Consider the following 115,343-nt stretch of genomic DNA (forward strand, 5'->3'; position numbering starts at 1 on the left):
GAAAACCATTCATTCAAATATCCATGCGCCCACCAGTCCGAATTGGGGTTCACTCGATTTTGAAAATACAGTATCCTCCCCGCCTCTCTCAAATCCTCATCTCAAGTAATTTCTCACCTGGTGTTTCAGTCGAATCAGACGGCGACACTTCTCTATCTAATCTGAACTCAGCCCTTCGGAGACCTCCGAAATGAATGTCACCCCCATTCGCCATTGGGTACTGCTCTCGCTTTGCGCCTGCTTCTGTCTCTCTTGCCAGACAATGAGATCCAAGATGGATCTGATCTATACAGGAAAAGTGACCGGGGCATTGTCACAACAACTGGTCGAATCATACGTCGATTCTCTCAAAGACCCGATCGCTGCAGAGCAATCTGAAGCAGGCACTGACTGGAAAATTCTTTACGCCACAAATCGCCTGCAACAGAAAAGTCCGTCGGGCGAAACAGGCTATGCGAATGAGTTTGGCTCGGAAGTGGCATACGGTTCCAGTCAGGTGCATATCTCCAGAAAAAATCACAGCGATCTGAAATCGAAAGTAATTCAAACTCTCTGGCAGGGGTCTCCCGATCCGGAAGGGCAGGTGGAAATCAGCTCATTAACCCCTGCAGAAGAAGCGCCTTTTTTTGCCGACCTGAATCTGCTGCTGAAACGGGCACCTCAAAAAGATGTGTTGGTCTTCGTCCATGGATTCAACGTGAGCTTCCCCAGTGCCGTCACACGGGCTGCACAGATCGCCAATGATCTCCCCTTCAACGGAGCCATCGTCTGCTACAGTTGGCCTTCCCAGGGAGGGGTTGAGAAATATCTGCTCGACGGTCAGGTCGCCAATTCCAGCGTGGAACCGATGGCCCACTTTCTGGAAGCATTAGTAAACTCCGTTCCGCCGGGAACAAAAATCAACATCATGGTACACAGCATGGGCAATCGTGTTGTGATGCGGGCCCTCAATCGACTGCCACAACATTTTGAAAAGACGAAACCGTTCCAGAATATTATTCTAGCGGCTCCCGATGTCGGCGTTTCTGAGTTTAAAACTCTGGCACCTTCCATCATCGCGCAAGCCCGGCGCGTCACACTTTACTCCGGATCAGGAGATATCGCCCTCGTCGCTTCTAAAGCCGTCAATCAGGAACGCCGCGCCGGCGATTCTCGGGAACCACTGATCCTGGAAGGCATCGAAACCATCGATGTCTCATCCGTCGATACCAGCTTCATGAGTCATTCCTATTATGGAAGTAACCGAGCCGTTCTCAGCGATCTGTTTGCCCTCATAAAACAGAACAGCCCCGCAGCGGAGAGAAACTGGCTCCTGCACAGAGACTTTGCCGGTCAGAACTACTGGGCCTTTGATAAAGAACCCCCTGAAATCAAAAAAGTCAGAGCAACCAGTCTCTGATCGAGACGTCTCACTATATATAAGGGCAAAACGAAGCAATCCGCGGCTCATTACTCCCCGTGATTACAATCCCGGAACAGGACCCCAGCGATGAAGAACTCGACATCACGTTTCTCAGACCGCGTGGACAACTACGTAAAATATCGCCCTGGCTACCCGCTTGAGGTCCTTGAGCTTCTGAAAACAAGTTGCGGCTTGACTCCAGATTCCCTGATCGCCGACATCGGTTCGGGAACAGGAATCTCCAGCAGACTGTTTCTCGATCATCACAATACCGTATATGGAGTAGAGCCCAATCAGGAAATGCGACACGCTGCCGAAATGTTTCTGGAAGAATACAATCACTTTCACAGCATCGACGCAACTGCGGAAAAAACGCATCTCCCTGCCGACTCCTTCGATTTCGTCATCGCCGGTCAGGCATTTCATTGGTTTGATCGCGAACGCGCCAGGCAGGAATTTCAAAGGATTATCAAACCGTCCGGTTGGGTCGTCCTGATCTGGAATGAACGGCAGACCAACACAACTCCCTTTCTGATCGATTACGAACAAATGCTCCTCGAGTTCGCGACCGATTACACTCAGGTCAATCATACGAATATTTCATCCGAAGATTTCACCCGGTTCTTTCATCCACATCCTGTTAAAACCGCCTCACTCCCCAGTCAACAATCCTTCGATCTGGAATCTCTCACAGGGCGGCTGCTCTCTTCTTCGTATGCTCCCAACGTCGGCCAGCCCGGATATATAGAAATCCTGGCACGCGTTCAGCACATTTTTAAGCAGCATCAGGTGGACGGCAAGGTCGATTTTAAATACGACACCAATCTCTATTACGGTCACATCAGTTAATTTTTCTGTCCTTGAGAAAGTCACGCCATCAGAACGAACAACACTGCGTTCCGCGCATAAAGAAAGCCCTTAAGAAGGCGGTGAATTGTGGACGGATAAAGCGTAGTTTATTTCACTTCACAGAAACTGATGAGCGTGCTGGGTCAGAACTCGCAAATCAGGGGGACCTTCTGGATAATGTTCCGTCCAGACCAGATTCCTTCTTAAGGGCCAGGCTGGGTCAGAAAGCTGATCGATATCAGGGACTCGTGAAAGAGTCAGTAACTCCGTTTCCTGATTCCTCTCAACTCTCTGTAATAAGATATATGCATTGATCATGCCAACTCCACTTATATTTAACCTCAACGGAGATATTTTCCAATTCTTTGTCCATTATTGGTATTTTTTACCTATTTTAAAGCATATCGGACGATCTTTTTGCCAGATTATACATTTGTATCCACCCTGTCTTCGCTGATTTCAACACTACCACTTGAATTTTCGGCGCCGAAATGATCTATTGTTGAAGTCGACATACCATCGGCGCCGCATTTTCGGCGCTAAACACATGTTCGACGCATCAATGTCGATTGATTTCAAACGTAACTGGCAACGCGGGGGGATCTTGAATTATGAAAAAACAAGGGATCAGAGAACGCGCGATTCTTTTCACCTGTGGAATCCTCGCCATTGTTTATAGTGTGATCGTGCTCGGTTTTGTCACCACCAGCCCCGATCTCCGCATTCGCGCCATGTTGGATAGCGTAGAGGCTTTACCCCAGACAGATGGCCCCAGCCTGGCAGGAATCGAAATCAAAGCCACTCCCGATATCAAAACCGGGGGTGCCTTTTCTGCTCCCAAAAATGGAGATGTTCTCACCAGGATCGGCGAATATCCGATTCGTACGTTTCTCGATTTCTCACAGGTCCTCAGTAAACTACGCAATATGGATCTGCCTCCCGGCGGACAACTGCAACCCAAAGCCGATCCGACCGAACATGATGTCCCCTCCATGGTGGAAATCCAGAACAGCGGTCGTTTCATTAAGATCGAATATTACAGCAGGGACACGAGCGAAACCAGTTCGGTTACATACACGATGAAAACCGCCTGGATTCAAATCCAGTCCATCCCCTCCGGAGACGTGGCGATCTCACTCCTCTGGTTCTCACTGGAACTGGTGATCCTCGCCATCGGTGCTTTCGCCTACTGGATGCGCCCCTTCGATCGAACAACTCGTATCTTCTTCGTCATGGGCATCATCACTCTCGTAGCCTTTATTGGTGGGTACAACTGGTGGATCATTGCCGGCTCGCTGATGCTGAATATCCCCTTCGTGATCGCTGCTGTCCTCATCCCGGCTATCACGCTGCACTTCTTCATCACTTACCCGCGGGCGATTCCGACACTGGTTCAATATCCGGTAGGACTGCTGCGAGTCGTATATTCGATTCCCGTCGCGACCACACTATTAATACTGGCCTGCCTGACGTACCTTCGCGTGACCTCTCATATTGGTGAAGACCCCCGTGATCTCGTCGGCCTCGAATATTCCCCGCTCGTGTTTCAGACCATCTATGTCCTGCGCTGGGCTGTTTATGCCTATATCACAGTCGCCGGCCTGTACTACCTCGCGACACTCGTCGCTCTGTTTTATGGTTACTTTAAAAGCCAGAACCCCTACGAACGCAATCAGTTGAAATGGATCGCGCTGGCCGGACTCATCTCTACGATCCCTGTTGGCTACTCGCTCTACATCGCAGAATTCGACCGCACCCAGTTCGCGCTCGGCGGTGCCGGGATTCCCATGTTCCTCGCCAGCGTCTCTTTCATGGCGGCGTTCGTCGTGGGGATTATTCGCTACCGGCTGATGCTCATCGATCAGATCATCAGCCGTGGCATGCTGTTTTACGTTGTCAGTGCCGGCATTTCGATTCTCTATGCTACAGTGATTTCGCTCGGCTCACTGCTGGGAACCCAGTTAAACCGCGCTCCCAGCGCCAATCAGGCAGCCTCTGTCTTCCTGGTGATGCTGTTCGCCATCTCGCTGCTGCTCTGGTCGCGCGATCGCATCCAGCGCCTCATCGACCGTCGCTTCTTCCGCCAGAAGTACCAGCTCGATAAAGCGCTCAAACGTATGAACCGGGCCGTCGGCCGCCTGGGTGACCAGCGTTCTATCGCCGATCGCATGCTCACCTCCTGCCGCGAAGTGCTCCAGGTCAAAAGCGCCGCCATTTATCTGCTCAATCCAGAACGCACTCAGTTCGATCTGCTGACCGGCTTTCATATTGAAAATGCCCCCTCGGCCGTCCCCTGTGGTCCCGATCTGCTGGAAGTCCTCGAAGGTGAACTCGCATTCCAGCGCGTCGCGACAGGTCTCCTGAAAGAAGCCTCTCCCGCGCAACAACTGCTGCGTCTGCTCGGCTTCGACTTCATCTACAACCTCGAACTCGACGGGGAATTTGCCGGCTTCGTCGCCCTGGGGCAACGCTCCACAGGCAGCGCCTACTCTGCCGAAGACCTCACCTTCCTGAACGCCATGGGCCAGATTACCAGCATCGCCCTGCACAGTACTAAAATCCACCAGGACCTCCGCCGCCTTAATGAAGAAATGAGAATCAAGGTCGAAAAAATCGACGACCAGCGCCGACTCGTCTCCGTCTTGCAGTCCGAGCTTACCAACTCGCAGGAAATCGCCGAACGCACAACCCCTGCCCTCGATGTCCAACGAGGCCTGATCAAGGGAAACAGCCCCGCGATCCGCTCGGTGATGGAAACGGTCCGCAAAGTCGCGAACTCCGAATCCACAGTACTCATTCGTGGAGAAAGCGGAACCGGGAAAGAACTCCTGGCCCAGGCTGTTCATGAAAACAGTTCCCGTCACGAAAAACCGCTGGTCCGCGTCAACTGCGCCGCCCTTTCTCCCAGTCTGCTCGAAAGCGAGCTCTTCGGTCATGTCAAAGGCGCCTTCACCGGTGCCCACGAAGACCGCGTCGGTCGTTTCGAACTGGCCAACGGGGGCACCCTGTTCCTTGATGAAATTGGTGACATCTCGCTCGATACCCAGGTCAAACTCCTGCGGGTACTGCAGGAACGGGCTTTCGAACGTGTTGGCGGATCCGAAACCCTGCACGTCGATGTGCGGCTCATTACCGCTACCCACCAGAATCTCGAACAGCGCATCACCGAAGGTCTGTTCCGCGAAGATTTGTACTACCGCCTCAACGTTATCAGTATCACTCTGCCCCCACTGCGCGAACGTCGCGAAGACATTTTCGAACTCGCCTTCTACTTCCTCAAACGCACCGCGCATCGTCTGGGCAAACGCATTTCCCACATTGATTCCGATGCCATCGAAGTTCTCGAACGTGCTCCCTGGCCTGGTAACATTCGCCAGTTGGAAAACGTCATCGAGCGCGCTGTCGTTCTTGCCGAGTCTCAGGTCATCACGCTGAAAGACCTGCCCGCGGATCTGCTTGAACCGAAAAAACGGCTGCCGGCCCGCGTCTTCGAAACCAAAACGGTTCGCTCTGATGCCGCGCGCCGCATCCCACTCTCCGATGTCGAAGTCATTACCTTTCCCGGCTCGCAGAATCAGGTTGACCAGCGACTCACCGAACCGGAACAACTCAAGCTGGCACTCGCGGAATGCGATGGCAACAAAGCCCAGGCCGCCCGCCTGCTCGGCATGCCACGCAGCACCTACTACAGCAAACTCAAAAAATACGACATCACTTGATTCTGTTTCTCGATTCACAGTCGAGTTTTCCACTGCATATCTCTCACCGACTGGTGAATAGAATTGCCCTTGACCCCGCCGCGCCGATCGCGATTCTACGTACCTGTGTCGCGCGCGTGTCCACTTTACATTCACTGCTCTTCTTACTCCTGTGAAAAGACCAGCACTATAAAAACCGCTCGTTTCAGGCACTCTTTGAAAACGACTGACACAAATGTGACTTTTTTCGCTGCGGGTCAACACACAACACCACAGGATCGCAACGGACCACAACAGGATCGTCCTGGTATCGGTCCTGTTTGGATACAGATCGCCATACAGGCACCGCATTACCACCTGGTGCAGTGCTGCACGATCTCTTGACATAACCGGAAACTGTCTGCCTTTCCTATGGAACGCCATCACGAAACCTCCCTGTGACAAAAATTCTGCTGACTCGAATCCCACCATCATACGCGCCGGTCACAGGCACGCGCAGCTAAACATTTCCCACCCGGTTATGATCGTTCTGCAGCAGAAACCTCAAAAAAACAAACTTAAATAATTCAATTTCATTTTTCACTGCCCTCCAGGACAGCTAAGATAAATCAAACATGAAACAATCAATCTGAACCAAAATACCGTCCCACCCCAAGGAACCTCCTCTGTGAACCATCCCCGTCTGCTCAATCGTCGTTCCCTGCTCTTGCTGGTAGCACTCTTGCCTCTATTTGTCTGTTCTTTTTCACAGGCCGCCAAACCCAAACAGAAAACGATTCTGATGCGATCCGGCTGGCAGACCGTCAACATCGGCGACATCGGCCATACGCCTGGTACACTGCGTTACCTCGAAGAATACCTGCCCGACGTTAAAGTCTATCTCTGGCTGCATCGAACCACAGACGAAGTCACCGCGATGCTTCAGAAACGATTCCCCAAAGTTCAGATCGTACAGGGTAAACTCAACGCCCGCGGCAAAGCCAACAACCCGGAATTCCAGCAAGCCTTTGACGAAGCCGACCTGTTCCTCTACAACTCGGGCATGCACTTCAACCAGTTCTGGCCACCACCAAACTACATCATCGAAGCCTGCACTGTCACAAAGAAACCTCTCGTCCTTTACGGCCAATCCTTCGACGGCTTTGCTCCGGAAGACGAAGCGAAAATGAGCGAACTGCTCTCCCGCGCCGCCGCCATCTATACTCGCGATGTTGAATCCTTCTACTACCTGCGCAAGATCGGCGTCACTTCGCCGTCCCTCGCCTTCGGTCCTGACGGCTGTTTCGGCATTGATGTCCGCGATGATGCCAAAGCCAGCGCCTGGCTCAAAGCCCACGACCTGAAACCCAAAGAATTCATCACCGTCACCCTCCGCAGCAACACCCCCAAAATTGGTGCAAAAAAGAGCACGTCGATGAATCCCGCTAACCCCAGCAAAGAGGACCTCGCCCAGAACGAACTCTGGACGAAGAAACTCCGCGAAGTCATCACCGACTGGGTCCGTAAGACCGGCAAGAAAGTTCTGCTGGCTCCCGAAGTCGATAAAGAAATCGTGCACGCGCAGAAAATGATCCTCGACAAACTGCCTGCAGACGTGAAACCCTACGTCGTGAATCGCGATCCCTTCTGGAACGTCGACGAAGCCGCTTCGACTTATGCCCAGGCCATCGCCGTCGTCTCGATGGAACCCCACTCCTGCATTATCTCTCTGGCGATGGGCACCCCCACCATGCACCTGGCCAGCCCGCGTCACGGCCTCAAACGCTGGATGTTCCGCGACATCGGCCTGTCAGAATGGCTGTTCGACATCGACGCCGACCCGGCCGACCAGTTCACCCGCGCCCTGTTAAAGATCGACGCCAAACCCGAACTGGCCCAGTCCAAAGTCAACCGCGCCATGCACACGGTCAATACAAGATCCAAAGAAATGATGGGCGAAATCAAAGAGATCCTCGACCAGCAGGCAAACTGAAATGTGATCGATGCACCAGTCATTTCAACCACAGAAAATGTATCAAGTCCGGGATGCCTTCGAAATTAAAAACGAGTATCCCACAGCACATGCACCCGGCCTGGTTGTTGTTCTAGATCAGCGACTGCATACCGAACCACTACATTTAAATGGCAAGCAAGTACAAATAACGACTCCAGAAGGACATTCTTTCAAATTAATTATTTCTGAAGCGAAAGATCATCTCAAAGCAACCAGCATTTTTTTTAAAGACGTCAATCTGGCGGAAATATCAGTTGGCTCACAGCTTTCTTTTGAAGATCCTACAGTTAATTAGTCACCATGTACCACGGCTCGTCCGACCGTGATCGAGTGAGCCTGTGATTTAACTGACTGGTTCAGAACATTTATTTGAACCACGAAAATCACGAACCGGCACGAAAGCATCGTTTAGGAGAGAAGTAACAACCCGGGGTGGCCCCGAATGCAATTCGGGGTTGTCGCAGACAACAGGAAACTGACAGGGCAATCGCACAATTCAGAATAACAATGTCAACCTGTTCGCCCGCCTTATGAAATTCGAACTGGTTTCGTACTCTGGACGGGACCATAAAAAAACGTTGCATGACCGTAATGCAAAGTACATCGATACCGCGGGCGAATACATGGATTCGCCTCTTGTATCATACTGTTGACTGTCTGCAGTTCTCTGGATTGATCAGTGAAACTGTGACCTCCTGCTCGCTGCGCTCGTACCGGATGTGCATCCGGTATCACCCTTTTTTCTCTGAGTTGGGATGTTTCCTCAAGATACGACCAGATTACCCGACATTCAAAAAACGCTACAAATACAGATTCAAAACTCGCTTGCAGGAAAACGGACAGCAAAGAGATCAGAAAGCCAGCCTGAGCCACAATCTGAACACGTAACATCTTTTGCAGTCGCCGTATCGTACGCGCATTCTGAATTGCCATCACGAGATACAAAGCCAACCACGAACGATACCCTTCCCCGACACCCGGCGCAGGTGACTATGAGGTTTGTGAATTGGTTTCGATTGGTTCATAATCTCGCTCCCGTACATGGGATGTCCCTGTCGGCTCGCTCAACAGCAGTCTGTTAAAAATGCTCTCGCTCAAGCTTTCACGTATTGAATCAGCTCCCTATAGTTATAATCAACCCCGCTTTGAATCACACGATTATTTTCCGATCGAATTGATACTCGACCACTGACACTCCTGATAAACCGTTAGAGAGTACCCATGAAAGAAACCCTGATCTTGATTCCCGGGCTGGGAAGTACTGAAGTCACCTGGCAGCATCAGACGCAACACCTGGGAGATCTGCTGGACTTGCAGATCCTCGTGATGGACCAGGCAAAACGTAGAGCCGAATTAGTCGAAACCCTGCTCAGCCAGGCACCCGAGCGATTCCATCTGGCGGGACATTCCTTCGGCGGCTGGCTGGCCCAGGCGGTCGCCGCGACAGCGCCCGAGCGGGTCTCGAAACTGATGCTGCTCAACACGTATGCCAGACACAATCCGGAGCACGTCGGCCTGCTTGAACAGTTTAAAGAGAACCTGCAGCAGGGGATGCTCGGCGAAACACTGGATGCCAACCTGCCGAACATCATTTTTCCGGGTCGCCTGGAAGACGATGAACTCGTGCAGCCCATTCAGAAAATGTTGAAAGGCTTTTCTCCCGCCAGCTATGAACACCAGGTACAGGCCATGATCGATGACTACGCCACTGAAGATCTGCTGCCAAAGATATCCTGCCCGACGCTGGTCGTCCACGCTCGTGAAGACAATACCTTTCCCAGTGCAGAACTGGAATTCATCGCCGATCAGATCCCCGCCGCCCAATTCACCATCATCGAAGAGTGCGGCCACATGTCCCCCCTGGAACGCCCTCAGGCCATCACTGCCCTGATGCGACTCTGGTTTAAAAAATAAAAGAGTGGACTTAAGACAGGTCTCCGTGTGCCATCTGTCAGTTTGTGTCAGCAAACTGGACACAGTCTAATCAGACAAATCCGGTAGCGACTGGCGGAGATCATTGATACCGGCTTCCGTGATCTGTGTTCCCTCATACTGTAAGAATTGCAGTTTTGTGAGGCCTTTCAGGTGTTTCAACCCGGCATCACTGACGCGTGTATGGCTCAGGTCAAGATACTTCAGTTTCGAAAATCCATTCAAACTGGCCAGCCCTGTATCACTGACAGCGGTTTCCCGCAAATCAATCACCTGTAATTCTGACAGATGATTCAGCCGGCGCAATCCAGTATCAGTGATCTCTGTTCCACCCAGGTGAAGTTCATTCAGTTTCGCCATCTCGCTCAGGTGCAGCAAACCGCGATCACTGAGTGAGGTCCCGCTCAATCCGAGACGTTCCAGTTTCCGCATATTTTCAATATGAGCCAGCCCCTCATCCGTAATCGAGGTGTCAAACAGATAGAGTGCTTTCAGATTTTTAAACTGACCAATCGTGGCCAGTTCCTCATCACCAATCTCCTTTCCAGTGCCATTGACAAAGATGACATCATTCAATGCAAGGTCAAAGGCATCTGCCGCATAGAACTGAATTTGATCCTGCCAGGACGCGGGCAGCCTGCTGATCAAAACTCCGGGTTCAGAATAAATCGTCATACCATATTCTGTTTTCAGATGCTCAATCGTCCGCCACTGCTGCACTGTCGACACCACAAACCAGACCACCCCACCAACGACCAGCAAACCGACACCCCGCCAGACCCAGCGCAAGCGGCTCACGCATTTCTGATTCGGTTCGGTTTGTGTCATTTCGTATTCCGATTGTAAAAAATCGATTCCCTTAAAACAGCCACTGCTGGCCCTTACCTGTAACAGGCGGTTTGAACTGTTCGTAATCTAAAGCCGGTAAGCGTCGAGCCAGTTCCAGTTTACCACAGAAGACGTTGAACAGGCTGCCGATCTGCTCGGCGATTTCCCCGGTGCCCCGCTGGCGGCTGCCGAATTCCGAGTTGTTCAGCTTGCCGTCCCGCGTCTGGCGGATGCGGCTCAACACCCGTTCCTTCCGCGCGGGCTGTGTTCGTTCCAGCCATTCCTCAAACACCGGTTTCACCGTCAAAGGCAGACGCAGCATGATGTAACTCGCCGACATCGCACCCGCCTCTTTCGCTGCTTTCAGAATCTCCGGTACTTCGTGATCGTTTAAGCCTGGAATGATAGGCGAGACCATCACCTTCGTCGGCACACCCGCCGCCGACAGTTCGCGAATCGCCCGCAGCCGCGCCGCCGGGATACTCGTCCGCGGCTCCATTTCACGCGCCAGTTGCGGGTCGAGTGTGGTAATCGACAGGCTCACGTGCACCAGCGACCGCCGGGCCATCGAGGTCAACAGCTCCAAATCCCGCACAACCAGTGCATTTTTCGTGACGATGCCGATCGGCTGATTGGCTTCGGATGCCACTTCCAGACACTGTCGCGTCAACTGGAATTCGCGTTCGGCGGGTTGATAGCAATCGGTGATGCCGGAAAACGCGATCAGTTCCGGCTGCCAGTCGCTGCGGCTCAGAAAGTCGCGAAACAGTTTTGCAGCGTCATGCTTGACCATGATTTTCGTTTCAAAGTCGAGGCCGGCATTATATCCCAGATATTCATGAAAGGGCCGCGCATAACAGTAACTGCAGCCATGTGCACAACCCCGATAGGGATTCACACTATAGCGAAAATTGAGGTCGGGGGAATCGTTCTCGGTCACGATCGATTTGGAATTGTCGTCGATGTACTCCATCCGCCGAGGCTGGGAGAGGTATTCCTCATCCCACTCCAGCTGTTCCAGATCCGGTTCTGAGTACGTCGACTCGAAACGATTGGGTGGATTGAGATTCGAGCCGTGTCGCATGGCTTGCCTGATTCAAGAAAGAAAACGATAGACCTGATACTTTGTTTATAGGCGATTCTCCGGTGACAGGAAAGGATCTTTTTATCGTACTGGAAAAAATGAAACAGGCTCCCGTGAACTTCTCTTGAGATGCGGTGTCTGAGAAACAGCAGTTCCATCGCCTGAACTGTGCTTGTCAAAAACACTTAAGTCCTAATCCGTTCACTTGAAATCACAATGACAGGAATTGTTCCAGATGATCGAACTGCTATGGAATGCCCCGGTGAGTGAATCCCGCATGACCGAAATTCTTGCTGTGCTGGAATTAAACACGGGTCTGAGGATACTGGATATCGGCTGTGGTTGTGGTGAAGTCCTGATTCGCCTCTCTGAACGATATCAGATTACGGGTACGGGAATCGATCTCTCTCGCGAACACATTGACGAAGCCCGCCGTCGTATGCGAGGCCGTATCCCAGTTTCCCAAATCGAGTTCATCGAAGCCGACGGGGGAGCGTTTCCCTTTAAGCAGAATGAATATGCTCTCGCCTTGTGTCTGGGTGCGACGCATGCGTTCGCGTCTGGCAGCGATGCTTACCGCAATGCAATTGAGCGGATGATTCCACTGGTACAGCCTGGCGGTCTGCTGCTCATCGCCGATGGTTATCTGAAGCAGCCGGCAGGTCCGGAATATCGCGCGTTGTTAGGCGAAGCCATTCCTGATGAAATGACGCACGCCGCGAATGTCGCCATGGGACAACAACTGGGCCTGATTCCACTGGCCGCCTGGACCAGTAACGAACAAGAATGGGATGACTTCGAATGGCGCTATCAGCGAATCGTCGAACGAAAAGCCCGGGAACAACCAGACGATCAGGGACTCCAGGAAAAGCTACAACATCGCCGCGAGTGGATCCAGGCTTACCTGCAGTGGGGCCGCGCTACCCTGGGCTACGGTCTCTACCTGTTTCAAAAACAGTAAGGCCAACCTGTTTTTCTCAGGATGCAAATCAAACCATTCATAATTCATTTAGATCTGACTCTTATTTGATATCAGAATGGAACCTGATTTTTCCTCTTCGAAAATGCAGAGAACCATACCAGATCACACCGTGAGCGGTGAGTGGCACTTTTCCATTGAGAATCTGCCATAAGTTTTCAGGGAGGGGGCCGTTCTGATTTCGAAACCCTTTCATATCATATCGATAGATACTGTCTAAGGGAAAATAGACAGATCCTGCCCCCGGTTCATTCCGAATATAAAGACAAAGTTCGCCAAACGAGTTGATGCCCACCTTCAGAGAATCCACATCACACAAGCGATTGGCAGCGGCAATATCCCTGTTGGCCAATGCCAGCGTAAACTCATTCCAGGTGCGTTCCGGCCAGGTATACCAACGGTAACCCGTGATGGCCAAACCGATTCCGCTCATCAACAGAATCAGCAACAGTACGGTTTGTCGCTTTTTATTCCGCACACTCGGATTCATGATGCTTCCCAATCCCAGAAAATGTTTGAAGTACTGAAACCCTGATTGGTACAATCCCATTTTACTTTGCAGTTCATCGAACTCCAGTGGAGAACCGGTATCGTGCTCGAAATACCCGGCATTGTGGAACCCACTTTTTCACGCCGCTGCTTTCTGCAAACAGCGGGCTACGCCGCGATTGCCGCCGCGTTGAATCAACGTCGTCTCTCCGCCAGCAAAAACGCACCACACACGCCGATCCGCTCCTGTGTGTTATTGATGCTCTACGGCGGTCCCAGTCAGATCGACACCTGGGACATGAAGCCCGACGCCTCCTCCGAAGTGCGCGGCGAGTATCGCCCCATCAAAACCAGTGTACCCGGACTGATCAATTGCGAACACCTTACCGCTTGCGCCCAGATCATGCATAAGCTGACGGTCATCCGCTCAATGCACCACGATCTGACCAATCACAATTCCGCAATGTACCAGGCGCTGGTCGGAAAGACTCCCTCCAGCAATAACGAGGTGCTCGGCGAAAATCGACTGGGGGATTTCCCCAACGTTGCTGCCGCCATCAGTTATGCAACGGCCCATGGTGCGCTCCCCAGAACCGGGAACCCGCTGATCAATGTCGCGCTGCCGCATGTGATGCATAACGTCGTCGATCTACCCGGACAGAATTCCGGCTTCCTGGGAGGCAGCCACGATCCGTTTCAAATCAACGCCGATCCCAATACAGACCAGTTTCGGGTTCAGAACCTGCAGCGCCCGCCCGCCGTCAGCGAACCACGTCTGCAGGATCGTCGCACGTTATTGAAATCATTGGATCAGCTGCAAGTGGAAAACGTCGACCTGGAAAGTTACCAGCGCCGTGCATTCGAACTATTGCAGAATGACACCGTGCAGAGCGCCTTTCGTATCGAACGTGAACCGACGTCCGTCCGCGAACAGTACGGCCGCCATAAGCTGGGGCAAAGCCTGCTGCTGGCGCGTCGACTCGTGGAATCAGGGGTCCGGTTCATCAACGTGCACGACGGAGTCCGAAACGGTCAGACCGTGAACTGGGACAGCCATTCCAGTCTGTTTCCAAGGCATCGCGAACTGCTGGCGCCGTTCGATCAGGGCTTTGCGACGTTTATAAATGATCTGGCTCAGCGCGGCCTGCTGAATTCGACACTCGTCATCGCCATGGGAGAATTCGGTCGCACGCCCCGCGTCAACGTCAATGGTGGCCGCGACCATTGGCCCAACTGCTACAGTGTGGTGCTGGCCGGTGGCGGCGTTCGACAAGGCACCACATACGGTGCCAGCGATTCTCTCGGCGTCTATCCCCATTCGCATCCTGTGACGCCGGCGGATCTGGCAGCCACCATCTTCATCCGCTTCGGCATCAACCCCGAAACCGAAATCCAGGATCGTACCGGCCGTCCCTTTAAACTATCCGAAGGTCGGTTCATTCCAGTGTTTTAAAACCGAATGTCGCCAGGTACAGGCGATTGAACCCGTCTACTGCAAACTCTGGCGGGTGGGTAAAAACAGATGAAAGCAGGCACCGCGTGCTGAATTTGAGCTGTAACAGATTCGCCCTCCGGCTGCTTCAACCAGCGAGCGACTTAAAGACAGACCGATGCCCAGTCCATTCTTCTTGTTCGTGGTGAACGGCGTAAACAGATGATCGACGAAATCTGCCGCAACACCATTTCCCGTATCCGCGATTGCGACCAGGATCATGGACTCTTCCGCAGGCGATACGTTGATCGTTAACGTTCTGGGAAAAGGTGATTCTGTCATTGCTTCAAGGGCGTTGATAAATAAATTGGCCAATACCTGCTCGATCTGTACGCGATCAGCATAGACTACCATAAATCTCGTTACGCTGTCGATTTTCACTTCGATCTGTCGATGTCGCAGTTCGTATTGAATTAACTCCAAAGTACTTCGAATACTTTCCTGAACATTAAATTGGATCGCCTGCTGCGTGCGTTTTTCAGCCAGTGATTTCAGTTTCCGCACAATCTCGCCGGAACGAAGTGACAGCTTCTGGATTTTATTAACAAGGTCGGTCACATCTCGCCCCTGTTCTAACTGATGATTTATGGCCGCCGTATAATTTGCAATCGCGGTGAGTGGCTGATTAAGCTCATGGGAAATGCCTGCCGTCAATTCACCCATGACAGCCAGACGGGAAGCATGTGCCAGAATATCCCGGTATTCCTGAGCTACCCGGGCTGTTTCATATCTTTCAGTAAGGTCCTGGACAGTACCGTACATGTATAGATTTTCGCCTGCGTCATTCTTTTTCAGCACAGCGCGCTCATGCACATGGCGGATTTCCCCATCAGGCCGCAGGATGCGATGTTCGGTGCTGTATGGTATATCGTAATTCAATGTTTGAGCAATCATTTGCTCTACCAGTTGACGATCATCGGGATGAATCGTCTGCAGAAAGAAATCATTCTTCAGAATAAAATTTGATTTGGTCACTCCAAAGATACGATAGACTTCATCCGACCACCAGAGTGTGTCATCCTGAATATTCCATTCCCAGCTCCCGATATGAGCCAGTCTCTGAGCTTCAGAGAGTTTTTCATGCAGGACCTTTAAATCCATTTCCGCGATTTTTTGATTGTTAATCTGTTCAATCATCATCAGAATTTCATCCGGCAGATAAGGTAGCACACGGGCACGATACCAGTTCTCCTTTCCCCGATTGACCCGACTATAATCGAACGTTTCAATCTGCCTGGTATCATAGACCCGGTTGATGAGCAACCTGATCTGTCTACCCACGTCATCAGGCAGCACATCTCCTATTTTGCTGCCACGCCTCGACTCGGGAGACAGGAAATAATCCATCTTGCTGCGGCTGTTAAAATTAACTATTTCCCCATTACGGCTGAGCACCAGAACAACATCAGGTATCGCAATGAACATGGCTTTTAATTGCACAGTCCGCCTGTCAAGTTCTTGGGTTCGTTCCTGGACACATCGCTCCAGTTCCTGATTCGTCTGATTGACGGCATCCTCCTCCTGTTTGCGTCTGGTAATGTCTTCGCCGATACCGACAATGCGGGTTATCTGATTATTTTCATCACAAACAGGAAAGGCGCGTGCCTGAATCCAGCGCACACTGCCATCGCTGTGAATGATCCTGAATCGGGGAAATTCAGGATCATTCAGACTGTTACTGGATTTTTCCTTAATCTCGCGTTCAACGAATTCCCGATCGTCCGGATGGATTGAATCCAGGCAGGACCGGGGATCCTCATACAGGCTCTGGCAGGAGCGTCCCCAGATCACCTCGTACATATGATTCACATAGTTGACTTCTCTCCAGTCGGGACTGCAGACCCAGAACAGTTCATTAATATTTTCCGAGATCTGGCGAAACATCTGATCGTTCTCGCGCAGTAGTTGTTCTGTCGCCTTCCGCGCGGTGATATCCACACCCACGCTCAAAGTCCCGATGATGCGGTCCGAACCATCTCTCAGTAGTGAATTGTGCCACGCGATCGACTTCAATTTTCCACACGCTGTTTGAACTTCATTCTCAAAGTACTCCACTGGCATGAGATCACCCTGGATCAGCTTCCTGAACAGAGCGCGCACTTCTTCCCGATTCGCGTCCGGCAGAAAATGATCAAACCAGTTCTTGCCAATGATCTCAGATTCCTCTGCTTCCAGCAGTAGACTGCCTTGCTGATTGACCAGCGAGATCGTCTCATCCGTGCCGATCGCAATAATCATCTCACCAGCCAGATTAAAATACTGATGTGCCAGATCATATTCTCTATTAGGATTTGTCTCTGCCTGCTGCAGTTCCAGCTCAGCGACACGTTGACGGAGAGATTTCACTTCTTCCAGAAGTTCAACTGTGGTTATTTCTTGCATGGCTTTGGTTTTTGTCGATTTGAAATACTGAATTTTTTATTTACTATTTCCGACTGTACCTGAGAGGTATTGTTATCAGGAACCGTTTACCGGTTCCGCATTCAACCCTCTGCGTTCCAACGTTCGCTCCAGTAGCAGATCATAGATCGGGCGACTCCCCAGAGACTGGGCGACGATGCTGGCGGTCATGCAGGTCACGATCATTGCCGGCAGCAGTTCGAAGCTGTCCGTCATCTCCGCGACCAGCACGATCCCCGTGAGGGGTGCCCGCACAGTCGCTGCAAACAGGGCACCCATTGCGGCGACAGCAAATGTCGCCTCCTGCAGTTCTGCTTGCGGTGCGAGCTCATGCACCACATAACCGAAGCTCGTGCCAATCAATGCGCCCAGCGCCAACATCGGTGCGAAGATACCGCCGGGCACGCCGATCGAATAACTCAGAAATGTCAGCGTTGCCCGCACGACCAGCAAAGCCAGCAAAAAGCCGAGCAGCGGGGACTCCACGAATATTTCTTTCACCAGCGCTTCGCCACCGCCCGCGTATTCCGGTGAGATAATCATCAGCGCGCCGACCACAGCACCCACCGACGCCGCGATGATCAGCATTGTACGGCCGCTCAATCCATCAGAGATCCGCAGGGACTTTAACATCACCGAATTAAAACCCGCTCCCAGTACGCCAATCAACGCGCCCAGCAGCAGGTTCAACGACAGAGTCAGCAGCAGATTGCTCGTCGGCTGAAAAGTGGGTAAAGATGCCTGCAATTGAACCGGCAACTGAGGCAGCGTGCCAAACACCTGATCGTTGATCAGGTTCGCCGTGATACTGGCAATGATCACCGCATGCAGCGCGACAAAGCTGTATCGAAATCGCGGCCTGACTTCTTCGATCATAAACAGAATCGCGCCCAGCGGCGCACTGAAGGCGACACTCAGTCCCGCGGTCGCGCCCGCAGCCAGGAACGTATTCAACGTGTGTTTATCCGCCTGCGTTTTTTCACCCACGATCTGTCCGACACAACCGCCCAGGTGAATCGTCGGACCTTCTCGGCCGAGCACCAGTCCTGCTCCCATTGACAGCACGCCGCCTAAGAATTTTACAGGTAGCACACTCCGCCAGCGGAGCGTCATTAACTCACCCATCACGCCTTCAATTTCCTGAATGCCACTACCTGCAGTCTCCGGCGCATATTTTCGCACGAGGATCGCGGCTCCTGCCACCATCGCCGCTCCCACGATCGACGCTACCAGTATCAACAGGGAGCCAGATCCGGAAAACAGTGCAGCGATCTCGGCATAGATACCGATCACTTTATCAAGACAGTAATGAAAGGCCGAACCCAGCGTACCGACCCCCACGCCAATCACCAGCGCCATCAGATAGATCCACATCGCCGTCTTCAGTTCGATATGATGATTCTCGCCGCCTTCTACCATTCCTGCATCCTGTCTCTTGTCAGTAGGACGTGTTCCAGAACAACCCTGTTCACAGAGAAAGCACGATAACAGGAATCGGAAAAAAATGGTACCTTTTTAAAGCACGATCAAAAAAGCCATTCCAAAGGAATTCCCACCCAGAGGACGACATATCCCAGAGCGTAGAAATAGCAAACCAGAATTCCAGCCAGCAGACCAGACAGCGGGTAGCGCAAAGCAGTACCGCCGGCAGTCAGAAAGATACAGGCGGCTATCCCTTTCCCAAACGCCTGGCGGATGTGATCCTGCGCCAGAGTCAACTCAATCACGCTGACATAGAGATAAACCAGCGCGACGGCGATCAGCATCACCAGCAACAGCACACCTGACTTTACGATTTTCATCTGTCCGGCTGTCATGCCATTTCAATTCCTGTGACAAATACAGAACTGACGACTACTTCAAATACCTGCATCAAAGCACCAGACTACGGATTCACGCTATTCAATATTCAATTACAGTCCCTGTTTGCGTTTAAGTTTTTCCAGGCGTTTCTGTTCGCGGCGTTCCTCACGTTCTTTGCGACGCTCTTCGCGTTCCTTCTGAATCCGCTCCATCTCTTCAGGCGTCCGCTCGGGGAACAGGCTTTGAATCTGCGACCCCACGCCACTGCCCAGCACGGCGTCGAGCGCGTTGACCCCCATCTGCTTAGCGTAGTTACCTACCTGGCTCATGTCGACCTTGGGTTTCTTCAAGGTCCCGCCAATCGGCAGTCGCAGCGGCTTGCTGATGAGTGCTTTCACAAACGGCTTGTCACTATCTTCAGAAATGAGATTGGTAAACCCGACTTCCGCGATCAGGTCCAGAGATTCATCCAGGCCGACAGAACCCGTCGTGCGAATCGTAACCCCTTTCATCTGAACTTCGAACGGAGAATGAAAGACCCGGCCATCAATCATATGATAATGCAACGCCTGATTCTGCACCTGTAGGAATACCGAATCCGAGCTGATCAGCCTGCTGGTACGGTTGATATTCACGATCGACAGCACCTGATTGATTTTTTCCGATAACGCATCAAACAGCGGACCAGGTTTGACCTTAGTAGATTTAACGAGCAGCGTCCCCTTTGCTTCCCCCAGTTCCGGTTGATCAATGGGAATGATCGCGTATTCCTGGCTCAGTGAAAACTGCCCCTGAATATTCGTGCTGTTCGCCAGCATCGGTGCGACGTATTTCAGCGAGTTGCGTGTCATCTCGGGAGTGAACTGAAAGTTATCAATCACATCCCCTTTTTCAAACACCAGCGCCGCCGGCTTCACATCCAGCCGCACGATCGGCGCGATCCGCAGACGTCCCCCACTTACCTGCAGATCAAGGGGTGTAATATGAATCTGACCATCTTTGATGGTAGCCTCTATATTGGTCTTACCACTGGTCAATCCACGGATATTCGCTTTTTCCCAGCCAAACCCGGCTTCCCCAGTTAGATCATTATATTGATCGGTGGGCACGAACAGTGGTCGCGTGTCGGGATACAAAGGACGCGGCTGGGGATTCAGAACCATTTCGCGCGCCTGATCGTTCGCCGTACTGCCCAGAGGTCCGTTTAAAGTGAACGGTCGAGTCTCGTGACCGACGATCTCGACATCCGGTCCCAGTTTGCTGCGGAGCAGGGGAGTCAGGTTTTCCCAGTCGTAAGTCACTTCTCCCGCCAGTCTGACCTGTTTACGGGTCGACAGCTCTTTGATTTCCCCCTTCGCGGTCAGGTCCAGCATTTCCGATTGAATCGACATCTGGTTCAACGTGAGCGAGTCCTCTTTCAGATCCTGCAGCGTATCTCCTTCCACGCGGACTTCGGGTTCCTGCCAGCTGATGGCCCAGCCGGGATTCCGCTGACTGGGGACGATTTTCTTCCCGGGAGCCACCGGCTCGCGTATGGGTGCTTCAATCGCAAAACCTGCAATCGTCGCCCTCCAGTTCGCCAGTCGCGATGTTTCGGTCACGACCACATTTGCCTGTCCTTGAATCGTCCCGTAGTATTTTTGCTCGGGTGTCTCTGCCGGATTCTGGAACCAGAGCGAAAGTGCATGCAGGTCGCCGTTCATCGACAGTGATCCCACAAACGAAGGCGTGTGAACTTCTTCATTTGGAAGTTGCACTTCCAGTTTTTCTCCATTGACCGCGACCGCGGTGCCCCGGTAGGTCAGCTTCGATGCTTTGAGCGTCTTCTGCTTCCCGTCCCAGCTTCCCGACGTTTTCAATTCCGCGCGAGGCTCACTGATCCACATGTCAGGTGTCTGAATGCGGACGTTCGTCAGATCCAGTGTGGTATTATCGTGTACGAAATATTGATCGCCAATCGAAATCGAAGAGGCAAACTTGACATCTCCTGCCAACTGTAGATCCTGCTTCGCGAGTGGCCGCACCCTGTCTCCCCAAGAAGCCAGTTTGCCCTGCAGTTGAATTTTGAAAGGCAACAATTGCTGAGGGGCTTCCGCTTTACGTTCACGATCAATGGTGGTCGGCGATTCCAGTTTTGCCTGGAACGCATCGTCACCGGCAATCAATGACACAATGAACCGCTCCACATGAATCTGTCGTTCATCCGTTTTCCCTGCCCCTTCCACAGTCAATTCCAATTGCGGTTCCTGCCAGCCCCGTCGATCTGGCATGGCCAGCTGCAGGTGATCGAAGTTCAAAAAGGACTTTGTCTCCCAGGATTCTCCAGTCACATTAAAGTCGACTTCGCCTTGCATCTTGCCTTTCAAAGCGACTGCCTGTAGATCGACGAACTGGTCCAGACGCTGTGAAAGCCGATCCAGATCTGCTTCCAGTCGAAGCTTCAGATCGCTGGCATTCCCGCTTCCCGTCACTTTCAGGAAATCGGATTCACACTTCAGCGAACGGATCTCAAACGAATCAGGCTGCCTGACAATCTGCATCATTAGAGAGACCGGCTGCTGCCAGCGAATTTCCTGCCCGTTGTTGCGGCCTGTCAGATCTGACGTTTTCAAGTCGATGGCCCATGTCGAGTTCTGATTTTGTTCCGGTTCTTGCGGATCAAAGTTGGAAACTCCGAAGTTGACTGTCCCCGAAGTAATCTGCATACCCGGTTTCAGATGCATCGTTTCCGGCAGTTGTTTAGCAGCTTCTGCCAGATCCAGATCACCGGACATTTTAAGTTGGGAATTCAACAGACCTGCCAGTTTTTCCTGATTGCTTTCATCCTTCAGATCGTCCCAGTTCAATTTCCCCTGTAATGCGACTTTACCCAACTGCGATTCGGCGCCGGCTTCTTTGAAATACAAGACACCATCCGCTGCCATCAGGTCGATGTTGCCTTTCGCATAATCAGTCGAGATTTCATCGTTGCCCAGCAGCTCCGGCGCACCAAATACGAGTGGTGCCGCTTCCCAGTTGCCTTTGACGGCGAACCGCGGTGCTGCTTTCGTTCCCGACCACTTCACTTCCATCTCGGAATTGGAAATCCCATCCAGGTACGCACCGGGTGACAATGCGCTGACCAGCGGCATCAACTGTTTCAGATCAAAGAAACGGGTTTTGAATTTCACTGATCCCGCTCGTGATGCCTCAGGCTCGCCCGACTTGACCGCACTGACCAGGAATTCAATCTCTGCGGGATTTCTAACCTTCGCATTTTCCGCCACGGGTTCTTTCCAGTTGCCTTCGACCATCACCGGATCAGTACGCAACTCGGGGCGTGTCACGGTAATATTCATGCCGGTCAGATAAGGCGTGGACTCGTCCGCGGCATTCACCACGTTCAGGTTGAGGCCCGTCAGATGCAGCGTCAGTGACTGCTGCGATCCGGTTTCAGGTTCTTCCTGCGCGTCGGGATCTCCCTGGGGATTTTCTTTGGTCCCTTTGTTGATAATCGCCGTCAGCAGATCCTGATTGGCGAGCCCCTGATCGTTGACATACGTCAAAGTCGTTACGCCGTCCACATTCACATCGCCGACACGCCTGCGGTCTTTTGCCAGTTCCCATAACGTTTTTTTCGTTTGAATCTGATTGATGCGGACCACATCCCGGCCTTCAAAATCTTCCAACGCCACATTCTGAAACGTCACCGGCTGTCCCCAGCCGAGCGTGACTTCGCCCGTGCGGATCTCACCCGGATAATTTTTGAGAATGCGGGGCAGAATCGAATCTTTCAGCGAGGTTCGCGAAACGATCTGCGGAGCAAACCAGAGCAACACACAGAATCCGATGACCAGCACCAGAAAGATGCGCCCCAGTGAGCCGCGCTGGTTTTTCTGATCTTTCGTTGAGCTGCTGTCTGTCGATTTGGCTTTGGCTGTTTCTGGCTGGGACATGACTGATCCTGTGTTTAAGTCCGTTGTGCAGGATGAACCCGATGCAGGGCATTCGTGATAATCATCCGTGTCTGCTGTTCGGCTGCCCGCTGGGGTAACTATATGGGGATTTTCAGGCAGCGACAATGTTCGAACCGGAAAGATTCCCGCTTCCCAGTCAGGATATTCGCTGAAAACAGCCGATTTCCTGATTTGGATTTCCCTGAAACAGTGTTATTCATAGGGGTGACTGCCTATGATAGAAGCAGACGCTGTTTGATATTTTCTGTGTGTTTATTGATATAAGTGAATGAGAATGGAAACCTTAAAAGCAATTGAAGCAAGACGTTCTGTCAAATCATACGATCCCGATCATCAGATGACCGACGAGGAAGTCAACCAACTGCTCTCCTACACACTGCTCTCTCCCACCGCCTTTAATATTCAACACTGGCGATTTGTCGTGGTCAAAGATCGGGAGCTGCGGCAGAAAATCAGGGAGGCCTCCTGGAATCAGGCCCAGGTCACCGATGCCTCCCTGCTGGTTGTGATCTGCGCTGACATGAAGTCCTGGCAGAAAGATCCCATGCGCTACTGGCAGAATGCGCCAGAACCGGTACAGCAGGCGCTGGTACCGATGATTTTGTCATTTTATAAAAACGAAGAACAACTGGAGCGCGATGAAGCACAGCGATCCTGTGGCATGGCTGCTCAAACCATGATGCTCGTCGCCAAAGACATGGGCTACGATACCTGCCCGATGGACGGTTTCGACTTCGAAAAAGTTGCCGAGCTGATCAATCTCCCCGAGGATTTCCTGATTTCCATGTTCGTCGTGGTTGGAAAACCAATTCGGCCCGCCAATGAACGGGGAGGACAGTTATCACTGGATGAAGTATTGATTTACGATCGTTTTGAATAAAAAACCTCGTGGAACCCTCAATTTCCACCCTTGATTTGGTTAAGATACAGCCTATTACTAACTTATATTTAGAAATACGGTGTATCATCCATGAACGACCAGCCGCCAACCAGTTTCTTCAAACGTCTTCTCGCCAGTCTGGGTCCCGCCATCATTACGGCGTCGGTAGTACTCGGACCGGGTAGTATTTTGTCGGCTTCCAAAATCGGCCACACCTACGCCTACCAGATGAGCTGGGTGCTGATCATTGCCGTCATTATGATGATCGCCATGACGGCGCTCTCAGCCCGACTGGGGATTCAACTCAAAGGCACGATCTGCGATGAACTGGCAGAACGCGCCGGTCGGCCTGTTGCTGCAGCGACAGGCGTGATCCTGTTCTTAATCGCCGCCTGTTTTCAATTCAGTAATAACCTCGGCGTCCTGGCTGCTGTTGAGCCGTTCATGCAAGAAGGCAGGGATTACTCTCTCGCCATCATCATCGCTATGAACGGCTTCATCATATTAGCACTCTATGGTTTCAAACACCTGTATGGACTGATTGAGAAACTGATGAAGCTACTGGTCGCCATCATGATCATTGCTTTTGCCATCAATCTGTTTCAAGTCAAACCGGACTGGCTGAAAGCAATCGCAGGATTCATCCCGTCCCTGCCCGAACAGGCTGCCAACGGTGCCGGTATGAAAGAAGTCATGACGCCTATCGTCGCGATGTATGCCACCACATTCTCCGTCGCAGGAGCTTTTTATCAATCCTATCTGGTACGTCAGAAAGGCTGGACCCGGGCAAACCTGAAACAGGGACTCATCGATTCGACCCTTGGTATTAGTATGCTGGGACTGATTACGTTAATGGTACTGATCACTGCTGCCAAAGTGCTGTATCAGAATCCAGACGTTGAAACTTTGACCTCCGTCTCGGATGTCGCCACTAGCCTTGAACCCGGATTTGGTAAATCGGCCATGGTGATTTTCTCACTGGGAATTTTTGCCGGTGCCTTCAGTTCGTTCCTGGTCAACGCCATGATTGGCGGTTCGATTCTGGCTGATGGTTTTGGGCTCGGCGGATATATCGATCAGAAATGGCCCAAACTTTTTACCGTATTCGCTCTCATGGTGGGGATGGCTGTTGCCATTTATACAAAAACCATGGGACAAAAGCCGGTAGGGCTGATCATCTTTGCTCAGTCGCTGACGGTACTGGGCATTCCGATGCTGGCCATCGCCATGCTCTGGCTGGCCACCCGCGCTGATATGAAAGGTGAGAACGCCATCCCCGCCTGGATGAAAATCCTTGGGTTCATTGGATTGATCACCTCCGTTCTGCTGGCGATCCGCACGGCCGTTAATTTGCTCAGCTGATAAATGGGTAAGCTGAGTTTAATCACGATCCTGCTGGAGCAGTAGAAAAGCCAGGTGCCGCGACAGGGGTGGTCGCTGGAACGACTCAGCTGATAATTTATTGGCTTTCCAGCGAGTGGACGATTACAATTGCACTAGCGGCGATCGCTCCATAGGAATTCCCATCGTTCTCAAACAGACTGAGGCTGCTCCTGATGTTATGCACTTCATGCAGGATTGCTGTGAATCTCAAACCGAGTTTGCCCCTGTTCTTTTTCTTGATGCTGACTGCAGTGCTCCCGGCGGATGACAAACCAGTACTCAAGCCAACGGCATACAGTCTACTTTACAATGAGTGGGAAGCAGAGCGCGATGCTCTGGAAAATGCTTCTACTCCCAATAACATTGAAGAGTTAAAGAAACGCAAGCTGGCTTTGCGGAAGACATACACTCGTAAGTTCCTGAAACTGGCTAAACAGCACACTGCCGATGACCAGTGGTCTGGTTGCTTTATTTGGGCGATGGCGTATGGTGAACCAGGACCCGATCTTGATGCCATGGTAGATTTGCTGCCACGTTATGGCAACAAAGTCCATAATATGTTCCAACTCCAAATGTTTATGCCTGATATGGTCAAAGTCAAATCAGACCGTATTAATCCAGCACTTACTGAAATCATAGAAAACAGTATCTCAGAAGGATTACATGGTGCCGCACTTTATGCACTTGCCGCACGCACAAACAGATTAGCAGAGCATACTGGTTCACAGGATCGCTGCAAGCAGGCAGAAACGATGCTACAGCAGGTGATCGATAATTATCCTGACATTGCAACATTTCGCGGCAAAACCGGTGAATTAGCCGGGAAATTGCTCAAAAGGATTCGTGGTCCTGCGACTATAGGAAAACAGGCCCCTGAAACGAAGGGGAAAGATATTGCCGGCGTTTCATTCGATCTTTCTGATGAACGCGGCAAAGTAATCGTGTTATCATTCTCCGGTCATTGGTGTGCTCCTTGTCGTGCCATGCACGGGATTGAAAAAGAACTGCTCAAAAAATATCCGCAAGAGAAATTGGTGATCATTGAGATTAATAGTGACGAACAGAAAAACCTGAAGCAGGTTGCGGAAAAGATGAAATCAGACGGGCTCATGTGGAGGGCTGTTGTCGACAATACGCAAGGTCCCATCGCTGATATGTGGAGTGTAACAACTTGGCCTACCTTTTATGTCATCGATCAAAAACATCAGATTTGCCACAGGGGGACGGGCTTTATTGGCCAGGACCTCGTTCACTGGGTAGACAAACTCATCAACGAACCATTGGAATGAATTCGGTGGGCTAAGTTTGATCGGGCAAACACACGTGAGCCAGATCGAAACATTTTCCCGTTCAGCTCTGGCTGGCCACCCGCGCTGATATGAAAGGTGAGAACGCCATCCCCGCCTGGATGAAAATCCTTGGGTTCATTGGTTTGATCACCTCCGTTCTGCTGGCGATCCGCACGGCCGTTAATTTGCTCAGCTGATCAGAGAGTGTCGCTGGCCTGACTGTTCGCTCACGTTCCAGCTTCTTCCTCCGGGCTGTTTTTTCGCCATCCGGTAGTCAGATGGTCGTCCGTCTGGGTGGGCGGCTTGAGTCGCTGTACTTCCAGGTGGTTAATCTGCAGGGTCGCGGTCTCGACATAGAAACCCAGCATCCCACTGGTAAACGTAGCGTTCGCCAGAGATAACACGACGCCACCATTCACACTCAACTCGTGATAACTGCCGAACGATACCATTTGGATTTCGACGTCTTCCGGATCTTTCACCCGCCAGAATCCATCCTGCAGTGACTCAAACTGCATCATGTTTTCGCCTGACTTTTCTTCGCCCGTCCTCCAGGAACGAAACTGTGCAATCCCTTTCAGCAGATCCAGCGACAGGTAATACCCGTCATACGATTCCGCGTCGATGCGAATCAGAATGCCACACTTACCATCGCCCTGCATTGAAAAAAGACACCGCAGACGAAAACAGCTCACTTCTTCATTGAAGACAAAGCCCTGATAACCGGCTTCGCTCACCACCTTCAGTGATCCATCGTTGACACGAAAAAATGATTCTTCATGAGTCCCTTTTAACACGTGCAGACGGTGTGAGTCGAGTCGATCGATCACCCGTTCGTGAATCCCTTCGAACGTTGTGGTGCGCAACTGTCCGTTGGGAAGACGCTCCAGACGTTTGGGAGGGGGCAGCAGATTATTCGTGGTGCGGTCGTGAGCGGAACTGGTATAAAAATTCCAGAGCAGAAGCCCCTGATCATCGCGGCAGATACGACCCGCATAATTCCCCTGCGCCAGCAGGACATTGTCATAATAGTTCCGCCATGGCTTTTCCAGACACTCTGTGTGCCAGTAACGGATTTTCGCATCTTCCCGCAGGCTACCGATCAGATAATAGTCGCCGTCAATCCGAAACAGATTGGGTACTTCGATATCGTCATAAATCATCGGCGCGTGCAGCGGCGGTAAAGCCTGGAATTGGTTGGGAGCAACCTCTTCCATCAGACCTACACAACCTCGTCGTACCAGCGGACCTTCTTTGACGCGAGCCGCCATCAACAGCCAGCTGTGATCCCCTTCATGAAAATAAAACGGATCACGAAAGCTCACCCAGTTCCGTTCATTTTCAGGAGATGATTCGTAATACTCTTCAGCTGGCTCCAGCGGAAAACAACTGTCCGGATTCTGCCTGGCTTTGATATTCGTAGCGACGACGGACTGGAGCTTCGCGCGGATCTCCAGAATATGTTGCGGATCATGCATGCCACGCCGATCCTCCCAGTCCACATCTGCCTTCTCCCAGTGATACAGATCATCACTGAATGCCAGCCCGATGCGCTGCACTTTACCCTGATCGCGGCGCGAGATACCAGTATAGAACATGCGCCAGCGACCCGACTCATGCGGGTCAGGAGTCACATGCATGGTCCACAACATCAGATCGTCCCAGCCGCCGGGATCGCCAATGAACAGCGCATTATCAACCCGCCGCCAGTTCAACGCATTGTCACTGATTGCATGCGCGATGAAGTCATGGTTGGGAAGCACCAGATGGAACAGGTGATACAACCCGTCATGGTACACCACATCCACATCGCCAATACTTTTACGGCTCCAGGTTGATTCGGAAAACATATCTGAACTTTTTGAAATGCTGCCGGGAAGATGAATGAACGTTGAAAACAATATTTCAACAGTGACGGGCGGCGATTGATTCACGAAACGTAAAAACCAGCCTCAATCCATCTTACTGACTTCCCGCTGATGATCAACCCGTGATCCAGGCAACCAGACCGGCATCAAATCGAAACGTTTTCCAGTTCGGCTCTGACACTCACCGGCGCCGCTTTCTGGAACGGCTCGTAGTGATTGATATAGACCTCGAACGGGGCAGGCGCATAATAGATTACACCGCGCCAGTTAATCGTGCGTGTGCGGATCGCAGCAATCAGACAACCACAGAACAGATAAGGCATCAGCCACAGATAACCCAGTGTCTTTAAAGGATGACGCCGGAACTGACCGCCCCGGGACCGCACTAGCTGCTCAATGCGTGATCCCAGACGATAAATGGAAAACGCCACCGCAGCGCCGGCAAAGACCAGTACTCCCGATACCAGTCCGGCTGCCAGCTGCTGTCCCTGTTGCAGGAACAGCAGCCCCAGCCCGACCAGTACTGTCTGGGCGAGCGCCGAAACAAATCCTAGTGTGGCTATGAACCAGAAATGGGAATGATAAAATCGTGCATTGACCATCTGTCGGGTAATAAACTGCAGACTGGAATCGAATGCGATGGATTCCGCGTTGATCATCGTCGCTGCTGGAGCGAATACCAGTTTCTGATTCAACTGATTGGCAATCGATTTCAGTCCCGTATCATCCCACATCATTTTCGATAGCGTGTCTGAAAGCCGTGGATCCTGAAACACAGATCGACTCAATGCAATCGAGCCTCCCCAGGCAATGTCCATCGACAACATCTGCAACACCGCCGCCGCATTCCAGGCATGCCGCACCAGCGTCCCCGCGTTCGTTGACTGTGGTGCATACCAGCGTATCCCAGAAGCGATCCCGACTTCCGCTTCTCGCAAAGGCGACACCAGATCCCGCAGCCAGCGACGATGGGGAAGCACGTCCGCATCAAGCCAGGCCACCACTTCCACATCGGCGGAAACAGTTTGTATGGCCTGAACCAGAGACGCATTTTTCAGACCACAACTGACCGACTCCTGCCGACGAATACTGACCTCACACTGGGGATGGGGATGCCTGCGCAGATATTGTTTTACAAATCCCAGCGCCGGATCACTCACATGGTCGACGACGATCTTCACCCGATAATCCGGATAATCCTGATTCAGCAGGCCATCCAGACAATGAACCAGAAACGGATCATTACCCCGCAGAGGCAGGATGACAGTCGCGACAGGTGTGTAATCTTCGTCAGTGCTCTGATTCAGAATTCCGCGATACAGGCGGGCTGCATGAGAGCCCCAATACAGATAAAAAACCGCAAAAATGATCAGACATAGAGAAGAGACTGTTGCCAGCAGATACATGGTACCACCTCATTAGATGCAGGATCGTTAGGGATACAGCCCGTCGGGTCGTAAACATCCTGTCTCAATCAACGGTAACTCACTGTTCAGCCGCTATGTTAAACTGGGTTATATACCAGATCAATAATATTCTCAATAAGTTTCCCATTGTGGCCATTTTGACATACTCGTTGACAGAAAGCCGCAGCTTTGGCTGAGTTGTAATGATTTCCAGAGTCTGAAGGCAGGCATTCGACTTATCGATTACAACCTCTGATTCGGGGGGAAGGTCGGATGATCAGAGACCCGCGCGAACCTGATTGATGAGACTCACACGAGATTTAAGCCTGAACTGCAGCCGCAATCATTTTCGTCCTGCCATGCTCCCTGGTCTGGCATCAGCGACACTAATCCGTCATTTTTGAATCCGTCTCGTCTGCCGTTTTCGTTGCAGTAACCTGATCCAGCTTCTTTTGAATGCCGCTGCCCAACTGCTGATAGACCAGCAATTTGTTCTTGTCCTGCAGAGTATTGGTCAGTCGTTGTATTTGCTCCCGAATCTGTTTCGATTCGGCTGAGCGCCCGGCCTCTTCAGCAGCCTGCATTGTTTCTATCTGCTGATAGGCGGCCCGTTTGACGAATGGTACGACCAGTAACATTTCTTCCTGTCCCTGAGTGCGTCCTGAACGGGACAGCGCCGCGAATTGTGTCTCACTCATTTTAAGCGTCACAAGAGAGGATTCGCGAAGACATTTTTCGATGTCTTCCGCCGCCAGCAAAGAACTGGCTTGATCTGCTTGACCTGCCTGTTGCAGTGCAAACGCCGTATCAAAAGGACCGGGATCACTTGCCTGCTGACAGCCTGAACTCAGCAGGACCAGCAAACCCAACATAGCAACAATTGAATGCACAGGAAATTTAATAATCGGATCGTTTCCTCAAAATGATGATAGCCCAGCACCGTAAGTTTGACTCATGAATTCTGAATTCTTACTTCAGGCTTTATTCTATCAGAAACGCATCCCCTGCCCGAAAGGATCAAACTATTTTTAGATGATTGTGTCACCTGAGACATGCTCGTAACTGCAGCGTTTTAAAACGAGACTCGTTACTGGTTTCGTTTCCTGTTGTCTGACCGCCATCTGCACCATTGGATTTACTTCACCACCGGCAGCTTATATGCGGCCGCCTCGGCGGAATTTCGCACGAATAATCGATCACCGATCAGCACCGGATGGTTCCAGGTTTTTCCTTCCAACGCCTGGAAGCGCGCCAGTTCCTCATGACCTGACGGATCTGCTTTGAGCAAAACGACGGCTCCCTCTTCGCCGATCACCAGCAGATGACCAGAGTCTTTCACCAGCAGCACCTGCCCTTTCCCGTAACGGCCCCGCTTCCATTTGCGCTTCCCGTCTTTGAGGTCGAAGCAGGTAAAGATCGCACCGTCAAAGCCGTAGGCATGTCCTTCGTAGATCACATAGTCATTAAAGTCCGGCTTCAAACCTGTGACAGTCCAGACCTCCTCCGCCGTCCATTTCCCGTCTTTGTTCGTGACATGAATTTTCTGCATCCCTTTACCCATACCGGTCGCGATCAGAATTTCATCCTCGCCCGCCAGTTGAGGCTGGAGCACACGCTGTCCATCCACGGCACAATCAAAACTCAACAACACCGCGCCATCCGCGGGGTTCAGCAGGTTCAGCTCCTTGTTCGTCAGCATCGCAACTACGGGTTGATCGACGATCGTCAACAGAGCAGGGGAGCTGTAAGAGTGATCGCCGGCAGCAGCCGACCATTTCAAATTTCCTGTTTCCGTATCAAAGGCCAGCAGTCCTTTGTCTCCCTTTCCGCCCGCATGCACAATGATTGTACCGTCCACCACCAGCGGCGAAGAACTGAAACCCCAGATCGGCGGTTCCCGGTCAGCCACCTTGCGAACATCCTGCTGCCAGAGAATCTCACCAGTCGCGGGGACGAGTCGCAGCACATGTCCGCTGGCACCCATCACATACAAACCTCCGTCTGCCAGTGTCGGAGTCGCCCGCGGTCCGGGTCCACCCAGCGCATCATAAAAACGAGTCTTCACTTCCTGGGTCCAGAGTTCCGCGCCTGTCTCGGCATCGTAGCAGACAATCAGTTCCTCCTCGCCCCGCTGCTCCTGGGTGAACAGCATCTGGCCCGCCACCACAAACGAAGACCAGCCGGGCCCGATCGCTTTCTTCCACAACGGCGTTCCCACATCCGCATTCCAGTCCGCATCCAGAGACACCCCGGTCAGCACACTGTCGCGTAACGCACCTCGAAACCCAGGCCATTCAGGTTCCGCCAGCGCTGTTTCCAACTCTGCCGCCGTCAGCGCACTCTGATCTGCAGGAGCCGCTGCATCCTCTTGCGACAGCATCCGCTCTTCCACGGTCGGCGTCCACCGCCAGGCCAGCGCCATATTATAATCGCCCCACATCCCTTCCGCCCGGAGCAACAGCGAAAAGCAAAAGCCGAGCACCGAACAGGCGACGATAAAGAGGGTCCGCTTCGCAGAACGCACACGAGATACCAATAGCGCAGCAACCCCGAACAGCCCCATTCCCATCGGCCCGGTAATCAGCATCACGCCCGGACCCTTCATTGTGGGGTCAATCAATGCCAGCGTTGCGCCTCCCGCCAGCAAAGTAATGACCAGCCCACTCAGTTTCTCTTTCCACGTCGCCCGACTGGCCAGCACCCACCAGACCAGGATCAACCCGCCACAGACTAGTGGCCCGAACACGGCGAGCATGATCGGCAACACCGAATCCGAGTCCATCCATTGAGGTGCCATCCGCGTTACCACCATCCCCATCAGCAACAGAATCGGCGGCCAGATACGCAACGGCTTCAATTCGCTGCCTGCAGTTGTTACTTCACTGGCAGCAGGTTCGACGGGAGAATTCATTTCGGTTTCCGGTTGATTGGTATCAGTCATGACAAACTCTGATGGGAGAAAATTAAAGGGACGGTTCATTTTCCGCATTGCTGAATCACTAGACATCCCGCGAACGAGTGTCTGCTTTCTGTTACTGTAACCAGTCGCACGGCGGTGTCAAATGCATGAACTGTGATCCGAAACCGATCCCCTGTTTCGATTCACAGCTGTGCTGTTTTCACTACCGTTTCCTGCCTGCCCGTCAACAGGAAAACTTTCTCATTCATCTGAACTTAACCAGACAGAGATATCAAATTGCAAACGCGTTCCACACAATGGTACAACAGAAGAGAAGAGACGCCATCATAACGAATGAGGGAACAAGCCGTCTCGATTTAACAGGAAGTATTCTGACCATGGACGACCGGCAATTTTTAAACGCATTCGAAAACTGCACACTCCCGTTCGACGAGTGGACGCATCGCGCGCATCTCCGCGTTGCTTATCTCTACGCTTCACAATTTGATCTGCCAACAGCGACTGACAAAATGCGGGCCGGCATCAAAGCCTACAACAAAGCCACCAATACCCCGGAAGAACTCGAACGCGGCTACCACGAAACCATCACCGTCGCCTTCATGCACCTGGTCACCGCCACCCTGCAGCAGTCGGGCCCATTTCAAAACTCCGAAGCATTCTCCGACGCCTGTGCTGTTTCGCTCAATAAGCCGGTTCTGCTCAAATATTACAGCAAAAACCGTATCATCTCCATGGAAGCCAAACAGACTTTTGTAGAACCCGATCTACAGCCACTGCCGGTGCTACAGGAATAAACGGACGTTGGCTGTTTTCGTTCTGAAGATAATCTCTTTCATCATTCTACCCCTTTTTCTTTACATCTACCTCTCCACCCGGCATCATGGAATCAACGTCTTTGATGAAATCACACCTGTTCCATCTGAATGAAGTGAGGCTGCTATGCTGGTGAAGAAGCTGAAAGACAAACTGATCAAAGGCGAAACCGTCTATGGTTCGCTGTTTCAGTATGCCGTCGTGCCCGCGATGGTGGAGTCGATTCCCGAAAACTCGCTCGACTTTGTGATCGTCACCCCCGAACATACCACGCTCGATCTCGCGGAGTTCCTTCCGCTGCGATATGCATTGAATTCCAAAGGCATCGCCTGCCTGGCCCGCACGCACAGTCGCGATGCTGCCGATGTCGCCCGCGTCTGTGATACCTTTGATGGCGTGGTCGTTCCCTATGTCGAAGAATACGAACAGGCCCAGCAGCTCGCAGCCGCCGCCGTGTATCGACCGCTGAAAGGCATCGTGCTGGATGAAGTCCTCAAGACCGGGAAATTCGTCAATCAGAAAACCGCCGACTACATCGAGAAGCGTAACGAGAACACCCTCTTCATCCCCATGATCGAATCAGTGCCCGGCATCGAGAACCTGGAAATAATCTGTTCGATTCCCGGCGTGCATGCGGTCTTCGTCGGCCCCGGCGATCTGACCGCCAACATGGGAATCCCCGGTGAATACGACAACCCGGAGTTGATCGCCGCCATCCAGAAAGTCATCGACATCGCCAATCAGCAGCATGTCGCCGCCGGCTGCTGGTTTGGCACAACGAAACAGGCCGTCCGCACCATCCGGCAGGGCGCCCGCCTGGTCGTCTACGCCAACGACGGACTCATGCTGAAACACGCCATGCAAAGCGCCTATAGCGAGCTCCGCAAAGGATAAACAAACAGAAGACTGAACCAGTGGATGGTACCGGATGCACGTTCGAGCTCACTCATTCAAAACTGATCCAGTTTCCCACCTGATCGAAACCAACCACAGACTATCAATAAAATATCCAGATTCAACCTGAACGAAGATCGTTCCACTCACAACCTCCTGTTGTCTCCGACAACCCCGGATTACATCCAGGGCCACCCAACTTGTTTCTCCTTACCCCACAAAATCAATCCTTTGACTTTACAATCTTCCGTCCCCGGTTCACCCGATTATTATCCTCCGCCTCCGCCAGCTGAAATGCGATCCGCTGCTGCGCAGTGTAAAAGTCAGTCGTCAAAGTTTTGCGCTCCTGTCCTGATATCTGCTCCAGCATGCCCAGGAGCGTTCCCACAATCTGGGGTTCTGCATAAATCTCCAGACCCGCAGTCCGCGCCGGCCAGGTCGTGTAACCTCCCAGATAATGTTGTTCCGGCGGAGGAATGTAACCGGCGGCGCCGTTCGCCAGACTCATGTTGAAGGTATGACGGAACGGACTCTGCGCTTTGAGTTTCAATCCGGTGATCCCGTAAACTTCATTGGGAATCGCCGTGATTGCCAGATCGCCGATACAGATCACCTGCAGAATCAGTTCTTCCACCGGATGCGCTTGAATCCACAGCGCCTGCTCGGCGTAGACTTCCGGTCGGCTCTTGGGACGCCTGTCTCCCCGTTTCGCATTGATCGCTTCCGCCCAGGCCAGTCGCTCAGTAAACGGCAGACGTCGATTCAACACGAGCGTTGTCTGCGCCATTTCCAGCTGTGGAGTGCCGCTGTCATAGTTGATGTTCTGGTACGCGTTCAGAGCAATCTCCGCCAGCTCAGCGGAATACTGGTCGATGTTATAATCACTGCGACGGGGCTTCGAATAATCCATCCACTGCAGATCACCCGAAGTTCCCTGTGACATCGCCGCCACGAATGGTTTTTCAGGATCACCGGTTTTCCCGATCTTCTCTTCCAGCAGTCGGGAGAATTTACCGTAGTAATCGGATGAGAATCCGCCCCGCGCCCCGAAGTAATGCATCGAATAATTCGCCAGCAGACCCAACGGTCGTTTGCCATCGGCTGACTGAATACTGAGCAGCGACAACCCCGTATCCACAGGTCCCGCGGGACAGACATAATCGGGATTCTGATGACCGGGGTGCATCATCGCACGCACCGTTTTGTCCCCGAAAGGATCTTCACCCAGCTTGTCAGGCTGCCTCAACCAGCGTCGGCAGTGCGTATGTTCGGGCGCACCGACGGACGTATAACCCACCCGCGCCGGTTCCAGATTTGCATACGCTTTCGCAATTCCTTCCGCCAGTCTGGGAGGTAGAAAGCGTTCGTAGGTCGGATCACTGTTCGTGCCCAGGCAGAGATTCATCACGCTCGGCGCAGTATGCGTGTGGGTCGACGAAATCAAAATCCGCTCAACGGGTATGCCTGTTTTACTACGTGCGAGAATCTTCGCCCGGTCACAGATGTCGCGCGGAATCATGCAGGAATCTACGACGACGATTGCTACCGTCGTCTCTCCCGACTGCAGGACAAAACAGCGAGCATACAACCGATCCAGCACTTTGCTCTGATTGATTTCCAGAAATTGGCCATTCTGCAGCGCCGGCAATTTCTCAGGCGTGACATCAATGGCAGCGGCACCTGCGGAGATAGCGCCAAAACCATCTGCCGGCAGCACACACAGCAACAAGGTCAGACTCAAAACGGACGACAGCATCAATGAAACACATCGCATGGGAACACACTCTCCAGTCAGTTAAAAAAACAAAGTCGCTGCGATTCGTTACTGCTTCTTTTCTGTTTTCGCCTGTTTCGCCCGCAGCAGTTTTGCCATATACTCTGCCGTCTCATCGGCGATCACATTGTAACCCGCCAGGTTGGGATGACGGTCCGAGTACCAGCCGGGCAAGTCGCCGAGAATCGGATCCAACTCGTTCGCCATCACCACCACACTGCCATTGCGCACAAACGGCTTCACCAGTGCATGATATTTTTCCGGAACCTTCGCCAGCGGATAACGCCGATAGGTGAGCATGTTCTGCCCCTTCTTCAGCTCTTCTGCATAACGGGGATAGATGTCGAAGACTTCCAGGTTTTCTTTCTTCGCAACGTCAAATACCAGATCGTTAATTGTTTTACTGTCTGCTTCGTTTGCAAAGGGAATCACCGTCATCGGAATCAGCACGGCATCAGGATGATCTTTTCGCAGACGCGCCAGCAACTGATGAAAGTCCTTGGGAAAATTCTCCGGAAAGTTCTCACGGCGGGCCCGGTCATTCAATCCATAACGGATGAAGATATAATCCAGGCCCGGCAGCTTGGCAGCAGCGCGATCGTAGCGTTTTGAATCAAACAGACGCTTGATATATTCGCCGCTCAAACTCGAATTGATCACATCACAGGCTGGCAGATCCCCTTCCGCAGCCAGCAGTTGTTCCAGTATCTGTTCCAGATGCGGACCTTTGGGCTTCAGTTTTCGAGGAATACTTCCCTCCGTCGTACTGTCGCCGAGTAACAGGATCTGTACTTTCCCCTCATGCTCCGCATTCACGGCTGCGGGAACAGACAGGATCGAGATCACAGTCATTAAAACAAATAGAGGAAGTCGTCGTAACATCATCAGAGAAGTCCTGTAGGTAAGTGGGTGGAAGCAGGTGGGGTCGTAATCGGGTAAGCAGCTGAACTGATCAGCCTCGTCTTCATTATGGGGTAGTCAGGCAGCAAGTGCAATTTACAAACCGCTTGATTTGAGCAGCCTGTATCCACGTTTACTGCAACGTCGCTCGGGTGATTTGGATTGAGTCTAATGGGTAAACCGTCCGAAAACCAGCTCTCAGACGAGCACTGCTCATACTCGGTTCCTGCAAACATTGAACTTGACCACTGCGCGCCGCCGGCGATAAGCGCTGTTTTGGGTCGCGCGCGTGCCCAGTTTACAGAGCACTGAAACACGCGCCAGTTGTTCTCGATCTTCACTACAATACAACCTGTTTTTTCCAGATCTTCACTGCCTGAAACAGCACCAGTTCGCCATGTATGCCTGCGGGTCGCCACACTTCGCAGTACTTCGTCCCGGCACCGCTTCAGTACCGCCTCATATCGGGTCCCCATCAACACAGTTCGCCACCCTGTTTGCTTTTGAAACCTGTTGACAGCGTCGTGCCCTTCGCGAAGATCAGACGCCATCGGGATGCAAACCATCATCCACGCCATCAGAATCCCATAGTCACAGAAAGTATTTTGAAACATGACCGACTCTCCTCCTGGACCGCGTGTCCGTACCTCTCGCCAGAGATCAGAACAGATTGTACGACTGATAAAAAAAATGATTGGTCGTGGCTCCTATCTCTCGGAAATCAAAACCGCCATCGCCGAGGAATTCAACCTCAGCCGCCGTTCCGTGGAACGCTACATTACCCGTGCCCGCCGCGAGATGCTGAAAGAAGTCGAGCAGGGCCTGGAACAGCACCGCGCCGATTCGCTCTACTTTTATCGCTCCGTGATTGACAGCCCCAAATCTACCGAACGGGATCGGCTCCGCGCCCGCGAACGTATCGACCGTCTGCTGGGCCTCGACACCAAAGCGACTCCTCGCAAAAAAGCCTGGCTCCGCAAACTCACCCCGGAAGCCCTCCGCAAGATGTCCAACGCAGAACTCGAAGCAACCCGCCAGCGCGTCATCAGAGAACGCGAACAGTCACCCGACGAATATTACTGAAAGACACCCATAGAACCAGCTGAAAATCAACGACCGGTGATCACTGCGCTGCAGGATCAACTATCAATCTGAAAATGTGACCCTCAGCAAGAACAAATTCAACTCCACAGCATGAACCGCGGTTCACGCAAATCTTCTACGACCACAAATAATATGAAACCACACGAAAGCAAAGGGTGATACCGGATGCAATCCGGTACGAGCGCAGCGAGCAGGAGGTCGCAACTCACTCAACCGAATCTGATAAAGTATTACTACCAGATCAAATACAATCCCCGAATAACAATTAGAAATCTAGATTCAACTCAGACAAAGCTGGTTTTACTCACAACCTCCTGTTGTCTCCGACAACCCCGGATTACATCCGGGGCCACCCCAGGCTCTGACTTCTCAGCTATCAGATACTTTCGTGTTTTTTCGTGGTTTCGTAGTTCAAAAAAATCAATCGCTATGAACTTGTCCGATGGGCTAAACCTGTCAAAGCCGCGCGAAGTCTGTTCCCGGCGGTGCGGTGATTCCCAGACGAACTTTCTCATCTCGAATCTGAATCACTACGATTTCGATCTCGGTGGTAACCTTAACGGTCTCGTTCATGTAAAGAATCTGTTCCACCGGCAGCATATCTCCCACCCCACTGACCACCAGTTGCACCTTATTGAAGCGAATCCAGCCGACTCTGACCTGAAAGTCATCGATCAGCAGGCTTTCGCCCGTTTTTCGCGAGAGCACCAGCAATTCCGATTCCTTTCGTTTTCATCCACGCGGGTGCCGACTGTTATTTCACATCCTGTTTTACCGGTTCACCCTGATCTGGTTCTTCAACTGGTTTGCCCGTCCGCTCCTGTCCCGCCACAAAGACTTTACCGTGATCGACTTCCACTGTCTGCCCCACTTCCAGCATGCCGTAATTCAGCTCATTCACCATCAATGCTTCGTTCTCGATTTTGACTGTGACTTTGCCACAGCTGAAAGTATAGGTGGCATCATCCCCAAACGTGGCGGAGGAACTCGACGTCATCGCACTCCCCGGCTTGACCATGACATGATGCGAGCCCATGTCCGTTTCACTCTCAGCATTCACGCTGACATTAAAGGAGCAGCCCGGCAGCATTGACACCGCAACCAGCAACATCAGACTCGAACAGAAAATGCAACGCATGGCAACCACCTTGTTTAATACGGACTCACTGAGAAAAAGAGCACACTTTTTTATTGTAATTCGAAGTACCAGACATCAAAGAGCAATCACTGCGATTCTCAAGAATACAGTGACAGTTCGCGTTCGATCTGCTGAACCAGTTGCTCAGGAATCTGAGACTGAAATCGGGCCAGCATCTCGCCGATCTTCTCCCTTTCTTCCGCCGAGGGACGTGTGAAGACACGGTAGCTTTGCCCGGCGCTGCACCAGCTCTGAATCATCGCCGCCGCTACCGCTGCTGTTTCCGACTCGGAATGCACGACCGCTTCCAGCAACCAGGGAAAACTCGACCATTTTCCCTGAGCCGCAAGCAGCTCACAGGCATAGCTGCGTGCATAAAGCGTATCCGCTTTCAATACCACTGCCAGTAGATCTTCACTGGCAATCTGTGTGATCCAGGGACGCAATGACCTGCCCGCAGTGCGGACCACCCGCGGGCTGCTGTCGCGTAAAAAAGGCATCACTTCCGAAATCGCATCACGTTGCAGCAGACGAACCACCGCGCGAATGCCCGCACAACGTCGACTGGGAAACGGATGCACGCACAGAGTGCGCAGAAATTCCAGATCGGTTTCTTCTCCCACCGCCGCCAGCCCTTCAATGGCCGGAAGCGACTCCGGATTTTGTACAACGGCATCACGACAAAATCGCACTGCATGACCGGGATCAATCCGGTTCAGATAATAACAGGCCATTTCCTGAATACTGCGACTCCGATCCAGTAGAGCCGCCTCCCATCGGGAGACGGCATTCGCAGGATCTAATGCCGCCAGCTGCCGAAACGCTTCACTGCGCACCGGCAGAAACGGATCACTGGCCAGCCGCTCTAAGAACAGCATACGGTCCTGAAAGGGCAGCTCCTGACTTGCTTCAACCGGCAACGATCTCAGACCGCGACAGCATTGATAGCGAATGACAGGATCTTTCGAAATCAAACCATATAACAAAAGTCGCTCGCTGGGTATTTCGAGACAGGTTAATGCGCAGCGCACGAAGGTTCGGCACAGTTTGGGGTCTAATGTCACAGCACCCACCAGGTGCGATAATTTCATACCCTGCTCTTCTGTCAGCAGGAGATTGACCATGTCGCATATCACATCACTGTGATCATACCTGTGCCAGGTCTCCATCAGCAGAATCAGTTCTACTTCCCGAAACGAAAAACTGATTGTAAAGATCCCATCATTGATGCGCCGCCTGACTTCCCTCTGTGCTGCTTCGGCAATTGGTTTGACCCAGTCATTCTGTCTGATGATTAGAGCAGGCAGTACACTGCAGACTTCTAAATCTGCCATATCCCGAATAAAGCGATTCCGCATGGACTCTGGAGCATCTTTTAGAAAGGGATAGTCTCTAAGAATCAAAGCCGTGTTTACGCTGCTGGTGTCGATGCCTGTCAACAGTCGTACTGCTTCCTGCCGCACGTAACCATTTTTATGAAACGAAAGGAGACTTAAAACCGCAGCCCTCCCCCGTAGATCCGAACTCCCGGCGATCGCCGCCACGTCAGCCGGCTGAATCCGCGTCCAGTCTTGCCCGCGATAACCGGCTTGTTCCCATAAAGACTGTTCTTCCAACGCCAGCAGATCCCTGGCGGAAATCTGCTCCAGCAGTGCAGCAACCGTCTCCCGCGCCGCTGCTCTCGTTCCGCTATTAGCACTAGTCAGAAAATGAGCCACATACGGCAGTACCGCCGGTTCGTTCAATTCCCCCAGCTTCCGCAGTAATCCAGAGACATCCCTGCTCCCCAGAATCTGGCGAAACCACGACTGCCTGCGCTCACTCGCAGCGAGCTGATTCACAATGTCCCAGGCAGCCGTAGACAGTTTCATTAAAGATTCCAGTAACCACAGTCGTTTCACATACGTCCATTGCTCCATGGACACCTTCGCTGCATTCCGGGCTCACTCATTTTCGAACTCAGGCAGGATGACATTCCGTAGCGGCAAGATTCGCTCGCGTAATCCATCCATTTCCCACTGGAGATATACCGGGAGACTTTGAATATTTACTTCTTCAACGGTCATCCATTCGTTCGATTGCCTCTGAAAAGGATGTCGGGCCTGCCACTCCAAAACAATCTGATGTACCTGGCTGCATTGCGTTTCAAGCAGAGCGGCGCGGCACTCGGCTGTTTGATCGGACTCATCAGACTCCCTGAAAGCATCCAGCAACTCCTGACGACTCCAGGGCTGATCTATCAAAGCCAGCACGGCTGCTGCGATCATCCGATTATTGGGAATTTCTGAACGTAATGCAGCACGAAATAACTTCAATGCCTGCGAAGGCCGATACTCCAGAGCCAGGACAACTGCTTCCCCCAGGCAGTATTGATGAACGTTCGAAAACACCTCTGCCGCTTCGGGAAATGAATATTGATGTCGAAACAGAAACTCCAGGCATTGCCCCCAGATTTCAGGCCTCGGAAATTCATCCACAGATCCTGCTGGATTAAACTGTTGATAAAACTCATGGATGAGGGGGCACCAGGTTTTGTCATTCCGTTTCAAAAGCATTTCCAGTGCGGTTTCCACTTCAGGAATCCCTTGCTTCAAGATGGTCGTTATGTATTCATCCAGAAACACACTATCGATCTCCTGTAATCCTTTGAGCGCCACTTTCTGCTGATTTTCTTCCGCAAACAGGCGGATCAGTTTCTGCTCCCGCAATGCAATCACCTGCTTCGCCGCTTCAGTAACGTTGCCCTCAACATTTTCCGCAGTCTGCAGATCACCAACCAGGGGCCAGTCACCAATCACGGCTGCCAGACGCATTAAAAGGTGACTGTCTTCGGCTGCCGTTTCAAACCACGTCATCTGGCTCGACAGTGCCCGCTCATCAAAGGCCAACTTGACGATAGACGTCCTTTCTGAATGAGCTTCCAGAAACGCCGCTTCCTGCAGTTCTGTGAATGCCAGTTTGATGGTCTCAAAGGGCGGTCCCTGATCACTGAATTGAGGGTGCAGTTCCATCAGCCGTTTCTCCCAGATTTCGGGAGTTTTCAGTGTGCTTAAATAACACTGATAGAACCACGGCTCAAACCAGTCGGAAGTATTATCGAAAAAATCGACATCAATCTCGATGCCACTCAACCGATGCGTTACACAGCACCCACGTCCATGCAGGTTGTATTCCCAATCTGCCAGGCCCGGCACTACTCCACGACCTTTATCAGGTGGATGTGCGGCGTACCCTCTTTGCGCGAGGTCTTCGAGTTTGACTCCCAGGCGATCCCGGACAATCTCTGCTACAAACGCCTGTCTCTGCCGATGCCGGATTAAGGAAAACAGTGTCCAGGTAGCCCAGGGTGAAAGTGCAAACGGCTGAGGCAGCCAGGTAGAAATCAATTCATGCACGGATACCGATTGATCACAGTCCACTGCGACACGCTGCAACAGGTTATCATGTAGGGAATCGATGATTTTCTCCCTCGATCAGTTCGCTGAAAGCTCAATGTTTCTCCGCATTCATTCACACAGGATATTTTAAGATCCCGTATACCAGGTTTGCCATTCCTTTCGCGAATAAAATGGGCCGAGACCTTCTTCATGAGTGCACGCCATCGTCCAGTCGAGGTCACGATTGCACACAAACAGGTCATCCCGATATTCGCTGAAATCAGGCATTTTTTCTGCTTTGCAATAGTAGCAGGTGGAATCAGCACTCGGACTGGGAAAGACGACAAACGCAACTGGCGACTCTTCATTAAATCGTCGTAACGCCTGTTTTCCAGTGATATATACCGCATGCTCATAGGTAAAAACATGCCAGAATAGCCCTCCAGTCGGAACCCGAAATCCAAAGGCAAACGTGTTCTTCCACTCACTACGTAACTGACCTGCAGTCTTTGTATCAAACCGTTTTACGATCTCAACTGATTGTGAAGTCAGGAATTCCTGAAGCTTCTCAGAATTTATTCTCATCATTCTGCTTTTCGTTTCTTGCGGTCAACATGAAACTTCAATGGGCACACCCTTAAGGCACCGGTCCCCAGATTTTCGCCAGCAGTGCAAACATCGCGGGATCGTGATGTTTCAGTTCGGCGCGGACGAAGGGGTAGAAATCGTTGACGCCAAAATACGCTTCGGTCGATTCCGCGAAATATTCTTTGTGGTTGTTCAAGCCGTAATGCCTGACTTTGATTCCCGTATGACAGAGCACACTCTCGTAGATGCCTGCCTGCTTCGCCACTTCAAAGGTCGCAATGATCTCCGCCTGGTCGAAGCTCAAGACCTGGTCGTGATAGGCGTGCGCCAGCTCATGCAGAACCACATACGGATGCTGCGCCCACATGTTGCGATTGAGCAACTGCCGGGCGACGGGAATATGCACATGCTGCGCCAGTCGCGGATCATAGCCGTGCGCCTCCAGCCAGGCACGACTGGGATGGTACTGCATTTTATCCAGCTCTGCATGCTGTAGATCGACCCAGATCCGAAACTTCTGCAGCGCCGCCACCCGTTCCGGCGGCACGATGTATTTCACCCGCTGCAGATGATTGGCGAGTGCATCCAGCGTTTTCCTCCCCTCTTCGGCATGTTCTTTCGAAAACAACTGCGGGTCCACATCCACCGTCCAGCCTTCAATCTGCTTTTCCACCGGATCAGGAAACGATTTTTTTTCTTCCGCCGCGAAAGAACTGCGCAGCGGGATCAGCAAAGTACAGAGCAGAAAACAGACAATGAGCAACCGTGGCGACATGAGAGACCTCTGGGAGAACACGAACCATTCTAAAGAAACACAATCAGCGGCTGACATCATATCAAACCGGGCGACAGATCCCACTGGTTTTTACCTTCAGAACAGCTAGACTGTGTCCAGTTTTACTGTAGCGTCTCCAGGGCCATTTGGACAGAGTATACTAGATTGTGAGACACTATGGTTAAATGTGATACGCTCTAGAATAAAATACAAAATCATTTCCTTTCTTCACTTCCAAGTAATGACTCATGAATACGAAATCACAATCAGCCTGGAAACGGTGCCTGCCCTGGCTGGTCCCCTTACCGCGTAAGATGTTTGAAAAACCACAAACGGGGAAACAAATGCTCGTTTATTATCTCTGGCGGGTGTCCGCATTTTATGTATTCCTGCTGATTCTGTTGATGCTGATCCAACGCTGGCTCATCTATCAACCCACGCGCGTCTCCTCTTTATCCGTTGATCAGGCCAATAGTCCCTTCGGTGTGATACATGAGATTTCCACTACGACAGAAGACGGTCTCGATCTGAAAGGCTGGCATTTTCTGGCAGGGCAAGTCGCCTGTAATGATCAAGCAGGCTGTGACGCCGAGTTGGATAAAGGACGTCCCGTCGTGATCCTGCTACACGGCAATGGCGGAAACCGACTGCATCGCGTGGAAGACTGTCGCCTGCTGGCCAGTCTGAATCTGCATGTCTTCGCTTTCGACTACCGGGGCTACGCCGAAAACCCGGGCAGCCCCAGCCAGACCGGCTTGCTCAAAGACGCCCGCGCGATCTGGAAGTACGCCGTCCGCGATCGCAAAATCAACCCTTCACGCATCATCCTGTTTGGTGAATCACTGGGTGGGGGCGTCGCCACTCTGCTGGCCAGCGAACTCTGCGAACAGAAAACCCCGCCCGCGGGACTGATCCTTCGCTCCACCTTCAGCTCCATGGTCGACGCTGCCTCCAGCCATTTTCCCTGGATCCCCGTCAGCCTGTTATTATGGGACCGGTACCCCAATCAGCGGCTCATCGGCAACATCACCTGTCCCATCCTGATGATTCACGGGACGGCAGATCGTATCGTCCCCTGTGAACTGGGTGAAAAGTTATTCGCGTCGGCTCCCGAAAAGTCCGCGTCAGGCATTCCCAAACGCTTCGTGAAAATCGAACTGGGCACGCATAACGGCCTCTTGTACGAAGCCCGGGGAAAGCTGGTCGACGCGTATCACGAGTTCACCAGCCAGCTCGCTCCGCCTGATCTGACAGAAAAATAAGCAAAACTGCAGTCACGGGATTCAGCGCACGTCCGCCTGAACCCGCTTGCTGCGAAAGTCGCTCGGTGTTTCGCCCGTCAGCTTACGAAATGTCCGCGTGAAATAGGCGGGAGAAGAAAATCCGAGTGTGCGACTGATCTGGTCGATCGTCATCGTCGGGTTGCCCAGCATCCGCTTGGACTGCCAGATTTTCAATTCGTTGAAGTACGCCATGATCCCGCAGCCATAGGTCTTCCGGAACACCGTTTTTGCCAGTGTAGGGCTGACATGCAGTTCGCGGGCCACTTCCGGAATCGTCAGACGATCGTTGACGCGGTTCAACAGTAACCGTCGAATCTGTAATGCGACATCGTCTTCGGAATCCAGCTCCACAGCCGGCGCCAGATGTTCCAGCACCAGCGAAAGAAAAACGAGCAGGCGGCTGGTCAGTTCAATCTTGCGATGCGCATGTTCGGCGATGAGCTGATCCGCCATGCGCCAGAACGCATGCTGCAAATCCGGATTACCGGCCGAGCTGATCCGATGCACGCCGGTCACCAGCGTCTCTAATTCTCTGCACGCTTCTGCAATTCCTGAATTTTCCGGCCAGTCTCCCAGCCGCTCCAGATCGATCAGAAACGCGACAGTCGAAGCGGTATGCGGGCCTTCATTCGACCAGTGATGATCCACGCCCGGACCAATCATACAGAAGTCGCCCGCATCAAGTTGATAATCTCCCGTGGGTGTCTTCAATGTGAGCGGTCCCTGCAGACTCCCATGCATGGCCATCACGGCATGATTGTGTTTCTGAGTGGTCGTTCCTGCGGGAAAATGTCCTGAAGTAAACCGCGCGAACGGACCGGGAGTCTCATGATAATACGCCAGATAACTCCAGCTCTGCCTGAGTGACTCCAGCCGCTGCGGACGCGTCGAAGGTAAGTAATAGGAAAGATCCGCCTTCTCAAAATCCAAACCGTTATCGCGCTGGAGAAAAGGTTGAATTCGAGGCTTGTCACTGATGATCGATTTGGAAGACATAGGTGAGCCCAGCTGTTAACTGTAGATCTTGGGGGCGAACGCGCTTTGTTACCTGGCAGGATCTTGTACCAGCCGTGTATTCCATGTTTCACAGCCAGAGCAGGGGACCCGATTATAACCAACTCGAAACAGCCCTCGACAGGTTAATTTACTCAATAAAGCTTACAAAATCGTAAACGACTGTCCCCAAATAAGATAGATCAATCTTTTTTGATTGACCAAACATGTCCGATAGTGAAATCTTTCTGTCTGATAAGACATGTTCAATGCCAGATCTCGGTGTAAAGTGGACTGATGACTGAGATTTTCACGTTTCCTGCAGGCGTCCTGCCGCCTCGATTGTGATTCTGACTTGATGTCAGCATCGATCCTTCTGCCTGGGCCCCTGTCAGGCCCGGTGTTCATTAACTCTGTTAAGGCACGGGTAGCCCCTGGCGGCTACTTTAAAATTCTGCGCTCTACGAAAACCTGAATGTTCATTTTTTAACCATATTTATTGGTTGATCAATTTTAGAAAAGGACGAGGTCACGTGAGACGAAAAGCATTTACCCTGATCGAATTACTGGTGGTCATCGCCATCATTGCCATCCTGATCGCTTTATTACTGCCGGCAGTACAACAGGCGCGTGAAGCAGCCCGTCGCAGTGCCTGCAAAAATAATATGAAACAACTAGGACTGGCGTTTCATAACTATCATGATGCATTTCGTACCTTTCCGATTGGCGCCCAGGTCCCCATTTATCAGGCCAACTGGCGCGTGTCGATTCTGCCTTATATGGATCAGGCCAATCTCTACAACAGCCTGACACAGACTCCGGCAAACGGCCGCGGCTACAATACCTACAACGGCTGGACCGGTGATGGCGGCTACGGAACGGGCGCTGGCTCTAACGAAGCATTGAACAAAGTCCTGGTCACTCCCTTTAAGTGTCCCTCCAGTTCCACAGACCCGTTTTATGCGGGAACCGCCAACGGCATTTCTCCCGGTCAGGATAGAGGCGACCTGGGGATGACGATGGACTATGTGGGCATCGCAGGCGCCTACACTGCCGCGGCACCCTTCAACACTAATGCCGTCGACAACACCTATTATGGAGTGATGGGGCAGAACGGAATGCTGCAAATCGGCAAATCCGTGCTGATGCGTGACTGCACGGACGGCACTTCGAATACCATCATGGTCGGTGAAGATTCCGGCGTTATCGCTGGCGTCGATTATCGCAAAAATCTTTCGGGGGGCTGGTCGGGTCATCGCGGTGTCTCCACCAGTGGTGGATCGGGATACGGCGGAGGGGGCGTGGTCACCATTCGTTATTCATCCAATCCGAAAACCAAACCCGCTTACACAGGCGCCGGATTCAATAATGGTCCGCTCACATCGTTCCACGTCGGTGGCGTGCATGCCCTGCTGGCCGATGGAGCCGTCCGCTTCCTCTCGGATAATATCGACTTCAATACACTACTGGCGCTGGGCGCCATTCAGGACGGTAAAGTGCTCGGCGAATTTTAACTCCGGTTGACAAACCATAGGAGTGCACCCGGTCGGTACACCGCCGACGGGATGCACTCCAGACGATTTTGCTAACGTTCACAATGATGTTGCCGTCACAAAATATTCGGGAGACTCCTACATGCTGGCTATGATTCCTGCTTCTTTGAGAACACATTCTCTACTTCGTAACTGTTCCTTCTACTGTGCTGCTTTCCTGGCAGTGACCCTCCTGACAGGCTGTGGTGGCACATCTGTCGCTTCCAAACCGATGGGAACCGTCAGCGGTACCGTCAGCCTTAAAGGCCAGCCGCTGACTGACTGCCGCGTGAATTATATTTCAGAACAGCTGGGAGCCAGTGCCGGCGGTGATCTGAAAGAAGATGGCTCTTTCACCCTGGATGGCCCGATTCCAGCCGGCTCTTACAGCGTGTTCATCTCGCTCCCCAGCGAGTTCACCCCCGCTCAGGCACAGAGTAATAAAGGATTATCACAGGTCCCTAAAAAATATCTTGGTTCTTCCACAACAGACCTCACCGCAGATGTCTCTGAAGGTGAAAGCAGCCACGACTTCGATTTGAAATAGCGGACGCCCGCAGCCTGGAGCTCAGAGATTTCTCTTTCTCACTAATTTTCCCAAAGAACGGGTCCCGCTCTCTCAACGGTCCAGTTAAACTGGAATGGACCTGGATCACTTTTCCCGGCACTGACTGATCTGACTTAGATTGACTACTTCCCGTTTCAGAAAACAGGACACCATGCAACGCATTCACGAACTTGCTCGCCCCCACGTATCCCGTACTTTCAACCGACTGACCACCACACTGGTACTGCTGACTCTGATCAGCCTGCTGACACCGGCTATCACCGCTGCCGGCGAACTCATGGCGGGAGCCGCCAAAGTAGATATCACCAATCGAAATGTACCCGTCAATGACCCCCTGTTTGTGAAAGCACTGGTCATCAAAGACGGCGACAACACCGCCGCCATCGTCACAGTGGACGCTGTCGCCATTGGCGAGATCGGTTCCATCACCAACGAATACCTGGGCAACGTACGGACCCAGATCGAACGCGATCTGAAAATCAAACCCGAAAACATCATGGTCAATGCCAGCCACTGTCACGGCATCGTCTGTGCCGACGTCGAAGAGCGCACCATCAAAGCCATCAAAGAGGCCGCGAATAACCTGGTTCCCGTCAATGTCGGTGTCGGCACCGGTCACGAAGACCGCGTGATGGAGAACCGGCGGCTATTTCTCAAAAACGGCAAAGAAGCCGACGTCCGTCATGCTTATTCGCTGCCTCCCGATGAAGAAGTCGCTAAAATCGGGCCCATTGATCCTGAGATTGGTATTCTGAAGCTCGAGAAGAAAAATGGCGACACACTCGCCGTCGTGTACAACTTCGCCGTGCATCCCATTCAAGGCGTTCCCAGCAAAGGCAACACCGCCGACATGAGCGGCTTCGCGTCACAGGTGATTGAAGACAACCTCAGCGACGGCACAATTGCTTTGTTCGTGCAGGGTTGTGGCGGGGATATCAATCCCGCGCAATACAAAGATGTCGACAATCCCCGCGATGCCGAAACACTGGGCAACCAGCTGGGACTCAGCGCGCTCAAAGCGATCCGCAAGATCAAATGCACCGACAACAGTGACCTGACCGTCTTGAATGAAACATTGACGCTTCCCCGTTCCAACAATGCCACGCGGATTGAGTCACTCAAAAAAGAACAGGAACAGCTGCTGAATTCGCTGCAGGGAACCAGCCTGAACCTGAAAACGTTTCTGCCTCTGATCGTCAAATACAAACTCTACGACGAACATCCTTCGTACTATTCACACCGTTATCTGCTGGAAAAGAAACTGGGCCGCGATGGTCTGGCCAAGCTGGACGCAGAGAATCGCGCGAACATGGAACGCTACATCAATAACGTCTACAAGATGGAAAAGATGACCCGCAACAAAGCCAACCTGGCGCTGCTCAACAAACATCAGACCCGCAACCAGGCCGCCGGCAAAACGCTTGACGCGGAAATCTTCGGCATCAAGGTCGGCGACTTCCGTATGATCACCTTCCCCGCGGAACTGACCGTTAACATCGGCCTGAACATCAAAAAGAAGTCACCGTTCGAAAACACATTCGTCGCCGGCTACACCAACGGGTACAACTATTATGCCCCCACAGCCGACCAGCTGAAAAACGTCGGCGGCGCCCAGGAAGACAGCGACTGCATGCTGGCCCCCGAATGGCAGGCCCTCTTTGAAGCCAAAGCCCAGGAAATGATCAAGCAGCTGAAGTGATTGGCTAAATCTTCTCAAACGACTTCATCCATGGGTGCCATGGTCGGCTCGCCCGACCGTGAGCGCACGATTTACGGTTGATCTAATTTGCCCCGTTCACACCGAATGACAAAGGAACCTCAATACGGCGGGTGCAGAGGTTGCGGTGTGATCGGTATCGGGTGAGAGAGTTCGCCTCATTCTATTTACTGTCGAAGGGAACCCGATTCTGGAAAGAACGCAACAGCCGAGACCTCCTGCTCGCTGTGCTCGTACCGGATTACATCCGGTATCACCCTTTACATTTTTCGCATTTGACGACCTTAATCTCAATATTTGCGATTAATACTTATTGCTCTTTATCAAAATAATTAGACAAAGATCCAGTCACCTGATTTCTATCAGTCAGATCATACAGTCCTCAATATTTGTGTGGAGCGTCAGGGCGTGCCAGCTGAAAACAGTCTCATTCTCGTTGTGACATTCTGGTCTGCGGCTTTCATGCCGACAATGATTCTCTCTGCCAGCGAATCGGAGGCAAAGCTTCCCGTTAAGCACTCCCTGTCAGAACGCGAATTCCGGGCCCAATACGCGCACGCGGTGAAAAAATTCAAAGCGGCTTACCAGAACATCGAATGCCGGGCAGAATGCCAGTCCCTGTTTGATGACCCGAACGAACCCTCTCGCCAAAAACGATATGTCTATTCCGAACATGTGCGTGCGAAGGGAAATTCGATTGTCGCCGAACAGGATTATGCGGCAGAGACTCCACTCGGGGGAATTTATTCCAATGAGATTGTCTGCGCCACGCCAGACTATGCGTTCGAGCTTGATAAAACCAGACCAGACAATCCCTACCTGTTAACTTCGGTTACCCACATTTCAACCGCACATCTTAGAACGCGATTGAGAATCATCATGGGGCATTATAAGGATTGGTATTTGTATGCCGCAGGTTCCCTGGACGGTTGCTTATTTGAAGAAATAATTGAGAAGCCATCTTTTAGTGTCACAAAGCTTGAAAGAGTTCCCTCACAAATGGAAAGGGGAGAACAGCTGGTCGCGCTGGACTTTAAGGTGACTGAAGATCCCTGGGCCATTTCAAGTGGCCATATCGTGTTCGCCCCTGACAGGAACTGGGCCGTGCTGGAATTTCAGTACCGTTGTGATTATTCGGCTACTGATTATTCAACTTACGCTGGCAGGAACTTTTTTTCTTCTAACCAGAAACACGAGATCCCTGTCCCTGAAAAATGCGAACATAAAGTGCTGCACTACCATGCAGATATGTTGCCGATCAGCGATCGTTATTCTGCGACTCTAAGCGACTTTTCTCTGGGCACCGTGGATGATTCGGTTTTTCTTCTATCGCATTACGGCTTACCCGACAGCCCCCTGGCGGCTCATCCCCCTGAGAAAAACAAACTGATGCAGTGGTTCCTGATCGGCAATGGCATTCTGCTGGCGCTGATCGTCTTTTACGTTATGATTCAACGATTTCGCACAGCTCAAACTCGGGAGAACCTGTCATGAAGCGCCTGTCTTTCAGACTGAAGTCATTCCTGACTCTCTACTTTGCTGTGATCCTGGTGGTGGCGGTGATTTTTTATGGCACATCGCTGTTCGGAGCGCCGCAGATTGTGGCACCTCTCTGTGAATTTAAAAATATCCCTGCCGATGAAACAGCACGACAGAAGATCACCGTCCAGAACCCGACCCGTCAACCACTCCAGTTGATCGGTGCGATGGTTCCCTGCACGCTTTGCGGATGCGCTTCCACGGAGGGTCTGCCTGTGACCATCCCGCCAGGCCAGAGTGGCAGTGTCACAGTCTTATTCAAAGCAACCGCAGCTGGCCCGTTCAAAACAGAAATTGAACTGTATACCGACAACCCTGATCAAACCATCGTTCGACTACAGGTTCGCGGGACAGTGAAACCGGATGCAGAAGATCAACCGTTGAAGTGATGCGGTTTTGACTTTCGAAATGCATCTCGCAGGGGCACGACCCATGTGTCGATCCGCAGGGTGGTGGTGATTGCAGGTCCCATTACGAACTTTTATCTGAACTTGTCCGTCCTGAATAACAAATGAACCTCAATACGCGGGTGACACCGAATGAAATTCGGTGTTGGCGCAGACAACATGAGGTTGCGGTGTGATCGGTATCGGGTGAGAGAGTTCGCCTCATTCTATTTACTGTCGAAGGGAACCCGATTCTGGAAAGAACGCGACAGCCGAGACCTCCTGCTCGCTGCGCTCGTACCGGATTACATCCGGTATCACCCTTTACTTTTTTCGTGTTTGTCGTGGTCGAAAATAATGATGACAGGTTTGCCGGTTCCCTTTGTGAAGTGATACCTCACGAGGCGGGTCGACACATGGGGCGCCCCCTGCGAATCGAGTTTGCAGTGCAGGGTCCTACTTCTTCTTAATTGTCAACCACAGGTAAGGCAGTTCGAGATCCGCTTTGGGACGGGCGGTTTTGCGTTTGGGGCTGATGCCTTTGATGACAGCGGTCGGCGTGTGGACCTGCGTCTTGTCTTTCAGGCTGACACCTTTGATTTCCAGCGGGCCCTGAAATACGACATCCGCCTTCGCTTCCAGCTTCAGTTTGACCGATTTTTCGGTCTTCTCTTTCAACTTGGAAACCACGGGCTCACACGTCACCCCTGCGGGTAACCCAGCCACGCTGATTTCAATGTCATCGTTGAACCGCGGACTCTGGCGATTCACAGTCACTTCGATTTCCAGTGGCTTGTCGCCGGCGGTCAGCGTGTATTGTTCTTCGGTGGTCTGCAGCGAAAAGTCGGCTTCGGTAGGCTGGATCGACAGCAGGTAGACATAACGAAAACCGCCATACTGAAATCGGTCGGTCACTTCCAGACGATACTCGCCGTCTGCAGGAATCCCATAATCGAGTTGGGCGTCATAATAATTCCGGCGGGCATCATCCACTTCTTTCAGCAGTTTGCCTTTCGCATCAAACAGCTTGATGTAAGCATCCAGGGGATAACCCAGCATATATGTGTCGACTTTGAACGTCAGCTTGTCCCCTTTTTTCGCCGTGAAGCGAAATGAGTCGATCTCTTTCGGTTCTGTGATTTTGCCGGTGACAGTCGCTGGGATCGTCAGCAGCTGTCCCTTCTCCGCCTGACTCTCTTTGGTCTCAAGAACGACAGGTGTGGTACTCAAGGGGATCGTGAGCCAGTTCCCCAACCGGGGATGGCTGAGCAGGGCCTGTTCTTTCGACTCGGTGACGGTCGGCAGCAGTGTCTTTAAATCATCGGGTAGATTCCAGCCTTCCAACGCCACCGGCGTCGCGGTAGACGGATGCCAGGCGAGCGGTAGACTATGGTCGATGAACGGACCTGTCGTCAGCGTCAAGCGGTAAATATAAGACGCAGCGCCGGCAAAGCGAATGGTACTGTTGGGGTCTGCAGGAAAGGCGAATGTGCGCACATAATAGGTTCCGTCTTCCGGCGCGGTAAAGACAATCCGCGGATCAAACCAGAGGGTATCTTCCATCTGTTCCAGCACGGTGCCTCGATGGTTGATGATCTGCAGCAGGCCATCCATGGGGGAACCCAGCTGTTCATTCGCGGTCTGCGAAGCAATCAGAGTCTGACCCTTTTTCAGTTTCACCTGAAAGGTATCGACATCGCCGCTTTTGGCCAGCACGCCATTAATGGTCACGCCTGGCAGTTCACATTTCTGGGCATGCTCCAGGTCTTCGTTCGGTTCCGCTTCGGCCTGCTCGGGAAGTGTCCCCACGATGAACGGTCGGATCTCGGAAGCCCCTTCCGCATTATGAAAACGCAGCCAGTACAAACCGGGCTTGGCAGCCGCGTCGATCTGGACGGTGAATTGCTTTTCTTTACCCTTAGCGGGTTTCTCCGGGATCGTGACTGTCAAGCCGGGAGCCGACGTCCAGACGGAAACCGGCGCCGTGCCCAGAGTTTTATCAACGCTGACTTCCACCTGCTGCCCTATCTGACCACCGGCTGGGTTCAGATAGTTCACGCTGGGAGGCGCTGCTTTTGCTTGTGGAAACAGACTGGAAACCAATGCAATCGAGACAACAGCGGGCAGAATCCGAGCGGTAGACAACATTGGTAATCTCATTCTCAGTCAGGCGGTGGGCAGTTTATGCGAAGAGTTCCGGAATCGGTGTCGGATCGCTGACCAGATGCGAAGGACGGCCTTCCGGCGTGTAGAGCATTATGTCAGGATCGATACCCATTTTTGTATAAATGGTCGAGACAAAGTTTTCTGGAGAAAGCACGCGTTCGACAGCTGAGTAACCGGCTTTGTCGGTCGCTCCGAGAGCGAGTCCGCCGGGTGTTCCGCCGCCGGCCATCAGGACGGACATCGCATTCGACCAGTGATCGCGGCCGCCGCCGGGATTGATCTTCGGTGTCCGACCGAATTCACCCAGTGCCAGTACCATGGTCGTATCCAGCAGACCGCGTTCGTCCAGATCTTCGATCAGTGTCGCGATGGTGTTTTCAAAGGAAGGCATACGACCACGGAACGACTTGAACAGACTGCCGTGATTGTCCCAGCCCCCTTCGTACAAGGTGACGAACGGCACACCGGCTTCGGTCAGACGACGGGCCAGCAGGGCACGTTGACCGAATGAGTTTCGACCGTATTTATCGCGTAACTCGTCGGACTCGCGATCTATTTCAAAGGCCTTCTGTGCTTCGGTGGAAGCGACCAGGCTATAGCCTTGCTCATAGTATTCATCCAGGCTGAGCACCGGATCGCCGGCGACTTTGTCCCGGATGCGTTTCAGCTGATCGACCTGCTGACGCAGATCGCGGCGAGTTTGATAGCGGCTGTCAGTGAGACCGCTGGGAAGAGACAGGTCCCGCACGCGGAAGTTGGATGAATTCGGATTGTCCGACATAACGAACGGGGCGTACTTGGCCCCCAGGAAGTTCGGTCCGCCGGAACGTGACATGCGGGGTATGGAGAAATAGGCGGGCAGATTGTTGGTTGTTGGTTTCTGATGTGCAACCACAGACCCCATGCTGGGATGGAAGCTCACAAATGCGCCACAGCCGACTGGAATTCGTGGTGGGGCACCGGTCATCATGTAATGGTTACCGGCCCCGTGGTTCCCCTGGTTATGGCGGATTGACCGGATGACCGAGCATTTATCGAAGATCGACGCCAGACGCGTCATGTGCTGCGAGAACTGGACGCCGGGCACCGTCGTGGAAATCGGGTTGAATTCGCCGCGAATTTCAATCGGTGCTTCCGGTTTGGGATCGAAGGATTCATAGTGCGAAGGACCGCCGTCCATCCAGATCAGGATCACGCTTTTCGCGGTGGCTTTCGGTCCCGGAGCAGCGGTGCCTTTGGCCTGGGACTGCAGGCGAAGTAAGTCTACCATCCCCAGACCGGTCATGGCACTCAAGCCGATCTGCAGGCAATTTCGTCGTGTGATTCCATTGCAATTCTTTGAAATATTCATCATTTCTGATCCTGTTGGTAGTGATGTCAAACAATGATTCCTGGTGGAGCAGGGGAGCTTCAGTTTTTGAAAAGGTATTCCGGTGTATTGAGCAGTGCCCACATCAGGTCTTCGATGACCTGCTGTCGATCAGCCCCTTCCTGTTCAAACAGGGAGCGCCCCAGTCGTTTTTCTTCAATGGTCGGATAACGTGAATAAGCCGTCAGATAGATTTCTTCTACGATCTGATCGGGCGTCATTTTACTCTTGGCCCATGCGGCGCTGTTGCCATTCTTAGACTGTATGCGGGCATACAGATCACGGGAATTCATCATATGCAGAACCTGCACGACCGTGGTATCTGTCGTCCGTTCGCAAGGCGGATCCTGGTTGGGATCGGGACGGCCGAAGGAGTCGAGGAAGACTGAACTGACGCGGTGCGTCCAGATCTGTTTGGCCGTTGAATCCTTGGGCATGGCTGAAAATGAATCGGGCACGCCGATCATTTCGCTGACGCTGTCCAGCAGCACTTCAGCCCGCAGCCGCTGACGATAATGTCGCGAGTAGTTGCGCGTATCACCGACGTTCGTTTCATTGGGCAGGGCACTCAAGCTGTAAGTATAGGAACTGACGATCGTTTTAACGTATTTTTTGAGGTCAAATTTCTGTTCGCGGAAATTCTGTCCCAGCGCTTTAATCAGCGGCGCGTTACTGGGCGGATTGCTTTCGCGAAAATCGTCGATGGGTTCGACAATGCCACGTCCCATCAGATCCGCCCAGATTCGGTTGGCATTCACTTCAGCGAAGAAATGATTCTGGGGTGAAATAATCCAGTCTGCCAGTATTTCGCGTGGATCCTGATTTTCTTTAATCTCAGGCACTTCGCCAAACAGGGGGCGGGGTGGCAGGACTTCATTGGTCAGCGGATGACGCACGCTGCCGGAATTCGCTGTGAAAATCAGCTCTTCTGAACCGGAAATCGGGGCCGAAATTCCGCGGCCTTTACGGCCGATTTTGGCGAAGTAGGCCGCGAAACTGTAGAAATCTTCCTGACCCCAGACTTCGTTGGGGTGGTGATGACACTGGGCACAACTCAAGCGAATTCCCAGAAAGAGCTGACTGACAATTGTAGTGAGCTCTTCGGGTTTGCGACGATCACGGAACATGGTCACCGCACCGTTATGCCACGTGCCCCCTTGCGCAGTCAGCAATTCATGCGTGAACTGATCGAGGGGTTTGTTCTGGTGAAACGATTTCCGAATCCAGGCATCATAACTCAAGACGGTCTTGATCCCCACATGATACGGATTGGGTCGCAGGAGATCAGCCCATTTGTTGGCCCAGTGATCGCCGAACTCGGGCTGTTCCAGCAGATAATCGACCAGCCGATCCCGTTTGTTGGGAGAAGGATCCTGCAGAAACGCCCGTGCTTCTTCAGCAGTCGGAGTGCGTCCAATCAAATCGATGGCAACACGCCGTAGATAAGTGGCATCGTCAATCGGTTCAGAAGGTTTCAGTCCGTATTTCTTCAATTTGTCCCAAACCAGACCATCAATGAAGTTATTGCGAGGCAGCTTGGCATAGAAACTGTCCGGGACTGTATTCTCAGAAGGAATCGTAACGCTCAGGGAGGCGAAATTTCCCATGTAGCGGGCCATGATCGAAGCTTCACCCATCAGCGAACCCGCGGTCACCAGACCGTGCTCATCGACGGAAACGTAAACACTTTCGCTCGACATGTATTCGGCGAGGTCCGTCACATCGCGGGTGGAACCATCACTGTAATATGCGGTCACCACCATCTGCTGTTTTGTTTCAGGCTGCATGATCCGCTCGGTCGGTTCCGCCGAGATTTTCACGAGCTTCGGTGCCTCAGCAACAGAACGTGTGGCACCTTCCGCGATCCACTGTTCCATAATGTTGTAATATTTGCTGCCTTCAGGCAGTTTTTTACCACCGCCGTGCGGAATCTTGCCGGCACCTTTGAGCAGGACGAGGCTTTGATCCGGTGCCAGTGGCGAAGCACGGCGACCCCGTGATTCCTTCGTCAGCGCACCATAATCAAATTCTGGATCGAAGGCGAACATCGACAATTGAAATCCACCCTGACCGCGCTGTTTTCCATGACACGCACCGCTGTTACAGCTGAACCGCGAAAACAGCGGATGCACATCGCGCTCAAAATCGATTAATGTCTGCTTGCCGAAATCTTTGACTTCGACGGGCACTTTAATTTTCGTGGCACCATCGGTCACGGTGACCGTCGCTTTTCCGTTCGAGACAGGCTCAATTACGCCGGCTGCATTCACCTGAACCACAGCGGGCTGATCGGACTGATACTGCACTTCGCGAGTCCGGTCGATGGACTGTTTGTTTTTAAGACCGGAAACCAGTAACTGCTGCCGGTCGCGGTTGCCAACCAGTTGTACTTTTTCGGGATAGATCGTCACAGCTTGCTGCGGAGTCTCAGCGGCTCGCGCAGAAATGGCGGAACACAGCAGCAGACAGGCTAGACATTGATAGAGAAGAGATTTCATCTCGTGATTCTATCCCAATTCAAAAGGAAGGAGACACTATGAGGTCTGGCAGTAAACAGTGCTACGAGGAAAGTATAGGCAGGACTGCAGGCACATTTTAAAGCAACTCGTGAGCACTCGTCGTTGCGCTTTCAGTTGCCTGCAAATATATATTGTCTCTTATATTTCCTAATCGTCAACTATCATTTAACAACTTTATTTATGAAACACGTCTTAGGATACCTTCTCTGAGTGGCAAAAACTACCCCATATCACAGAAAACGTATCGTTCGTACACCTTTCGACACTTGCAATTTAACGGTTATCCGACTTGCGTCATTTTTTCCAGCTCTGATTTTACGTAGCCAACACGGTCCGTGATGGCATAATTTTCATTCCAGGGTTGAGGGAACAGAATCGCCTGTCCGCCATGCTCCCGGAACAGGTCGACATTCTTATGCTGATCGTCAATCAGCACGACATCCGGTTTTGCCAGCAGATATTTTTGCGTACCGATCATGAAATCCATGAACAGGGGTTGCTGAAAATGCTGCCTGAGCCATTCGACTTTGGCCGACGCACAGGCGGCACTGCGACTGGGAGATGTGCTGATGGTCATCGGGGCTGTCTGTTTCAGTAGAGTCAGCAGTTCGTCGAGCCACGGATAGGGAGGAAATTCCTGCCAGAAGCGTCCGCCGACAGAATCGACGGGTTTCCAGAATTCATCTTTCGTCATTCCCAGTACGCCTGCGTAGTTCCGCTCTCCGGGAGGCCACTGTTCCAGCAGATGCCCCTGATCATGTAATTCAAGAATGGCACCCATAAAATCGGAAATCACGCCATCCATGTCCAGTAAAATATGTCGCACAGCCATGCTGTTTTTCACTCCGGGAAGAAACTTTGATGATAAAACGGTATGATTACCCTTTGAGCATATAATAAACTGAATGTGACAACCATCGTCTTACTGACCGTTTTTAATACTGGTGAACTTAATGGCCAACTGGATTCCGCTGGGAAACGCATATGAAATTTCTCCCGGCACACGTAAAGCTTATACCGTTAAAGGCACTGAGATTGCTGTCTTCCATGTTGCTGACGGAGATCAGCCGGGAACGTTTTACGCCATCGACAATGCCTGCCCGCATCAGGGCGCATCTCTGATTGAAGGCGAGGGGTGTGGCACGGAAGTCACCTGTCCTCTGCATGACTGGAATTTTGATGTTGCCACAGGCGAGTGTCATGACTTTCCTGATTTCGCGTTGACCCGCTTTGATCTCAAAGTAGAGACCGGCGTGTTAATGGTGGATGGTGCGGCGTTCGGCGATCCGGGGCCGCCGGCGAATCTGTTTCTGGTCCGCTACGGTGCGATGGGCTGGGTCGATCATTTTTCCGCAGAACCCGAAGACGACTATCCTCACCGTACTGCCGTCCTGCTGGAAACCAGCCGCGGTGAAGAAGTCGGAGAGATTCTTTCTGCAGTAGGTCAGATGGAAAAGCCGCCGACTGCCGCCGGTTCCATCGTCCGCGAATTCACGCCCACCGATCAGTCAGCTCTGACCAGTCAGGAAGATGTGACCGCACGCGTCTTCCAGGATTGTCAGACCCTGATTCAGGAACGGGGTATGCCGACCGAAATCATTGACTGCGAACAACTGTTTGATCAGCAGACCGTCGTACTGTATTATCTGGGAAGCCGCATGCCGGCGCTGGAAATACTGGCACAGGAACTCAATGCCAACTACACCTGGCGAATCGTGTTTCATCCGGTCGATGAAGCGCCTGCAGCATCCAGCTGTTCTAGTGGTGGTGGCGGTTGTGGCTGTAATGAAAAATAAAGAACCTGCCTGAAGAACTCCTCCCACAACTTGTTCCAACACAGAAAACGGAAGACATCATGAGCAACCCTATCAACCGCCGTTCTTTTCTGGGTACTTCACTGGCGGCAACCAGCCTGGGCCTGGCGGCTGCCGACTCTGCCACCGCCGCTGAACAATCTCCAGCAAAACCCGCTGCAAAACAGAAGCCGATTCAAAATGAAGTCATTCTGCACGCCCGCCAGGTCGCACTTGACATTTTGAAGCCCAGCAAGAAACAGCTGGCGCATGGACTGGAACTGCATGCGGAATCACTGGTCTTCGATTCGTACGGCTTTGCACCCCGCTCAGCCGTCGATGGAGAGCGTCTGGCGGAAGCCATCAGCAACCATGCGTCGACCGCAGAAATTCAGGATCTGCGGGAAGACATGTCGATGACCCGCTGCGTGACCGACCCCGCCGAGCAGCGCGAATTCAAAGAAGCCTTCGACGCTTCCGGCGTGACCTGTATCTTCCAAAACGCGGGCGAGGAAGGGCAGGACCCCATGCGACTGATGAAGCGGCTGGCGCGGTTCACTTTCACGACCGACATGCTCTCCGACTTTGTTTTTAAAGCGGTGACACCGGAAGACATCGTGCAAGCCAAACAGGAAGGACGTCACTGTCTGTATCTGACAGGGAATGGCGTCCCCTTAACGCAACAATGGGTAACCACTACAGACGAAATGAAATACATGCGGATCTTTTTCCAGCTGGGGATTCGCATGATGCACATGACTTACAACCGTCGCAACATGCTGGGTGACGGCTGTGCTGAACCGGCGAACGCGGGACTGAGTGACTTCGGTCGTACCGTCGTGGGGGAGATGAATCGACTGGGCATCATTCCCGATGTCGCGCACTCCGGCTGGCAGACCAGTCTGGAAACCGCACAGGTCTCGAAAAAACCGGTTGTCGCCAGCCATTCCACCTGTGCTGCCCTCCACAAACATATTCGCAGTAAACCCGATGAAGTCATCAAGGCCATTGTGGATACGAATGGTCTGATCGGCATCTGTTGTATTCCCCGGTACCTGGGCGGCAAAGGAGATATCAGCGCGTTGCTGGACCATGTTGATTACGTGGTCAAGAATTTCGGCATCGACTATGTCGCCATCGGTACTGACGTGTCTTACACTTCGCGCAATAATTCGCTGGAACGCAAAAAAGTGCCGCGTGCTCCGCGGTCGCGCACTGCCTGGCGCAGCTTGTGGCCTAAAGATCCCTTTGTCGAGTCACCCGAAATGCGAACCAGCGTCTCCTGGACCAACTGGCCTCTGTTTACGGTCGGACTCGTCCAGCGGGGATACTCCGATGCCGACGTCCAGAAAATTATTGGTGGCAATGTATTACGTGTCTGTCAGGAATCTCTGACTTAAACTCAGTTTCGATTCTTCTTCCAGCAACGGGTCTACTACGATGCGAGTTTTAATTACAGGTGCCGCCGGTTATGTCGGTCGCTATTTCGCCGCACACTGGCAACCGACGAATGACCTGGAACTGGTGCTGGCAGACATTCATCCTCTTGCCGATGATCCACGGTTTATCACTCTTGATCTCACAGATGCAGCGCAGACCCGTGCGGCAATGGAAAACATCGACGCCGTCATTCACCTGGCAAAACAGGCTGACGAAGGCCCGCTGGAAGGGGATGAGTTAAACGGAAAACGTTTTGATGTGAATGTGAAAGGCACATTTAACCTGCTGGAGGCAGCCCATGCTGCTGGCGTGAAACGCTTTATCTTTACCAGTACGGTGATGACGGTGCTCGGCTATCCAGCGCCACAATGGGTGGAATCGGATGCGCCGCCACTGCCCGTGGGTTCGTATGCCCTGACAAAACAGCTTTGCGAAGTCATGTGTCAGCATTACGCACGCGCGTATGGCATGTCGATTGTCTGTCTGAGGATCCCCAAGCCGATCGACCTGGAACACCCGCTCTGGAAGACACATCCACTACGGCCTCAATGGGTGCCTTTTCCCGACTTGTTACAGGCTTACCAGAAAGCACTGACCGCCGAGATTTCAGGCTGCGAAGTCATAACCATCGTGGGTGAAAGTTCCAACCGACGCTGGGATCTCAGCAAAGCCGAAAAACTGCTGGGCTATCGACCGACACTCATTCCAGAAGAACTGGGATACGCCATGGGAACCGAAGATCAGCCGATTCCCACGGAAGACCATTATGCCTGAGCTGGAATCTTCTGGTAGACTGTGTCCCGTTTTACTGTAGCGTCTACAAGTCCATTTGGACCGAATATAATAGATTGTGAGACGCGATGGTTAAATGTGATGCGCTCTAGCAGCGATTACTGTTCCACGCGACAGTAAGGCAGGCTCTTTTCGAGCTTGGCAATCCCCTCTTCGGTGATCTCAGTACCATCAATGTACAATGTGCTCAAATTCTTCATCTTTTTGAGGGACGAAATACACTTGTCATTGACGTCCGTATTTCGCAGGTTCATATCCACGATATTTTCGAGCACTTTAATTTCGGAAATACCGGCGTTGGTAATCTGAGTATCATTCAGTTCCAGCCACTCCATGTCTTTCATTTTGGTCAGATACTTCATTCCATCGTCAGTGATTTGCGTATTTCGCAGCCACAATCGCTGCAGGCGGGTCAAGCCTTTAATCTGCTTGAGACCTTCATCAGTAATCTGAGTATCACGCAGGAGCAGCACACGCAGTTTTTTCAGCGTCTTGAGGTGAGCCAAGGCCTCATCTGTGATCTGGGTCTCAGATAAACCCAGCGTTTCCAGGCTCTTTAAACCAGAAAGCTGTGCCAACCCGTCTGCTGAAATTTCGAGTCCCGTCAGAAACAGCTCTTTCAGACTGTCCAGTCCTTTCAGGTGCTTCAAACCTGCGTCAGTCACTTTAGTGCGCGACAGGTTCAGGATTTCCAGATTCGACAGTTTCTTGAATTCTGCCAGTCCGGAATCAGAAACGGGAATCCCATGCAGCGTGATCTCACGCAGACTTTTCAAGGACTTGAGATGAACCATTCCCTCGTCAGTCACTTTGGAACCGGAGAGATCCAGTTTTCGCAGTTTGGACAGGCGACCCAGATAAACCAGACCTGCATCAACCAGCTTGGAACCTGAAAACGAAACCTGCGAAATGTTACCGTTGTAATCCATCTTCAAGTTAGCACTGATTTCTTTCAGTGACTTGATATCGGTTTCCAGTGTTGATTCCTGGGGAACTTCTTCCTCTGAACCGGTGGCAGCTTTACTCATATTGATTGCCTGTTTCGAATTGATATTTCTGACTCAAATCAGGCTACTCCTACTCTGGAATACTATTCATCAGTGCAGTTTTTCCCGATTTTGTTTCTAACACTCGCCAATTCTAATATACACATTATTCCAAACCTTCGCATGTGAACGGACGATTTTTCTTCGGGAATACTGGTCTGAAGTACCTCTTTGAGCATCACATTTCGGCGACGAACCTGTACAGGCAGGGAAATCCGGCGAAATGAGTCAATTGAGCCGCCCTGATCTCTGTGAAATGCGGGCGGCTCGGGAGACTCTGCTATTTGACCTGCTTGCCAAACAACAAAAGTTCATCAAAGTTGCCGGTATCATCGAATGAGCCAATGCCCACACGTCCGGTCAGGAACGTTTTGTCGGTTGCGGTCATCACCGGCTCTTCCATGTTATCAAAATAAATTTTGATGGAACCCGATTTCGTATCCCGCACGACGCGGGCGTGATGCCATTCGTCGTCCCAGTCGGTACCGGCTGTGGTTTTTGTAGAGATCTTCGTGCGGGGCTTGTCGTTGACGATAAAGATCTGGTTGGCATGATCGTCCATTTTTTTGCCTAAGTGCACATAGTATAAATGGGCATCATCCTGGTACCCAAAAAACAGGCACAAGTCACGATGTCCGTAGTCGGGAATAGTGGACTGCAATTTCACATCGAAGATAAAGTCACTGACATCGATATTTTTCAGTAAGGCACGGTTATAAGGAGAACGGACAGGTGGCTCGAATTTGCTTCTTTTCTTCATCAGGCTGAAAACATGATTGTCTCCCTGGTGAATCACCTTCCAGGCTGAGTCATCAGTCGGTTCCCAGTGATCGGCATTCCCCGATTCAAAGTTCTCCTGAAACAGCAAAGGCAGTCCCTGCATCGTTTTGGGAACCTGACCGGGCTCATGCGTTTTAAGTGGTGCCGGTTCTTTGGCTGACAGAGCAGGGTGGCTGGCAGTAGAAATCAGCATCAGACCGGCGATCAGGCTGGCGATGGTCAGAATACGTAACATGGTATGGCTCCCGTTCATGAAAAAGGCGCTATCGCAGGATGTTTCGCGTTTCGCAATAGGCATAACGCGAAAGGAGGCTGCGTTTCGATGGAACTTCAGGTTCTAGATCGTATCAATTTAACCATCGCGTCTCTCAATCTATGATACTTGGTCCCAATGGCCTTGGAGATGCTATAGTAAAACCGGACACAGTCTATCAGACAGGATTGCCAGCCATTTTTCAAGCATCAGGGGGAACCTGGGCGGGAGGTCGCGGACCAGGCTCGCCAATTCGTCTTCGCGGAAGTCGATTACCGGGACGACCATCGGGAGCATTCGGCCGGCGTTCTTTCATGTCCTGCATACGTTCTTTCAGTCCGCCCCGGCGCGGACCATCAAACGGATTATTCTGATCGCTTTCAGGTATGAAATCAGTAATGACCTGCCTCACCTCACGCGAACGCTGCTGGATTGACTGCCGGACCTGTGCGGGTAACTGATTCTGCAGGTATTTGTATTTGAGTTTTTCCTGCATCTCATCCGGGGGATAGCGCATTAAATGATCTTTGTAATTGGTGTCCAGTGTCTCGAAGAACTGTTGCAACTTATCTTCGGGTGGCTGGATAGCATCCAGCTCCTGTTTGACCGACCTAACCAGCTGATTCACAAGCCCCTTAGCTAAGAAAAATGTGACCATCCTGCGTTTATGGTCGGAATCGGCTGAGCGTAGCTTGCCCCTGAAACCACGGGCATCTTCATTCTCCCGAAACGGGTTCTTTTTATCATCCAGCAGCTCAAAGATCTGATCGACGGTTTCCGGGGGAGGCCAGGCAGATCCATTCTTGTCTTCATCCCGTTTTTTAAAGTGGACGGCAGTCTGTAATACTGCCAGTGAACGTGCAAATTCTGAGAGTTCCGTTTTCGCGTTCGGATATTTGACAGATACCGGCAGGCTGCGTTCGATAATACCGACCACTTCCTGGAATTTCTCAGGATCAGGAGGCTGCCCCCAGAATATGAAAGCTAATGGAGGTCTTCTTAAATCCAGATCCATAATTTTGGCGAGCTCATATAAATTCCTGCCACTTCTGCGGCGGTCCGGCGATTTCTGCTCTGCACGGAATTTACGAATCAGTTCCATCCGCTCACGCGTCGTTTCTGCTTTACGCAAATCTTCCTGTTCCCAGGGAGAGAGTGTTTTAACCCACGCATCATAGGCGTGCATGACGCGATTGAGTTCCGGCTGACTGCGTGTCGCTTCATGCAGCTTGCGCAAGCGTTGTTGTTCTTCAGGAGACAGTTTCTGGAATTTATCGTAGTTGCGTTTTAACTGCGCCCGTTCAGCGGGAGACATCGCTTCGATTTTTTTACGGTTCTCCTGCTCCGATTCATTTTCCGGATCGGCGGCGCCCAGCAACACGATTACACAGACCAGCAGCCCGCCCGCCAGGCCCGTTGCGCGCAGCGCCAGCGACCACAGTGCGGAAGGCCCGTCTGCCACCTGTGCAAAATTCTGTTTAGCGTTTTTGCTGTTGTGCGATTTCATTGAACGTTCCTGATTTTTTCAATGCTTCCAGAAACTCCAGACTTTGTACTTCGGAATAAGTATCCAGATTTTCGATAAACGAAAATTCTTCCAGCAGCGGATCGGATTCATCGGGGACCCACTGGTTGGTAATCAGATAGCCGACCAAAACAGAGCACGCCAGACCCAGAGTCCAGCCTGCTGCGATGGTTGCTCTGCGCAGCTGCTGTTTTGATTTGCGGCTTAGAAAACCGCCGCGTTTCTGTTCTTCTTCCGCCAGCGCTTCCAGTTGCACGGTCTTGATGGTGGAAAGTGTTTTGTCGGTAAATTCCTGAGATGCTTTGGCAATCGGCAGTTTATCCAGCAGTTCCCAGGTCCGCTCCAGGCCGTCAACGTGCGCGCGTGTTTCTTCGTCTGTCGACAGCGACTGCTCGACTTCGATCGCTTCCTGCTCGGTCACCTCACCATCGAGATAAGCGACCAGCTTTTCGAGTTCCTGATTATTCAATTCTTTTTTCATCGTAGGACTCTATAACGCAGACCTGATTGAATTAACCTTTAATATGTTTTTCCAGTTGAATACGCAAATTTTCACGCGCCCGTGATAATAATGATTTGACTGCCGCTTCCGAGAGCTTCATTGCTGCGCCGATGTCGGCATAACTCATGCCTTCAAATTTATGTAACAATACCGCCATTTGCTGTCGTTCGTTGAGGGTTTCCAAAGCCTGACGCACCACAGCCTGAGTCTCTCTCAATCCTACCTGACGCGTCGGCATCATTCCCGATTTTTCCATCAGTAACTGCTCTTCGGGACGGATTCCCAAGGGGCCGGAATCATGAGGGCTGAGAGTGACTTCTTTGCGGCGGCCTTTGTTGCGCCTCGAATTGCTGGCCAGATTATTGGCAATCCGAAACAACCATGTGGAAAACTTCGCCTTGGGTTCATACTTGGCACGTGACCGATAGATCCGCAAAAAGACTTCCTGGGCCAGATCTTCCGCTGCTTCCTGATTTCCCAGCAGATGACAGAAAATACCGACAATCCGGTCCTGGTAATTGGCTACCAACTCGGTGAACGCACCTTCATCGCCGTCCCGGGCGCGCAGCATCAACTGCACGTCAGGATCACGTAAGTAGGGTGAGTTCACGATTTCCGTTGTAACCACGACTGACTGCTGACTCCCATCTTTCGGGGTAATTGACCCACATGTACTAAACACGCGGCATCACAAAAAGTTTCTCACAGAGTTTGAGAGAAACCCGCTTTTTGTCTGTTTCCAAGCAGGATTGTAACCGTTATCGTCGCTAAACTTACAGGTTAACACAAGTAGCCGCCGATAGAAAATCCATTCCTGAACCGCATTCGCTCCTGTTAATTTCGTTAAACAGGTAGTCCGCAGATTTGTCACGGGTATGATAGAAGCAGTTTTCTTTATTTACTGCACATGATCCATTTTTCTGCTTCCTGCTGACAAAAGGGCCCTCTGAGGAAGTTTTATGACTCTAAATACACTGCCTTTGAGTTATTGCACCAACGTGCATCCCGGGTTAACCGTCGCAGAAATCCTACAGAAACTCGACGAGTTCACGCTGCCGATTCAACAGCAGTTAGGTACCCCGCTGGCTGCCGGTCTGTGGCTGGCCGAACCAGTGATCGAAGAAATTCTCTCGACTGCTGACGGAATCGCATGCTTTGCTCAGGAAATACAGAACCGAGACCTGACCTGCTACACCCTGAATGCGTTCCCCTATGGAAACTTCCATAGTGAGCGCGTCAAAGAAAATGTTTACCTGCCCGACTGGTCACAGCCGGAACGTCTGGAATATACCAAAGGCTGTGCCCGGGTCCTCGCAGCGCTACTGCCTGAGGACGTGGAAGGCAGCATCTCTACAGTGCCCCTCGGGTTTAAAAAGTTCGAGCACGCGCCCGATTTCAGCAAAGTCTGTATTGAACAACTGATCGAACTGGCAACCTTTCTCAAACAACTGAAAGAAGAAACCGGACGTACCATTCGCCTGGCGATTGAGCCCGAACCCTTCTGTGTGATCGAATTCACGCATGAACTGATTGTGTTCTTTGAGCGATTGTATGAACGTGCCGCGGAAAAGCAGTTGCTGGGAACCGTCCGAGAATATCTGGGAGCCTGCTACGATGTCTGTCATCAGGCGGTGGAATTTGAAGACATCCCCGGTTCCATCCGACAGATCACCCATGCGGAAATCCGCATCAACAAAATTCACATTTCCAACGCGATCGAACTGGATCGTCCCGGCGAGAATGAAGCCGGCCGGGAATTACTGGCGCAGTATGCAGAGCCCCGTTATCTGCATCAGACAATCGGCAGCCTGCAGAACGGCGACCTGTATCGCATCGTGGATCTCACTCGCGACTTCCTGCTCGATCCGGATCCCCGTCTGAAAGAGACCGAAAAGCTGCGGGTGCATTTTCACGTTCCCGTGGATGCCCAGTCACTCGGCCCACTGGGGACCACGTACCGCGAGTTGCGCCAGGCGCTGGCAACCGTCAAAGAACTGGATTATGCACCGCATCTGGAAGTAGAAACCTATACCTGGGAAGTCTTGCCCGGAGATCAGAAACCGACCCTGGTCGAAGGATTGACGCGCGAACTGCAGGCGGCCCACAATCTTTTGAATACGCTTTAAGAGATGTGATTCAACCATGCGTGAACTATTACTCGAACTGGAAAAGGCGGTCCAACAGCAGCGTCCCGTCTGCTATACCTGTCTGGTCGAAACCCGTGGTTCAACCCCGCAGAAACCAGGCGCTGCCATGCTCATCTTCAGTGATGGTTCGCAGGTGGGTACCCTGGGAGGTGGCTGTGTGGAAGCGGAAGTCAAACGTCGCGCGCTGAGACTGATTGACGCGGAATCCCCGGAGATCATGACGTTTCAACTCGACAACGACTACGGCTGGGATGACGGCCTGATCTGTGGCGGCCGTATGAAGGTTCTCGTGGATCCGGTTAAAACGGAACAGGATCTGCAATACTACCACAGCATGCTGCAACTGCTGGAAAGTGATCGGGGTTGCACGGAAGCGATTATCATCCCGCCCGAGTCGGCTGAAGACGACAATAAACCTGATCGATTTCTGATTGACGCCGAATCAAAGCTTGTCGCAACTCGCGGTAAACAGGAAACCCCGTCTCGACTGTTTGACCACTTGAAACCAATTAAAAATCGCCCCCGACCTTACGTCAGTCAGGGCATTGCTTATCTGACCTTTCATCAAACCTGCCAGCTGGTGATTGTCGGCTGCGGGCATATCGGTCAGAAGGTCGCTGAACTGGCCAGTGATGTCGACTTCGATATCATCGCCGTCGATGATCGCCAGGAATACTGTAATGCCAAGCGCTTCCCGGCGGCAAAGCAGCTGATTGTCGGATCGTTTGATACGGCTCTCAGCAAGCTGACTGTCACTCCGGATACGTTTGTCATCATCGTCACCCGCGGGCACAATCATGACGAAGAAGCCCTCGGCCATCTGGCAACCACGGACGCGCGTTACATCGGAATGATCGGCAGCAAACGAAAAGTGAAGCTCATTTTCGAAGACCTGCTGCGGCTGGGAACGCCACGCGAAGCACTCGCGCGGGTGCACGCTCCACTGGGATTTGATATCGGTTCACAGACGGTTCCGGAGATCGCGCTGAGTATCGTCGCCGAACTGATCGCCTATCGTAACCTGGATGCGCTTCCGGAAGGTTACCAGAGAGCAAGCCTGGTGGACGACATCAAAACGCCAAACACGGCCGATTAACATCGGCAGACAGGAGCAGGGGAAGCTTACTCTTCCCAGTCCTCGGGATCTTCGTATTCCCGTTCTTCTGCTGAGCGGACTTCATTGGTCTTGGCATCGCCTCGACGGAACACGGCGACCACATCTTCAATGGGGACCACAAACAGCACATTGTCCGGTTCGAAATCCACGGGAATCGCATCGCTGGGGTTGAACAGCACTTTGTCGTATTTCTTGACCGGAAAATCGTCGTCCCGTTCAATCTGCACACTGATTTCCACGACGCGCCCGGTGATGTTCGGAATCTCGGCCTTATCGGGAAGTACAATCCCCCCCTTGGTCGTCTGGCGACTTTCGTCTTTACGAATGAGAATTCGCATACCCAGAGGTTCAACCCAGTCTGACACTAAAAATCTCCCCGTTTCTTTTCAATTTCATTCGGATCAACCAACGATCCCGGACAATTTGACGGAGCGTATTCGATTCCGTCTCTAGTCAGGCCAGAGCACAACACATTTTAGCATAGCATCTCTGGTATGATTAAAGTCGGTCCAAACTCCCCTGGAGACGCTACGGAAAACCGGACACACTCTAAAACAACCTCGCCAAAATAACCTTATAAAGGCCTGAAACACAATCATAGTCCATGCGCCCCCTGAAAAGAACCCCGAAAATGGCGACTGATGTTCCGTTTACGTACAATTTGACGGGTATCAAAGCCTCAAAACCTGCTCATTCCCTCATCAGAAATCGAATTGGCGAGTGCACTACTTTGATTTTTTTGACTTTCTAAAACTTTAATCAGTGAATTTTCAACGACTTCGCGTTCTTCTATAGTTGATTAAATAACTTGTACATCTATAAAGAGACTACAGAGGACCAGAAATTTTACCCCTCAGAGGATCTACTTTGATTCCGGTTTTATAACATCAGGAGACAGAAATGGACAAAGAGAAAATGATTGCCAACCTCAATGAGGACCTGGCAAGTGAGCTGGCTGCCATCATTCAATATACCACGTACGCTGCCAAAGCGACCGGTCCCTATCGACCGCAGTTGACGCAGTTCTTTCTGGCGGAAGTGCCTGATGAACTGGGGCATGCACAATTTCTGGCGAATAAGATCGTCGCTCTCGGCGGAGAACCTGTCACTGTTGCCGGTAAAGTTACCGCAGCACACAGCAATCATGAGATGCTGGAAGCAATCCTGGTTGCTGAAAAAGAAGCGACCGCCGGGTATACCAAACGCGCCAAAGAAGCCGAAGAATTTGGCGACAAAGGTTTGGCCGTTCAACTGGAAGATATGGTCCGCGACGAAAGCGGACATGCGGAAGAAGTCGAACGCATCCTGCGCGACTGGCCATTATAAGCACAAACGGTTCAGCGGCTCTTAAGACAGGTCAGTCAGAATTAATTTCTGACTGACCTTTTTTTTCTGGTCTTAACTGGGTGTCCCAAAGAAAAATGGCATCAGCTGATGGCCTTTCGGCAGCAGTAGATTACTGGCGCCTGCCGTGATTTCATCATAACTGCTGGCCTGATCCGGACGGACATTTGTGCCACAAATTCCAAAAGGTACATAGCCATGACTATGAGTTTTAGTGCGCAAAAATGTCGGGTGATCCGGGCAAACCAGGATCCGGTAGTTTCCTTGAGATTTCAGGTACTCGTGCACCGGGCCCACGATGTGCTGATCGATATTCTCCAGCGCCTTGATCTTTTCTTCCACTTCCCCTTCATGGGACGCTTCGTCGGTCGCCTCGACATGCACGACGACAAAGTCTGAGTTCTTCAGTGTCTCAATCGCAGCCCGCCCTTTGGCAGCATAATCGGTATCGATGTATCCAGTGGCTCCTTCAACTTCGATCACATCCCAGCCCAGCAGACGTCCCAGCCCCCGCAGCAGATCGACGGCGGTAATCACAGCCCCCGTTTTGTGAAACTGCTCCAGAAACGGTTTCAACGCCGGACGACTCCCCTGACCCCAGAGCCAGATCTGCGTTGCCGGCGGCTGCCCGTCAGTTCGCTTCTGGTTCTTTTCAGATTTCGTAAACAGTTTCTTACTTCGCTCCATCAGATCCAGCAGCAGTTCACTTCCTCTGCCCGACGGCAGATCATGTTCGATCGGCTGGTCGGTTAAATCATGGGGAGGCGTTGTCGAGGTGCCTGTGTCGAATGGCTGATCATCGGCATCTTTCGCACGGTAAATAAGCAGATTCCGATAGCTGACCCCTTGATGAAATTCCCACTGGGATTCGTCTGCCGTCGCTTCCTGCAGGAGCGCCACCAGCTCTTCACCCACATCATTGGGGAGCTGCGACGCTGTGAAGCTGGCCATGTTCCCCTCAGAAATTGTCACAAAATTACAACGGATCGCCCAGTCGTGCGGTCCCAGTTCAATCCCCTGCGCAGCCGCTTCCAGAGGCGCACGCCCCGTGTGATACACCAGCGGATCGTAACCAAACAGGCTCATCGTCCCCACATCACTGCCGGAAGGCATGGAAGCAGGGACCGTATCAGTTCGTCCCAGAATGCCTGCTGCTACTACAGCGTCCATCTGAGGAACATTGGCAGCCTGCAGGGGAGTTTTTCCCCCCAATGTTTCCTGCGGTTCGTCCGCACAACCATCTGGAATCACGAGCACATATTTCATTTCAGGATCTTACTGTCAGGCGGGATCAGGGGAATTGGATAAGAGAACCGTTTGATCCTCAATATCCTGAATTTTCATCGTTCCTGCAAGTAATCTGAGTCAGGAAATGTCGAGACAACCCTCGATCAAGGCCCATGCAGCGAATCTCAGAACAGATCGACCCCTTATTGAGGAGCAGGATCCGCTGCGACAAAATCTTGCGGTGGCGTCATTTCAGCAGTAATGACTTTCCACGAATCACCCATTTCGCGAAACTGATTGAAATCTTTCGGCTGATAGGAAAACTCGAGTTCGGGCGTTTTCATCAAGGCCTGTCCTTTCTCAAAATAATAGTGCATGGCGGCATCCAGCGCGCCGGTCATCAGCAGGGTGCGTTCGCAGGGGTAGGGCTCTTCCTTGTGAACAAACAGATGCTGAATCGCATGCGAAAACGCCCGGAACAGATTGCGGTTCCCCCAGGGGCCCGGGAAGAACGTCGTCGCTTTCGGCTGCGCTTCTCCTTTTATCTGGCAGGCAAAGTTCCAGCGGACACCGTTCGAACCGATTTTCAACATCGTGGCTCGAAAACCATCCTTGTACTCCAGCAGAATCCCATGTGGCTCTGCTGCCCCTTCACTGCCGATCGGGTCGAACAGGCCCCGTTTTGTATCACCCAGTTCCGCCTGCATGGCTGCCTCTGCCAGCTTCATGGACCAGCGTCCCTGGCGGCCGGCTTTGATCAGATCATCGCCTTTCAAAAACTGAACCGTCGAAATCCCCGTTTCGCCTCCCTTGCGGAATTCGACCATCGACTGCAGAACCTCAAGTCCGTGGATATCGTATTTCTCAATCGGTCCCCCATGAATCGAGACGGCGTCTTCCAGTTCCGTACCATAAGGGATCTCCAGCGGAATCGTACGTTGAGCCAGCGGAACCGAACTCCCCACCATCATCGGGAACTCGTACTTCCGCGAAGTATCGTACATCTCACGCGCCCAGTCCCAGCGATAAGAAAAATGTTTGTCACTGAAGACGGGGACAAAGCGTTTTGATTTCTCCATGACAGCCACGATTTCATCAAAGAACCGTTTGCGGGGATACTTGGTCTGTCCGAATTTGGTATCGGGATAATCACCGTGCTCACCAATCGAAAGCACCGCGTCGACCGCCAGTTCGTCACCGCCCTGTGTGAGTGCTTCAGCAATCGTTTTATAAAACGGGATCTCATATTTTTTTGCAATCCCCCGGGAGAGATCGCGGTCCGTAAACTGATCGCCGTAGAAAGAGACGACATCACACTGCGGATGTTGCAGCTTACCGTTAAACAGGTAAGGCCCTAAAAAAGGATGCAGAATATGAAATGCATGTGACAGATAAAAACATTGAGTATAGACGGCAGCTACGGTCGGACGCTTCTTATCGGCTGCTTCTGATGCCTGTTGCTGCCAGTGCAAACCGGTGGTACCTGCAAACGCTGCAGCGCTCAGTTTTAACATTTCACGGCGGGAAAGGGATGACAACGGCGGTTGAGAAAAACGATCCAGCATGGGTTGACTCCTGGGGTGGGCAAAACGAGGCGAGAATCTACTCTTATCGTATCAAACCATATTGATCTCTTCACCAGTTTTTTGGGGGAGCATTACCATTTCTCATAGATTTTTTCAGGAACTCTGAGCGATCGGGAATAAAAAAACTGCGATGCAAAGCACGTAAGTGGCCTTGCATCGCAGTAAATTTTAAGCGCAGGTAACTCAGGAATTATCGCATTTTCGCACAGATGGCTTCTGCCATCTCCTGAGTACCGACGGCGGTCGGATCGTTCCGATCATCTTTCAGATCGTACGTCACGTCTTTACCTTCTTCAATCACGTCAGCAACTGCCTTGTCCAGCTTCGCAGCCGCTTCGTGTTCGCCGAGGTAATCCAGCATCATTTTCCCGGACAGAATCAGTGCAACCGGATTCACTTTATTCTGCCCTTTGTATTTAGGAGCAGAACCGTGGGTCGCTTCAAAGATCGCTGCTTCTGTTCCGATGTTCGAACCAGGGGCAACACCCAGACCGCCCACCAGGCCGGCACACAGGTCACTCAAAATATCACCGTACAGGTTGGATGTGACGAGCACGTCATACAGTTCCGGTTTTTGAACCAGCTGCATGCACATGTTATCAATCAGGCGCTCGTTGTATTCAATGCTGCCACCACAGTCGGTCGCAATCCCGGCCAGTTTCGCATCAGGTTCAACGCCTTCTGCCAGTTCTGCCCATTCAAACTTGGCACCGTAGGATTTCGCGACGGCGCGGGTTTCATCATACCACAGGCCATCTGTGAACTTCATGATGTTCGCTTTGCAGATCGAAGTCACCGACTTGCGTTTGTTATCGACGGCATATTTGAAAGCATAGTTGGCAATATCGCGGGTACCCTGGTACGACATTGGCTTAATGCTGATACCGGTCTCGTCGAGCGGAGTATTGATCTTTTTACCCGTCGCGAATTCATTGATCTTTTTGATCAATTCCGCTGTTTTTTCCTGGCCGGCCTGGAACTCAACGCCGGCATACAGGTCTTCGGTATTTTCCCGAACAACGACCAGATCGACGTTGGAATCGGCAAAGTAGGTCCGCACACCTTTGTAAGTTTTACAGGGACGAATGCAGGCATACAGGCCCAGTTCCTGTCGCAGGAACACATTCACACTGCGGAAACCTTTTCCGATGGGTGTGGTGATCGGTGCTTTCAAGGCAATTTTGTTTGCCCGGACTGATTCCATCACACGATCTGGTACGCCACCTTCGGCTTCAATGACTTCGATTCCACATTCCTGAACATCCCAGTCGATTTTCACGCCAGTGGCATCAACACATTTTCTGGTTGCCTCGGCGATTTCCGGACCAACTCCATCGCCTGGAATTAATGTGACTTTATACATCGTTTCCTCTAATACTTTTGACAAAAAGGGAATGCGACCAGGTTCTCAAGTGTTACGAATACCACGCTACGAGCCTGCTGACTCTTGAAACCAAAGGCCATACTGGTTGATACTGAATACTTAGCTCACAGACAAGCAGTGACCGTATCAAAACGGAAATCGCTTTTCAACTATACGCGATGGCCGACGCTTACATTTCACTCCAATCAGGGATTCTCCATGATCCAGCGTTTTTACAGTAATTACCTGCTCCGACACCAGAACAGAGTCAATCAGATCCTGCACCTGGTGGGCGTACCCCTCACTTTTGGAGGGCTGATCGGATTCGGGATCGCTGGACACTGGATTTATGCGGGAATGGCCTTCTTCGCAGGCTACGCCTTACAGTTTCTGGGGCACGCCATTGAGCAGAATGACGCAGGCGAGCTCATTTTGATCAAGAAACTATGTGGTAAACCCTACACGGAATTCGGACCTCGGACTCAAATTCAACAGAATTTTGACCAATCGTCAAAAAAGTCAAGTTGTAACGATTAAACAGCCGATACCGAATGTAGTGATTTTACCGAGAAGACTGCCTGCCCTGCGCTCTTGCGACCATTTCGCGTTCAGGTTGCCTCGCTCTTTTGGTAATTTCTCCTTGAAAGTACTATCGATTATGAACTTTAAGTGATTATGAATAAACACTTTGTGTCCATAATCCCCGTTCATGTCTTGAAGGATAACTACATGAACCTTCGCCAGAAGTTACACCAGTTTTTCTGTGGATGCCTGATTACCAGCCAACTTGTCGGCTGTCATGGTCTGGGTACCGATACCGATCTGCATTATCTCGGAGATAAAGAGCTCCAGTATTATGAAGATGTCGCCACGAAAATTGAATACCCGGCGGTCTACGATCAGACTCCTGAAGAAATCACATTTTCAGGAAAACCACGGACTTTGACTGACCGTTCACAGGATGAAATCTGGGATTTGCCCCTGATGGACGCGATTCATCTGGGTCTGGCAAACAGTGAAGTCATCCGTGTCTCCGGAACTCTGGGAACGAATGGCAACGCGTTATTAAATAATCCGGATGGCACGCCTTCGATTTACGACCCTTCTATCCAGGAAACCAACGTCCTGTTAGGCGGATCTCGCGGTGTAGAAGCGGCGTTGTCTGCATTTGATACTACCTTTACTGCCAATATGCTCTGGGGACGCTCCGAACAGGTTCAGAACAGCCCGTTTTTTGGTGGAATCCCCGGCGGTACACTCACACAGGAAACCGGACAATTCCAGTCTGGACTCTCCAAAACATTCGCGAACGGCGGTCAGTTTGCCCTGTCGCATAACTGGAACTACACAGGCAGTAACGCCACCAGTCAGTTGTTTCCCTCTACCTATGCCGGAAACGCGGGACTGTCTTATCGCCAACCGTTCCTGGCAGGAGCCGGCGTTGACTACACCCGGATTGCGGGTCCGATCGGTTCCGGATTCACCGGGATTACCGGGGTCAGCCAGGGGGTCGTGATCGCCCGTATCAACAACGACCTGGTACTGGCAGACTTCGAACGGAACGTACGAAACCTCATTTCTGATATCGAAGAAAGCTACTGGCAACTCTACCTGGCATATCGCCTGTACGATACTCAGGTGGTGGCTCGTAACTCAGCACTTCGCAGCTGGCGGGAAGCCCATGCGAAACTGGAAGCCGGTGGTACCAGAAACTTCAAACCGGCTGATGAAGCCCAGGCCAAAGACCGCCTGTTTGAAACACAGTCACTGGTCCAGTCAACACGCAGCGACATCTATACGGCGGAAAGCCGTTTTCGTCGGCTGGTGGGACTGCCTGTCAATGACGGAAAAATCATTCGACCGATTGATGACCCGATCGCAGCCGAATTCACTCCCGACTGGAGTATGTGTCTGACCGAAGCACTGGTGCATCGCGTCGAATTACGGAAACAAAAATGGAGCATTAAGAGTCTGGAATTTCAGAGAATGGCTGCCACCAGCCTGACAAAACCACGGTTGGACCTGGTTTCCAGCTATCAGGTGAATGGTTTCGGCGATCGTCTGCTGAGCCAGAAAAACACCGATGGCGTCACTTCACAAGGTCTGCATAGTGCTTATGGAACCCTGATGGATAATGACCAGGACAGCTGGACCGTTGGCTGGGAATTTAGTATGCCCCTTGGTTTCCGTTCGGCACATGCTCAGGTGGAAAACCTCGAATTCCGCCTGTCAAAAGCACGAGCCGTTCTCAAAGCACAGGAAATGGATGTCAGTCAGGAACTGGCGATCACATTTCAGGACCTGACCAAAAACTATGCGACTGCACAGTCCAACTTCAACCGCTGGCGTGCAGCCCGCAGACGTGTGGAACTGTTTGACGCTGAAGTTCAGGCAGGAACCACAACACTCGATACCCTGTTGCGTGCTCAGTCGTCACTGGCTGCCGCCGAAACAGAATACTATCGCTCACTCGTTGCCTACAATGTCGCGATCAAGAACCTCCACAAATGGAAAGGTACATTGCTGCAACATAACAATGTACATCTGATGGAAGGGGAATGGTCACCGGTTGCCTACCAGCAGGCCGTCCGACGTGCCTGGGCCAGAACGCACGGAGTCGATGCTCACAAACTGCGAAGCAAACCGGAACCATTTGTTTCGGACGGGTATATCGGCGAAGTGGGTGTCATGCCTGCAGCCGGGGGTCAGTCGTTCTCTTCAGAACAGGACGGAATGACACCTGAGATGCTGCCGGTTCCGGAACCGACAATGGCCCCGGAATATGCCCCACCAGCGCCTGCGACATCGGGCCAGCCGGAAGCACGTCTGCAACTCAACGATGGTCTTCAAACTCGAAACCCGTTTGTTCAGAACGATATTGAGAACGCAGTCAGAGTGGCCCTCGAATCAGGGCCACCCGAGCCTCAGACCGGAATCAAACGGATTTCTGCAGTACATGAAGAGCTGCCGATTGCCAATACTGAGAAAAACATCGATGTCGAACTACTGCCTGCCACCCGTTATGTCGAGTGAGCCCTCAACAACGAATGTTCGCATTATCGCGGTCATACAGCTTTCTCTGGCCGCAATTTGCACATTTGACTAATTGAAAAGACGTTTACGAATTTCAGTATGCATGGCCGTAAACACGTGCTAGTTATAAGACATAACTTTCGTTTGATTCATAGCTGACGCGTGTCTCATTCAGATATTCCAGTATCGATGTCCATCTCCATCGATGGTTGTTTCCAGATATTGAGCTGCCTTGGCGCTTACGAAACCTCCTTTTCGTGAGAAATGCTCGGGCAATTCATACCGAGTTTCGGGATTGAACACCCGCCACTGACCAGGCCTGTGGAAAGCATACAAAAGATAATCAATGGTGGCTGGACGAATTCATCGTCTTCTGAGACTGATTGCGCTATTACAGTCGGGACGTATTTACAACTCTGCACAACTTGCCAGCGAATGTGAAGTCAGTCGCAGGACCGTCTTCCGAGACCTGAAAACACTTCAGGAATCGGGAATCTACGTCCTGTACGATGATGAAAAACAGGGGTATTCGCTTCCCTGGAGAACCATCGTTCCGTTCAAAGACCTCACTTTCGAAGAAGTCCTTGCGCTGTTTGTGCTCAGCCAGGACCTCGACAAAACCATCGTGGGTTTGCCTCTGAATGGCAGCGCCCGCTCCGCTTCTGCCAAAATCCTGAGCAGTTTACCCGACGCATTGCACGATAAAGTGATCGAGGCGGCCCAGTCCATCTCGATCTGGCTGACTCCCTGCAACCCGGCGATGCGGAACGAATTACATTATAAAACCCTGCTTAAAGCAGTCACATCAAAACAAAACGTGCGTTTACATTATGAATGCCCGAGAGAACAAAAGACGGTCTCCACCATGCTGAGCCCGTATCATATGTTGTATTCGAATCGCGAGTGGTTCGTAGTGGGACGCTCCTCTGTCGATCGAGGTATTAAAGTATTTCCGATTCTGAATATTTTAAAATCTGAACTGCTGGAAGAATCATTCAAAAAACCATCCCGCTTTAAACTCGAACGTTATCTCGGCAATACCTGGGATCCCGTGAGGCAGTCACCCAGGACCATGCCTGTGAAAATTCGCTTTCAAAGCAGTGCCGCTCAAATTGTCTCCCATATCAGCTGGGATCCGTCACAGGAAATTCGAAAACTCAAGGGGGGGGCAATCGAATTCCGGGCAAGCGTGGATGACCTGGAACAGATAACCGGCTGGCTGCTGAGCTTTGGAAGTCAGGCCGAAGTGATCTCACCCCCCTCACTGCGAAAACTGGTCAAAACCCGTATCTCGGAAATGACACAAATTTACAGTAAGAACTCAAGCCGAAACTGATTTCAAAAAACATGGCGAACTTCTTCCTCAATCAGCTGTCTAACCTCTTACATCACCCATAAATGGCTCCCTCTGATTTTATAGAGATCGCGCATGTATACCAATGCTGGCTCCAGAGCCGATTATTCTGTGAAACCTCTCAAAATCCCACATCAAACTACTGACCTGCCTCACCATTAGGTTTACTATTTCAAGGTAGGAAATCTGTACCTCAGAGCAGGAAATCTGCTAATTTCCGCTTGAACAGCGCCTGAGAACGTGTGTCTGACCGCAGCCATTGCGTATGATGTAACCAGCCACACTGTTTCATCCCCCCCAGGATTGAGATTCATCCCGTCCCGGGGAGATCCCGTTAACCAGACCAGAGCAACCACGGGTTTCAGAAGCAAACTCGAAGAGTGCTCTGCCAACAGTTATAAACCCATATTTCGGGTAGTAAGAAGTGGAGAATCTCTCCACAGTCAGACAAAAAGATCGTATCGAAGTGAGGAAAGACAAAATCATGTCAGAAGGTATTCAATTCGCTGCACGCACAACCGTCGAGCAGGTGGAAGAAGGAAATGAACTGGCCCCCAAATTTGATCAGGACGGTTTGATTCCTGTAGTAACGACCGACTATACGTCGGGCGAACTGCTCATGCATGCTTATATGAATGAGGAAGCGCTCAAGAAAACCATCGAACTGGGTGAAGCCGTTTACTGGAGCCGCAGCCGTCAGGTACTCTGGCACAAAGGTGCCACCAGTGGACTGGTTCAAAAAGTCAAAGCACTATTGATTGACGACGACCAGGATACCATCTGGTTACGCGTCGATGTCATGGGTGGCGGAGCCAGCTGTCACGTTGGATACCGTTCCTGTTTCTACCGCCGTGTGCCCGTTGGAGAAGAAACAAAAGAAAAGGGTCTGTCGCTCGAGTTCACTGAAACAGAAAAAGTATTCGACCCGAAAGATGTCTATGGAGACGCTCCGAATCCAACAAAACTGTAACTCGTGTAACGAACACAGGTGACCTATGAGCCAATTCAGTCGACGTGATTTTCTCGCTGCCTCCCTGGCAGCGACTGGTACTGCGTTTTCCCTTGATGAGTGGGCCTTCGCGAATCAAGCTGATACAACCCGCAATCCGAATCTGCATATCGCAGCCTTCCGGTTTGACGTTTCTCCTCCCAAAGGACATTCCCTCTGCGGAGGCTGGATCAAACCGGTCGTCGGATATGACGATTCCCTGGAAGCCATCGGCTACGTCCTGCTGGGTGCCGGCAAACCGATTGTCGTCTGCGCCGTCGACTGGACAGGGCTGTTAAACGATGCACATATCGCCTGGCGCACTGCGCTGGCCGAAGCTGCGGGCACAACCATTGATCGGGTCGCCGTCCAGTGCGTGCATCAGCATAACGCTCCGTTCGCCTGCCTGAACGCCGAGCAGATTATCCTTGAACAGGGTGACCTGCCGCATATTGTCGAACTGGATTTCTTCAATGAATGTCTCGACAAAGCCCGCAAGTCAGTCACCACGGCGCTCCCTAAAGCGGAGCCTGTGACGCATGTTGCACACAGCCAGGGGAAAGTCGACAAGGTCGCCTCCAACCGCCGGATTGACCGCGACAAGGCTGGCAAAATTGTCCGCATGCGAGGCAGCAGCTGTAAAGATGAGCGTCTAAGGAGCATGACCGAAGGGACCATTGATCCGTTCCTGAAAACGCTCGCCTTTTACAACAAAGACAAAAAGCTGGTCTCCTGCCATTACTATTCGACACATCCCATGAGCTATTACGGCGATGGACGCGTCAGTAGCGACTTTACCGGCATCGCCCGCAAGCAGCGCCAGCAGGAAGAACCGGGCTGCACGCACATCTATTTCACAGGCTGTGCCGGCAATATCTCTGCCGGTAAATACAATGATGGTACCAAGCCCATGCGGGGGATCCTGGCGAAACGAATTTATGAAGGCATCATTGCCTCCGAAAAAGGGCTCAAACCGGAACCCGTCGGTCAGCTGACCTGGAAAACTCATGACATTTTGCCTCCCGTTCGCAGCACTTTGAACGTAGAAGAATTGACGAAGACGATTTCCAACAAAGACAACAGTGTCGTCAACCGAAATCGGCCCTCCTACATGCTGGCCTGGTTACAGCGGGTCGAGAAAAAAATTCCGATCACGCTCAGTTCGCTGCAGATGAACGACATCAAAACACTGCACCTGCCGGCGGAGAGCTTTATTGAGTACCAGTTGCGTGCCCAAAGCATTCAACCAGATCAGTTCATCGCGACAGCCGCCTATGGAGATGGCGGCCCCTGGTATATTCCAGTAGCCGAAGAATATCCCGCAGGTGGTTACGAAGTCAGTGTTGCCTTCTGTGATCCCGGTATCGATACCGTGATGACACAGGGTATGAAATCACTGCTGGACAGTTAAAATTATTTACGAAAATCATAACGAATCACGTTTATAACGAGGTCGAAATAATATCATGGGTATGACAATCATGCGGCGGATCAAGTTTAATGCGGGTCACCGCTTATTCCGCCATGAAGGGAAATGCCAGTTTTTTCATGGTCACAACTATGTTGCCGACTTTTATGTCACCGGTCCCGATACGGACGCGGTCGGACGCATCATCGACTTTGCGCACCTCAAAAGCCTGCTCAAAGGCTGGATCGATGAGAACTGGGATCACGGCTTCCTGCTCAACATCGAAGACGAGAACGGCTTAAACGCCATCCGGATGGTCGAGCCCACCAAGTACTTCGTACTGCCATACAATCCCACTGCGGAAAACATGGCCCGCTATTTACTGGATGAAGTCTGTCCGAGCCTGCTCAACGATCTGGGAGTCCAGGCGGTCAAAGTCGTCATCTGGGAAACGGAAGAATCGTGTGCCGAAGCAACCGTCGATCAGAAAGACAAATCTGAACACAGCCTGCTCGATGCGTTTCAGACCGATTCGTTTCCGACCGGCCTGCACTGGTAAGCTCTGCCGATTGAATTCAAAGGTTTCAAGCAAACAAAAAAAGCTCTGGACTGATCGGGTCCAGAGCTTTTTTTGTTTATCGTTTCTCGCTTTACAGCTTAGTCTTCTGCAACGTAAGGCAGCAGACCGATGAAGCGGGCTCGCAGCACAGCTTTACGCACAGCACGCTGATACAGGGCTGAGGTGCCAGTGCGACGACGAGGCAGAATACGTCCTTCACGATCCAGGAGAGAACGCAGGGTTCTCAGATCCTTGTAATCGACATAGACGGGACGTGGGATGTTACCATCCGGGCAGAACCGACATTTGAGCTTCTTTTTCAGACGAGCTCGTTTTTTCCGCCGTTTGACAATCTCTTTACGTGATAAACCGACTGACATTCTGTTTTCCTTTTTCATGCGCCGTAAACGAGGGACACCCGAAAGCCGGGGCGACGCTGATTTCATGTTGCTGGCTGGAATCGAAGATCACACTCTTCGATCTCGTGGGAACGATCAGCTTACCAGCTTGATTTCTTCATGCCGGGGATCAGGCCATCTAAAGCCATATCCCGCAAAGCGATACGCGAAATCTGGAACTTGCGATAGTTGCCACGGGGACGTCCGGTCAGCTGACACAGACGACGGAGACGGGTTTTGCTGGAACTACGAGGCAGTTTAGCAAGCCCTTCGTAATCACCTTTGGCAACCAGTTCAGCCCGTACAGCGGCGTACTTTTCAACCAGTTTTGCGTTTCGTTTCTGTTTTTCAATCTTCGATTTGGAAGCCATTTATATACCTTCTGCGACAAATTCCAAAATAGGGAACGACAGTTATATCGCCTGCCACGCCAGATCGTCAACTTGGCGGGCTGTTTTCAATGCAGAATCAACTAAAAAAACGCAAACTTCAACGTGAACCCAGGCATCCGGGCACGAAAAAGTGTACATGCGCGCTATTTTTTCTCTTTGGGGGGCTGTGGACGAAAATACTTCATCGATTCCACCACCACCGTCCGCCGAGTTGCAATGCGGACGAGAAGCGACAGAATATAGTTTCCCCAGCCGGATACCGAATACTGGCGTTTCTTCTCCAGCGCCTTGATTCCGGTTTTGACCACCTGATCGACGGTCTGATAGCGATGCTTCTTCAACCAGCCTTCGACGCCCGCGACATCAAAAAATTCCGTCTGTGTTGTACCCGGGCACAATGCAGTCACCGTCACACCCTGATCTCGGGCCTCCGCCCACAAGCCTTCGCTGAAATGCAGCACATAGCTTTTACTGGCCGCATAGGCCGACATGTAGGCGACAGGCTGAAACGCAGCAACAGAGGCAATATTGATGATTCCCCCGTGCCCCCGTTTCATCATCTCGGGTAGATAACAGTAGGTCAGCTCTGTCAGGGCACCGATATTAAGCCTGACCATCTGCATCACCCGTTCCTGATTGGTTGACGCGATATCGGAAACCACACTGAAGCCCGCATTGTTGATCAGCAACTCAACCTGCACTCCCCGTGTTTTGACTTCTTCATACAGCCGGGCAGGGGCATCCTGTTCTGACAGGTCCAGTACAACCACTTCTGTTTTCGTGCCATGACGGGTTAACAGCTCAGCAGCCAGTTCTTCCAGCTTCTCTTTTCGGCGGGCTGTCAGCACCAGATGCATTCCACGAGCAGCCAGCCTGTGCGCAAACTCAAGGCCGATTCCGGATGAAGCACCCGTAATCAGAGCCCATCGATCAGAATATTCATCTATCACTGCTGACTCTCCAGAAGTATCCTGTTTGGAGACTGTGGTTTCCATTTTGAAAAGAGGTCGGGAAGAAGTGCTGCCCGCGTCCTCGGAGATCGTAATTCAATTTCCCTCTGTTGAAAACCCCGTAACCACTGATAATAAACTTACTTTGATCGATTTTTCACCCTTTACTAATTGCACAATCGCTTCAGAAACAGAAAACGAGGAGAAAAATGCCCCCTGTCAGCAGACTCAGCCGGGACGAAGTACGTAGTGTTGACCAGCGCACCATTGAGGAATTCGGGTTGCCCGGCATTGCACTCATGGAGAACGCGGGCCGCGGTGTGTTTGAACTGCTCGTCTCACTGAAAGCAACAGGCCCCGTAAAGATTTGTGTGGGTAAAGGCAATAATGGCGGCGACGGTTTTGTCATCGCCCGCCATCTCGATAACGCCGGGATCCCTGTCGAAATCTACCTGCTGGCTGATCCCACAGAACTTAAAGGGGACGCCGCCATCAATTTTCACGTGGCGCAATGCATGGAGATCGACATGCAGTTCGATCCCGTCCTGAACCAACCGGAGGCGTTTCGTGATTTCCTCAATTCAGCAGACTGGATCGTTGACGCTCTGCTGGGAACGGGCGTGCAAGGTACTATTCGCGAACCCTACTCAACCGCCATTTCGATCATGAATCAGGCCCCCGGCTTTAAGCTGGCGGTAGATCTGCCCTCAGGCCTTGATTGCGACACCGGTCTGCCACGGGGTGAATGTGTTTTCGCCCATCAGACTGCAACATTCGTCGCCGAAAAAAAAGGTTTCGCCAATCCTGATTCCCGTCAGTACACGGGAACCATTCATGTTCTGCAGATCGGTGCACCACGCAAAATAGTGCAGGATCTCCTGCAAAAACAGGATTCCGGCGGGAATTGATCCGTTTTCCGCTCTCTGCTCAATTCAACGCAAACTCAAAAAATAGCCCGTTTCAGTAAAACGGGGGTTCTCAAGACCGCTTCTCACGCTGTATATTAGGTAGCAGACGGTGCACGGGATTTCCGGAATCTACAACCACTGTTGGCTTTATCATGTCATTCCCTGTGAACGGAAACAGGGCAAGGTTCGTCTCCATGGACAAAAATTTCTGGTATCTGAAGAACTGCGATCTCTTTGAACGCTTGAGTCAGGATCAGATTGCGCATGTCGAACGTAATTCCTCGGTTCGGAATTTCGCACGTGGAAATATGGTTTACCTCCCTACAGAAAGCAGTGATTCGGTTTACCTGCTCCTGTCCGGAAGAATCAAACTCTATCATCTGACCGGCGAAGGAAAACAAGCCCTGCTGGCATTAATCGAACCGGGTGAACTCTTCGGGGAACTGGCCATTCTGGGTGGAGGCGAACGTGAAGAATATGCGGAAGCCATGCTGAAAGCCTCGATTCTCCGCATTCCCGGCCAGATTATTCAGGATCTTATGGAACATCATGCGACCGTCTCGCTGGGCGTGACCAAGCTGATGGGCTTACGACGACAACGGATCGAGCAGCGGCTCAAATCACTGCTGTTTCGCTCTAACCGCGATCGTCTGACTCATTTACTGCTCGAACTGGCAGAAAAATATGGCCGTTTCACGAATGAAGGGATTCTGATCAACATCAAACTCTCACATCAGGAACTGGCGAGCATTATCGGCAGCACACGGGAAACCGTGACCGTTCTATTGGGTGAACTTCAGGATGAACGCAGCATTGATATCCAGAAGCGACACATTATCTTACGGAAAGCCCGGTATCTTGCACATTCAATTGATTTTAAACTCACACCCGCCTTCCAGTCTAAACCAGATCAGTCGGGTGAATTCGTCCTGAGAGGAGCGGAAGCCTGAGATAAATCCCGCCATTCCCCCCACAGTGAGCTGAAATGTAGGGAAACTGTATGCTATCTCACAGATCACACAAGCACTGACTACGATAATAAGAGTGAGGGGAAAAGTCCCAAAAGAAAGAAGGCAGAATTCCTGCTGATGTAGCAGGAGGTTTTAACATGAACAAAAACAACCCAACACAATCCTCAGCTCATACCGATACAGAATGGCGAGACTGCGCACCTGGTGACTTGTGTCAGTTTGTGTCAGTGATGAAGAAACGTAAACAGATCAGTCACCTGATCACCGGTGCCGAGATCCTGACGGTCTGTCTGGTCGTAGGGCTGATCGGCTTTGTCGGCATGAACCAGATGTCGGGCTCTGCCGGTACTTCTGGCGATCAGATTGCCGGGAAAAAAATGCCCGGAGGTATTAACTGCCAGCAGGCACTCGACTATGCGAATGACTTTATCGCACATCGGCTCGATACACATACCCAGCAGCAGATGCAGGTCCATCTCGCCCATTGTCCCAAGTGCCAGAAAAAGGTTGATGAAATCGAAGCAAATATGCACAATAAGCCGGCCCAGCTGAAAGCCGCCAGGCAGAAACAGGCTGACTGGGAAGCGTATGTGCTGGCTTTGAATCACTGAACCTCTGCGAAGACTCACTGATCGCCCGGTTGGCACTCTGAACTTTGATGTCTGATTCCCTGAAAGGATTGAGGGAATGTCTGTGGAAGAAGAACAACCAGCCAACGACGACTCCAGCTCCAATGAAGACGACTTTCTGGCCGCCTTCGCTGCGAGCAGTCAGGTCGATGAAGATCTCGACGCCGATTATGAACGGACGCTGGAAGCCATCGAAGCCGTTGAACGGGATCTGGAACTGCCCGACGAACCTGCCGTCGAAGAAGCTGTTGAGCAACCGAAAAGCAGCAGCACCTCCGTGAAACGGGAAGCCCGCATTCCCCCGCGTCAAATTATCGAAGCGGCCCTGTTTGTCGGGGGTAACCCGCTGACGACCAAGAAGCTCTGCTCGCTGCTCAACGATGAATACTCCTCGTCCTACGTCGACGATTTGCTCGATGATATTAATCGCCAGTATAACGAAGAAGCACGCCCGTACGAGATCCGCATGGAAGAAGGGGGCTACCGCCTGATTCTCCGGCACGATTTCGAACGCATTCGCAACCGCGTGTATGGCTTCGGCCCCAAAGAAGTCAAACTCTCGCAGGATGCCCTCGAGGTCCTGGCGCTGGTCGCCTATCAGCAGCCGATCACTAAAGATCAGATCATCGAAGCCGGCAAAGACAAAGCCAACGGCATCCTCCGCCAGTTGCTCCGCCGCGAACTGATTGCCATCGAACGCACAGATGAGAAAAAAGCGGAAGTCAAATACATCACCACCGCCCGCTTCCTGCAGGTCTTCGGCTTAGGCAACATCGAAGAACTGCCCTACAGCGAATCGTTGAGTCATAAGTAAATCATCAGACTCGATACTGACCCATGATCACAATATCCTGATAGGCGCCATCGATGTATCTCGCGAACCGCTTCACACCTTCCACCTGATAACCGTGTTTGCGATACAGGTTCAGCGCGACTTCGTTATCTGCAAACACTTCCAGCTCCAGCCGCTTCAACCCCTGTTCCCAGGCATGCGCCATCGCGCGTTCCAGTAAACGGTTGCCGATTCCCTGGCCGCGGTGTTCAGCCAGGACACCCATGCCCAGCCGCGCAACGTGACTGACGGATTCGCGCACGTGGGGAATGAGATCGGCCCAGCCCACGATCTGCTCCTCAATCACTGCCACATATTGCGCATGATTCTGTTCGATGTTGTGTCTGACGTACGCCTCCATGTTCTCCAGTGAAGGGGGTTCCACGGTCAGCAGGTATTTCCTCTCAGCCGCCACGCGAGTTAATGCTTCACGGAATCCGGCAATGTCTTCCAGTTCGATTTGTCTGACTCTGAAGCCCATGATTCGGGACTCGTCAAATGTAGTAACACGATTGAAGCACGGTCTGGTCTGATACAATCCCATGTAATGAGGGTTACAAACACGTAATTCAATGACACGCTCCCGAGGGAACTTGTTCGGTTCAACCTGTCAGAAGCTCAGGCAGATTTACTGCCTCGACTCTTAAACACGGAGATCAGCAAAAACACGACGCCGGCGATAATCCACTTCACTATACCCCGATATTTGCGAATTCCGCCTCCTTCGACGGAACCTGCCGGGGGCTTAGGGTTACTGGCCATCACCGATTCAGACCAGTCTCTGCCAGCGCTTTGGGTCCAGCTGAGTTCATCCTGAGGCGCATAGCAGTAGAGAAACAGTACTTTGCCGTCTGTATCCAGAAAGGTCGTCGTACAGCAGACCACATCATCCAAGTTCTCCCCCGCCGCGGAGACATTGTAGGTCACGAACATGGAGAACGCCATCGCATTCGGAACATCGTAATGCGGGTCGAGAGGCACCACCTGCGAGACCTTCATCGCAAAATCCATATCGAACTCTTTACTGATTCCCTGATTCAAATTATCAAACAGATCAGGTAACTGCTTCTTCAACGTCTGTGTGATTTTCTTGTTTTCCTCGATCGCTGCTGCTTTCAGTTTTACGAAATCTCCGGTACCCAGCTCCGCGGTTTTCAATTTTTTATTCACCTTCAGCATGAAGGTCCTGTCGAGGGGCGGCATCTGTCCCGCTTTCGCTGCGGCGACATCCGATTCAGGAATATAATAGGCCAGCAGATCGTTGGCAGGATCAGCCAGATTGCGCGCCAGTCGATAAACGTCGCCCATGTCAGGAGTCACCCGCGCATAACCTGCCGGAGCCGGGACTTCAATTTTTTTATCACCGATTGTGAAACTGTCTGCAGAAACGGTGGAATGAAAACAACACAGCAGCATGATACCTGTCAGCAGAAATTTCATCGGTGTCCTTTTTCTGTTCCTGAACTTTCATCGAATAGAGACATCCGAATATCATGCCATAATGTTCCTGATCCCTCCAATGAAAAATGTGTAAATTCAGTCAGACCAACAAATCGAGGGAACAGATCATTCGTGATCTGAAGGTCTGGAGACCAGTCTCAGTCAATCAGAGTTCGCGTTCTCTTCCGAAGCCACGCCAGACCAGAGACGATACCCGGCCCAGACGGCAATCCCCAGCCAGGCAAGCGACCACAGTCCCAGCGAACGGTACATCGCCATTCTGCCTTCCATCCCGCCAACATTGCGCGGCAGAAAGATTTCACCCACAATCAGGCTCGCAAAGCCAAGCAGGGCACATAGAGAGAACACGATCAGAAAAATCCAATACTGTTTTCGGGTAATGGGAAACGCTTTCATGCTGGCACCTTAATACAATGACTCCTGTTAAACACAACATCACTCCAGACGTAATTCCACTGCCTGAAGACCGCCGCAGCTGAGTCGTTTTGTTTTTCCTTTCTCCAGAAATGTCCGGATTTCGACCGCCTCGGTTTTGGTGAGCTGGGTGCCTGCCTCTGGTGTTCCTTTCAGCTGAGCGACGTGTTCGGTCCAGCGCAGTTTGAGCAGCGCCCGGTATTTTCCATTCTCCGCCGGTTTGATTGTCCCCTTGACCCAGACGCCAAACTTCAGGTCCTGTTCCCCTTGAAATCCGGGCTCCAGGCCGCCGGAAAAAGAACGGATCTTTCCCTGGGGGTTCACTTGCAGGTCACAGTCCACCAGCTGTTTCACCTTGCCGGACTCAGTCTGCTCCAGCAGTTTGATTGTAAAGAACTGTTTTTCTTTTGATTCATCTGCAGCCGGTGTATTTACAACGGTGAAACCGGTGATCAGCAGACACATCAGAAACGTTACTTTTTTCAACATCAGCGACTCCTTTCTGATTTTCATCGAGGCGTAAAAAGCGGTTGGAAAATTCTGGGGTTTTCCCGTTTACAAAAGCTCAGACACGTTCTGGCTGATTTTTTGTGTAGGTTTCTTCATTAATCCCCCGCACCTGATCGCGCCAGGGGATCCAGTGATAGGCCTTGTCTTTGGTAAAATACGAGCGGATCATCTCGGGGGTCACGCCATCATTCAGTGCGTTCGTCATTCTCCCCACACGAATCAGTTCGTAACCAATCACCAGCAGAACGATCAGGCCGCCGCCACTGAATCCGACCAGACAGCCCATGATCAGAAACGGCCAGTTGATTAACGCAGGATACAGATCGATTTTTTTCATTCTGCTTCACTCAAATTAAAAGTGCTTTTTCGAAGGGAGCGACCGAGAGCTGCTTCGATCCCCTCAATCATCCTGTAACAGAATCTGACACAAATCATCGTAAATCGTCGGCGGTACCAGTCCCTTCCGTATCGAAGACAACTCTTCACCCGCAAACCAGGTTATCTTAAAGGTCGCGCCATCCGACTCAATCCCTTCGGCCGGCAAGGCAGCTTTCACAGAATCAGAGATGCGGCACTGATAATGATACATGATTTCATGTTCGGGAACCCCATTAAACTCGAAAATCGACTCATGAAAATTGAGGAACTCAAGCGTCTGATCTTTCAGCCCCAGCTCTTCAAACAGCTCCCGCGCAGCGGCATTCTGCAGCCTTTCCCTGAATTCAACGCCTCCGCCGACGGGAATATAAAACTGGAATTTCCTGATGGGATCAAACCCCTCAGAGAGCAGCACCTGACCCCCGTGGATCAGCGATATAATGACCTTCGTGCGAATCTGCATGACAAATCGGTTCTTTCAATGGGTCAAGGTCCCTGTTTCTTGTCAGGAAAAAACGATCAGCCTTCCGTGATCTCCATGAACGGAAATGGGATGTTGGCTGGACGTAGTATTTGGCGCGGGACACCGAAAGTGCCACGCTTCATAACCGGTTGTCGATTTTATTTCCAGACGCTCCCCGGTTGCAAACTCTATACTCAGACAACCATCTTGGCGGGCAACTGCGGCTGTCAGCCGACAACCGAGCAGGTAATTCAGGCGTTCCAGATCCGCGCGCCAGAAACCGGTTCCTGGCTTTGTACCTGGCAGCGTGCGTGAACCATCTGCATCGGTGATTTGCAGTTCGTCCTCCAACTGGATCAGTGATCGTACGGATTCTTCGTCTTCAAAGACCAGGCCCGTGAGTCCGGTTTCCTGAAAAGCGATCAGTGTAGCACCCGCGATAGGCAGCAGTAGATCGCGTCCGCTATAGCTGAGCTTTTTTTTCATTTTCCCACCTGATACGCTTCCCCGCTTTCAGGGAACTTTGGTTCATAAGGTATTTTGGCTTTATGCTATGCTGTCATCGAACGAAAAGCCACTTCGCCCCACTGCGTTTGAACCGTCTCCGATGCTTCTTTCGGGATTTTACGCCATTCATTCGCCAGGAAACGGATCTGATCTGGTTCCAGCCAGACTGCAAGCAGACCTTTTTCCTGTTCCAGCTCCGCGCTTGTGCCCTTGCCGTCATCCCGCAGCCGATCACGGGCTGCTGCCAGCAGTGTTTCATAGTTTTGCAGGAACGGCTCAGTCAGGGCCTGTTCCAGAACTGCCTGAAGATTCCACAACGCACGCATCTCTGCCTGATCCTCAATTCCTAATATCGAATCTTCCGAGAATCTTGAAAGCAATTCGAACAGTACCAGTGCCTCATCTTCAGTGAGATTCAGTTGCATCGTTTTCATTTCTATCTGACTTCAGGGGACTGTCGGTAATAAAACGGTCATGAAACGTTTGCAACATATTCCGAATCCGGTCATCCAACAGGGGTAAGACCTGTTGTGATATTTCTTCAGGCACGCCCCCATAAAAGGGTTCGGCGATCGCACCGGCGATACAAGCCATCGTGTCGGCATCGCCGCCCAGTGAAATTGCATTGCGGATGGCAGATTCGAAATCGGTTGACTCCAGAAAGGCGATGATCGATTCCGGCACAGAACCCTGACAGGAAACATCAAACACATAATGCGGGCGAATCTCTTCCAGTGTTCGCTGCAGATCGTAATGGAATTTATCCTCGACATAATCCCGAATCTCTGCTTTAGTTTTTCCTGTGCGTGCCAGAAAAACGCAGGCTGCCGTTGCCTGGGCGCCGTAAATCCCCTGTTGATGGTTGTGGGTTACCTCAGCTGACTGTTTTGCCAGATACAAACAGCTTTCTATCGTTTCAGCAGCATACGCAACCGGGCTGACACGCATGGCAGATCCATTTCCCCAACTCTGATAGGATTCACGTCGGCGCAACTGTGCCCAGGAAAGAAATGTATGCCCGTAACCGGCGTCCGGATAGTGTCGCACATAGCGATGAAATGTTTTGACGAGATCCGTATCGTTCAATAACCAGTCCGCGACCGCCGTGGTCAGTACGGTATCATCAGTAAATACAGACTCCTCCCGGAAGAGATAAAATTGCGTCGACTTGGTCGGGAAGTGCTCGTAATACGATCCGATCACATCTCCTGCGATTGCACCCCACATTAATTATAACTCACTGATTCTGGTCGATAAAAAATGGTTTTACCTTGAAAGTGGAGCATGAAATTCCTCATTAGAAATAAGAGTGATGCAGCATTCATAACAACAGCTCTCCAGTGAGCCAGCGTTCCAGATACGCCGACAGCGACGGGGCACAGCAGGTTCGACTGTCTTCTTCGTGGTTCCAGACAAACACATCGAGTCTGCGGATTTCTCCTGCCTGGATCGGATAGGCGAACTGATCCCCATTGCCGGCATCCGCAAAGAAGAGCAGATGATCGAAAGGCATATACAATTCCGGAAAATCCGGGTACTCGCGAAACTCTTTATTTTCCCGGACAATACGCTCCAGCGGCCAGATCAGCCCCAGCCCGTATTCGCCTTCGACCCCATTGGATTCCTGCAACAGACTCGCCAGGTCCTCTGGTAGAACGACTCCCAGTTCGGCTTCCGCCTGCTTAATTTCATGCGGCTTTGCACCGGGAAAGAATTCGGCTTCGCTGCAAAACTTCAGAATCTGATCTTTCCAGGACATGATTGTGTTTCCAAAAATAACGATATGAAATCAGCTGATCATCATTTCAGAATACCAACTCTGAAAATGGGGCTCAAGAAATTTCTCAATACAACCAATCTCATGGGTGACACCGAATGAAATTCGGTGTTGTCGGAGACAACAGGCGGTTGTAGTGTGAACATTGTCTGTTGATCAGTTTAGCCTTACTCTGTCTGGAGTGGGTAGGAAACACGGCTCTGTTTTGAGCGCGTGAGCTGTAACCTCCTGCTCGCTGCGCTCGGCCCGAATTTTATTCGGGCCCACCCAAGGTTATTGGAAACCTGTTCCCGTGATAACGCTTGTGAGTTTGAGTCAGACGCCGAAAACTTCTTCGAGCGCAGCCCGCATGACTTTGGGATCGGGGTCCACGCCGGTCCAGAGTTGAAAACCGATCACGCCCTGGTTGACCAGCATGCCCAGGCCGTCGAGCGTCGGACAGCCGATTTTGGCTGCTTCACGGAGCAGATGGGTTTCGGGAGGATTGGGGATCACGTCCGAGATAATCATGTTCGGTTTGAGTGAACTGAAATCGAGGGGGAAGACCGCGTCCACATCAGGATACAGGCCAATTGAGGTGGCGTTGATGACGACATCGACATCATCAGCCAAAGTAAAATCGCCGTCCCATAATTCGAAGCGGGTGCGCACTTCGGTTTTTTCATTCAGCAGCTTCACCAGCGCTGCGCCGCGCTCGGCACTGCGATTCACGATGGTGATTTCCGCTGCTCCCGCGAGTGCCGTCTCCACGCCAATCGCCCGGGCTGCTCCGCCGGCACCGAACATCACAATCTTCTTCCCCTGCGGATCGGTCACTTCTTTTAATGACTGTACGAAACCTTTGCCATCCGTATTATCACCCAGCAGGTGATCGCCCTGGCGGACAATACAGTTGACGGCTCCCATCATCGCCGCCGCATCGCTGATGCCGTCCAGGTATTGAATGACTTCGACTTTATGGGGAATCGTCAGATTGGCCCCGCGAAAGCCCATCGCCCGCAAACCTTCAACCGCCTGTTCCAGATTTTCAGGCGCGACCTCAATCGTCAGATACCGCCATTCCAGACCACAAGCTTGGTAAGCCGCCTCAATCATACACTGGGTCGGGTTCTCTGCCACTGGCTGCCCGAAAACGCACGTCAGTTCCTGCTTGAAATTCAACGGCTTCGTCATGATGTCACAAGTTCCTGAATTCGAGTTGAGCAAAAAGCGAGGGAGTGGAATGGATCTGAGCTGCCTTCAGAAAGTCCGAATAAGAGAGTCCATCATACGCAGGTCCGTTTCAAGTCACAACTTTACCCGATCCTCCGCTTCCCTGATTGCAGCCGGTCCACTTCCCGCGTAAACTGAAAGCTTTAATAGCGACTCTCTCAGTCACATTTGGAAATTTGTCCGAAAGAACTCCACGTTTGAAAAAACGAGTATTTATCACCCTGGCAGTACTTTTGATTCTGTTGCCTGTCTGCATTTATTTTTTTGTGGGCTGGAACGTGAGATCCAATGCGCATGTCACCCTGAGTCGCGCACAGCGGTTTCTGGCAGAAGGCAAGCCGGACGTTGCCCTGGAAGAAATAGACTGGCTCCGCTGGTTCGAACCCGATCAACGCCGCGCGCAACTTCTGGCGGGTGAATGTTTTTTTGTGAAAAAGGATTATCCGGCGGCGATCAAGGCGCTCGCTCAAATAAGCGAAACCTCTCCTGATTACCGTCGCGCCTCGTTTGCGCTGGCACGCAGCTACGAAAGTATCGCAAAGCTGGCCGAGGCAGAACGGATTTTAAAAGCGCATCTGACTGCCTTTCCCGATTCGCAGGAAGCGGTCACACAGTTGCAGTGGATCTATTTCAATCAGATTCGTCTGCGCGAGTTGGAAAACCTGCTGGAGCGCAGCCTGGAGACCTGCCCGAACCAGTTCCTCCAGTTGTATCATCTGCTGAATACCGAACATAAAAATCCGATCGCGCAGGAATCGATCAAACTGTTGAACCGCATCAATGAGAAAGAACCGGGGCAGCCCTCCATTATGCGGGCCCTTGGTTATTGTCACTGGAAGCTGGGAGAGATCGAGCAGGCAAAATCCTATCTGGAAGCGGCTCGAAAGGCGGAACCAGAAAACACGGAAACAATGCTGGTCCTCTTCGAATTTTATCTCGAACTGGGAGAACTGGAAACAGTCCAGCGGTTGTTGACGGAATTAGAACAGCAGTCAGAAGATTTTCAGAGGCAGCTCCAGCAGGATGATCGCTGGCTGTGGCTGCAGAGTCGGCTGGAACAGCAGCAGGGGAAAAACTCTGCTGCGCTGGAATCCATTCAGACAGCTTCGCGTCTGCATCCGGAAGAGATCAAATATCTGCAGCAGGAAGCCATGCTGCTGCAGGCGCTGGGCAAAAAAGCAGAGGCGGCAGAGAAATTTCAACGCGTCAAGCAGCTGGCCGCCAGTCATCGGGAGCTGTATAAAATCGTCTCCAGCGGTGCGCTGGAATCACCGGACGTGCAGCTGGCCCAGGAAATCGCAGGTCACCTGAAAATACTGGGCCAGCAGAAGCAGGCAGCTGCCTGGCAAAATCTGGTACAACAATTCCAAAGTCGGCAGCCCACGCCGACTCGCTGATTCACGCTGGCAGCGTCCCTGACTACGTTGCAATATTCTCCTGGGTCTCCGGAAAACCGAGGGCATCGAATATCCGTTTGCAGGCCTGTGAACGATTCAAGACATAAAAGTGGATCCCGGGCACACCCTCTTTGATCAACTGCTCGCACTGGCGGATCGCATATTCCACCCCAATCTCAAACTGGGCCTCCAGATCATCTTGCGCCGCTTCCAGTTGGCCTACCAGATCGGCGGGGAACTCGGAGCTGCACATCGACATGATACGCTGAATCCGTCGATACTCGGTGATCGGCATGATTCCAGGAATGATCGGTCGGTCGATTCCCGCTTGCGAACATCGTTCGCGAAATTGATAAAAGTGTTCGTTGTTGAAAAACAGTTGCGTGTAAATCGCATCAGCGCCGGCATCTACTTTCCGTTTCAGGTTTGTCAGGTCAACGTTCGCGTCCGACGCTTCCGGGTGACACTCCGGATAGCCGGCAACGCCAATTCCCATCTTGGGAAAATGTTCTCGAATCAGTGTGACCAGCTCATTGGCATACTTCAGCCCCCCATCCGCGGGAACAAACGTTTCCTGCCCGGCAGGAGGGTCACCCCTCAAGGCCATGATATTAGTGATGCCTGCATCGAAGGCGTTCTGCAGCCACTCGACCAGTTCCTCACGGGTCGAATTTACACAGGTGAAATGCGCCGTTGCTGTATTATGCAACTGATTCTGGATCAGCGCACACAATTCGATGGTCCGTTTACTGGTAGACCCCCCGGCTCCATAAGTACAGGAAACAAAAGCGGGTTGATAACGGATCAGCTCCTCCAGCGTTTTAAACAGCTCTGCATCACCACTTTCATTGCGTGGAGGAAAGATTTCCACAGAGAGGCCAAAAGTCCCATCCCGGTATAATTCACTGATTTGCATTGTGTTTTCTTGTCTTTAGAGGGTTTAAATTCGTCTGCTTTGATCTAAAATCTGACAGGCTGACTGTGGCGTAGTGTATAAATTATGTGCTTTGCAGGTCAATAAACCATTAATTTCTATTGCCAGTCTGCTTCGTATTACCTATCTTGCTGTGAGCATAGGTGAATATTTCACGTTTTTCAGTTGACTTATCCAGCTCCGGCAGTCTGTTGTCTTTACAAACAGGAGCATGAGCAATCATCTATCAAGGCCGTCTAAATCCTTCAGAAATGGAGACATCCATCTGAAGAAACAAGCCAGATGGAATCGATTTCAGAGCAGTGTGACTCTGTTACCTTTAATCATAGCCGAATCTACTGATCCTGATCAGTGGAATTCATTCTGTTAGTATAAAAATGCCATGGTTCAAGTCGGTTTCTACTTGAATCGAAGTCATATACTCCCCTTTTCCAATTGAATCAACAAGGATTGAGAATGTCGACCGAAACCAACTCACTGCCGTATAAAGTAAAGGACTACAGCGCAGAAGAATTCCAGAAGCTCGCTGCCTGGGGTCGTAAGGAAATTGAACTGGCTGAAACAGAAATGCCAGGTTTAATGTCATTCCGGAAAAAATATGGCAAAGAGCAGCCATTAAAAGGGGCGCGCATTGCCGGTTGTCTGCACATGACCATTCAGACGGCTGTCCTCATTGAAACTCTGACCGCTCTGGGCGCGGAAGTCCGCTGGTCCAGCTGTAACATTTTCTCTACCCAGGATCACGCTGCTGCTGCCATCGCAGCGACAGGTGTCCCCGTCTTCGCCTGGAAAGGCATGAACGACGAAGAGTTTGACTGGTGTATCGAACAGACTCTGTTCTGGCCCGATGGTCAGGGGCTGAACATGATCCTCGACGATGGTGGCGACCTGACCGTCATGGTTCACGAGAAGTATCCTGAACTGCTGAAAGGAATTAAAGGCCTGACCGAAGAAACCACCACTGGCGTGCATCGTCTGCACCAGATGTTTGAGCAGGGCAAACTGGGTGTGCCTGCGATCAACGTGAATGATTCGGTCACAAAGAGCAAATTCGATAACCTGTATGGCTGCCGTGAATCACTGGCAGATGGCATCAAGCGTGCCACCGACATTATGATCGCAGGTAAAGTTGTTGTTGTCTGTGGTTATGGTGATGTCGGTAAAGGTTGTGCCGACGCCATGAAAGGCCTGGGAGCCCGAGTTCTGGTCACAGAAATCGATCCTATCTGTGCCCTGCAGGCTGCCATGGAAGGTTTTGAAGTCACCACGATGGAGGAGGCTGCCAGCCGCGGCGATATCTTCGTCACCGCTACCGGATGCTGTGATATCATCTGTGGCGAACACCTTGATCAGATGAAAAACGAAGCCATTATCTGCAACATCGGTCACTTCGATTCCGAGATTCAGATCGCCTACCTGAAAAACCGCAAAGACATCGAACAGATTGAGATCAAACCACAGGTTGATAAATTCGTCTACCCTGATGGCAAAGCTCTGATCGTGCTCGCAGAAGGTCGACTGGTTAACCTCGGTTGTGCCACGGGACACCCTTCATTCGTGATGTCCAATAGCTTCAGTAACCAGGTCATCGGCCAGATTGAACTGTGGAACGAAACTGACAAATACGAAATCGGCGTCTACATGCTGCCCAAGCATCTGGATGAAGAAGTCGCCCGTCTCCACCTGGACAAGCTGGGTGTGAAACTCTCAAAACTGTCTGACAAGCAGGCCGAATACCTCGGAATTCCCGTCGAAGGTCCTTATAAGCCTGAATACTATCGCTATTAAAAGCGATCGTACTCTGAAAACTGCATTCTGCAAAACCCTCCGGATTAACGTTCATCGTGATCCGGAGGGTTTGTTTTTTACCTAGAGAAAACTTTGATTGTCTCTTTGTGAATGAGTTTTTATAATCTCAGAAGCTTACTGGAGTTAAGCCAGATCCTGCAACAGATTTCTTTTCGAACAGAGAAAGACCGCTTCATGACACACATCACTTCACGCCGTGACTTTCTGAAACATACATCCGCATTCACTGCCGGGCTCGCATTTTCCAGCTGGGCCAGTTCCGCTCAGGCAACAACTGCGCTCAACCAGCCGCTGTTTGACATTTCACTGGCCGAATGGTCTCTACATCGCGCATTGCGTGGGGGGAAGCTCGATAACCTTGACTTTGCGAAGGTCACCAAAGAAGAGTTTGGCATCAATGCGGTCGAATATGTAAACCAGTTCTTCAAAGATAAAGCCAACGATGAAAAATATCTGGCTGAGATGAACAAGCGGGCCGCTGATGTCGGCGTGAAAAATGTGTTGATCATGATTGATGGAGAAGGGGCGCTCGGCGATCCCGATGCAAAGAAACGGGCCCAGGCGATTAAAAATCATCACAAGTGGGTGACTGCTGCCAAAACACTCGGCTGTCATTCCATTCGTGTGAACGCCCGCAGCAATGGCAGTTACGAAGAACAGCAAAAACTGGCCGCCGATGGCCTGCGTCGCCTGACCAAGTATGCAATGAAATACGGCATCAATGTGCTGGTGGAGAATCATGGCGGCCTCTCTTCCAATGGAGCCTGGCTGGCTGGCGTGATGAAAATGGTCAACCTGCCCGAATGTGGAACACTGCCGGACTTCGGTAATTTCGTACTCGATCGTAAAACAGGCGAACAATATGATCGCTATAAAGGGGTTAAAGAACTGATGCCTTACGCCAAGGCCGTCAGTGCCAAAACTCACGATTTCAACAAAGACGGAGATGAAATCAATACGGACTACATGAAGATGATGCAGATCGTCCTCGACGCCGGTTACCATGGATATGTGGGGATTGAATACGAGGGCAAGGTACTCGACGAATACGCCGGTATCAAAGCCAGCAAAAAGCTGCTGCTCAAAGTCCGGGAAGAACTGACTCCGGAAGAGACTGCCGATCCCTGCTGCCCTCAGGAAAGTTACTACGCTCCCCGACGTGGTCTGTTCCGTCGCCGTCTGTTTCGCAGATAAGTCGCGGCGACATACTGCCTGATCCAAAAAAAACGCCCCAGTGTCGAAGTGACAACTGGGGCGTTTTGTGTATCTCGATTTTGTTACGAGGCCCGATGGACCTTAGAGACATCACGATCAGAGAGAATCTCGCGTGCGACATCCGTCACAAAGTTATCTGCACCCAGCCATTTTTCTTTTTTCGGAGCAGGGGCCCCGACGTTCATTCCGACACCCGGATTCCATAAAGCGGGCAGGGTATGTTTAATGGCTGACATATAAGTTGTGAACACAGGATACTTCGTGTCAGGATTATCCTGCTGGTAATTATCCATCTTTTCCACAAGCTTGTTATGAGCAATTTTGGGATGTCGATGGTGAGGGCCATGCACGAAAATATCAAAGTTAATATAAGTACAGACGCGGGTAATCAGGTTGGAACCAATCACAGTGCGTGTACCCAGCAGGGGATCGTAACTCTGCATTCCCAGATGTTCTGTATATTTGCGAAAGGTCTGAATCACGCTGGCAATCCAGTGGGGAATTACCCAGGCCATCAGGAAGGGAACCCAGACGGAAAACCAGGTAACGGCACCCAGAATGGCTGCCCAGACGACCGCCATAACCGCGTATTCAATCCGCATGGTTTTGATCACCTTGGGATTTTTGACTGGTGTGTTTTTACTGAAGCAAAGGCGGCTGTAAACAAATGGGGAAGTCACGAATCCCAATGGCAGTTCCAGCCAGCAGAAAATGCGACGAAACGTCAGGGATGTTGTCGGATCCGAATAAGGCCACAATTCCCAGTCACCTGGTTTATTCAAGTATGCATGATGGCGAATATGGGCTTCCCGGTAGGCAGTGTAAGACACAAACAGCATTGTGCCAATGGCACGGCCCAGCATGATACTTACCCAGGGCTTGCCACATATGCTCTGATGGGATGTTTCATGGAAACAACTCGACCAGCAGAACATGCTGTAGGCAGCAACCAGTGTACAACCTACCACAAACGGCCAGGCTGTTGTCGGCCACTGCAGAGCCAGAGCCGTAATGGCTGCTGAACCAAACAGAGAATGTAAAAAACGGGGAGTTGTCGACTTAGTCTCGAGATCAGTAATCTCTTTGGCGGTAAAATGTGTAACCGACATGGCACGTACCTCCTGGTTGTGCTCAAACTTTCAAAACGGCTCGTTAAAATACGTATCGGAAAGTTGAGTCCAAAGACCATCAAGTGAAATGCAACATTTAGCCCACTTCACATTGAGACTCAGTAGTTTCTGCCTAAGCTACCCATTCTCTCCGACACAATAACAATAAGTCGAAAAAACGGATGATGCATAATTGAAACACGTAACAAAACAGGTATTTTACACATTAAAGGACATCTACACAGAATACAACGATTTTATTGGTTGTGCAGAAGAAATGTGAGCAGATTGTGTTCCAGTGGACAAAGTGAACTACCGAAAGATTATTGCTTTGGGGGAGGGAGATAGAGGTAAGAATCGGGAAACAGCTGTTTTGTCATCAAAATCGTCTTGGATTTGCCGCCATTCCAGATATCCCATTGTGGATCGGCATATTTGGAAAAAAACTGATCCAGTCGTTGTTTGAGTTCCTTCCTGGTCTTTTGGGAAGCAGGCTGGTCAATCAGGTTGCTATGTTCCTGTGGATCAGCGACCAGATGATACAGCTCGTTGGGTGATTCATGGAAGCGCTCGATATACTTCCAGTCCCTTGTACGAATGGAGCGGACATTTTCGAATTCGTAATATACGACCTCTGACCAGGGAATCTGTTCTCCTTTGAGGACCGGTGCGAAATTACGCCCTGGTATTGCTGGCTTCGCGGGAATTTTATCTTCTAATCCCAGATAATTCAGTAACGTAGGATATACATCGTAATTAGCGACCATCATATCCTGGCTTGCTCCAGAGATAATTTTTCCCGGCTGAGAAAAGATGAGCGGGATGGTCATGGTCCAGTCGAACGCGGTCAACGGTCGCGTGTGATCGCCCATGCCCCAGTAACCACTGTGGCCTCCTGACAATCCCTGGTCTGCTGTGAAAATCACCAGCGTTTTTTCTCGTAATCCCAGATCTTTGAGCGTCTGCATAATCCGGCCGACCCCATCATCCACGCCAGAAACTTCGGCTGCGTATTTACGAATAATCCCCAAGTCACCAATCCAGTCTCCGTAATTAAAATTCCAGGGCTGTGCTTTCTCTCGGGGAAACGAAGGAAAGGTCATCTTTTCATAGTCTGCTTTGAACCGGTTGCGAATCGGTTCTTTCATCGCCGAACCTAAACCGTAAGGACCGTTGTAAGCCAGGAACAGAAAAAACGGCTTTTCCTGATTCTGCTTGATGAAATCAACTCCATGCTGAGTCCAGAGGTCGGTGAGGTAGGTCGGTTCCTTGCGGATTTTTTCATCTTCAATCACTTCCTGATCATAAAAACCAGCGCTGGATCCATGTGGTTTGGTTATCCAGTAAGAGAACCCTTCCTGTGGAGACAGGTTATCTCCCAGATGCCATTTTCCCGAGAGACCACAGACATAGCCTGCGTCATGCAGTATCTGCGGAATCGACTGGAACTCCTCCAGGGTATTATATGAATCGGGGCCAGTTTGAATTCGAGGCCTGAGATAACAGTGCACCCCATGCTGGCAGGGCATCAGACCAGTCAGAAAAGTGGCGCGGGTCGGAGAACAGACAGCGTTATTTGCAAACGCGCGGGTAAACAGGGTTCCCTCTTTCGCCAGCTGGTCGATGTGCGGCGTTTTGATATCCTTGTTTCCGTAGCAGCCCAGAGTCCACTCACCATGGTTGTCTGTCATGATGATGACGACGTTGGGACGCTTCTGTTCCGCCGCCGCAAGCAGCTCCATAGAACTGAAATTCAACAGTAGCAGCAGACAGAAATACCGGGCAGCAGAATATAACTGGTACATGATGGCAGTTCTCCAGGATATCAAATGTAACAACGTTGATATCAAGCATGTCTCATCACCACCCGCTTTTCAAGCTGTACTCTTATCACAGCAGTGTTTTTAGCGAAAAACGGGAACGCCAGAGATGCGATCTGAACACAGGCTAGAGCGCATCACACTTAACCATAGTGTCTGTCACTCTAATATACTCAGTCCAAATGGATCCGGAGACGCTACAGTAAAACGGGAGACAGTCTAATAATGCGGCGGCTTGTCCTGCACTGGATCAGGCCCCTCGTCTTCCACTTCCAGAGCTCCCATACGCAAATCCAGGAGTTTCAAAGACTTGCTCAATGTATCCACGATGGTATTCTGCTGCAGCAATGCTTCATTTAACTGTTCGACATCGTGCTGCAGATGCATCAACACAGATTCGACCTGAGTCAAACGTGAGATCAGTTCTTCCAGACGGGAAGTATTCTCAGCCATGGTGAAAATCGCCTTTCAGGGAAGCTGCTTTTCTTATACAGTTTGTGGGTTAAGATACGACTTGGATTTTATTGACTCGCGTTCGACTTTGAAACAACCTGAAAGGTCCGATTCACCATGAATCCACGATTTCGGTGTTCTCTGCTGATACTGGTGTGTGCCTCAGTGATCTTCTGTGGGCATTCTACAAATTCTGAAGCAGCCGAAAATATTTTCCAGGCTCGTTTCCTGAAATCTGTCCATCCGGAAGCTTTCACAGGTCGCGTATATCTGATTTTTACCAAATCCGGACGCGAACCACGGCTCGGGCCTTCCTGGTTTCAACCGGAATCTTTCCTTGCCCGGGATGTCACCAACTGGCAACCCGGCGAACTCCTTGAGTTTGGACCTGAAACCAAAGGACTGCTCTCTTATCCGAAGCCATTGGCGGAAATGAACCTGGCCGGTTATCGAGTGCAGGCGGTCGCGCGCTTTAACAACTCAGATCCCAAAATCGGTTTGGCTCCCGGAAACGGATTCAGCCAGGTCGTTCAACTGACCGGCACTTCAGCCACGCTCAGTCCCACGTTGACCATTGATCAACTGGTACCGGAAAAACCTTTCACCGAGACTCAGTGGATCAAACATTTCCAGATACATTCGCCACTGTTATCCCAGTTTCACGGTCAGGATACCGGCTTTGAAGCCAGTGTGATCCTTCCGCAAAGTTATTATCAACAGCCTCAACGAAAATATCCGGTCATCTATTCCATTCCCGGCTTTGGCGGCGATCATCAACGCAGTCTGCCACAAGCGCCGATTGCAGAACGCAATGCCGGCGGCGTCGAATTTATCCGCGTGCTCCTCAACCCGCAATGTCGCTGGGGACACCATGTCTTCGCTGATTCCGCTACCAATGGACCTGTCGGAAAAGCGTTTACCACGGAATTTTTACCAGAGCTGGAAAAAGCATTCCGCGCCATCCCGCATTCCCGCGCCCGGTTTTTAACAGGACATTCTTCCGGGGGATGGTCGTCCCTCTGGCTGCAGGTCACCTATCCAACCGTCTTTGGCGGCACCTGGAGTACCGCCCCCGACCCGGTTGATTTTCGCGACTTCCAGCAGATCAACATTTACGAACCGGGAAGTAACGTCTATCGTGACGCGAACAACCAGCCCCGGCCGATTGCCCGCAGAGGAAATCAGCCGATTCTCTGGTTCGAACCCTTCGCGAAAATGGAACAGGTGCTCGGGCATGGCGGACAGCTCCGCAGTTTCGAAGCCGTTTTCAGTCCCCGCGGTGCGGACGGCGAACCGCTGAAGCTCTATGACTGGGAGACCGGCACGATCGATGCGGAAGTGGCGGATGCCTGGAAAGCATACGATATTCGGCTGATTCTGGAATCAAACTGGAAACAGCTGGCACCAGAACTCGTGGGAAAAATTCATGTCTTTATGGGAGACCAGGACACCTTCTACCTGAATGGTGCCACCCAACTGCTCAAACAGACGCTGGAGCAACTGGACGCCGACGCCGTGGTGGAGATTCACCAGGGCAAAAACCATTCGAATCTGTTGACTCGAGAGTTGATGATGCGAATCCGTGCGGAAATGGTTCAGGATTTTCTCAAGTATCAAGCTGAAATCCAGCCCGCAGAATAGCATGTTTCAACTGCCTATGTAGCGGGCATAGATCGTCTTGGCGACCGAGGGATCATCGGTTCCTTTAATGATCGCCCTGCCGTCACGAAACAGGCTGATTTCATAATCGGGGTTCTTCAGATTCAGCCGCAACAGGTAAGGGTTCACGTCAACGCTGCCCGAGTTCTGTAATTTGACTGCCAGATCCTCAAATGCAATTTTACCTTTGTCGGCGGGAGAAACCTGAACCGCGTTGCGCCCACAGAGACGGGTCGTGCGCGAACCCTGTTCTCCGTTCAGCCAGATTCGTTCCCCCTGGTGGCAGGCTTTGCAACCCCCTTTCTCCCTCAGATCGGCAACGCTCATCTGCCGAAACGACCCCTCCCAGACATCGACCACAGTCAGGACTGGTTTGATCTGTTCGATCTGACCGGAGAGCAGCTTGATGGCATCCACGGCTTCCAGTGAAGCAATCACATTGACTGTCGGACCCAGAATGCCCGCGGTATCACAGGTTTCTGTACTGCCTGGTTCGGGCGCGGAATCAATCAGGCATCGCAAACACGCCGACTTGCCTGGCAGAATGGTCATCGTCTGCCCGGTACTGCCGATACAACCACAGTAAATCCAGGGAATCCCCAGTTCCAGCGAGACGTCATTAATCAGATAACGAACTTCAAAATTATCCGTCCCATCCAAAATCAGATCGACGTTTTCAGCCAGCGCCACGATGTTGGTGTGATCAATGTCTTCTACCACAGCTTCGATCTGTACTTCGCTGTTGATTTTTTTCAGCTTTTCAACAGCCGCGATTGCTTTGGGAAGTTTCGCGGCGACATCGGATTCATCAAACAGAACCTGCCGTTGCAGGTTACTGAGTTCCACGAAATCCCGGTCCACGATTTTGATATGACCGACGCCCGCTCTGACCAGTGTTTCTGCCAGCACGGTCCCCAGGGCACCGCAGCCACATAACAACACACTACTCTGCATTAATCGCGTCTGACCTGCTTCGCCCAGTTCTGAAAAAAGCACCTGTCGACTGTAACGTTCTAATTCCGGTTTCATTGCCTGTCTGCCCGTCTGGTTCCTGTGAGTCATGTCCCCCAGTATTTTAGCAGGCCGACAGCCGGATAACAGCTATCCTGACTCAGAACAGAAAAGAACACGTGTCGCACATAAAAAAAGGCCTCGCCGATCCATTCAGCGAGACCTTTCTCTGTTTTATTTTTGGGGGTCCGAATCAGTCCAGACTGATTTCCTGCAGGACAGAGACAAACTGTGGTTTAATCAGCCGATGTGTCGTATCCGTCCAACCTTCAGAACTCACTTTCAAAGTGATCTTGGGCTTAATCCAGGTGGCAACCTGACTGGTTTTAACAAATGGCTCTTTCTGTTTCAGTTTGGGGAGACGTTTCTGCCATTCCTGTCGGATGTCATCAGGAAGCTCGCTGCCTCGGATATAACCTGCATACACCAGATGTTTGTTATAGGAAGATGCCAGCAGCACTGCATCAATGGTTCCATTTGGCAGAGCAGAATAGCCTACCAGTAGACAATCAAATTCCTGGAGTGGAGCCGTCTCAGGTTCAACTACCGGTTCCGGCTCTGGTTTGGGTTCTTCTTCTGGGGCAGGTAATGCAGCCTGCGCTGCGGCGGCGGCTTTTGCTTTTGCTGATGATGCGGAACCTTCTTCTTCGGTACCACCGGCGAAGTCATTTAACGCATCTTCCATATTGTCAGCGCCTCCTTCACCATCTGCAGACTTAGCCTGATCAACGACTGAAGCCAGCAGATTCACATTGGCAGTTTTTTTAACACCCCAGTCTTTGAACAGGGAATTGAATTCGAAGCCTCCCACGATCGCGAACGCACACACAACCAGGGTCAACCCCCAGACAGCCAGATCCAGTTTCCAGGCGCCTTCCGGAAAACGACGTATCGCGGGTCGCCAGATTTTGAATGGTGTAACGATGATACTCAGAATACTGAAATCCGCCGAACGGGAAACTGCGTTCAAATAAGCGATAAAGTGACCGACTAAAAACATCATCAGGCCTACGGTCGCCTGGGTGATCGTCCACAGACAGAGTTGTCCAGGGTCTTCGCTGTAGAAGCGTCCCCATACACTAACACCAATCGAGGCCAGCGTCCCGACACCGAGCACCCATCCCCAGGCCGGGATCAATTCCCAGATTGTCTGAGGTTGTGGTTGTTCCAGCGATTGACCATTCTGGTCGGAATGGCCGACACATTTCCCCAGTTTGGGATAGAAACCACATTCGGGGCACCACGAAGAGAGTCCCCAAGGCTCATGCGTGCCACACTCGGCGCAGGTTGGCTTCGCCTGTGAATATTGGAGCTGTTGCAGGAGGTGGTCTGTATCTTGTTTGGTATCTGGCATGGCTCAGTGACTTTTTGAAGTTGGCGGAGTATGTAGATCAACACAATTTTTTTGCGAGACTCCGTGAATCTTAGCTTACAAAACGCCACATCAACGAACTTTGACTTCGATAAAATACAATACCTCAATGAAAAACCGCATATCGCATTCAGCATAACCCCTGCAGTCCGTACAGCCGATCTGCTTAAACCAGGGTAAAAAAAGAAGCCGACGTATCCTGAGATACGTCGGCTGTATAGTAGATGTTGTCCGAGTCGAGCAATCGACCGAATTGTATCAGTTGACCTTGAGAAGTTCGATATCGAAGATCAATACTGAGTTGGGACCGATATCAGATCCTTGACCACGCTCGCCGTAGGCCAGATCACTGGGAATAAACAACTGCCATTTATCCCCTTCTTTCATCAGCTGCAGTGCTTCTGTCCAGCCGCTGATCACTCCACTGACAGGAAATGTAGCCGGCTCGTTGCGTTTGTAAGAGCTGTCGAACTCAGTGCCGTCAATCAGAGTACCACGATAATGGGTGGTGACACTGTCTTTGGGACCGGGAGTTTTTCCCTTACCCGATTTGATGACTTTGTACTGCAGTCCGCTTTTGGTGGTTTTCACACCTTCTTTTTTTGCATTGGCTTCCAGAAATTTTTTGCCTTTCGTCACATTTTCAGCCTGGGCCTTTTTCATCTTGGCCTCCTGCTGCTTGCGAAGTTCCTGCTGAAAGGCAATCAGCGTAGCGCGAATTTCGTCCTCTGTCATTTGCGGCTTCTGTTTGGTCATCGCATCCACAATGCCTTTCGCCAGAATTTGCGGATCCAGATCCAGCTGATCCCGCATGAGGTTCTGACCCAGATTAAAGCCAATTCCGTAACTGACTTTCTGCTTCTGACCGTCAAGCCCTGATTTACCGGAAGCTGCTTTTTCGTTTTGTGCATGCGCCGTGGCGGAAAAACCGAAGAATGCGATACTTAAACAGGCAGCGAGATGCCATTTCGACATAAGAAAAACCTTTCGGGGAACAATGAAAACGAGTTTAAACGGGAGAGACCATACGAGTCGGCGAGATTCGGCTGGCTGTTTTGGCCCCCGAATTAGCGGGTGATGTATTGCATGGCGTCCTCTTGCGCAGAGGATCTTTGACAAAATCAAAGCGTCGATTATATGAGACTATCAAGGGAAGTGTCTACAATAAAGCACACTTCTCCTTGAAAACAGGGCTTTCTCCTGCTGCTTATCCCCGGAAATCTCACCAGAAGGTTTAACTGACCACGTTCTGAAAACGGGTGACCGCCTCGTTGATATTATTTCTGGTGTTGAAAGCACTTAACCGGAAATATCCTTCCCCGGAAGCGCCAAAACCACTGCCGGGAGTCCCGACCAGATGTGCTTTCTGCAGTAGTTCATCAAAAAATTCCCAGCTGGTTGATTCGCCGGGGGTTTTCAGCCAGACATAGGGGGCATTCACTCCGCCATAGACAGAGATACCCACGGATTCCAGCCCTTCACGTAACAAACGTGCATTCTCCAGGTAGAAAGCAATCAGGCTCTGAATCTGCTCTTGACCCTGTTCAGAATAAACGGCTTCTGCCCCTTTCTGGATGATGTAAGAAACCCCATTGAACTTGGTGCAATGACGGCGGTTCCAGAGTGGGTGGATCTCTGCCGGTTCTCCACTGGCAGTCGTCCCCTTCAGTTGTTTGGGAACAACGGTGAAAGCACAGCGGGTTCCGGTGAAACCGGCATTTTTGCTGAAGCTGCGAAATTCAATTGCCACATCTTTAGCACCTTCGATTTCATAGATGGAATGAGGAATCTCCGGATCGGTAATAAATGCTTCATAGGCAGCATCAAACAGAATGATCGAACCATTGGCGCGGGCATAATCGACCCACTGCTTCAACGTTTCTTTGGTCGCCACGGTTCCCGTGGGATTATTGGGATAGCAGAGGTAAATCAGATCGACGGGTGATTCGGGCAGGGGAGCCACAAAATTGTTTTCGGCCGTGACCGGGAGATAGGTCAGCCCCGCGTAGCGACCATTTTCGTCCGCAGCGCCGGTGCGACCAGTCATCACATTCGTATCCACATAGACGGGATAAACCGGATCCGTCACGGCGACTTTGTTATTGGCACCGAAGATGTCCAGAATATTTCCCGTATCACACTTGGAACCATCTGAGACGAAGATTTCATCCGCTGAGATATCGACGCCTCGCGATTGAAAATCATTCTTTGCAATCGCTTCCCGCAGAAATCCATAACCCTGCTCAGGGCCATAGCCACGAAAGCTGCCTGCTTCTCCCATCTCATCGATGGCAGCATGCATGGCTTCACGAATCGCAGTCGGCAGTGGCTCGGTGACATCGCCGATTCCCAGCTTGATGACGGCCGCATTCGGGTTTTCTTCACAGAATTTATTGACGCGACGCCCGATTTCAGGAAACAGGTAACCCGCTTTGAGCTTGAGATAGTGATCGTTAATAAAAGCCATTTCACGCCTCGAATCTTGATAAATGCTGAACTATAGTCGGTGGATGAGTACCTGGAATTCATTCCTGTTTCAGAAAAACGTTTGTATTTTGAAACTCCGCGAATTGCAACCGACGCACACAGGAGAGACCGCTTTTCATAAAAAAGGTTCTCTGGCTACTCGATCTGGAACGGCCGGGGAGCTGCATTCAGCAGAAACTCGCCGGTCAAAGGCTCAATCTGGGATAAGCCATTATATTCTCTGATTTTACGCTTTCCCGACCAGCGATCAGCAGCACTTTCATACAGTAGTCTGATGCGTGGTTGAGACTCATTCTGAGCTTGATTCTGTTCGACTGCCTTGCCGACAGCGAGCGCAACTCCCAATTGAAACCGGGCCTGTGGATACAGGGGTGCCCCCAGGTCTGCCAGGGACCAGCGTTCCACACGCATGCGACACCAGCGACTTAAGGGTTGGGGAGAATCGATAAATGGTTGCAGGTCAGGGGGAAGCTCCCATTTTGCTTCTTCATCAATCAACAGAACCACGCGGTCATGATGACTTGCATACAAACCCCAACTGGGCCAGTGATCGAAATAGCCGGTGGGCTCAAGCAGAGGCGCCAACAGCGCAAACCAGATCAGAATCTGAACGCCTCGTGCCAAGCCTGTCACAGCAGATTGCGACACACGCTCTTCTACCTGACTCTCCGCAGGCTCAACAGGCTTCTGATTCTGGAAGCGTGCATGAAACAGAATCAGATCCTGAAGAATGAAGTACACATTCCAGATGAGCACACCCTGGTAATGGTTCAATCCGAGTGGCCCGATCGCGAGTATCAGCGTCAGGTGCATTCCGACTGCCACCCACAGAGCGACTTGTCTTGTGCGGCGGAAGAACAATCCGAATGCAATCAGGAATTCTCCAACAGGAAAAGAAGTCGCGATCCAGCTCAAAGTCTGTTTTGACCAGTAGGCAGTCGAAATCCCCACTGCGGAAAACAGCCCCTCTGCCAACTGACGCCCCAGAGTCTGAACAAAACTGGCATCACATTTGGAGAGCGCAGAATAAAAATAAATGCTGATCACCAGCAATCGAAACAAGGCAATCGCGCGCGGTGGTTTGAGCACCGTCAAGATCAGCAATCCCAACGCAAACTGATAAGCCCACGGCTGCAGACGATGTTGATCAAAGACGACTGCCAACACAAATGCCAACAGAAACAGACAGCCGCAAAGCCTCTGAAATTGAGGATCATCGTCCCCCTCTGATCTCTTCATAAGAAAGGGCACTACCGATAACACCAGCAGACAAATCAGGCTCAGTCCCATAATGGTAAACGACAGCCAGTCTACAGTTGCTGGTATCTCAGACACCCAGGCAAATAATGGAACCTGTGGAAAGAGAGTTTGCGGCGTCCAGAGCCTCCAGGTTTGAATCAACAACACCAGAGCGAACAGCGTCACAATCATCTTGAGAAATCGCAGTTGTAATTTCAGCGGCTCGTGGAACATGAATTGAATCACCGTTTTTGATTCAGATTATACCGCACGTCCAGAGGTTTCACTGCGTTCTGATCACTCAACTGTCAAGAATTTACGAATCCGTCAGATCAATCTAGTTCGGTGAACACGGTTCCCGTCGCTTTTTGATCGTCTGCCACCACTTCTACCGTCGTACCAGGCGCATAGGCATTTTTGCGAAGCACACCCATTGCCACGACAGAATATTTTCCAAAAGAGCGGGCAGAGGAAGTTATCGTGCCCGCTTCCTCAGGCCCAGACTCTCCAGCGACCATGACTTTTGAACCTGCAGGTGGAACCCAGGATTCCTCCAGTCCGATGGATCGAATTTCTTTATTGACGTGCCCTAAAGAGTCAATCCGGGCAATGGGTTCCTGACCCAGATAACAGCCCTTTTTAAATGAAATAGATTGAGCAGTACGACTGGCTTCCTGAGCCAGATTCGCATCAGTCAGATCGACACCATAAACGGGAAACAATGACTCAATTCTGATCGCGTCGAAGGTCTCCTGACCAGCGGGTACAGCGCCTGCCTCGAGCAGACTGTTCCAGAAATCTGCGATTTTGACATACTGCAGACAGCAGAGATATCCCGGCTGACCAAACCAGTCGACACGACGCACAGTCAGTCTGGCATCGCTGTTTGTCAATCTCAGTTGCTGGAACACTTCAAGCGCATCGACGTCGATATCGAGCTGCTTGAGAATCTCTGACGCGCGTGGTCCTGAAAGGTACAGGCTGCCAAACTCCTGAGTCCGGACAAGCAGACGGACATCTTCCAGGATAATATAACGGTCCAGATGCTGAGTGATATTCTCGCTCTGTCCCGGTGCTGTATCAATCCAGATCGATTCCTCGTGAGAAAACGCATTAATCTGCCCCAGAATGCGGCTCTGAACATTTGTCACAAAGGCTTCGCAACCCTGATCAGGCTGCAAACCTTTGATATCATTCGTACAAAAATTGTGCAGGAATTTGAGCCGGTCTGTGCCAGATAACTCGATCTGATCCCGGTTGCTCAGGTCAAAGACCGCCGCCGATTCCCGGGCAGCCTGATATTCTTTTTCTGGTGAGCCAAAATGAGATGCAAGGGGATAGTTTTCCTCCGGGTGCTCAAAAACTGCTCCCGAAGACTGTTGTTGAACTTGAAACTGGCGTAATGACATTTGTTTTCCAGATGGGTCGCGTAAAGGTGGGATTTTGATCTCTGTCGAAGGCGGGATAGTTCACATCCGCATCAGGCACACTCCAAAAGTGAGTTCCCTGCGAAAGCAATCGCCCCCCTTCGTAATGCAGCTCAGTCTCTGTCAGCAACTTCTTTGATGCAGGAAAGAGCATACTAATGCATTCAAACACGTGAGAGAGTTGAATGATAAAATTATTCTAGGCGATCTGCCACATTTTCCAAGGTCTGAAGGTGTACTTTCAGCAGGAATCGCAGACTCATTGGTTCCTGTCCGTAAAACTCAGTTGACCTTCTCAATCTTCAGATCATCCACGCTGAGAATGCCTGTTCCGCCATTCAAACCCAGTTGAATGACTGCTTCGCGTGTCTGCGGAGGAATGGTAATGACCTTCTTTTCCAGATGCCAGCCACGACTTCCGATCCACGGGCCGAGATAAGCCTGGCCGATATTGCGGCGCACCGAATCATAAAAATGGATGATAAAACCCGGTTTCTGAAAGGACTGCTTTCCCTGAGCTGTGTTCAAATAACTCAACTGCAAGCTGATTTCCAGTGAATCAACATGAGATCCATCGATGGCCATGCCCTGCAGGATCTGTGAAAGCCGTTCGGGGGTATCATTTTCGAATTTCAGATAGGCGGCTCCGTCCGGTGCCTGGGAGGTCATCCGGCTCACCCGTCGCTGATAATGCCAGTTATCTGCTTTCTGGTCATTGTTGGCATCCACTTCAAAACTACCGTTGATGATTTCCGGTTTGAGCGGATCCGGTTTGACTTCCCGTTTCTCTTCCGAACGTCCCGTCATGGGGACAAAGAGTGTGGGAATCAGTCGTTTGTGTTTGAGCTCTCCCTTTTCTTTTTGAAACAAATGGAAAACCTGCTGATAGCGTTCTCCCAGGGGGATCAGCAGCATTCCGCCCTCTTTTAGTTGATCGATTAAAGGCTGAGGAACTTTTTCCGGCGAGCAGGTCACGATGATTTTGTCAAAGGGCGCTTCTTCCGGCCAACCCAGATACCCATCGCCAATTCGTGTATGGACATTATCATAATCCAGTTTTTTCAGTCGAACAGCCGCCTTCTTGCCCAGTCCTTCCACAATCTCGATGGTATAAACGTCTTTAACCAGCGCAGAGAGTACGGCTGCCTGAAATCCACTGCCGGTACCAATCTCGAGCACTTTGTCATCCGGCTGCGGATCAATCGTTTCCGTCATATAGGCAACGACATAAGGGGGAGAAATGGTCTGCTTATAGCCAATGGGTAAAGCCAGATCCTGATATGCCAGATGTTTCAGATTCGAACTGACAAATTCATGCCGGGGTACCTGCCGCATTGATGAGAGCACGCGCGGGTTTTTGATCCCCTCTCCTTCGATATAGCGGGTCACCATATCATTGCGCTGATTTCGAAAATAGGCACTGCTTTGTGAATAAACCGGTGAGGGACTCTCGAGGAATGAGAAACCGGCTACCACACATACGGTCAAGAATAACACCTGCCTCATGAGAAACCTCGATTGCAGTCTGGGGTTTGAAATAGATTGATTTGTATAGGAATCTGCAGAAATTATAACACTTGGGGGGGACTTAAGTTAATGGCGATTTCCCGTTATCAGCCCTGTTTCAGCAGATTGAAACAGGAATATTTAATTTCTATCCACACAGATCGAGGAATTCGCTATGATGCGAATGTATTAGGATTTAAGACGAATTTTTCAGTGGATGGATTCCTGTCAGATGCAAGTATTTCGAGTTGTGTTCTCTGTGAGCCTGGTTTTGTGCACCTTCTCTCTGAAAGGCTGTGGTGGCTCTGCCAGTACTGACAGCTCACAACCGGCGTCTGCTGAAAGTAAACAGCCCTCTCCGGTTGCAACGGCACCAGAGCAGACTGTAGAGACGATTGCGGTTACCGCTGAACCCGTCGATCCCCAGGCAGAAGTCAAAGCCGTTTTTGAAACGCTGTTGTCAATTCGCACCGAACCTGATCCCGATGAATGGATACAGGCTGATAAAAAACTGAGTTCATTTGGCAAGACTGCAGTCCCTACTTTAAAGGATGCCATGTCACATTCTGATCCCGGTGCCAGAGAACTTGCCAGCATGTATCTGGCCAGTCTGGGTCCGGACGCGAAAGAGGCAGCGCCGGTTCTGGAGACAGCGCTGCAGGATGCATCTCCGTTTACACAGGTCAATGCGGCCTCAACACTCACGCATTTTCCTGAATATCGAGAGAAAGCCATCCCTGTATTAATCAGTCTGACAGAACACCCCGACCCCAATACGCGACTCACATCCATCTACGCCCTGGGAAATCTGGAATCGCAGTCAGCAGATCAATTATCCGCCATCAAAGCCGCGCTCAACGACTCAGACCCGGATGTTCAATTAGCGGCCATTAAAGTACTCGGCCAGATGGGGAACCCAGCTAAAACAACTCTGACAGAATTGCAGACGCTCATCGACAACACTGATACCAGTGAAGTCTTGCGCGAGGCGGCACTCTCTACTAAATCTCAGATCGAGCAGAGTCAGAAAAAATAATTCGATCACGCCAGCAGCATGCGACTGCTCTGCCAGCAGGCAGGTAACCTATGCCTCAATTCGGCCTGTAGCGATTCTACCGGTTGGAAGACTCTCCTGACTCCCTGCGCCTTCCGAAATTTATCGGAGAGCCGCCTTTTCCAAAGTTCTTGCGCAATTCTGTTTGACTAACAAATTGCGTGAACTACTTTTACTGGCAGAGAGGGGCAACTAACCCGCTCAACGAACACAAACAACAATTTCCTCCGCTTCTTATCGAGGCGAGGATCTACAGCGCGGCAAGGAAAGCTGGGAGCTTTGAGGGGACCTTGCCGCGCTCTTTTTTTGTCTTGGAACCATCTGGCTTGATGGTGCTGGATACTCAGATCATGTGTGATGTTTCTGGACCGTTGAAAGCATGACAACAGATCAGCACCCTCAAGCGGTATTATATTGGAAGAGCTCATGGCAACCAGAAAACTGTGGTTGCAGCGATCCTGCCGCACCGGATTTACTCTGATTGAATCTCTCGTCTCTGTGACAATCACAGCGATTGCCGGAGCCGCTCTATTCTCTGCGATTGGCGCTTCCCTCGGTACCTGTTACTCCGCATTGAATCACAACATCGGATCAGGTCTCGCCGACCAGATGCTGGAAGAACTCTCAGCAGTCCGTTTTCCGGTCACCAGTGATACCAGGCCCGGGTTTCAAAGTTCCCGCGAATATTTTGATGATCTGGATGACT

At 51.5% G+C, this 115,343-nt stretch carries 101 protein-coding genes (2 of these 101 only partly in view); 43 read left to right on the plus strand and 58 right to left on the minus strand.

Features of this window, described 5'->3' with window-relative positions:
- The 7 genes from Pan161_RS29755 to Pan161_RS29785 form a co-directional block, all read left to right on the plus strand.
- Positions 1-2, plus strand: partial view of a CPBP family intramembrane glutamic endopeptidase gene (locus tag Pan161_RS29755; RefSeq protein ID WP_232103560.1) — a 2-nt sliver only. Its footprint begins 742 nt before the window's first position; a 2-nt sliver of its 744-nt coding sequence is all that appears in the window; its start codon lies off the left edge, out of view; the stop codon is cut by the window's left edge — 2 of its three bases fall inside, at positions 1-2.
- A gap of 272 nt (positions 3-274) precedes the next feature.
- Positions 275-1,399, plus strand: a complete 1,125-nt coding sequence (locus tag Pan161_RS29760) for an alpha/beta hydrolase (protein WP_197995594.1) — start codon at positions 275-277, stop codon at positions 1,397-1,399.
- Between the two features lie 90 nt (positions 1,400-1,489).
- On the plus strand, positions 1,490-2,251 hold the full coding sequence (locus Pan161_RS29765) for a class I SAM-dependent methyltransferase (protein ID WP_145232344.1): 762 nt from the start codon (positions 1,490-1,492) through the stop codon (positions 2,249-2,251).
- Positions 2,252-2,862: 611 nt separating this feature from the next.
- Positions 2,863-5,970, plus strand: a complete 3,108-nt coding sequence (locus Pan161_RS30835) for a sigma 54-interacting transcriptional regulator (RefSeq protein ID WP_197995595.1) — start codon at positions 2,863-2,865, stop codon at positions 5,968-5,970.
- 646 nt (positions 5,971-6,616) lie between these two features.
- On the plus strand, positions 6,617-7,921 hold the full coding sequence (locus tag Pan161_RS29775) for a polysaccharide pyruvyl transferase family protein (RefSeq protein WP_145232345.1): 1,305 nt from the start codon (positions 6,617-6,619) through the stop codon (positions 7,919-7,921).
- Between the two features lie 10 nt (positions 7,922-7,931).
- Positions 7,932-8,237, plus strand: coding sequence for a hypothetical protein (locus tag Pan161_RS29780; protein WP_145232346.1), 306 nt, complete (start codon positions 7,932-7,934; stop codon positions 8,235-8,237).
- A gap of 926 nt (positions 8,238-9,163) precedes the next feature.
- Positions 9,164-9,856, plus strand: a complete 693-nt coding sequence (locus Pan161_RS29785; protein WP_145232347.1) for an alpha/beta fold hydrolase — start codon at positions 9,164-9,166, stop codon at positions 9,854-9,856.
- A gap of 66 nt (positions 9,857-9,922) precedes the next feature.
- On the opposite strand, the gene Pan161_RS29790 is transcribed toward Pan161_RS29785, so the two are convergent.
- Positions 9,923-10,702, minus strand: coding sequence for a leucine-rich repeat domain-containing protein (locus tag Pan161_RS29790; RefSeq protein WP_145232348.1), 780 nt, complete (start codon positions 10,700-10,702; stop codon positions 9,923-9,925).
- Between the two features lie 31 nt (positions 10,703-10,733).
- Positions 10,734-11,786, minus strand: coding sequence for a PA0069 family radical SAM protein (locus tag Pan161_RS29795; RefSeq protein WP_145232349.1), 1,053 nt, complete (start codon positions 11,784-11,786; stop codon positions 10,734-10,736).
- Between the two features lie 235 nt (positions 11,787-12,021).
- Here Pan161_RS29795 and Pan161_RS29800 point away from each other — a divergent pair, with 235 nt between their 5' ends.
- Positions 12,022-12,747, plus strand: a complete 726-nt coding sequence (locus tag Pan161_RS29800; protein ID WP_145232350.1) for an SAM-dependent methyltransferase — start codon at positions 12,022-12,024, stop codon at positions 12,745-12,747.
- Between the two features lie 61 nt (positions 12,748-12,808).
- On the opposite strand, the gene Pan161_RS29805 is transcribed toward Pan161_RS29800, so the two are convergent.
- Positions 12,809-13,255 carry a hypothetical protein gene (locus Pan161_RS29805; protein ID WP_145232351.1) on the minus strand — a complete coding sequence of 149 codons (447 nt, stop codon included), beginning with the start codon at positions 13,253-13,255 and terminating at the stop codon, positions 12,809-12,811.
- A gap of 45 nt (positions 13,256-13,300) precedes the next feature.
- On the opposite strand from Pan161_RS29805, the gene Pan161_RS29810 reads away from it, so the two are divergent.
- Positions 13,301-14,707 (plus strand): DUF1501 domain-containing protein, encoded by a 1,407-nt coding sequence (locus Pan161_RS29810; protein WP_145232352.1) that lies wholly within the window; start codon positions 13,301-13,303, stop codon positions 14,705-14,707.
- Between the two features lie 36 nt (positions 14,708-14,743).
- Here the strand turns inward: Pan161_RS29810 and Pan161_RS29815 are convergent, their stop codons facing one another.
- The 4 genes from Pan161_RS29815 to Pan161_RS29830 form a co-directional block, all read right to left on the minus strand.
- Complete coding sequence (locus Pan161_RS29815; RefSeq protein ID WP_145232353.1) at positions 14,744-17,128, minus strand: PAS domain S-box protein; 2,385 nt, start codon at positions 17,126-17,128, stop codon at positions 14,744-14,746.
- Positions 17,129-17,203: 75 nt separating this feature from the next.
- On the minus strand, positions 17,204-18,565 hold the full coding sequence (clcA, locus tag Pan161_RS29820) for a H(+)/Cl(-) exchange transporter ClcA (protein WP_145232354.1): 1,362 nt from the start codon (positions 18,563-18,565) through the stop codon (positions 17,204-17,206).
- 107 nt (positions 18,566-18,672) lie between these two features.
- Complete coding sequence (locus Pan161_RS29825) at positions 18,673-18,963, minus strand: hypothetical protein (RefSeq protein WP_145232355.1); 291 nt, start codon at positions 18,961-18,963, stop codon at positions 18,673-18,675.
- 96 nt (positions 18,964-19,059) lie between these two features.
- Positions 19,060-22,884 carry an AsmA family protein gene (locus tag Pan161_RS29830; RefSeq protein ID WP_145232356.1) on the minus strand — a complete coding sequence of 1,275 codons (3,825 nt, stop codon included), beginning with the start codon at positions 22,882-22,884 and terminating at the stop codon, positions 19,060-19,062.
- A gap of 295 nt (positions 22,885-23,179) precedes the next feature.
- On the opposite strand from Pan161_RS29830, the gene Pan161_RS29835 reads away from it, so the two are divergent.
- The 3 genes from Pan161_RS29835 (at position 23,180) to Pan161_RS29845 (ending at position 26,457) form a co-directional block, all read left to right on the plus strand.
- A complete protein-coding gene (locus Pan161_RS29835) occupies positions 23,180-23,785 on the plus strand; it encodes a nitroreductase family protein (protein ID WP_145232357.1) in 606 nt (201 codons plus the stop codon).
- A gap of 90 nt (positions 23,786-23,875) precedes the next feature.
- Positions 23,876-25,147 (plus strand): Nramp family divalent metal transporter, encoded by a 1,272-nt coding sequence (locus Pan161_RS29840; protein ID WP_145232358.1) that lies wholly within the window; start codon positions 23,876-23,878, stop codon positions 25,145-25,147.
- Positions 25,148-25,368: 221 nt separating this feature from the next.
- On the plus strand, positions 25,369-26,457 hold the full coding sequence (locus Pan161_RS29845; protein ID WP_197995596.1) for a TlpA family protein disulfide reductase: 1,089 nt from the start codon (positions 25,369-25,371) through the stop codon (positions 26,455-26,457).
- Positions 26,458-26,684: 227 nt separating this feature from the next.
- Here Pan161_RS29845 and Pan161_RS29850 read toward each other — a convergent pair whose 3' ends face one another.
- The 4 genes from Pan161_RS29850 to Pan161_RS29865 form a co-directional block, all read right to left on the minus strand.
- The gene (locus tag Pan161_RS29850; protein ID WP_145232360.1) at positions 26,685-28,307 is read right to left on the minus strand and encodes a glycoside hydrolase family protein; all 1,623 of its coding nucleotides are present in this window, start codon (positions 28,305-28,307) and stop codon (positions 26,685-26,687) included.
- 164 nt (positions 28,308-28,471) lie between these two features.
- Entirely contained in the window at positions 28,472-29,731 is a 1,260-nt protein-coding gene (locus Pan161_RS29855; RefSeq protein WP_145232361.1) for a glycosyltransferase, read from the minus strand.
- A gap of 386 nt (positions 29,732-30,117) precedes the next feature.
- Positions 30,118-30,621 carry a hypothetical protein gene (locus Pan161_RS29860; RefSeq protein WP_197995597.1) on the minus strand — a complete coding sequence of 168 codons (504 nt, stop codon included), beginning with the start codon at positions 30,619-30,621 and terminating at the stop codon, positions 30,118-30,120.
- 245 nt (positions 30,622-30,866) lie between these two features.
- Positions 30,867-32,672 (minus strand): PQQ-binding-like beta-propeller repeat protein, encoded by a 1,806-nt coding sequence (locus Pan161_RS29865; RefSeq protein ID WP_232103561.1) that lies wholly within the window; start codon positions 32,670-32,672, stop codon positions 30,867-30,869.
- Positions 32,673-33,028: 356 nt separating this feature from the next.
- On the opposite strand from Pan161_RS29865, the gene Pan161_RS29870 reads away from it, so the two are divergent.
- Both Pan161_RS29870 and Pan161_RS29875 read left to right on the plus strand, forming a co-directional pair.
- Positions 33,029-33,445, plus strand: coding sequence for a hypothetical protein (locus Pan161_RS29870; protein WP_145232364.1), 417 nt, complete (start codon positions 33,029-33,031; stop codon positions 33,443-33,445).
- 145 nt (positions 33,446-33,590) lie between these two features.
- Positions 33,591-34,358, plus strand: a complete 768-nt coding sequence (locus Pan161_RS29875) for an HpcH/HpaI aldolase family protein (protein ID WP_145232365.1) — start codon at positions 33,591-33,593, stop codon at positions 34,356-34,358.
- Between the two features lie 223 nt (positions 34,359-34,581).
- Here Pan161_RS29875 and Pan161_RS29880 read toward each other — a convergent pair whose 3' ends face one another.
- Both Pan161_RS29880 and Pan161_RS29885 read right to left on the minus strand, forming a co-directional pair.
- Positions 34,582-36,132 carry a neutral/alkaline non-lysosomal ceramidase N-terminal domain-containing protein gene (locus Pan161_RS29880; protein ID WP_145232366.1) on the minus strand — a complete coding sequence of 517 codons (1,551 nt, stop codon included), beginning with the start codon at positions 36,130-36,132 and terminating at the stop codon, positions 34,582-34,584.
- Between the two features lie 48 nt (positions 36,133-36,180).
- A complete protein-coding gene (locus tag Pan161_RS29885; RefSeq protein ID WP_232103562.1) occupies positions 36,181-37,017 on the minus strand; it encodes an SGNH/GDSL hydrolase family protein in 837 nt (278 codons plus the stop codon).
- A 627-nt stretch (positions 37,018-37,644) separates the two neighbouring features.
- Between Pan161_RS29885 and Pan161_RS29890 the strand changes: the two genes are divergently transcribed.
- On the plus strand, positions 37,645-38,115 hold the full coding sequence (locus Pan161_RS29890; RefSeq protein ID WP_145232367.1) for a hypothetical protein: 471 nt from the start codon (positions 37,645-37,647) through the stop codon (positions 38,113-38,115).
- 477 nt (positions 38,116-38,592) lie between these two features.
- Here Pan161_RS29890 and Pan161_RS29895 read toward each other — a convergent pair whose 3' ends face one another.
- The 6 genes from Pan161_RS29895 to Pan161_RS29920 form a co-directional block, all read right to left on the minus strand.
- The gene (locus Pan161_RS29895; RefSeq protein ID WP_232103799.1) at positions 38,593-38,844 is read right to left on the minus strand and encodes a carbon storage regulator; all 252 of its coding nucleotides are present in this window, start codon (positions 38,842-38,844) and stop codon (positions 38,593-38,595) included.
- A gap of 46 nt (positions 38,845-38,890) precedes the next feature.
- Complete coding sequence (locus Pan161_RS29900; protein WP_145232368.1) at positions 38,891-39,274, minus strand: hypothetical protein; 384 nt, start codon at positions 39,272-39,274, stop codon at positions 38,891-38,893.
- Positions 39,275-39,372: 98 nt separating this feature from the next.
- On the minus strand, positions 39,373-41,145 hold the full coding sequence (locus tag Pan161_RS29905) for a hypothetical protein (protein ID WP_145232369.1): 1,773 nt from the start codon (positions 41,143-41,145) through the stop codon (positions 39,373-39,375).
- A gap of 72 nt (positions 41,146-41,217) precedes the next feature.
- Positions 41,218-42,708, minus strand: coding sequence for a HEAT repeat domain-containing protein (locus Pan161_RS29910; RefSeq protein ID WP_145232370.1), 1,491 nt, complete (start codon positions 42,706-42,708; stop codon positions 41,218-41,220).
- Positions 42,709-42,798: 90 nt separating this feature from the next.
- Positions 42,799-43,239 carry a DUF4275 family protein gene (locus Pan161_RS29915; RefSeq protein ID WP_145232371.1) on the minus strand — a complete coding sequence of 147 codons (441 nt, stop codon included), beginning with the start codon at positions 43,237-43,239 and terminating at the stop codon, positions 42,799-42,801.
- A 49-nt stretch (positions 43,240-43,288) separates the two neighbouring features.
- Positions 43,289-44,014 (minus strand): metallopeptidase, encoded by a 726-nt coding sequence (locus Pan161_RS29920; protein ID WP_232103563.1) that lies wholly within the window; start codon positions 44,012-44,014, stop codon positions 43,289-43,291.
- 248 nt (positions 44,015-44,262) lie between these two features.
- On the opposite strand from Pan161_RS29920, the gene Pan161_RS29925 reads away from it, so the two are divergent.
- Positions 44,263-45,276 (plus strand): alpha/beta hydrolase, encoded by a 1,014-nt coding sequence (locus Pan161_RS29925; RefSeq protein ID WP_145232372.1) that lies wholly within the window; start codon positions 44,263-44,265, stop codon positions 45,274-45,276.
- A 21-nt stretch (positions 45,277-45,297) separates the two neighbouring features.
- Here Pan161_RS29925 and Pan161_RS29930 read toward each other — a convergent pair whose 3' ends face one another.
- Positions 45,298-46,293, minus strand: a complete 996-nt coding sequence (locus Pan161_RS29930) for an AraC family transcriptional regulator (RefSeq protein ID WP_145232373.1) — start codon at positions 46,291-46,293, stop codon at positions 45,298-45,300.
- Positions 46,294-46,823: 530 nt separating this feature from the next.
- Between Pan161_RS29930 and Pan161_RS29935 the strand changes: the two genes are divergently transcribed.
- The 5 genes from Pan161_RS29935 to Pan161_RS29955 all read left to right on the plus strand — a co-directional run bounded on the left by Pan161_RS29935 (position 46,824) and on the right by Pan161_RS29955 (position 52,035).
- Positions 46,824-47,804, plus strand: coding sequence for a DUF1559 domain-containing protein (locus Pan161_RS29935; RefSeq protein ID WP_145232374.1), 981 nt, complete (start codon positions 46,824-46,826; stop codon positions 47,802-47,804).
- 121 nt (positions 47,805-47,925) lie between these two features.
- Positions 47,926-48,369, plus strand: coding sequence for a hypothetical protein (locus Pan161_RS29940; protein WP_145232375.1), 444 nt, complete (start codon positions 47,926-47,928; stop codon positions 48,367-48,369).
- Positions 48,370-48,541: 172 nt separating this feature from the next.
- Positions 48,542-50,089 carry a hypothetical protein gene (locus Pan161_RS29945; RefSeq protein ID WP_145232376.1) on the plus strand — a complete coding sequence of 516 codons (1,548 nt, stop codon included), beginning with the start codon at positions 48,542-48,544 and terminating at the stop codon, positions 50,087-50,089.
- Positions 50,090-50,515: 426 nt separating this feature from the next.
- Positions 50,516-51,601 (plus strand): hypothetical protein, encoded by a 1,086-nt coding sequence (locus Pan161_RS29950; RefSeq protein ID WP_145232377.1) that lies wholly within the window; start codon positions 50,516-50,518, stop codon positions 51,599-51,601.
- Positions 51,598-52,035 carry a DUF1573 domain-containing protein gene (locus tag Pan161_RS29955; protein WP_145232378.1) on the plus strand — a complete coding sequence of 146 codons (438 nt, stop codon included), beginning with the start codon at positions 51,598-51,600 and terminating at the stop codon, positions 52,033-52,035. Before Pan161_RS29950 ends, Pan161_RS29955 begins: the two co-directional genes overlap by 4 nt.
- A gap of 453 nt (positions 52,036-52,488) precedes the next feature.
- Here Pan161_RS29955 and Pan161_RS29960 read toward each other — a convergent pair whose 3' ends face one another.
- From Pan161_RS29960 to Pan161_RS29975, 4 genes are all read right to left on the minus strand, one after another.
- Entirely contained in the window at positions 52,489-54,180 is a 1,692-nt protein-coding gene (locus Pan161_RS29960) for a PPC domain-containing protein (protein WP_197995598.1), read from the minus strand.
- A gap of 34 nt (positions 54,181-54,214) precedes the next feature.
- Positions 54,215-55,552: a DUF1501 domain-containing protein gene (locus Pan161_RS29965; protein WP_197995599.1), complete on the minus strand. Its 1,338-nt coding sequence runs from the start codon at positions 55,550-55,552 to the stop codon at positions 54,215-54,217.
- Between the two features lie 56 nt (positions 55,553-55,608).
- The gene (locus Pan161_RS29970; protein ID WP_145232380.1) at positions 55,609-58,065 is read right to left on the minus strand and encodes a DUF1549 domain-containing protein; all 2,457 of its coding nucleotides are present in this window, start codon (positions 58,063-58,065) and stop codon (positions 55,609-55,611) included.
- A 301-nt stretch (positions 58,066-58,366) separates the two neighbouring features.
- A complete protein-coding gene (locus tag Pan161_RS29975) occupies positions 58,367-58,918 on the minus strand; it encodes a 5' nucleotidase, NT5C type (protein WP_145232381.1) in 552 nt (183 codons plus the stop codon).
- Between the two features lie 121 nt (positions 58,919-59,039).
- Between Pan161_RS29975 and Pan161_RS29980 the strand changes: the two genes are divergently transcribed.
- The 3 genes from Pan161_RS29980 to Pan161_RS29990 are packed head-to-tail and all read left to right on the plus strand — an operon-like array spanning position 59,040 to position 62,093.
- Entirely contained in the window at positions 59,040-59,882 is an 843-nt protein-coding gene (locus tag Pan161_RS29980) for a Rieske 2Fe-2S domain-containing protein (RefSeq protein ID WP_145232382.1), read from the plus strand.
- 59 nt (positions 59,883-59,941) lie between these two features.
- Positions 59,942-61,279: a dipeptidase gene (locus Pan161_RS29985; RefSeq protein ID WP_197995600.1), complete on the plus strand. Its 1,338-nt coding sequence runs from the start codon at positions 59,942-59,944 to the stop codon at positions 61,277-61,279.
- Positions 61,280-61,319: 40 nt separating this feature from the next.
- The gene (locus tag Pan161_RS29990) at positions 61,320-62,093 is read left to right on the plus strand and encodes an NAD-dependent epimerase/dehydratase family protein (protein WP_145232384.1); all 774 of its coding nucleotides are present in this window, start codon (positions 61,320-61,322) and stop codon (positions 62,091-62,093) included.
- 116 nt (positions 62,094-62,209) lie between these two features.
- On the opposite strand, the gene Pan161_RS29995 is transcribed toward Pan161_RS29990, so the two are convergent.
- The 5 genes from Pan161_RS29995 to Pan161_RS30015 all read right to left on the minus strand — a co-directional run bounded on the left by Pan161_RS29995 (position 62,210) and on the right by Pan161_RS30015 (position 66,845).
- A complete protein-coding gene (locus tag Pan161_RS29995) occupies positions 62,210-63,139 on the minus strand; it encodes a leucine-rich repeat domain-containing protein (protein WP_145232385.1) in 930 nt (309 codons plus the stop codon).
- 298 nt (positions 63,140-63,437) lie between these two features.
- A complete protein-coding gene (locus Pan161_RS30000) occupies positions 63,438-64,172 on the minus strand; it encodes a hypothetical protein (RefSeq protein ID WP_145232386.1) in 735 nt (244 codons plus the stop codon).
- Positions 64,173-64,392: 220 nt separating this feature from the next.
- Complete coding sequence (locus Pan161_RS30005) at positions 64,393-65,697, minus strand: hypothetical protein (protein WP_145232387.1); 1,305 nt, start codon at positions 65,695-65,697, stop codon at positions 64,393-64,395.
- The gene (locus tag Pan161_RS30010; RefSeq protein WP_145232388.1) at positions 65,669-66,196 is read right to left on the minus strand and encodes an anti-sigma factor family protein; all 528 of its coding nucleotides are present in this window, start codon (positions 66,194-66,196) and stop codon (positions 65,669-65,671) included. Before Pan161_RS30010 ends, Pan161_RS30005 begins: the two co-directional genes overlap by 29 nt.
- 31 nt (positions 66,197-66,227) lie before the next feature.
- On the minus strand, positions 66,228-66,845 hold the full coding sequence (locus Pan161_RS30015; protein WP_232103564.1) for an RNA polymerase sigma factor: 618 nt from the start codon (positions 66,843-66,845) through the stop codon (positions 66,228-66,230).
- A gap of 331 nt (positions 66,846-67,176) precedes the next feature.
- Between Pan161_RS30015 and eboE the strand changes: the two genes are divergently transcribed.
- Positions 67,177-68,343: a metabolite traffic protein EboE gene (gene eboE / locus Pan161_RS30020; RefSeq protein ID WP_145232389.1), complete on the plus strand. Its 1,167-nt coding sequence runs from the start codon at positions 67,177-67,179 to the stop codon at positions 68,341-68,343.
- Between the two features lie 16 nt (positions 68,344-68,359).
- Positions 68,360-69,460, plus strand: a complete 1,101-nt coding sequence (locus Pan161_RS30025) for an XdhC family protein (RefSeq protein WP_145232390.1) — start codon at positions 68,360-68,362, stop codon at positions 69,458-69,460.
- 26 nt (positions 69,461-69,486) lie between these two features.
- Here the strand turns inward: Pan161_RS30025 and Pan161_RS30030 are convergent, their stop codons facing one another.
- Entirely contained in the window at positions 69,487-69,846 is a 360-nt protein-coding gene (locus Pan161_RS30030; protein WP_197995601.1) for a co-chaperone GroES, read from the minus strand.
- 535 nt (positions 69,847-70,381) lie between these two features.
- Here Pan161_RS30030 and Pan161_RS30035 point away from each other — a divergent pair.
- Positions 70,382-70,807, plus strand: a complete 426-nt coding sequence (locus Pan161_RS30035; RefSeq protein WP_145232391.1) for a ferritin-like domain-containing protein — start codon at positions 70,382-70,384, stop codon at positions 70,805-70,807.
- Between the two features lie 72 nt (positions 70,808-70,879).
- Here Pan161_RS30035 and Pan161_RS30040 read toward each other — a convergent pair whose 3' ends face one another.
- The 3 genes from Pan161_RS30040 to Pan161_RS30050 all read right to left on the minus strand — a co-directional run bounded on the left by Pan161_RS30040 (position 70,880) and on the right by Pan161_RS30050 (position 75,001).
- Positions 70,880-72,091 carry a cofactor-independent phosphoglycerate mutase gene (locus tag Pan161_RS30040; RefSeq protein ID WP_145232392.1) on the minus strand — a complete coding sequence of 404 codons (1,212 nt, stop codon included), beginning with the start codon at positions 72,089-72,091 and terminating at the stop codon, positions 70,880-70,882.
- 164 nt (positions 72,092-72,255) lie between these two features.
- Positions 72,256-73,617, minus strand: coding sequence for a hypothetical protein (locus tag Pan161_RS30045; RefSeq protein WP_145232393.1), 1,362 nt, complete (start codon positions 73,615-73,617; stop codon positions 72,256-72,258).
- A gap of 211 nt (positions 73,618-73,828) precedes the next feature.
- On the minus strand, positions 73,829-75,001 hold the full coding sequence (locus Pan161_RS30050; protein WP_145232394.1) for an isocitrate/isopropylmalate dehydrogenase family protein: 1,173 nt from the start codon (positions 74,999-75,001) through the stop codon (positions 73,829-73,831).
- Between the two features lie 219 nt (positions 75,002-75,220).
- Between Pan161_RS30050 and Pan161_RS30055 the strand changes: the two genes are divergently transcribed.
- The 6 genes from Pan161_RS30055 to Pan161_RS30080 all read left to right on the plus strand — a co-directional run bounded on the left by Pan161_RS30055 (position 75,221) and on the right by Pan161_RS30080 (position 82,343).
- Complete coding sequence (locus tag Pan161_RS30055; protein WP_145232395.1) at positions 75,221-75,538, plus strand: DUF962 domain-containing protein; 318 nt, start codon at positions 75,221-75,223, stop codon at positions 75,536-75,538.
- A gap of 192 nt (positions 75,539-75,730) precedes the next feature.
- Complete coding sequence (locus tag Pan161_RS30060; protein WP_197995602.1) at positions 75,731-78,034, plus strand: TolC family protein; 2,304 nt, start codon at positions 75,731-75,733, stop codon at positions 78,032-78,034.
- Positions 78,035-78,380: 346 nt separating this feature from the next.
- Positions 78,381-79,370, plus strand: a complete 990-nt coding sequence (locus Pan161_RS30065) for a helix-turn-helix transcriptional regulator (protein WP_145232397.1) — start codon at positions 78,381-78,383, stop codon at positions 79,368-79,370.
- 502 nt (positions 79,371-79,872) lie between these two features.
- Positions 79,873-80,358, plus strand: a complete 486-nt coding sequence (hisI, locus tag Pan161_RS30070; RefSeq protein ID WP_145232398.1) for a phosphoribosyl-AMP cyclohydrolase — start codon at positions 79,873-79,875, stop codon at positions 80,356-80,358.
- 25 nt (positions 80,359-80,383) lie between these two features.
- On the plus strand, positions 80,384-81,787 hold the full coding sequence (locus Pan161_RS30075; protein ID WP_145232399.1) for a hypothetical protein: 1,404 nt from the start codon (positions 80,384-80,386) through the stop codon (positions 81,785-81,787).
- Positions 81,788-81,842: 55 nt separating this feature from the next.
- Positions 81,843-82,343: a 6-pyruvoyl trahydropterin synthase family protein gene (locus Pan161_RS30080; protein ID WP_145232400.1), complete on the plus strand. Its 501-nt coding sequence runs from the start codon at positions 81,843-81,845 to the stop codon at positions 82,341-82,343.
- 98 nt (positions 82,344-82,441) lie between these two features.
- Here Pan161_RS30080 and rpsR read toward each other — a convergent pair whose 3' ends face one another.
- From rpsR to Pan161_RS30095, 3 genes are all read right to left on the minus strand, one after another.
- Positions 82,442-82,723 carry a 30S ribosomal protein S18 gene (gene rpsR, locus Pan161_RS30085; RefSeq protein ID WP_044236819.1) on the minus strand — a complete coding sequence of 94 codons (282 nt, stop codon included), beginning with the start codon at positions 82,721-82,723 and terminating at the stop codon, positions 82,442-82,444.
- 119 nt (positions 82,724-82,842) lie between these two features.
- Positions 82,843-83,112: a 30S ribosomal protein S14 gene (rpsN, locus tag Pan161_RS30090; RefSeq protein WP_002644987.1), complete on the minus strand. Its 270-nt coding sequence runs from the start codon at positions 83,110-83,112 to the stop codon at positions 82,843-82,845.
- 164 nt (positions 83,113-83,276) lie between these two features.
- Complete coding sequence (locus tag Pan161_RS30095; RefSeq protein ID WP_232103565.1) at positions 83,277-84,083, minus strand: SDR family NAD(P)-dependent oxidoreductase; 807 nt, start codon at positions 84,081-84,083, stop codon at positions 83,277-83,279.
- A gap of 209 nt (positions 84,084-84,292) precedes the next feature.
- Between Pan161_RS30095 and Pan161_RS30100 the strand changes: the two genes are divergently transcribed.
- The 4 genes from Pan161_RS30100 to scpB all read left to right on the plus strand — a co-directional run bounded on the left by Pan161_RS30100 (position 84,293) and on the right by scpB (position 87,405).
- Positions 84,293-84,991, plus strand: coding sequence for an NAD(P)H-hydrate epimerase (locus Pan161_RS30100; RefSeq protein WP_145232402.1), 699 nt, complete (start codon positions 84,293-84,295; stop codon positions 84,989-84,991).
- 194 nt (positions 84,992-85,185) lie between these two features.
- Positions 85,186-85,941 (plus strand): Crp/Fnr family transcriptional regulator, encoded by a 756-nt coding sequence (locus tag Pan161_RS30105; RefSeq protein WP_145232403.1) that lies wholly within the window; start codon positions 85,186-85,188, stop codon positions 85,939-85,941.
- Positions 85,942-86,099: 158 nt separating this feature from the next.
- Positions 86,100-86,573, plus strand: coding sequence for an anti-sigma factor family protein (locus Pan161_RS30110; protein ID WP_145232404.1), 474 nt, complete (start codon positions 86,100-86,102; stop codon positions 86,571-86,573).
- Between the two features lie 76 nt (positions 86,574-86,649).
- A complete protein-coding gene (gene scpB, locus Pan161_RS30115) occupies positions 86,650-87,405 on the plus strand; it encodes an SMC-Scp complex subunit ScpB (RefSeq protein WP_145232405.1) in 756 nt (251 codons plus the stop codon).
- Between the two features lie 4 nt (positions 87,406-87,409).
- Here scpB and Pan161_RS30120 read toward each other — a convergent pair whose 3' ends face one another.
- The 11 genes from Pan161_RS30120 to aroE all read right to left on the minus strand — a co-directional run bounded on the left by Pan161_RS30120 (position 87,410) and on the right by aroE (position 94,106).
- Positions 87,410-87,904, minus strand: a complete 495-nt coding sequence (locus tag Pan161_RS30120) for a GNAT family N-acetyltransferase (RefSeq protein WP_197995603.1) — start codon at positions 87,902-87,904, stop codon at positions 87,410-87,412.
- A gap of 137 nt (positions 87,905-88,041) precedes the next feature.
- Positions 88,042-88,863 (minus strand): hypothetical protein, encoded by an 822-nt coding sequence (locus tag Pan161_RS30125; protein ID WP_145232407.1) that lies wholly within the window; start codon positions 88,861-88,863, stop codon positions 88,042-88,044.
- Positions 88,864-89,025: 162 nt separating this feature from the next.
- On the minus strand, positions 89,026-89,280 hold the full coding sequence (locus tag Pan161_RS30130; protein WP_145232408.1) for a hypothetical protein: 255 nt from the start codon (positions 89,278-89,280) through the stop codon (positions 89,026-89,028).
- Positions 89,281-89,319: 39 nt separating this feature from the next.
- Positions 89,320-89,787: a hypothetical protein gene (locus Pan161_RS30135; RefSeq protein WP_145232409.1), complete on the minus strand. Its 468-nt coding sequence runs from the start codon at positions 89,785-89,787 to the stop codon at positions 89,320-89,322.
- A gap of 76 nt (positions 89,788-89,863) precedes the next feature.
- Entirely contained in the window at positions 89,864-90,145 is a 282-nt protein-coding gene (locus Pan161_RS30140; RefSeq protein ID WP_145232410.1) for a hypothetical protein, read from the minus strand.
- Between the two features lie 63 nt (positions 90,146-90,208).
- Positions 90,209-90,649, minus strand: coding sequence for an NUDIX hydrolase (locus tag Pan161_RS30145; protein WP_145232411.1), 441 nt, complete (start codon positions 90,647-90,649; stop codon positions 90,209-90,211).
- A 42-nt stretch (positions 90,650-90,691) separates the two neighbouring features.
- Positions 90,692-91,135: a DUF6188 family protein gene (locus Pan161_RS30150; protein ID WP_145232412.1), complete on the minus strand. Its 444-nt coding sequence runs from the start codon at positions 91,133-91,135 to the stop codon at positions 90,692-90,694.
- A gap of 65 nt (positions 91,136-91,200) precedes the next feature.
- Positions 91,201-91,590, minus strand: a complete 390-nt coding sequence (locus tag Pan161_RS30840; protein ID WP_197995604.1) for a hypothetical protein — start codon at positions 91,588-91,590, stop codon at positions 91,201-91,203.
- Complete coding sequence (locus Pan161_RS30160) at positions 91,562-92,383, minus strand: ADP-ribosylglycohydrolase family protein (protein WP_145232413.1); 822 nt, start codon at positions 92,381-92,383, stop codon at positions 91,562-91,564. Before Pan161_RS30160 ends, Pan161_RS30840 begins: the two co-directional genes overlap by 29 nt.
- Before the next feature lie 94 nt (positions 92,384-92,477).
- Positions 92,478-92,915: an SMI1/KNR4 family protein gene (locus Pan161_RS30165; RefSeq protein ID WP_145232414.1), complete on the minus strand. Its 438-nt coding sequence runs from the start codon at positions 92,913-92,915 to the stop codon at positions 92,478-92,480.
- 333 nt (positions 92,916-93,248) lie between these two features.
- Complete coding sequence (gene aroE, locus Pan161_RS30170; RefSeq protein WP_145232415.1) at positions 93,249-94,106, minus strand: shikimate dehydrogenase; 858 nt, start codon at positions 94,104-94,106, stop codon at positions 93,249-93,251.
- Between the two features lie 236 nt (positions 94,107-94,342).
- Here aroE and Pan161_RS30175 point away from each other — a divergent pair, with 236 nt between their 5' ends.
- On the plus strand, positions 94,343-95,542 hold the full coding sequence (locus Pan161_RS30175) for a tetratricopeptide repeat protein (protein WP_197995605.1): 1,200 nt from the start codon (positions 94,343-94,345) through the stop codon (positions 95,540-95,542).
- A 22-nt stretch (positions 95,543-95,564) separates the two neighbouring features.
- On the opposite strand, the gene metF is transcribed toward Pan161_RS30175, so the two are convergent.
- A complete protein-coding gene (gene metF, locus Pan161_RS30180) occupies positions 95,565-96,458 on the minus strand; it encodes a methylenetetrahydrofolate reductase [NAD(P)H] (protein WP_145232417.1) in 894 nt (297 codons plus the stop codon).
- A gap of 474 nt (positions 96,459-96,932) precedes the next feature.
- Between metF and ahcY the strand changes: the two genes are divergently transcribed.
- Together ahcY and Pan161_RS30190 are read left to right on the plus strand one after the other, a co-directional pair.
- A complete protein-coding gene (gene ahcY / locus Pan161_RS30185; RefSeq protein ID WP_145232418.1) occupies positions 96,933-98,264 on the plus strand; it encodes an adenosylhomocysteinase in 1,332 nt (443 codons plus the stop codon).
- 195 nt (positions 98,265-98,459) lie between these two features.
- Entirely contained in the window at positions 98,460-99,479 is a 1,020-nt protein-coding gene (locus Pan161_RS30190) for a sugar phosphate isomerase/epimerase family protein (RefSeq protein ID WP_145232419.1), read from the plus strand.
- Between the two features lie 83 nt (positions 99,480-99,562).
- On the opposite strand, the gene Pan161_RS30195 is transcribed toward Pan161_RS30190, so the two are convergent.
- From Pan161_RS30195 to Pan161_RS30205, 3 genes are all read right to left on the minus strand, one after another.
- A complete protein-coding gene (locus Pan161_RS30195) occupies positions 99,563-100,609 on the minus strand; it encodes a fatty acid desaturase family protein (protein WP_145232420.1) in 1,047 nt (348 codons plus the stop codon).
- 323 nt (positions 100,610-100,932) lie between these two features.
- Complete coding sequence (locus Pan161_RS30200) at positions 100,933-102,414, minus strand: sulfatase family protein (RefSeq protein ID WP_145232421.1); 1,482 nt, start codon at positions 102,412-102,414, stop codon at positions 100,933-100,935.
- Between the two features lie 234 nt (positions 102,415-102,648).
- Positions 102,649-102,882 (minus strand): SlyX family protein, encoded by a 234-nt coding sequence (locus tag Pan161_RS30205; protein ID WP_145232422.1) that lies wholly within the window; start codon positions 102,880-102,882, stop codon positions 102,649-102,651.
- Between the two features lie 117 nt (positions 102,883-102,999).
- Between Pan161_RS30205 and Pan161_RS30210 the strand changes: the two genes are divergently transcribed.
- Positions 103,000-104,523 (plus strand): alpha/beta hydrolase-fold protein, encoded by a 1,524-nt coding sequence (locus Pan161_RS30210; RefSeq protein ID WP_145232423.1) that lies wholly within the window; start codon positions 103,000-103,002, stop codon positions 104,521-104,523.
- 6 nt (positions 104,524-104,529) lie between these two features.
- On the opposite strand, the gene Pan161_RS30215 is transcribed toward Pan161_RS30210, so the two are convergent.
- The 7 genes from Pan161_RS30215 to Pan161_RS30245 all read right to left on the minus strand — a co-directional run bounded on the left by Pan161_RS30215 (position 104,530) and on the right by Pan161_RS30245 (position 113,574).
- The gene (locus tag Pan161_RS30215; RefSeq protein WP_145232424.1) at positions 104,530-105,570 is read right to left on the minus strand and encodes a ThiF family adenylyltransferase; all 1,041 of its coding nucleotides are present in this window, start codon (positions 105,568-105,570) and stop codon (positions 104,530-104,532) included.
- A gap of 175 nt (positions 105,571-105,745) precedes the next feature.
- Positions 105,746-106,906 carry a hypothetical protein gene (locus Pan161_RS30220; protein ID WP_145232425.1) on the minus strand — a complete coding sequence of 387 codons (1,161 nt, stop codon included), beginning with the start codon at positions 106,904-106,906 and terminating at the stop codon, positions 105,746-105,748.
- 276 nt (positions 106,907-107,182) lie between these two features.
- Positions 107,183-107,899, minus strand: a complete 717-nt coding sequence (locus Pan161_RS30225; protein WP_145232426.1) for an FKBP-type peptidyl-prolyl cis-trans isomerase — start codon at positions 107,897-107,899, stop codon at positions 107,183-107,185.
- A gap of 259 nt (positions 107,900-108,158) precedes the next feature.
- On the minus strand, positions 108,159-109,391 hold the full coding sequence (locus Pan161_RS30230; RefSeq protein WP_145232427.1) for an LL-diaminopimelate aminotransferase: 1,233 nt from the start codon (positions 109,389-109,391) through the stop codon (positions 108,159-108,161).
- A gap of 155 nt (positions 109,392-109,546) precedes the next feature.
- A complete protein-coding gene (locus tag Pan161_RS30235) occupies positions 109,547-110,884 on the minus strand; it encodes a hypothetical protein (protein ID WP_145232428.1) in 1,338 nt (445 codons plus the stop codon).
- 98 nt (positions 110,885-110,982) lie between these two features.
- Complete coding sequence (ygfZ, locus tag Pan161_RS30240) at positions 110,983-112,059, minus strand: CAF17-like 4Fe-4S cluster assembly/insertion protein YgfZ (protein ID WP_145232429.1); 1,077 nt, start codon at positions 112,057-112,059, stop codon at positions 110,983-110,985.
- A gap of 300 nt (positions 112,060-112,359) precedes the next feature.
- Positions 112,360-113,574: a protein-L-isoaspartate(D-aspartate) O-methyltransferase gene (locus tag Pan161_RS30245; RefSeq protein WP_232103566.1), complete on the minus strand. Its 1,215-nt coding sequence runs from the start codon at positions 113,572-113,574 to the stop codon at positions 112,360-112,362.
- A 241-nt stretch (positions 113,575-113,815) separates the two neighbouring features.
- Between Pan161_RS30245 and Pan161_RS30250 the strand changes: the two genes are divergently transcribed.
- Together Pan161_RS30250 and Pan161_RS30255 are read left to right on the plus strand one after the other, a co-directional pair.
- A complete protein-coding gene (locus Pan161_RS30250; RefSeq protein WP_197995606.1) occupies positions 113,816-114,619 on the plus strand; it encodes a HEAT repeat domain-containing protein in 804 nt (267 codons plus the stop codon).
- 444 nt (positions 114,620-115,063) lie between these two features.
- Positions 115,064-115,343, plus strand: the start of a protein-coding gene (locus Pan161_RS30255; protein WP_145232432.1) for a type IV pilus modification PilV family protein. Its footprint extends 323 nt past the window's final position; the window shows 280 of its 603 coding nt (coding positions 1-280); the start codon lies at positions 115,064-115,066; its stop codon lies off the right edge, out of view.

Origin of the sequence: Gimesia algae, from assembly GCF_007746795.1 — a bacterium.
GTDB lineage: Bacteria > Planctomycetota > Planctomycetia > Planctomycetales > Planctomycetaceae > Gimesia > Gimesia algae.

Coding starts and splice junctions, on each gene's coding strand:
- Pan161_RS29920 (WP_232103563.1), bottom strand. CDS start 44,014: ATGTCGCCACGGTTGCTCATTGTCTGTTTTCTGCTCTGTACTTTGCTG.
- Pan161_RS30250 (WP_197995606.1), top strand. CDS start 113,816: ATGCAAGTATTTCGAGTTGTGTTCTCTGTGAGCCTGGTTTTGTGCACC.
- Pan161_RS29925 (WP_145232372.1), top strand. CDS start 44,263: ATGAATACGAAATCACAATCAGCCTGGAAACGGTGCCTGCCCTGGCTG.
- Pan161_RS30040 (WP_145232392.1), bottom strand. CDS start 72,091: ATGAAATATGTGCTCGTGATTCCAGATGGTTGTGCGGACGAACCGCAG.
- Pan161_RS30195 (WP_145232420.1), bottom strand. CDS start 100,609: ATGTCGGTTACACATTTTACCGCCAAAGAGATTACTGATCTCGAGACT.
- Pan161_RS30215 (WP_145232424.1), bottom strand. CDS start 105,570: ATGAAACCGGAATTAGAACGTTACAGTCGACAGGTGCTTTTTTCAGAA.
- Pan161_RS29870 (WP_145232364.1), top strand. CDS start 33,029: ATGGACGACCGGCAATTTTTAAACGCATTCGAAAACTGCACACTCCCG.
- Pan161_RS29850 (WP_145232360.1), bottom strand. CDS start 28,307: ATGTTTTCCGAATCAACCTGGAGCCGTAAAAGTATTGGCGATGTGGAT.
- Pan161_RS29765 (WP_145232344.1), top strand. CDS start 1,490: ATGAAGAACTCGACATCACGTTTCTCAGACCGCGTGGACAACTACGTA.
- Pan161_RS29800 (WP_145232350.1), top strand. CDS start 12,022: ATGATCGAACTGCTATGGAATGCCCCGGTGAGTGAATCCCGCATGACC.
- Pan161_RS29885 (WP_232103562.1), bottom strand. CDS start 37,017: ATGATGTTACGACGACTTCCTCTATTTGTTTTAATGACTGTGATCTCG.
- Pan161_RS30210 (WP_145232423.1), top strand. CDS start 103,000: ATGAATCCACGATTTCGGTGTTCTCTGCTGATACTGGTGTGTGCCTCA.
- ahcY (WP_145232418.1), top strand. CDS start 96,933: ATGTCGACCGAAACCAACTCACTGCCGTATAAAGTAAAGGACTACAGC.
- Pan161_RS30205 (WP_145232422.1), bottom strand. CDS start 102,882: ATGGCTGAGAATACTTCCCGTCTGGAAGAACTGATCTCACGTTTGACT.
- scpB (WP_145232405.1), top strand. CDS start 86,650: ATGTCTGTGGAAGAAGAACAACCAGCCAACGACGACTCCAGCTCCAAT.
- Pan161_RS29945 (WP_145232376.1), top strand. CDS start 48,542: ATGCAACGCATTCACGAACTTGCTCGCCCCCACGTATCCCGTACTTTC.
- Pan161_RS30140 (WP_145232410.1), bottom strand. CDS start 90,145: ATGAAAAAAATCGATCTGTATCCTGCGTTAATCAACTGGCCGTTTCTG.
- eboE (WP_145232389.1), top strand. CDS start 67,177: ATGACTCTAAATACACTGCCTTTGAGTTATTGCACCAACGTGCATCCC.
- Pan161_RS30165 (WP_145232414.1), bottom strand. CDS start 92,915: ATGTCCTGGAAAGATCAGATTCTGAAGTTTTGCAGCGAAGCCGAATTC.
- Pan161_RS30190 (WP_145232419.1), top strand. CDS start 98,460: ATGACACACATCACTTCACGCCGTGACTTTCTGAAACATACATCCGCA.
- Pan161_RS29960 (WP_197995598.1), bottom strand. CDS start 54,180: ATGTTGTCTACCGCTCGGATTCTGCCCGCTGTTGTCTCGATTGCATTG.
- Pan161_RS30100 (WP_145232402.1), top strand. CDS start 84,293: ATGCCCCCTGTCAGCAGACTCAGCCGGGACGAAGTACGTAGTGTTGAC.
- Pan161_RS29900 (WP_145232368.1), bottom strand. CDS start 39,274: ATGCGTTGCATTTTCTGTTCGAGTCTGATGTTGCTGGTTGCGGTGTCA.
- Pan161_RS30150 (WP_145232412.1), bottom strand. CDS start 91,135: ATGAAAAAAAAGCTCAGCTATAGCGGACGCGATCTACTGCTGCCTATC.
- Pan161_RS30135 (WP_145232409.1), bottom strand. CDS start 89,787: ATGTTGAAAAAAGTAACGTTTCTGATGTGTCTGCTGATCACCGGTTTC.
- Pan161_RS30005 (WP_145232387.1), bottom strand. CDS start 65,697: ATGAAATCGCACAACAGCAAAAACGCTAAACAGAATTTTGCACAGGTG.
- Pan161_RS29930 (WP_145232373.1), bottom strand. CDS start 46,293: ATGTCTTCCAAATCGATCATCAGTGACAAGCCTCGAATTCAACCTTTT.
- Pan161_RS30835 (WP_197995595.1), top strand. CDS start 2,863: ATGAAAAAACAAGGGATCAGAGAACGCGCGATTCTTTTCACCTGTGGA.
- Pan161_RS30225 (WP_145232426.1), bottom strand. CDS start 107,899: ATGTCGAAATGGCATCTCGCTGCCTGTTTAAGTATCGCATTCTTCGGT.
- Pan161_RS30200 (WP_145232421.1), bottom strand. CDS start 102,414: ATGTACCAGTTATATTCTGCTGCCCGGTATTTCTGTCTGCTGCTACTG.
- Pan161_RS29975 (WP_145232381.1), bottom strand. CDS start 58,918: ATGGCTGTGCGACATATTTTACTGGACATGGATGGCGTGATTTCCGAT.
- hisI (WP_145232398.1), top strand. CDS start 79,873: ATGTCAGAAGGTATTCAATTCGCTGCACGCACAACCGTCGAGCAGGTG.
- Pan161_RS30055 (WP_145232395.1), top strand. CDS start 75,221: ATGATCCAGCGTTTTTACAGTAATTACCTGCTCCGACACCAGAACAGA.
- Pan161_RS29830 (WP_145232356.1), bottom strand. CDS start 22,884: ATGTCCCAGCCAGAAACAGCCAAAGCCAAATCGACAGACAGCAGCTCA.
- Pan161_RS30000 (WP_145232386.1), bottom strand. CDS start 64,172: ATGTTACGTATTCTGACCATCGCCAGCCTGATCGCCGGTCTGATGCTG.
- Pan161_RS30075 (WP_145232399.1), top strand. CDS start 80,384: ATGAGCCAATTCAGTCGACGTGATTTTCTCGCTGCCTCCCTGGCAGCG.
- Pan161_RS30230 (WP_145232427.1), bottom strand. CDS start 109,391: ATGGCTTTTATTAACGATCACTATCTCAAGCTCAAAGCGGGTTACCTG.
- Pan161_RS29875 (WP_145232365.1), top strand. CDS start 33,591: ATGCTGGTGAAGAAGCTGAAAGACAAACTGATCAAAGGCGAAACCGTC.
- Pan161_RS30080 (WP_145232400.1), top strand. CDS start 81,843: ATGGGTATGACAATCATGCGGCGGATCAAGTTTAATGCGGGTCACCGC.
- Pan161_RS30010 (WP_145232388.1), bottom strand. CDS start 66,196: ATGAAAAAAGAATTGAATAATCAGGAACTCGAAAAGCTGGTCGCTTAT.
- Pan161_RS30235 (WP_145232428.1), bottom strand. CDS start 110,884: ATGTTCCACGAGCCGCTGAAATTACAACTGCGATTTCTCAAGATGATT.
- Pan161_RS30025 (WP_145232390.1), top strand. CDS start 68,360: ATGCGTGAACTATTACTCGAACTGGAAAAGGCGGTCCAACAGCAGCGT.
- rpsN (WP_002644987.1), bottom strand. CDS start 83,112: ATGGCTTCCAAATCGAAGATTGAAAAACAGAAACGAAACGCAAAACTG.
- Pan161_RS29780 (WP_145232346.1), top strand. CDS start 7,932: ATGCACCAGTCATTTCAACCACAGAAAATGTATCAAGTCCGGGATGCC.
- Pan161_RS29915 (WP_145232371.1), bottom strand. CDS start 43,239: ATGATGAGAATAAATTCTGAGAAGCTTCAGGAATTCCTGACTTCACAA.
- Pan161_RS29940 (WP_145232375.1), top strand. CDS start 47,926: ATGCTGGCTATGATTCCTGCTTCTTTGAGAACACATTCTCTACTTCGT.
- aroE (WP_145232415.1), bottom strand. CDS start 94,106: ATGACGAAGCCGTTGAATTTCAAGCAGGAACTGACGTGCGTTTTCGGG.
- Pan161_RS30130 (WP_145232408.1), bottom strand. CDS start 89,280: ATGAAAGCGTTTCCCATTACCCGAAAACAGTATTGGATTTTTCTGATC.
- Pan161_RS29880 (WP_145232366.1), bottom strand. CDS start 36,132: ATGCGATGTGTTTCATTGATGCTGTCGTCCGTTTTGAGTCTGACCTTG.
- Pan161_RS30840 (WP_197995604.1), bottom strand. CDS start 91,590: ATGAAAACGATGCAACTGAATCTCACTGAAGATGAGGCACTGGTACTG.
- Pan161_RS30045 (WP_145232393.1), bottom strand. CDS start 73,617: ATGCTGGATCGTTTTTCTCAACCGCCGTTGTCATCCCTTTCCCGCCGT.
- Pan161_RS29790 (WP_145232348.1), bottom strand. CDS start 10,702: ATGACACAAACCGAACCGAATCAGAAATGCGTGAGCCGCTTGCGCTGG.
- Pan161_RS30120 (WP_197995603.1), bottom strand. CDS start 87,904: ATGGGCTTCAGAGTCAGACAAATCGAACTGGAAGACATTGCCGGATTC.
- Pan161_RS29890 (WP_145232367.1), top strand. CDS start 37,645: ATGACCGACTCTCCTCCTGGACCGCGTGTCCGTACCTCTCGCCAGAGA.
- Pan161_RS29760 (WP_197995594.1), top strand. CDS start 275: ATGGATCTGATCTATACAGGAAAAGTGACCGGGGCATTGTCACAACAA.
- Pan161_RS30050 (WP_145232394.1), bottom strand. CDS start 75,001: ATGTATAAAGTCACATTAATTCCAGGCGATGGAGTTGGTCCGGAAATC.
- Pan161_RS30065 (WP_145232397.1), top strand. CDS start 78,381: ATGGTGGCTGGACGAATTCATCGTCTTCTGAGACTGATTGCGCTATTA.
- Pan161_RS29985 (WP_197995600.1), top strand. CDS start 59,942: ATGAGCAACCCTATCAACCGCCGTTCTTTTCTGGGTACTTCACTGGCG.
- Pan161_RS29980 (WP_145232382.1), top strand. CDS start 59,040: ATGGCCAACTGGATTCCGCTGGGAAACGCATATGAAATTTCTCCCGGC.
- Pan161_RS30125 (WP_145232407.1), bottom strand. CDS start 88,863: ATGAAATTTCTGCTGACAGGTATCATGCTGCTGTGTTGTTTTCATTCC.
- Pan161_RS30110 (WP_145232404.1), top strand. CDS start 86,100: ATGAACAAAAACAACCCAACACAATCCTCAGCTCATACCGATACAGAA.
- Pan161_RS29970 (WP_145232380.1), bottom strand. CDS start 58,065: ATGAAATCTCTTCTCTATCAATGTCTAGCCTGTCTGCTGCTGTGTTCC.
- Pan161_RS29955 (WP_145232378.1), top strand. CDS start 51,598: ATGAAGCGCCTGTCTTTCAGACTGAAGTCATTCCTGACTCTCTACTTT.
- Pan161_RS30160 (WP_145232413.1), bottom strand. CDS start 92,383: ATGTGGGGTGCAATCGCAGGAGATGTGATCGGATCGTATTACGAGCAC.
- Pan161_RS29805 (WP_145232351.1), bottom strand. CDS start 13,255: ATGAATCCGAGTGTGCGGAATAAAAAGCGACAAACCGTACTGTTGCTG.
- ygfZ (WP_145232429.1), bottom strand. CDS start 112,059: ATGTCATTACGCCAGTTTCAAGTTCAACAACAGTCTTCGGGAGCAGTT.
- Pan161_RS29855 (WP_145232361.1), bottom strand. CDS start 29,731: ATGTATCTGCTGGCAACAGTCTCTTCTCTATGTCTGATCATTTTTGCG.
- clcA (WP_145232354.1), bottom strand. CDS start 18,565: ATGGTAGAAGGCGGCGAGAATCATCATATCGAACTGAAGACGGCGATG.
- Pan161_RS29990 (WP_145232384.1), top strand. CDS start 61,320: ATGCGAGTTTTAATTACAGGTGCCGCCGGTTATGTCGGTCGCTATTTC.
- Pan161_RS29795 (WP_145232349.1), bottom strand. CDS start 11,786: ATGCGACACGGCTCGAATCTCAATCCACCCAATCGTTTCGAGTCGACG.
- Pan161_RS29905 (WP_145232369.1), bottom strand. CDS start 41,145: ATGAAACTGTCTACGGCTGCCTGGGACATTGTGAATCAGCTCGCTGCG.
- Pan161_RS29965 (WP_197995599.1), bottom strand. CDS start 55,552: ATGATGAATATTTCAAAGAATTGCAATGGAATCACACGACGAAATTGC.
- Pan161_RS30035 (WP_145232391.1), top strand. CDS start 70,382: ATGGACAAAGAGAAAATGATTGCCAACCTCAATGAGGACCTGGCAAGT.
- Pan161_RS30060 (WP_197995602.1), top strand. CDS start 75,731: ATGAACCTTCGCCAGAAGTTACACCAGTTTTTCTGTGGATGCCTGATT.
- Pan161_RS29785 (WP_145232347.1), top strand. CDS start 9,164: ATGAAAGAAACCCTGATCTTGATTCCCGGGCTGGGAAGTACTGAAGTC.
- Pan161_RS29840 (WP_145232358.1), top strand. CDS start 23,876: ATGAACGACCAGCCGCCAACCAGTTTCTTCAAACGTCTTCTCGCCAGT.
- Pan161_RS29835 (WP_145232357.1), top strand. CDS start 23,180: ATGGAAACCTTAAAAGCAATTGAAGCAAGACGTTCTGTCAAATCATAC.
- Pan161_RS30105 (WP_145232403.1), top strand. CDS start 85,186: ATGGACAAAAATTTCTGGTATCTGAAGAACTGCGATCTCTTTGAACGC.
- Pan161_RS29865 (WP_232103561.1), bottom strand. CDS start 32,672: ATGACTGATACCAATCAACCGGAAACCGAAATGAATTCTCCCGTCGAA.
- metF (WP_145232417.1), bottom strand. CDS start 96,458: ATGCAAATCAGTGAATTATACCGGGATGGGACTTTTGGCCTCTCTGTG.
- rpsR (WP_044236819.1), bottom strand. CDS start 82,723: ATGTCAGTCGGTTTATCACGTAAAGAGATTGTCAAACGGCGGAAAAAA.
- Pan161_RS29825 (WP_145232355.1), bottom strand. CDS start 18,963: ATGACAGCCGGACAGATGAAAATCGTAAAGTCAGGTGTGCTGTTGCTG.
- Pan161_RS29815 (WP_145232353.1), bottom strand. CDS start 17,128: ATGCAAGAAATAACCACAGTTGAACTTCTGGAAGAAGTGAAATCTCTC.
- Pan161_RS30145 (WP_145232411.1), bottom strand. CDS start 90,649: ATGCAGATTCGCACGAAGGTCATTATATCGCTGATCCACGGGGGTCAG.
- Pan161_RS29995 (WP_145232385.1), bottom strand. CDS start 63,139: ATGAGTAAAGCTGCCACCGGTTCAGAGGAAGAAGTTCCCCAGGAATCA.
- Pan161_RS30220 (WP_145232425.1), bottom strand. CDS start 106,906: ATGCCAGATACCAAACAAGATACAGACCACCTCCTGCAACAGCTCCAA.